A 115,343-nucleotide genomic window follows, 5' to 3' on the forward strand; every position below is an offset into this window, starting at 1 on the left:
ACGGCCGCCGACGAGCACACGACACCGAAGGTGCGGGCGATCAGTTCTCTGACCCGCTGGAGCGTCCACCGCTGGTCCTCCCAGCCGTGTGCGGCCGGCCCCCGCGCCAGCTCAGCCTCCAGGGCGGCGAACTGGCCATCGGACACCTTGGGCAGCTTCGCCGCCCCCGATGAGGCAAGACCTCCCATGCCGCCGTGCCGCCACGCATGCCGCCAGCGTTCCACCGACCGCTCACTCACCCGCAATTCCCTCGCGATCGCCGCGGTCTTCTCACCCCGCTCGAACCGCTGACCGGCCTCAAACCGGATCCCTTCACGGAACCGCTGCCGCTCCGGAGTCAGCCCTCCACCCTGCGCATACCGCATAGTCCCGGCTTACCGCAGGGATCAAGGAACGTCACCACCCGACAACACCCCGAAGAGATCAGTAATGTTCTATGACTCAACACTGGTGCGTTACGCGGTGAATGCATGGGCCGAGGGGCTTTGGTCCTCGGTTCTCGGGTCGTTGTGCCCTAAATCGTGGCAACGGAACTCCTGTAGATCGACTTGTTGCGAAGCGAGTGCATCAAGAAGGAGTCCCGTTGCAGGAGCAGTCTGTCATCACCCGGACGGTCAGGGTGGCCCAGGGGGTGTTCGCGCCGGGGCATCTGGGCGAGCTGACCAGGATCGTGGACTTCGCGCTGGTGGACGCGGTGCTGGAGAAGACCGGGAGGCGCGAGAAGCGGCTGCGGGTGCTTCCCCCGCGGGTGGTCGTGTACTTCGTGCTCACCCTGGCCCTGTTCGAGTCGTGCTCCTACCGGGCGGCCTGGGCGGCGATGACGGCCTCGCTCACGCGGCTGGCGCTGGTGCGTCCCGCGGTCTCCTCGCTGTCGCGGGCCCGCCGCCGCGTCGGCGTGGCGCCGCTGAAGCTGCTGTTCGACACGCTGGCGGGTCCGGTCGGGGAGCGCGGGCGGCCGGGGGTGTTCTGGCGGGGCCTGCGGTGCGTCGCGGTGGACGGCACCCACCTGCACGTTCCCGACGATGATCAGGTCACCTGGCGCTACCCGAAGCGGGCGGGCGAGGTGCGGGAGTTCGGCTATCCGCTGCTGCGGCTGGTGGCGCTGGTCGAGTGCGGCACCCGGGCCGTGCTGGCGGCCGCCTTCGGCCCCAAGGACGAAGGCGAAACCACCTACGCCCGCCGCCTGCTGGCCGCGCTGGACCCCTCGATGCTGCTGCTGGCGGACGCCGGCTTCGACGCCAGCCGGTTCCTGGCCGACGTACACGCCAGCGGCGCGCAGTTCCTGGTGCGCTCCTCCGCCCGCCGCGTCCCCACCCCCACAAAACGCCTGCCGGACGGCTCCTACCTGGCCCGCATCGGCTACGGCGTCCTCCCCGGGCTGCTGACCGTCCGCGTCATCGAGGCCGAGGTGACCCGGACCCTGGCCGACGGCACCACCACCCGCGAACAATGGCGGCTGCTCACCAGCCTGCTCGATGCTGGCCGCTACCCGGCCGACGACCTGGTGGATCTCTATCACCGCAGGTGGCAGTGCGAGACCACCTACCTTTTCGATCAAGGCGATGCTGCTGGACGGCCGTGTCCTGCGCTCCCGCAGCATCGACGGCTTCGACCAGGAGGTCTACGCCCTGCTCACCGTCTACCAGGCCCTCGTCCGCGCTGCCGCGGACGCCGTGCACGACCGGCCCGGTCTCGGCCTGGACCGCATCAGCTTCACCGTCCTCCTGGCCACCGCCCGCGAGCATGCCGTCCTCGGAGCGGGCATCCTCCCCGCCCCGGGCCCCGTCGACCTCGCCGGCGCCATCGGCACGGCCGTCCTCGACGCGCTCCTGCCGGCCCGGCGACGGCTGCGCGCCAAGGCCCGCAGCCGCAAGAACCCCACCAGCAAGTACAGCGCAAACGCCGGAAAACACCCCGCGACCAGCCAGAACTACACCCTCAGCATGAAGATCACGTTCTTCGAGACAGGACTTGAAAGCCGCCACAAAAACTAAACGCACCAGTGTTGACCGTTCTATTTATAGTCCCGCGCGGGGCGGCTCAGATGCGGGGCGCTCCGCACAGATCGGGGGCCGTGCAGATCAGGGCCTATGCGCTGGGTGCTTCTCGTGCTCCCGAGAGGGGGCGGGGCGTCGTTTCTGCACTGAGGCAAGGTGGGCAGGTACGGGTCAAGGACATTGCTCTTTCAATTGTTGGATGTGGTGGTCGGTATCCCTGCCTCGCGTCCCCCGCCTTTCCCGGACTCTGGACAAGAGGCTCGCCCCGAGTGCCGGGGGCGTATCGCGCCCGGCTGCATCGGCGGGTGCCTTGTCCCAGGGCGGGGACGAACTATCGGCGCTGGCGGGGTATGGCTGGGTGGGGGCGGTGGCTCCCGGGCCGGTGTTGTCGGCAGGTGCTGTGGGTGGCCATCGAGGTCTGGCTTCCCGGGCAGTGGGCTGGTGCTGTGTCCGGCGTCCTTGCCGCTGGTCGACGCGCTTGTCCGCGGCGGGCGGAGGGTGCGCACCGGGCCGGTGGAGGCATTGCCTCAGGGTCAGGCGTCGCCGTTCCGGCTGCGGATCAGTCCCGTCCCCGGCGGCGGTAGCCAGGGCGGGGCTGAGGGCTGTGCTGGCGGCCGGTGTCCCGCAGGGCAGCGACGGTCATGCGCTGGCTGGCCTCTCTGCGTTTGTTGCGCGCGGGCATGGAGCGTGCCATCCAGACTGCAGAAGCCCTCCTCGACCGGCGGCTGGGAACGTCCTGCACGCGGAAAGGCGCGGAGCGAAAACACCCCCGACGGTGCCTCGGTCGGTGTATCTCGTGTATCTGAATCGGCCGCCCGCAGTTCGTTGGACGGCTGGATCTACCACCGGGGCGGGCATAGGTTCGATCAAGTTTCTCAAGGGTCCTCAGCATTGTGGCCGGTTGGGCGAGGAAGGCCTTGTGCCGAGGGCCGTCGGCCCGTCTGAAAGGGGTTCTCCGTGGTCGTTCGTGTTCCGGCCGGGCTGCTTCCAGGAGTCAGCTTCCGACTGCCCGAGGTCGCCTGCCGCACCCGGCCACGCGTCAACACGGACTATCCGACGATCTATGAGGACAATGCGGATTGGGTGGCGGATTTCTTGCCGTTCCCGAACGCGGAGGCGAAGCGATGGATGCTGGAGTGCCGGTACCCGATGTGGGACTCGCTGGTCTTCCCCCGCGGGCTCGCCCAGAGGGTGGCGCACTCCTCCCAGATGACGTCGCTGATGTTCGAGGTCGACGACATCGCCATACTTCAGCAGGCCCTCTTCCGGAACGTCGCGGACGCCTGGGGCGCTGATCACCCCTACGGCGCCGCGTTCGCCGACGTCCTCGCCAAGTTTGAGCGGAACATGCCCGAACGCCTCTACAAACGCTACCTTCAGACATGGCAGGACTGGTCCGACGCGGTCCTCAGAGAAAACGGCTACCGCCGGAGTCGGGAGCTTCCCGACTTCGACACGTACCTTGACCTGCGCCGGGTCTCTGTCGGGCTGTTGCCCTACATCGTCACCGCGGAGTACGTCCTCGACCTGGACCTGACCGATCTGCTGGCGGCAGACCCCGACCTGGCGCGAGCCGGAGACCTCGCGGTGGAACACGGGATGTTCGTCAACGACCTCTTCTCCTGCCGTGCCGAATGCCTCAAAGGCGACTACTTCAACGCGGTGGGCGTCCTCCTGCACAACAGCGTCCCCACCCTCCAGCACGCCGTGGACCTCATCTGTGACCGCATCCAGCAGGCGGACCAGGACCGCGCTGCCCTGGGCGAACGGCTTCACCACAGATACCCCACCCCGGCCATGCACACCTACCTCGACACCCTCGACGACTTCTGCGCGGGCAACCTGCGCTGGTCCTTGGAGACGACCCGCTACAACGGCACCGGCAACGCCTGGAACGGACTGCGCACCGGAAGCGTCACCTTCCACCACGACCGGACGGCCATCACCCGCGAATGACACAACACGAGCCTGCTCTTGCCGGAGGTGTCCAGGACGCGAGGTCAAGGCCCGTCGATGATCTCACCCTTGAGGGCGGACTCGAGGATCCTCTTCGTCAGCTGCAGCAGCGCGCCCTCCCCGGTGAGCTTGATCCCGCCAGCCCTGGGCGCGGTCGACCAGCTGACTGACCAGCTGGTCATCCAGAGCGTCCGGCGCCAGCCCCGCCAGCTGAACTTCCTCCACGGCCTCAGCCGACACCGTCACGTCTGTCATCAGGTGTCACTCCACTTTCAAGATCCACCGTACAGACCCTCGAACTTGCGTGTGGGTGCAAATGGTCGCGCACCGCCCGGGATTGCGGGCTTCGGGCGCTCGGTAGATGCGCTGAATGCGCCCTGCGTGTGGAAGTCGTGCGTGCACTACCCTCGCATCGCGGACGTGAACACGTCAGGGTAGCTCTGCTATCGAGGGGTGAAACAGTCCTGCATTGCCACTCGCATCCATCTGAGAATGTCGATTCATCGCGATGGGGGTCTTATGGACATGCGTTATGAGGCATTCTCGTATGTCGATCCGGTGTTTTACGACTCGCCTGTGCGGTGGGCCACGGTGGAGGAGTTCGACGCCGTCGGTGCTCCCATACCCGTCGGCTGGGTAGGCAACGCGAGAGACGTGTGGGTGGGACGGCAGCTTGCGGGTGTGGTGCTGCCCGACCAGGGTTGGAAGATCCATGTGTCTGCGTGCATGGACAACGCGGAGCACGTCCTGACCGTGGTCGCCGCCTACTGCTACGAGAACCGGGTGGCGTTCAAGTTCCTGCGCAGCCCGGTGCTGGTGCAGACTCAAAATGCTAAGAGATCATCTCATTTGGCCGGTCGGCGATAGCGGATGAGGGTGCAGGCGATGCTGGCGAAGGCAAGGTAATGGATGGCTTTGCGTTCGTAGCGGCGGTGGAGTCGGCGGCATCCTGCGGGCCAGGACATGGTGCGCTCAATGGTCCAGCGGTGGCGTCCGAGTCGTTCTGAGGACTCGATGCCTTTGCGGGCGATGCGGGGTGTGATGTGCCGGGACCGGAGCCATTGCCGCAGGCGGCGGTTGTCGCAGGCCTTGTCCGCATGCAGTTTGGCGGGGCGGCGCCGGCGGGGTCCGCGGCGGGACCGGATGGGCGGGATGCCTCGGACGAGCGGTTCGAGTGCCTGGCTGTCATGGAGGTTCGCGCCCGAGATACCGGCCGGAAGGGGCAGGCCGGTCCGCTCGGTGATCAAGTGGATCTTCGAGCCGTACTTGCCCCGGTCCATAGGATTCGAACCCATCAGGTCCCCCTTTTTTCAGAGGACGTCTGGTTCACGAAGTTTATGGCTGATTGCATTTTATGCGCCTCGCCAGGTTGGGGTGGTTTCGTCGGCTGCTCGCTTCGCGAGGTTCGAGATCATCGCGAAGCGGATCATGCTCTCGGAGTGGGAGGGTTTGGTCTCGTAGTCGCGGGCCAGGCGGCGTGAGTGCATGAGCCAGCCGATGGTGCGTTCCATCGCCCAATCACACTGCACCTATGGATGGTCAGGAGAGTGAGAGGGCGCCGATAATCGGCCGTGAGGGGCTGTTGCGGCTGGTCACAGTGGCCGAGCGGCTGGCGGTCCGTGAGGGGAGCGAACCGTCATGTGCGGCGGAAGCGACGTCGGCCCCAGAAGCCGGTCCGAGCTCATCTGAGCGAACGTGTGTGGGACAGGTTGCCGGAAGTGAACCGGCAAGTGGTCGTTCAGCAGTTGGTGAGGCTGGTCGGCCGTGTGATAGCGCCGGATGAGCGGGGTCGGCCGTGACGGCGGTGATGCCCTGGGAGAGGGCTAACAGCAAGGTATGTGACCGTCACCTGCAGCGGTTGGCGGTGGTCTATGTCCGGCAGTCCACGCGGCAGCAGGTTCTCAGCCACCAGGAGTCGACGCGGCTGCAGTACGCGTTGAAGGACCGGGCCGTCGCGCTGGGCTGGGAGGCGGACCGGGTGCTGGTCATCGACGACGATCTGGCGATGTCCGCGACGAGTGCGGTGGCCCGGACAGGCTTTCAGCGGCTGGTCACTGAGATCGGCCTGGACCACGTCGGCCTCGTCCTGGGCATCGAGATGTCCCGCCTGGCCCGCTCGGGCAAGGACTGGTATCAGCTGATCGAGCTGTGCGCCCTGTCCGGTGCCCTCCTGGCCGATCTCGACGGAGTCTATGACCCGGCCGACTACAACGACCGCCTCGTCCTCGGTCTCAAGGGGACGATCAGCGAGGCCGAACTCCATCTGATCAAGCAGCGGATGTGGAACGGACGCCTGAACAAGGCCCGCCGCGGCGAGCTCGCTTTCCCGCTGTCCAGCGGCTATGTCCGCCTCCCCTCCGGTGAGGTGGGCTTCGACCCGGACGAGCAGGTCCAGACCGTCATCTATCTGCTCTTCGCGCAGTTCGAGCGGATCGGGACCCTGCACGGTATGCTCCGCTACCTCGTCCGCCACGACATCCAGCTGGGCATCCGGCTGCGGGAGGGACCGGACAAGGGCACCCTGGAGTGGCGGAGGCCGAACCGGATGACGCTGCAGACCTTGCTGCACAACCCCGCCTACGCCGACATCTACGCCTACGGTCGGCGCCGGGTCGACCCGCGCCGCAAGGACCCCGCCCGTCCCGGCACCGGGCGGGTCGTCCAGGCCCGCGACGAGTGGCTCGTGATGATCCCGAACGTGCTCCCTGCCTACATCACCATCACCCAGTTTGAGGCCAACGAAGCGAGACTGGCCGCCAACCGGGCCCGCGCCGAGGCCACCTGCGCCGTCCGAAGCGGGCCCGCACTCGCCGCCGGACTGGTCTTCTGCGGACGCTGCGGCAGGCGCATGACCGTGCGCTACCACACCCAGCACGGCCACAACCTGCCCGAGTACATGTGCGTGCGGGAGGTGACCAATTACGGAGCCGACAAGACCTGCCAACTGCTGAACGCCGCCTGCGTGGACGCCTTCGTCGAACAGCAGGTCCTCATCGCACTTACCCCTGCCGCGGTCGAGGTGTCCCTGGACGCTGCCGACCAGGTGGTTGCCGAGCGGGCCGAGCTGGAGAAGCTGTGGTCGCAGAAGCTGGAGCGGGCCGAGTACGAGGCCGACCGGGCCCGCCGCTGCTACCACCTCGCCGAACCCGAGAACCGCCTGGTCGTGCGCCAGCTGGAGAAGGAATGGGAGACGGCCCTGGCCGCCCAGCAGAAGCTGAGGGAGGACCACGAACGCTTCACCCGCACCAGCCCACGCGTGCTCACGGCTGCCGAACGGCAGACCATCACCGCCCTGGCCAGCGACATCGACGGCCTGTGGCATGCGAGGACGACCACGATCACGGACCGCAAGGAGACCGTCCGCGCGATCGTCGACAAGGTCGTCATCACGGTGATCGGCACCACCGAACGTGTGCAGGCCATGCTTGTCTGGGCCGGAGGCGCGACCACCTCCGGCGAGCTCGTCCGCCCGGTCCAAGGCCTCGAGCAGCTCTCCTACTACCCTCAGCTCGCCGCCCGAGTGCGTGAACTAGCTGGCCAGGGCGCCCGTTCCACTGCCATCACCCGTCACTTGGAGGCTGAGGGCTTCCGTCCGGCCAAACGCGGGAAACGGATCACCGAGCCCACCGTTCGCGCACTCATGCGGCGGCTCGGCTGCATGCCGGACCGAGTCCAGCCTCGCCGCCTTGCCCCACCTGGTGAAGAGCCCGGGCCCGACGAGTGGTGGCTGGATCAGCTCGCTGACGAACTCGACATGCCCATGGGCACCCTGCACTCGTGGATCCGCTGCGGATGGCTCACCATCCGCAAAGAGACCCGGCATCCCTACCGCGTCATCGCTCATGCCGACCAGGCCGAACTCGCCGTGCTCCACGAACGACGCACCCGTCCGCCCGGCTGGTACAGCCGCCGACTCTGGGCAGATAGCACCGACGAACTGACGCATCCACATTCATAGGTGCAGTGTGCTTGACCCATCTCGACCACCCAGCGCCGCGGGGTCACCGAGAAGCCTTTGACCTGGGTGTTCCTGGGGACGACGTCCACGTCGATGCCGAGGGCGGCGCCGTATTCGGTGGCCTGGTTCTTGTAGCCGGTGTCGACCCAGGCCTTGGTGACGGTGGGGGTGGTCGACCGCGAGGTGGGTCAGGAGCTGCTTGCCGGCCTCGTTGTCGGAGACGCTGGCCGCGGTGACCATGACCAGCAGCAACAAGCCGAGGGTGTCGACGACGATGCTGCGCTTGCGGCCGACGATCTTCTTCCCGGCGTCGATTCCCTGGGTGCTCGTGGGCACGCTGGAGGCGGTTTGACGCTCTGGGCATCGATCGCGCAGGCGGTCGGCTCGGCTTTGCGTCCCTCCTGTTCACGCACGAGGCGGTGCAGACGGATGCCGAGCTTCTCGATGGTGCCGTCGGTGGTCCAGGCACTGAAGTGGGAGAAGACGGTGGTGTGCGCGGGGAAGTCGTGCGGCAGGTAGCGCCAGGGGATGCCGGTGCGGTTGACGTAGAGTATCGCGTTCATGACTTCGCGCAGGTCGGCGAGTTTGCCGCCGAGATGGAGCGAGGTCTTCTGCCACTCGGCCCGCCAGGCGCTCAGCGTCGGCTCCATCAACTCCCAGCGGGCATCGGACAGATCACTCGGGTAGGACTTGCGGGGCGGCTGCGTCGTCATGACAGTACTGATACGACCGGGAGTTAGCGCCCGTATATCGCTCGTCCGAGTGACCGAGGAGGGCAATGCCGCGCATATTCGAACCGGACAGGAGCTCTCGGGGCAGAACGGGACGACACGCGAGCCCCGCGGCAAGCGATACCCCTCAACATTCGGAGTGAAAGGTATCAATAAGCCCACCTCGGACGGCCGACGAAACAGCCAAACCCGCACGTCAGCAGTATGAACGTCCTCTGAGGCAAAGCCATGCATCAACACCTGGCGGACACGATGAACTGCGACACCAGCATCACCGCGTCTCACCGGACGATGCATCATGCCTGCTCAGAGCCTCGATCGAGAGCTAGATCAAATGAGACGGGACACTCGCGGGCGGTGGTGCGTTGGACTGTGATGTTCCGCCTTCGTCCACCTGGCCCCCGTCTCAGGTGATCTGGTCCGATTCGCTTGTGGTCTCAATTGATCTGGTTCTCGCGGTGTACGGAACGGGCGGTCGCTCGATGGGGGGATGCCTTGCAGCTCCGGGGCATGGCCGCGTATTGGGTGGCCGACGCTGACAGCGAGGGCATCGAGGTAGGTGGCCGTGAGCGAGCCGGTGAGGTCGGGGTCCGCCTGGGAGTACGCGCCAGACGCGCAGGTGGGTTTCGTCGGCGTCGACGGGGTCGAACGGCTGGGATCGCTGGCCCGTTGCTGGGACGAGCCCTTTGAGCGTGCTGCCCCGGTGAGGAAGTTCATCGCGTTCGAGGGGCAGAAGAACTTCACGGGTGAGTACTGGGCGGCGTCCTCGCGTGACCTGGTGGGTTACGAGTCGTGGGTCGAGCGGGATGCCGCGATGGCTCTGGATTTCGACCCTTCGGTGGTGGCGTTGGCCTCGCAGCCGTTCTGCCTGTCCTGGTGGGACGGCGATCGGGATCACCGGCACACTCCCGACTACTTCGCACGGCTGGCCGATGGCACCGGTGTGGTGGTCGATGTCCGGCCGGAGGGTCTCGTCGACGAGGAGGCCGCCGAGGTCTTCGCGTTCACCGCGGAGGTCTGCGCGAGGGTGGGGTGGCAGTTTCGGCTGGTCGGCGACTTGGATCAGACGTTCCGGACGAACTTGCGTTGGCTGGCGCGCTATCGCCACCTGCGCTGCCACCGGGCCTCGGTGGCGGATGCCTTGCGGGAGGTGTTCGCCGAACCTCAGCTGCTGTTCACCGGTGCTGACCAGGTCGGGGACAAGTACGCGGTGCTGGTGGTGGAGATGCCGTCGCGGGCGACGTTCTACCACCTGTTCGCGAAGCTGTCCGGCGGCGTCCCGGTGACCGGGTCGGCCCGCACCCGCCAGTCCCTGGCCAACCAGCCGGAGGGGCCGTTCCGTTACGAGCAGGTCGCGGCGCCGGGCGAGTTGATGCAGATCGACGCCACCCCGCTGGACGTGCTGGTGCGGCTGGATGAGGGGGTGCCCGGCAGGGTCGAGCTCTGCGGCCTGGTCGATGTCGCCACCCGCACCATCGCCGCCGCGGTCGTGCGGCCGACCATGAAGTCGGTGGACGCCTCGCTGCTGCTGGCCCGTGCTCTGACCCCGGAGACGATGCGGCCCGGCTGGTCTGACGCACTGAAGATGTCCCGCTCGGTCCTGCCGCACCGCAGACTGCTGTCCTTGGACGAGCGGTTGGAGCACGCGGCGGCCCGGCCGGTGATTATCCCGGAGACCATCGTCTGCGACCGGGGCAAGGCGTTCATCTCGGAGAACTTCCGGGCCGCCTGCCGGGCTCTGGAGATCAACTTCCAGCCCTGCCACCCACGCTCGCCCGCGGAGAAACCTCGTGCTTCATACTGCGTCTCTTCCGGTTGATTCGATGGGTGTTGGGGTCTTCGGTGGTCGGCCGACGCGAGGTCGCTGGAGGCCGGGCGGGGCAGGTAGTAGAAGTACTCGCCTTTGTCGTTGGCGACGCGGCCGGTCAGCAGACCGCGGTTGCGCCAGTTCTGGACGGTGCTCAGACAGACTCCGAGCCGGCGGGCGATCTCGCGCAGGCTGGCCATGCCCTGGTCGGCGAGCCGCTGCGGGTGGCTGCGCAGGCCGTAGGCCCGGCGGATGTTCTGGACCATCCGGGGTTGAAGGGGTTGTCCGGTGCCGCTGACGTGGCCCTTGGCGGTAAGGATCGCGGCGATCTGGCCGTCGGTGTGCTCGTCCAGGAGCTGGTCGACGGCGGCGACGACGCCGGGAGGTGTCTGGCGGATCTGCCAGGAGGTGAGGGGGGCCGGCATGGTCAGGGTGTGGGCCTGGCCGCCGCGGAGCCGGACGTGTGCGGTGATCTGCTCGTCATCGCGGACCAGAGTGTCATCGAGTGGTGAGCCGCCTGTGGCTTTGGCCTGTTCGTAGGCGTCGGTGGCGTCGTTCAGCTCGCGCAAGGCGGTGTTCCAGTCGGCCTCCAGGCTCTGGGCGACGAGGCGGTTGTCCGGGTCGACGGCGAGGTAACGGCGGCGGGCGAGGTCGGCCTGGTAGCGGGCGCGGTCGACGCCGGCCTGACGCAGCCGGTCGGCTTCGGCGGCCCGGATGGTGAGTTCTTCAGCGACCGCGAGGGCGGCCTCGATCGCCAGCGGGGTGAGGGCTTCGACCAGGAGGCGTCCCACTGCGGCATCGACGCCGGCGCCGGGGATGCGCTGGCAGATCGAGCCGCCGTATTCGATGCCTTGGGCCTGGCAGTTGTATTCAGGTTCGAGGCCGTGTTTGCGCTGGTGGTAGCGGACGGTCATGCGGTTGCCGCAGATCCCGCAGACCACCGCGCCCTGCAGCAGGGCTGGGCCTTCCCGGGGCGGGCCGGCTTCGCGTTCCTGCCCGTGGGCGGTGCAGTTCGCGGTCAGTTTGGCCTGGTTGGCCCCGTACTTCTCGAAGCTGATGTATCCGACGTGGGCATCGGGGAACAGCGCGAACCACTCGTCACGGGGCAGGAGTTGTGATCCCATCTTGCCGCTCGCGCCCAGTCTGTGGCCGTGGCGGCCATAGACGAAGGCACCCGCATAGCGGGGGTTGTGCAAGATCTGCAGCACCCGCGAGTGCGCGATCGGCGCCCAGACCACGGTGCCTTTATTGGGGCCGGAGGCCAGGCGGCGGGGCAGTTTCAACCCGTCGTGGTTGAAGGACTTGACCACGCCGGTGGCCGAGCCGGTGGTGTCGAACCGCTCGAAGACCAGGGTGATGGCCTTCACGATGGCGGCATCCGGGTCGAGGACGACTTTGTTGGACAGGTCATAGACCAGCCCGATCGGCAGGGGGCTGATCAGCTCCCCGCGCCGGGCCTTGGACAGCTGCCCGCCGCGAAGACGGCCCTTGAGCAGGTGCAACTCGGCCTCGGACATGGTCCCTTTGAGGCCGAGCAACAAACGATCATTGAAGTCGCAGGGGTCATAGAGGCCGTCCTCGTCCAGGATCAGAGTGCCGGCCATGGCGCACAGTTCGAGGAGCCGATGCCAGTCGGTATTGTTCCGCGCGAGCCGGGACACCTCCAGCCCGAGCACGATCCCGGCATGCCCCATGCCGACCTCGGTGACCAGCCGCTGGAAGCCTTCCCGATCCGCCGCCGAAGCCCCGGACTGGCCCTGATCGGTGTCGATCACGATGATCCGGTCCTACGGCCAGCCGAGAGCGACGGCCCGTCCCCTGAGGGCGTACTGCCGCACCGCTGACTCGGTGTTGTTGAGGACCTGCTTGAGCGAACTCTGGCGGACGTACAGGTACGCGTCCCGCGCGAGATGCCCGGCGGTCACTTTGAGCGCGGGGCCGAACAGCACGTCAGTCATCGCTAACTCCGGCGAAAAGGCAGGTCAGGGAGCATGCGCCAGCACCATGGACGCCCAGATGCGGACGACCTCCGGCTCCAGACCACAGACCGCATCCGGCGTCGTGGGCGGCACGGGTGCCCGCGGAACGCGAGGTGACAGGGCCGCGGCGACCGTGAGGAACGCGACCATGCCCTTGTCCACGAGCACGGCCAGCCCGCGGCGATGACCCGCACGCCGTCCGGCTGCCTGGCGCAGCAACTCGTACTCGCCGGCCAGGTCAACAGACCCGGTAGCAGAGCCCGGTCCAGGACCGGGCTCTGGTATCCCCGTCCTCCTGAGCCTCCCGTCGGCGGGCCAGAGCCCGCTCGATCGACCGGGGGTGGACGGTGAACCCGAACTCGGCCTCGACTCGCACCGCCAGAGCCCTGGCACCGGGCACCGGGGCGTCGCGGGTCCACTCCTCGACACGGGTCATGACCGCCTCGGTCAGCTTGCGCGGCCCCTTCGGACCGGGCTTGCCCGGCACCAGTGCCATCGGGCCGCCGGCATCGAGCGCGGCAGCGATCTCGTAGAACGTCTGGCGGCAGTAGCCGAACGCGCGGGCCGCCTCGGCGACCGACACCTTGTCGACCCTCACTCGGCGCACCATCTCGTACTTGACCTGCACCACATCGCGTGGATCGCAGAACGGCGAGGCCAGAAACTCCGCGTCGGTCACCAACTCCGGGCACGGGTTCAGCGACCTGGACGCCGCCAGCGCCGTCACCTTGGGATCCGCTGCTGCCACCACCGTGCCACCTCCCAGTCCGGACTCCTGTCGGCACAATCCCGCCGCCCCACCACCTGGCCAAGCCCTTCAGCACGGCGCATAGGAGCGAAAGCAGCAGGTGCAGCGCGCGCCCGCATGCTCCCCCGACCAGGACGTACGCTATTCCGGCGGGCGGGAGCGGCATCAATCGCCTGACGCTCACGGCGTCAACCCACCGACACCACCAGCGCGGAGCGCATCCACCAGGTCCCCCACCGCCAGCAGATCCACGAGCCGCAACGGGCAACGTCCCGCCGCGATCACCACGACCGGGTCCACCAGGTCGATGTCCGTCCACGCCGCAGGCAGGGACATCACCACCCCGTCCTCGCCTCGGACCGCGACCCGGTCCGCGTCCCAGGCCACACGACGGTCAACGAAAGCGAACTCGCGCCCGAACAACGGATGGAACGGGTGCGTCACCCTCACAACTCCGGGCCGACCGTTCGCATCGGGTGCAGTCGACGACTCGGGACAAGGGCGCCGTGGAACGGACCTTCGGCAGCATCAACACCCTTTTCGCCCAGCACGTCACCGGCTACACCGGCTCCCACATCCTGCAGCGCGGCGAGATGGCGGACGACGAAGCCCGCTTCAGCGTGGCCCAGCTGCAGGAACTGCTGGACGAGTGGATCACCGCGTGCTGGCAGCACCGCCCCCACGACGGGCTGCGCCACCCCCTGCTGCCCAAGAAGGCACTGTCCCCGGGCGAGATGTGGGGAGCGCTGCTGGGCGCGAGCGGCTACGTGCCGCTGCCCCTGACCGGAGCCGACTACACGGAACTGCTGCCGGTGCGCTTCCACCCGGTCACCGGCCGCGGCATCCGCATCAACTACCGCACCTACGATCATGCCGTCCTCAACGAGCACCGCGGACGGCCCTCGCCCACCGGCCCCGGCGGCAAGTGGGAGGTCCACCTCAACCCGCACGACGTCCGCCAGATCTACCTTCGCCTGCCCGACGGACACCTGCACGAGATCCCGTGGATCCACCGCGACCACGTCCACGCGCCCATGAGCGAGACCACCTGGCGCCACCTGCGCGCCACCCTTGAGCAGCGCGCCGAACACGGGGCACACGAAGCCGCCCTCGCCGAGGCCGCCGACCAGATCCTGCGCCACACCCGGCCCACCGCCCCGGCACCCCCCGCACCGCCCTGCGCGACGCCGGGCACACGCGCCGGCAACGCGGTCTTTCAGGCAGCAGGCGGCGAACCGGCGGCGCCGCACCGCACTGCGGCGGGGGCCGCAACGCAGGCGGAGGACAGCCTGGAGGCGCTGGACGCCCGATCCCATGCCGCCCGGGACGACAGGGCCAGCACCGATGCGTCCGGCGCACTCACGCTGCCGGGAAGCGGCGCGCTGACGCTGTACGACGCCGACCAGGAGGCCGAACTGTGGTGATCCCTGCCCGCCCTTCGCTCCCGGACGACGGGGAGGCAGCCACGGGCACGGTGACGACGTTCGACGCCTTCGCCCGGTTCGCCCACGCCGCACCCCCCACGCCGCCGCAGCCGGGCCAGGCACCCCGCTCGGCGGAGGAACGCCTGGCCTACCACTCGCAGTTCGTCACCGTGCGCACCCCGGCCATCGAATCCCTGGCTCGCCAGGTCCGCACCCTGATGATCCTGGGCCAACACCAGCAGGCCACCGCACGGCCATCGCTGATCGTCACCGGTCCGGCCACCACCGGCAAGACCACCGCGCTGCTCCAGGTCGGCCGTACCTGCCACCTGGCCCACACCCGTCGCGCTGCCCCGGGCGACGACCGGGTGCCCGTCGCCTACGTGCTGGTGCCGCCCGGTGCCACCGCCAAGACCCTGGCCGCCGAGTTCGCCCGCTACCTCGGCATCCCCGTGACCGGCCGCATGACCACCGCACAGATCACGACCGCCGTCTGCCACACCTACACCGCGGCCGGCGTCACACTCGTGCTGATCGACGAGATCCACCGGCTCAACCCGCGCACCTCCAGCGGCGCGGAGGCCGCCGACTGGCTCAAGGACCTCACCGAACGTATCGGCGCTACGTTCGTCTACGCGGGCATCGACGTCACCACCAGCGCCGTTTTCAGCGGAGTACGCGGCGCGCAGCTGGCCGGGCGGGCCTCTCTGATCGACTGCGGGGCGCTGCCCGCCCGTGCCGGCCACCGCGAGCTGCTCGCTGCTCTGGAAGGGGCCCTGGACCTCACCGCGCACCGGCCGGGCATCCTGCCCCGGCTGGCGCCCTACCTGCACGAGCGGACCGCCGGACGCATCGGCAGCCTCTCACGCCTGATCCGCCAGGCCGCCATCGAAGCCATCTGCGACGGCACCGAGCGCATCACCAAGACCCTGCTGGACACCATCGCGCTGGACCACCTCGCCGAAGAGCACTACCGGCCCCGCGCCCTGGCCCGCCGTACCCGGCCCGGCCGGTGACCGCCCCCGCCCGGCCCCGCCCCGCACCCGCGGCGCGGCCCCGCACGATGTGGCCCAGCCCGCCCGGCGCGCTGCGCGTACGGCCGCTGCCCCGCGAAACGGCAGCCTCCTACCTCACCCGCCTCGCCGCCGCCTACCACCTCTCCCCCATCCACCTCCTCGACGGGCTCCACATCACCGCCACCGGCACCCCCGCCGCCCCACACGCCACCGAACTCCACTACAGCTGCGAAGCCGCCCGCCGCCTGGCCGCCTTCACCCGCATCCCGCCCGCCCACCTCGACCGCGCCCTGACCCGCCGGCCCCCTCCCGCCGCCATCGCCACCACCCACACCGCCACCGCCCGCTGGCAGCCCCTCGCCCCCGCAGTGCAGCCACTGCCGGCCTGCACCACCTGCCCCCTGCGCCGCCCGCCCCACCACACCACCCCCACCGCGTGGATCCACCCCGCCCCCGGCCTGCCCCGGGCCATGATCTGCCCCCGCCACCAGCAAGCCTCCAGCGACCCCCGACAACGCATCCCCCTCAACATCCGCACCCTGCCCGAGCTCGCCCACGCCCGCCTCACCGCCCGCCGGCCACCCACCACGCCTTCCCTGAGCTGGGCAACCACGATCACCACCCGCTGGTACGACCACCACCAGCACCTCCACAACCGCTGGCGCACCCGCCTCCACCAGCTCGCCACCGCCAATCCCCACCTCACGCACGGCCCCGCCTCCCCCGCCCTGACCTGCCGGAACCTGATCACCTACCCCGAAACCCTCACCCTCGCCACAGCCCTCGACCGCCTCCCCCTCCGCTCCCTGCTGACACACACTCAGCAGGCCGCCTTCCTCCACCACCTCGCCAGCCGCCTCCACCTGCCCCGCCTAGCACCCGCCGACCACGACGTGCTCTGGCAACGCCTCACCACCCGCTGATCCAGCCCGCACCCCACGCCGCTCCAGCCCTCACACAGCCAGCCAGCACCGGTACCTATAGACGCACCAATCCCACTGAGCAAAAGCCACCACCCCGCTCAGCGCGCTGCGCAACATCAAACACCCAGCTCAACCCAGATCCGCCCGGCCGCCCACACTCCGGCCCCACGGAGCCCTGCCCCGCCACAACGAACTAACCGCCCAGTAGAACCGAGCAATACCAGGTCACGACCAAGATCAATAAGCACACCATCAGCTACGCCATAGCCCGAGCGGATGCTCCGCGTCCCCAAATACCGTGCCAGCCTGGTCGATCCCTACCGCGAGCACCTGCGTAAACGCCGGGCCGAGGACCCCGGCGCCCCCGTCAAGCACCTCTTCGAAGAGATCAAAGCCCTCGGCTTCACGGGCTGCCTCAACTTCCTGCACAAGTACATCAACCAAGGCCGCGCGGACGCCGACCGCAGTCATATCTCCCCGCGTCGGCTCGCCCGGATGCTGCTGACCAGGCCCGACAACCTCAAGGCTGAGCAACACGAGCTCCTGGCCAAGCTCACCTCCGCCTGCCCTGAGATGACCCAACTAGCCACCGCTATCAGGGACTTCGCTCCGCTCCTTACGTCACACGCCGAGAACGCCGACGCACTCACGCGCTGGATCACCGAAGTCCGAGCACCCTACCTGCCCCACCTGCACGCCTCCACCCGGGGCCTGGACCGGGACATCGACGCCGTGATCGCCGGACTCACACTTCCGTACAGCAATGGCCCCACCGAGGGCGTCAACACCAAGACGAAACGGATCGCGCGCCAGATGCACGGACGAGCAGGCTTCACCCTGCTTCGCCACCGCATCCTCCTCGGATAGCAGCACGTTCCGTCACCACCGAAAGCGAGACAGGGCCGTTAAATTGACACACCCCGGCGTGGGTCCAGCCGACCGCCATCTCGCCTGACAAAATGCGTGTCAGCGACTCGAAGGCGCTGATCGAGCGGGCAAAGGGGTCAGCACTTACATGCCCGTCATACGGTGTCATCTCCGGGGCTCAGGCCCTGACCTATGGCACGTACCCCCACGCCCCTCAAGCACTCCTGCGCGCCCCCGCCTGGCCAGGCCGCCCACCGGCGGGCTCTTCCGCCTCGCCGGCGTTGGGGTGCACCCCATTCTCAGGAAGGTGGTTGGAGATACGCCCGAAAGGGCCCCGCGGGGCCCTTTCGGGCGTATCTCCTAACGACCAAGAACGGCCCAGAGCGGGGATGGAGGGGCGCAGGGTTCTTGTTCCCGGGTCCCTTGATGCCGCGCTGGTCTCATGAGTTTTCAGTGCTGTTGTATTTTCCCGCAGGGCTGGTGTCGTGCGCGGGGGTGTGCTGTGGTGCGCCGGGTGTGGGGGCTGGCCGGTGTGTGTGGTGTGGCCGGAAACTGTCTGCTGTGATCGGCTGTAAGGGGCCGGGGCTGTCTCTGCGGCCGGTGGGCAGGAAGCAGCACGAAACAGACGAGGCCCCTGCCCCCGCGTCGCCTCCACGGGGCCCGTCCCGCCCTCTGCGCTGTGCCCTGCCCGTTCTGCTTCTGGGAGGTAACTAATCATGAGGCGTCATCCGCGTTCCACCGTGGTCAGAGCGTCACTGGCCGCATTCAGCCTGCTCGGCACCGCCCTGCCCCTGACCCTGGCCACCCCCGCCCACGCGGCCCCCGCCTGTCCCAAGGTCTTTAACAAACCCGGCACCTACGAGTGCACCATGCTCCAGAGCATCGTCTTCTTCACCGTCTCCGTGTACGGCGGGGGCGGGGGCGGGGCCGGAGGCGGAGGCGAGGGGCTCGATTCCTCTGCCGGGGGTGGGGGCGGAGGCGGGCAGGGAGGCAGCGCCTTGTCGAACTGCCGCCAGTCCTTCGGGCCCGGTCAGTCCAGGACGGTCCGCATCACCGTCGGTGGCGGGGGTGCCGGGGCCGGAGGCGGAGTCAGCTCGTGGCCCAGTTCCGGCGCTGGCGTCGGTGGCCGTGCGGGACGGGGAGGCGGCACTTCCGGTTTCGTCTTCGGCGAGGCGACCTTTGCCGCCGTCTCCGCCTCCGGTGGCGGCACGGGTGCCGGAGGCGGAGGCGGCATCCCCGGCTTCACTAACCCCGGGGGTGGTGGTGGCGGCGGCGCGGTCGCCGGCATCCGCGGAACCCTTCTCTCGCCCGGTGTCGGCGGTGCCGGCAGTGGTGGCGGCAACGGCGGCAGCGCACGGAACAGCGGCAGCGGTGCCCCCGGTGGGCTGGGAGGCATTTCCCCCGCCAGCGCCGGTGTCACCCGCTGCTACGGCGCGGACACCACAGGTACCGGTATCGGCAAGCGCGGCAGTGACGGCGCAGGAGGCGGGAACAGCAACGCTGGCGGTAACGGCGGGGCACCGGGCCTGGCACCACCAGCCGAGTGCGGCGCCGTCGGAGGCGGAGGCGGAGGCGGAGGCGGAGGCGGAGTCGGCTACGGCCACACCCCCGGCCCTGGTGGTGCCGGAGCCAGCGGCGGCAGCAACGGCAGCGGTGGCCGTAACAGCGGAAGCGCTCCGGGCAACACCCACGACATCGGCGGAGCAGGCGGGGCTGGTGCGGGCGGCTGCGTCGTCCTGAACTTCTGACAGCCGACGACACCTGGAAGGTCATTCAAAAGTCGGTGGATCCCCGGTAGCTGTCCGCTGAATACAACATCGGTCCCCGCGGCGTAGCCTGTGAGGTGCCGACCACAGCACGCTCGTTCGGGGGGACCGATGCGCTTCCTGAACTCCTCCGGACTCGGAGACTTACGTCCCACCAGGACACCCTTCCCCCGGATCAACAAGATCCATGTCGGAGTGTCCACACCACCGACTTCGCTGGCCAATTCACAAGTCCGGGCTCGTGAGCGCGTGGTGGAGGTGGCTGAGTCGTGAGGTCCAGCTGCCCGCTGGTCGTGTTCCGGTGATCCAGGCGTCGAGTCGGATCGTATGCAGGGCGAGTGCGGTGAAGACATGCTGAAGATGCGTCCGGTCCGCTCCTCGGTAGCGAGCGTGCCGGATGCCGCATCGGCGGGTTGCCTGGGCGATGGTTCCCTCCACTCCAGAACGCTTGGCGTAGGTCGTTCTCCACTCAGCCCGGATCCACCGGTTGGTGTCCGGTCGGGGTGAAGGCCGAGAACGAGAAGATGCCTTGTGGCCTGCGATGATGGGGTTTCTCTAGGACCACATCAGGCAAGAACAGCAAGGCATCTTCCAAGTGCAATCTTCCCATGCTCCGGCGAAGCTCTCCGCCGCGTTCGATGACCCGACCCTGATCGCGCACGGGGGCCTGGAACCGCTGATCCGCCTGGCCGAGCGGAGCGGCTCAAGCCAGCGCCGGACACTGCGGCTGCTGCCGCGGTAGCCGCGTTCCTGGAGCTCGCGGAACAGCCTGCCGCTGTCGGTGCAGCCCTCGTGCCAGCGCATGTTGAGAAGCCGTCCCGCTTCCTCTCTTGATCGTTACTTGGCGTGATTGGTGGGCGGCTGGCTCGTTGATGAAGTCATGAGCGATGTGGGGTTGCGGGAAGCCAGGCTGCCGTGTCAGTCGGACTGTGCATGTTCATGCCTGCCCGATCCGGCCGATATCGGTGAGAAGCACGTCTGTGGGTGCTGGTGTCCGTCGAGAGAGGAAGGCTGTGCCTGCGACGACGCGGAGTTTCTCCAGTACGGATGCCGTTGCTGAGACGTCGTAGTCCCGCGTGGTCCGCGCGGTCTAGCAGATCGGTGACGCGGGGGCGAGACGGACGGTCCAAGGGCGCAGTCTGATCCGCCGCGATCCGGCCGGTGATGGTGGTGGGGGTTTGGGCTCGCGCCAGTCACCCACAGGTTTCGTCAGCCGACGCGTCATCAGGGCCATAACGCTCCAGGCCAGGTGGGCCTCAGAGTGCCGGGGAAGCTTCTCGTAGTCACGGCAGTTTCTCCGGGATCTCATCAGCCACGAAATGCTCCGCTCCACCACCCACCTCTTCGGTAACAACACGAAGCCCTTCGTCCGTGGCCGGTTGACGGTCTTGAGGGTGAGGCGGAGGCGGTCCTTGGCCCAGGTGACGAGTTCGCCGCCGTAGGCCGAGTCGGCCCAGACCAGGGTGACCTCGGGGTGGGCCAGGCGGAGGCGGAAGAGGAAGTCGCGGGCGGCGTGGGCGTCGTGGACGCTGGCTGGGGTGACCATCATCATCACCGGCAGCCCTCGTGTGTCGACGGCCAGGTGGCGTTTGCGGCCCGTCGTCTTCTTCCCGGCGTCGTAGCCGGTCGTCGATCTGGGGACGGTGGCGTCGGCCTTGATGGTCTGGGAGTCGACCACCACGGTCACCGACCGCGGGTTCTTGCCCTCCCGCAACCGCACCTGTTCGTGCAGGACGGCGCAGATCCGGGAGGTGACCCCGGCCGCGTGCCACTTGCTGAACCAGCGGAACACGGTCCGCCAGGGCGGGAAGTCGGCGGGGACCGCGCGCCACTGGCAGCCGGTCCGGTTGACGTAGCGGATGCCGTCCACGACGTCGCGGCGGTCGTAGACCTCGGGATGGCCGCCGGTCGGCAGGCTCGCGGCCGGTGGCGGCAACAGCGGCGCGATCAACTCCCACTCGGCGTCGGTGGTGTCGGAGGGGTAGCGGCGTTCACGCACGCCAGTGCCCTGTTCCTAGCGTTCCATACGGGTGAGGACCTCGAAGGTGGCCTTGGCCCCGCCGAGCTGTTCCAGGGCCAGGCGCACCCACTCGTCCGAGGGCTGGCGGCGCGCGTGCGGAGCGAGAACCTGTTCGATCACGTTGGCGATCCGGTGCAACTGGGTGGCAAAGATCGCCCGCTCGTAGGCGACCCAGATATCCGGGTCCTCCGAGAGCTGGAAGCCCTCAGCTTTCGAGTAGGTCACCGGCGGCAGTCCCTCCTTCGCCGCGACCTTCCGCAGGAACTTGATCCCCGCCCAGACCTGGCACGGGGTCCGTCCCGTCGAACCGCACAGCTGGACCAGGCTGGCCCCGGTCGGCCGTGCCTCCCTCAGCGCCTTGCGCACCGCCTCGCCGTGGACATGGGCGGGGTGCCCCTGCGCGGCCACTACTCGCCCCGCAGCAACGCCGCGAGGGCCTCGTCGAGGTCGGTCTGTCCCGTCGCAACGGCCGTCTCGATCCAGTCGGCCGTTGCCCGTAACTTCTCCAGGACTGACCCGACCTGCCCGTGCTGGCGCTCGGTGAACTCCTGCCCCCTCAGCTTCGGCACCAGCCGCGTCGCGCCCGCGATGAAGCCCTGGCAGACCGCTATCAGGTCCACGAACTCCATCTGGCGGTGCCAGTGGCGCACGACGGTCGCCGGATCGTCGAACCGCTCCTGCCCCTCCCCGCCACCGAGCTCGTCGGCCGCCAGGACGTCCTGGAACTCCTCGTCGAACTCGTCGTCCGCCTCGGCCTGCTCGAACTGCGCCTCGTTCACCATGTAGCGGGCATCGCCGTCCCGCATGGCCACGAACACGACCTCACGGCGTTTGAGGAGATCGACCGCGACCCGGCAGGCGACCGCCTCGTCCTGTACCAGTTCCGTGACCGCCTCGACCTTCTCCTCCACCGTGACCGGCGTCGACGTCTTCCAGCCGACCGCCCGCTTCGCTGCGTCCCCGTCCCACGAGTAGCGCCCCGTCCGCTCGTTCAACGGCGGGTGCGCGATCACCTCGAACGGCTCGTCGGCGGAGGCGAGGATCTTGTGGACCTCCCAGGACACCCCGGCCACCCGATGCTCGGCCGGCCACTTCGCCGCCACCCACCGGTACGTCCGCACAGTCGCCGCCGACAACCCCACGTCCTCCGCGAAGTACTTCAGCGAGTCCTCGACCCGCTGCCCGCCCTCGCCTATCCGCAGGTGACCGCCCCACTCCCGGATCGGCTCGATCTCCAAAGCCGCGTCCCCGAGCGCCCACTGCGCAGCGGACTCGACTTCGACCTGACGGAGCGAGGAGGCCACCAACTCGTGGTAGCGGCTCGCGGCGACGTTCCCGATCACAGCCACGCCGGATCACCACCCCCGGCAGGACAAGGACACGGCCCCACGCCGTCGATACGGAACCCCGTCCCGCCTCTCCCAGCACCGTCCACGCCCACCCGCACAGATCACTAGCAATGACCACAAAAGGCCGATGCGAACACATGATCCGTCAACCGCCTACGGATTCTCACCCACTTCAGACCCCTTGACGACCGGACCGGACAACACCCTCCACCTCGTCACTCCCCGTAGATGCTGGACGGCTTCTCACATGTGGCGAGCACGACCGGCGAGTCCGGGTCTTCTCCAGTCAACTGGGCCTGTAGGAAGCGGGTGACAGCGAGCGGTGTGGGATAGTCGAAGGGCAGGCTCACCGGCAGACGCAAGCCGGTTGCTGCGTTAAGACGGTTACGGAACTCGATCGCAGTGAGAGAGTCCATCCCCAGTTTCTGGAACGTCATATCTGCGGGCACGGCTTCGGTGGACCGATGCCCGAGCACTGTGGAGGCTTCGCTCTGCACCAGGCCCAGCACCACACGTTCTTGCTCCATACCGGCCAGTGCGCGCGCCTTGCCCCAGAGATCGGGCGCTGTCTCACTCCGAGGTGTGTGCGTTCCACTGTGGGAAGGTAGAAAGACGTAGTCGCGTAACACCGGTGGCACCAGCTCCACCCTGGGAGTTTCGCCCAGCGCGGCAGCGTCGAGGCGTAGCGGCACCGTCACCGCATGGTCAAGGAGCAGGCTGCGGTTGACCAAGGCGAGTCCGTCTGCTGTGGGCATTGGTACGATACCGGCCCGCCGGATCCTGCTCATCTCGCCAAGGCCGAGGTGGCTCGTCAGACCGGTGGCTGGCGCCCACAGGCCAGATGCCAGCGACAGCGCAGGAAGTCCGGCTGCCTGGCGGTGGTGGGCCAGGGCATCCAGGAACGCGTTAGCTGCCGCGTAGTTTGCCTGTCCTGCCAGCCCGAGGGTGCCTGCGGCCGAGGACACCAGAATGAACGCGGACAGCTCGTGGTTCCGGGTGAGCTCGTGGAGGTGAAGCGCAGCATCGATCTTCGGCCGCGCCACGGCGTTCATGTGCTGGGGTGTCAGTGCAGTGATCACCCCGTCCTTTAGGACTCCAGCAGCATGGACCACCGCGGTCAGGGGATGTGCCGCCGGGATGGCGGCGAGGACTGCTGCAAGGTCCGCGCGTACAGCGGCATCGCAGGCGACTACGTTCACCTGAGCCCCCAATTCTCGCAATTCACACGCCAGTTTGGTGGCCCCTGGGGCGTCGTGCCCACGGCGGCTGGCCAGTACCAGGTGCCGTATCCCATGGGAGGCGACGAGTTCGCGTGCGATCAGACTGCCGACCACTCCAGTGCCACCGGTGATGAGGACTGTGCCCTGGGGGTCCCATGCTGCGGGCACAGTGAGCACGATCTTGCCGACGTGCCGGGCCTGTGCCATGTATCGGAATGCCTCATGTGCGCGGCGAACATCCCATGTGCGGATGGGAAGAGGCTGGAAAATACCCTGTTCAAACAGGTCGCTGATAGTGGCGAGCATCTGCGCGATGCGCTCTTGTCCAGCATTAGTGATCAGGTCGAATGCTTGGTAGCGAATGCCGGGGGTACACCGGGAAACATGGTCAGGGTCGCGGATGTCGGTCTTGCCCATTTCGATGAACCGGCCGCCCGGTGGTAGTAGCCCCAGGGACGCATCGACGAATTCCCCTGCCAGACAGTTCAGCACCACATCGACTCCACGGTCTTCCGTTGCAGCTAGGAAACGGTCTGCGAAATCGATGCTCCGCGATGAAGCGATGTGGTTGTCGGCCAGGCCACAGGCACGCAGCGCATCCCACTTTGCCGGTTGAGCAGTACCGAACACCTGCGCGCCCAGATGTCGTGCGACTTGGATCGCTGCCATGCCCACACCGCCTGCCGCGGCATGCACCAGCACGGACTCGCCCGGCATGAGGCCAGCAAGGTCCACTAACGCGTAGTAGGCGGTCAAGAACGCCACCGGTACTGAGGCCGCACGCGGGAATGCCCACCCTCCGGGCATCTTTGTGAGCATTCGGTGGCTGGTCACGGCAAGGGGGCCGAATCCTCCCGGCACTAGCCCCATCACCCGGTCGCCTGGCGCGAAGTCGGCGACCTGGCTTCCGACCGCCATCACAATTCCTGCCGCCTCTACCCCCACTTCGGCTTGGCCGGGTGCCAGCCCGAGATGCGCCAGCACATCGCGGAAGTTCAGGCCGGCGGCTCGGACCGCCACTCGTACCTGGTCGGGTGCCAGTGGGCAGTTGGCGTCAGGATGGGCGATGAGAGCTAGCTCGTTCCGGTTGTCGTGGGCGGTGATTGCCAGTCGCCATGGGGAAGTCACTGTCGTCCTGGCTGGAGGCGCAAGCACCCCCTCTGGAGTGATCGGCCGCAGGCGCGGCACTGCCGGAGTGCCGGTGCGGATGGCCAGTTGCGGCTCGCCGGTGGCTACGGCGTCTGGAATGGCGGCATAGGATGTGTCGGCTGTGTCCACGTCCACGAGGACGAAGCGGTCAGGATGTTCCGCCTGGATGGAACGCACCAGCCCCCACACTGCTGCATTGGTGAGGTCCTGCACGTCCTCACCGGGTGTCGCGGCCACCGCCCGGCAGGTGACGATCACCAGGCGGGTAGCCGCAGTCTGGTCTGCGGCCAGCCAGTCCTGCAGTTGATGGACTACTTCGTTGACCTCGGCGCGGACATGCTCGGGTGCAGTCAAGCCAGTAGCCGAGCGCAGCCACAACACGGTTTGAGGGCCGGGGGTGTTCTGCGCGGTGTCCCGATTTAGGCTCTCGAGATCCGGGTACCTTGGGTGGCCTGGTAGCCCGGGGGACCGGTCAGTGCCGACAATCGCTAACTGCCCGATCGGGGTGATTGTGGATGGGGGCACAGGGCACCAGCAGACGTGGAGCAGTGCTCCATCCCCGACTACGGACCGCAGGTGATCGGGTGCGACCGTCCGGAGCACGAGGGAGTCCGCGCTGAGTACGGTCTGGTCGGTGTCGTCGGTCACCACCACTGACACGCAGTTCCCATCGATCGCACGCAGGCGGGCCCGCAGAGTGCGGGTGCGCGGTGTGCGGATGCTCACCCCGCTCCATGCCTGGGGCAGGAGCAGCGATCTGGCTGCCTGATGACCGGGCAGCAGTTGTCCGGCGAAAATCGCCTGAAACAGTGCGTCGAGCGCGGCGGGATGCCCGGTGAACCAGGGAACGGAGGCTGATCCTGCTTCCGCTACGGTGACCTCGGCCAGGAACTCCTCACCGAGCCGCCACACTGCCCGAAGGCTGCGGAATGAGGGACCGTAGTTGAGGCCCTTGTCGTTCAGTCGCTGGTACAAGCCCTCCAAGGCCACGGGTTCCGCCCCGCTGGGCGGCCAGTGAGTGACTGCCACCGCCTGCCCGGGCGTGTCCACCTCTGGGCCGAGGAGGCCCGTGGCGTTCTGGCGCCAGCTCTCATCGCCCGGGTCTCCCTGGCGTCGGGACTGGACTGTGAGCCTCCGATGTGCGGTGTCGTCGGCAGCTGCAACGATTACCCGCAGCTCCGTCTTCTCTTCTGCCAGCAAGGCCAGGGGCGTCTCCAGGGTGAGTTCTTCCACTCGCAGATACCCGGTATGACTGCCGGCCAGGGCAGCCATCTCCAGGAGCGCTGTGCCGGGCAACAGCGGGGTTCCTAGCACGGCATGATCTGCCAGCCATGGCTGGATGTGCAGGGACAGCACTCCCGTGAACATAACTTCGCCGGTCTCGGGATGTTTGTCGACGGCGGTGAGGAAGGGATGATGCAGTGCCTTCGGCCCGGCTGGAATCGGAGGTGTACCGCTGGGTTCCAGCCAGTACCGCTTACGTTGGAAGGCGTAGGTAGGCAGCTCGGTCAGTTGTGCTCCTGTACCAGCGAAGACTGAGATCCAATCAACTGCGACACCGTGTGAGTGGGCCGCAGCCACGGCCTGGAGAAACCGGTCGCCCTCGTGGCGGTGGAGAGTTTCGATGACCGACGCATCGGCATCGAACTCGGCCGCGGTCTGCTCGATTCCCAGGACAAGCGTCGGATGAGGGCTGATCTCGATGAAGTGCCGATGCCCCCGTGCCACAAGTGCCCGCACGGCCGGGGCGAACCGCACACGCTGGCGAAGATTGCGATACCAGTAGTCAGCATTGAGTTCGGCCATGTCCAGCAGTTGTCCAGTCACCGTGGACATGAAGGGAACGTCACCGGTGCGCGGAGCGAGGTTGGTGAGTCCCGCCAGAAGCGGGGTGCGGAGCACATCTACCCCGGCCGAGTGCGCGGCGTAGTCTACCGGAATCCGTCCTGCGTGCAGGTTCGCTGCGGTGCATTCGGCGATCAGCGCGTCCACCACCTGCGTATCCCCTGAGACCACCGTGATCGCGGTGCCATTATCGGCGGCGATAGTTGCGCGCCCATCCCATTTGCGTAGACGCCTCTCCACTTCATCCAACGGCGCGGAGATTGCAGCCATACCTCCTTGACCACAGCATCTCCGGAGCTCCCTGCTGCGCACGGCCACGACACGTGCAGCATCCCGCAAAGTGAGCCCGCCAGCGACATAGGCGGCGGCGATCTCGCCTTGAGAGTGCCCGACGACAGCGGCGGGCAGGACGCCATACGCTCGCCAGACGGCAGCCAGGGACGTCATCACCGCAAACAAGGCGGGTTGGAGGAGATCCACGCGGTTCCACCGAACGCCATGTGACGATCCGCTGACCACGTCGAGTAGTGACTCCTCGAGCCATGGCTCGAACACCTCGGCACAATGTTGCATGTGCTCAGCGAATACAGGGCAGGAGGCCATCAGCGCGCGGCCCATGCCGCGCCACTGTCCACCCTGGCCTGGGAAGACGAACACGACGCCGTCTGCATCTTGAGTTTTTGACGGTGTCTGTGTTACCTCCTGGCTGATGAACCGATCCAGCTGATGAGCCAAGCCTGCCGCGTCGGCAGCGACCACGGCACCGCGGTGCCCGAACGCGGTGCGGGATGTCGCCAGTGAAAGTCCGACGTCAGCTAGGTGTAGGTCAGGCTGGTCGCGTAGGAGACCTCGCAGCCGCACCGCCTGCCCACGCAGAGCAGACGGTGTCCTGCCGGAGAATACCCACGGCACGGGCTGGCTGGGGACGGTGCGAGGTCGGTTCGCCGGTCGCCGCATCACCGGAGCCTGCTCCAGGATGACGTGGGCGTTCGTGCCGCTGATGCCAAACCCTGACACCCCTGCCCGGCGCGGTGACTGAGTGTGCGGCCACTCGATGGCATCCCTCAGCAACCGGACAGCGCCCGTATTCCAGTCGACCGAGTATGAGGGTTCTTCCACGTGCAGCGTGCGGGGAAGAACACCGCGTCGGAGGGCCTCGACCATTTTGATCACCCCAGCAACGCCGGCAGCAGTGGCGGTGTGCCCGATGTTCGACTTCAGCGAACCCAGCCACAGAGGGTGATCGGCGCGCCGCCCCTGCCCATATGTGGCGAGCAAGGCCTCTGCTTCGACGGGATCCCCCGTCTGGGTGCCCGTTCCGTGAGCCTCTACGGCATCCACCTCAGTGGCCCTGAGCTGAGCGTGAGCAAGCGCCCGCCGGATAACCTGCTGTTGCCCCCAACTGCTGGGCGCAGTCAAGCTACTCCGCCCCCCGTCGTGGTTGACTGCAGACCCCCGCACGAGAGCCAGCACGGGATGGCCCTGCCTGCGGGCCTCGGCCAGAGGCTCCAGCAAGAGCACCCCGGCGCCCTCACTGAGCCCCATGCCGTCAGCAACGGCCGAGAACGCCTTGCACCGTCCGTCCGGTGACAACCCGCCGAGCCGGGTGAACTCAATGAAGTAGTCGGCGGTCGACATCACTGCGACCCCGCCTACCAAAGCTAACGGGCACTCACCGGCGCGCAGGGACTGGCAGGCCAGATGAAGAGCCACCAGCGACGCGGAGCATGCCGTGTCGACAGTGACTGCTGGCCCGGCAAGGCCTAGGACGTGGGCAATACGGCCGGAGCTGACACTCCCCATGTTCCCCGTCACCCAGTGGCCGTGGATATCCGGGCCGGTACCGCGCAACCGTGCCACGTAGTCCTGGTATGCCGTGGCCACAAAGACGCCGGTGGAGCTGTCCCGCAGGTCAGCGGGAAGAATGCCTGCCCGTTCCACAGCCTCCCACGAGGTCTCCAGTAGGAGACGTTGCTGGGGGTCCATGGCCAGTGCCTCACGAGGTGAGATGCCAAAGAACCCGGGGTCGAAGTCTGCCGCGTGGCGGAGGAACCCACCATAACGGGTACATGACCGCGGCTCACCCCTGATATCGAGAGCCGTGAGTGAGGCCAGGTCCCACCCGCGGTCAGCCGGGAAGGGCGTGATGGCGTCCTGCCCAGTCCGCGTGAGTTCCCAGAGCTCGTCAGGGGTCCACACGTCACCGGGGAACCGGCAGGCCATGCTCACGATCGCGATGGGGCTGTATGGCGGCGCGGTCATGACTTCTCCTCCTCGCGGTCGGCCCGGATGTGCCGGATCATGCTGGTGAGAACGGTGGACTCGCCCACTTCGACGAACTCGGCCGCGCCCTCGTCGAGAACGGCGGTTACGCACTCCTGCCAGCGCACAGCCTGAGTGAGGTGGCTGACCAGCAAACGTGCGGTATCTGCGGCTCTGTGGGGCCGTGCGGTGCAGTTGGACCATACGGGAAATGCCGGCTCAGCAAAGGTGAGACCGTCCAACACATCCTGGAACTCCTGGGCAGCCGCCCGCATGTAGCGTGAGTGGAACGGACCGTTGATCGCGAGCCTTGTTACCACCTTGGCCCCCGCCGCCGTTAGTACCCGTGCCGCAGCTGACAGCTCCGCCTCGGGGCCGGCCAGCACCTGGTGCCGCCGCGAGTTGAGATTGGCGATATCGACACCGTTAAGGCTCGCTTGTTGCAGGAGAGTCTGCAGTTGCTCAGTGGTCGGCCCGACGACGGCGAGCATGCCGCCGTCCGTGCAGGTGGCCGTGGCCGCAGCGCGGTCGCGCACCAGGCACAGCCCGGTCACGAAGTTGAAGACGCCTGCTGCTTCCAAGGCGTTGTACTCGCCGAGGCTGTGGCCCAGCGCACCGGCTGGCACACGGTCACGGCGCCGCGACCGCCAGGCGAGCGCGTTCGCGACGTAGACCGCAGGCTGGGTGAAGCGTGTGTCGGCGAGCTTTTCGGGTGGCCCTTGCACGCATAGGGTGCGGATCGAATAGCCCAGGACCTCGCTGGCCACAGCTGCTATCTCGGGAAACCGGTCGAACAGGTCTGCGCACATGCCGACACGTTGTACCCCCTGGCCCGGGAAGCAATAGACGGTCCGCATCCCTATCGCTCCCCTGCCCACGTCGGATAGTCCGCCTCGATTCGGCGGCGGGTCTCGGGTAGAGCCATCAGGGTCTCGAAGGTCGTCACCTCGTGCGCGTACGCTTCGCACACGGCAGCCTGAAGCTGAGCGGTGCGGTGACGTTTGAGTAAGACCAGCGAACGGCGGGGTGCCGAGGCCATCTGTTTGGCAATGGCCATCACACGGCCTTCCACGTCGTCGTGGCCGACCACCTCCACGGGCGCACCCCGCCTGCGGAGCTCGGATCCTTGATAGTTGCGCGCCGTCAGCAGCATCTCGTTGGCAAGGAAATCGCCGAGCCGTGCGCCGAGCACATGGGTCGCTCCTGCCATCGGGCATATCCCGTAGCGCATAAAGTTGCTTCCGTAGCACGAGCGGTCGCTGAGCACGGCGATGTCTGCGTACATTCCCAGCAAGAGCCCGCCGCTGATCGCGTGGCCTCGGATGGACGCCACGACCGGCAGTGCGCACCGCATGGGGGCTGACACCGCCGATTCAGCCCTGGATACATCTGCTCCTTCGGTGAAGGCCAGCAGTGCTTCCCGGGACGCCCCCAGAGAGAACACGTCAGGAAGGCCAGCGAGAATGACGACTCGGGTGCCCTCATCCTGCTCCGCCACCGCGAACCCGTGTGCCAATTGGGATAGCAGATTCTGGCTGAGTACGTTGCGATGGGCTGCGTCCGCCATGCGCAATACCAACACCGGACCGTGTCGCTCAGCCTCAATCGCGTTATCGTTCATCGTAGAAGGCCGTCCGTGTGTAGGCGGCGGAGACGCTCGGCGACCGACGGCGCGCCTATCCGCTGGACAAGCACGTCCCGGGCGGCCTCTGCCAGTCCGCTAGGAGTTGGAAGAGCGATGCGCAGATAGGACTTCAACACTCCGACTGCGTCACGGTCCAGCCGACTGAGGCTGACGAGTAGGTGCCGCACGAAAGGCGTGGGGTCATCTGCGGTGAAGTCGGCCAGTCCAATGCGCACTGCCTCACTCGGGCCGATCTCTGCACAGGTTAGCGCGAGCCGACGGGCTGCCTGGGGCCCAGTACGGCGTGCGATGAATGGCATAGCCATCGCGGGCACCAGGCCCAGAAGAAGCTCTGTCAGCCGGAACCTGGCCGCCGGGCCGACGACCACGAGATCGCACGCGGCTGCCAACGCGACGCCGCCGCCCGACGCTTCGCCGTCGACGACCGCCACCGTGACCACAGGCGCATGCGCGAGGCGTTGGAACAGTTGCCACGGTGGTGGCTGGGCAGCGTCGGCCCAGCCCGCAGGCAGTTCGGCGTCAGCACGCAGCGGCATACCGGAACAGAAGACCGGTCCGTCGGAGTGGATCACCACGGCGAGGCAGTCCCGATCGGCTTCCACAGTGTCGAGGGACCCCAGCAAAGGGCACACCAACTGGTTGTCCAGAGGATTATTGCCGTTCCCGAGCCTAACCCGGAGATACCCTGTCCCGGGTTCGAGCACTACCGTTTGTGCCTCAGTCATCCTGGCCTCCCCACCACTCGTACTGCCGGTGGTAGCCAGCGACCCCGGTGAACAGCAGCAGCGGGGCGGAGCGTGCGTTCAGCAGCGGTTCACACGAGGCCATGTCGATAGACGCCGTATGGGTGCCGAACGGTAAGTGCTGGGCACACAGGGCGTCATAACTCGCCGGATCTACCCGGTGTCTGGCGCGCAAGGCGTCATCGATGCCCATAGCCGACACGCGCTTGCGTGCCTGCGGTGTGATCACCATGCTGTAAAACTCCGAACCGCACCCAGATCCGTAGGAAAACACACCGATCCGCTGTGCCGGTGCAACCGGCGCGTGTGTGATCGCACTGGCCAGTGCGAGGAGAACACTTCCGGAGTAGGGGTTTCCCACCTGCCGCGCATACTGGATCGATGGTTCGGCCCGCACGGCGAAATCAGCCTCCACATCAACATCGCCCGCCTTGCCGAGCCGGTGCAGCAGCATCCGGTGTGCTCCCTTCACCATGCCGGGGAACGGTGTATGCATGACCAGCAAATCAAAGGTCGTGACGAAGTCGGCCCCGACGACCTTGCGTGCATAGTCCGCGAAGGACCCCTGCAAGCACTCCAGGTACGTCATCAAAGACAGATCGGTGTCGACAATGTCGAGATCAGGCTCGGGCCGGTAGGCGTCCATCACATGAAAGCTGTGCAGTCCATTGGCTCCGTGGTCCAGCGAGGCCACTGCGGGCTGGTCGCTGACCAGCACCGCGACGCCTCCAGGTGCCTGAGCCGGTTCATGGTAGGTTCCGACCTTGGCGACAGGGACATCTGCGGTCACGACGAGTGCCAGTGCTCCCCGCACTGGGCTGGCAGCCACCGCAGCCGCCGCCAGCTGAAGCGCTCCGGTGCCTGCGTAGCAGGCCTGCTTCACCTCCAGCACCCTGCAACGACGGCTCAGCCCCAGCAAGTCATGCACCCAGCTGGACACAGCCTTGCTGAAGTCGATTCCTGACTCTGTGGCCACCAGCAGAAGCTCGACCCGACCCCGTTGCGCTGGCGACAATGCCGCGATAACCGGCTGAGCGGCGTTGACCGCGTAGGTCACGACGTCCTCACACGGCAGTGAGACGCTGCGCCTTTCCATCATCAAATTGGGAAGCCGACTGGCATCCAGCCCACGCGCGCACAGCAATTCAGCCACATCGACCCAGGCCAGCCCGCAGTAGGCGTTGATGGCTTCGATTCCGACCCGTCGCATAGTCCCTCCGCTATGAGCACGTGGCAAGGACAAGGGAGCAGTTGATGCCGCTGAAGGCAAAGCTGTTAGTGAGTGCCACGTCAATCTGCATGTCATGTGCTTCGGACGTGGCGTAGCGGCACACCGTGGGGAGGGGGTCTCGCAATTGGGGGTTCGGGTGACAGAAGCCCTCGCGCATCTGCACGATCGACGCCACGATCTCCTGGAGTCCGGCTGCGGTCATCGCGTGCCCCGTCAATGGTTTCGTGGAATTGACAAGGGGCTGGCCTTTGTCACCGAAGACCATATCCAGGGCAGCGACCTCCACCGCATCACCCACAATCGTGCCAGCGGCATGCGCGTTGACGTAGTCGACGTCGGAAACGTCCATGCCTGACTCGGCGAGTGCACCTCGCATCGCGCTGACCAGCCCTTCGCGGGTAGGCGTGACGCCTCGGCGCCCGTCCAAGTGCTGTCCGCTTCCGGCTATCGCTGCCAGTGGCGTGGCACCCCGGTGGGTGGCATGCTCGGCATTCTCCACCACAATCGCGGCAGCGCCCTGCCCGTACACAAAGCCTAACCGTGAACGGTCGAAGGGGCGGCAGGCCCGAGGGGGCAGGTCACTGGAGAGGGGGCAGGCCAGTACCCCGCTGAGGCGGTACGCACGGAACTCAAGCGGCGAGAGGTCACTGAGCGGCGCGACCACCAGACATCCAGTTACGAGACCAGAGCGCACGAGTCGCGCCCCCTGGATCGCGGCGAGTGTGCCGCTAGCAGTGGCTCCTCCTAGGGTATAGCCCTCCCCCCGCACCCCTGTGGCTTCGCTCACCACCCCGACGACGTCAACATCGGCGTGCGTGAGCACATGCGACGGACGCAGATGATCGGTATTGGTCATGCGTGCGTAATAGTCGAGGGCCAGGTTGTTCCCGGCGACAACAAGGGCGGCGCGATCCGCGTCGGGGGAGTCCCACCATCCGGCCTCACGCACTGCCGCAACGGCGACACAAGCTGCGGTCTGCGCCGGCAGCCCACACTGCGCAGTGGCGAGCCGCAGCCGCTGCTCCGCCTCGGGGTCATCGGTAAGGTGACGCCGTGCCCAATTGGTGACAGTGAAGTCGTTCAGCCACGCGCCGACCACAGCATGCGCATGGCCCGCCCTGTGCTCAGGGGTGGTGGTGATCGCGCTGCGGCCATGCCGCAGCGCTGCCGTAAAACCGGGCACATCGTCCGCGAGTGGGTTGAGCACAGCCATGCCGGTGATCACAGCCGGTGATCCGGGTGCCGGCATGCAGGTACTACTGGTGCCGGTGGATGATCTCAACGAGTTCACTGAGATCGGTGGCTGCCGCCAATTCATCGTTGGGCACCTCGATGCTGAGATCGGACAGCGTGGCCACGACTACGTCCAGGCGGTCGAGTGAATTGACGCCGAGTTCGCGCATGGAGCAATTCGGCTGGATGTTGTCTGCAGACAGGTCAGGACGGAGCGCCAGCAGATGTCTGCGCAAGAGGCCGAGCACGTCGGCAGGGCTGTTGGTATCTGTCATTTCCTGTTCCCAGAGTCTGTCACCGTGGTGAGGAGATGGTTGGCAAGCAGCCGACTGCTGGGAAACAGGTGCAACACTTCGGACCGGTGAGCTCCACCGAATCGCGTGTTGATCCTGTGAACGCACTCCACGGCCAAGATGGAGTCCATGCCTAAGATGTGGAATTGATCGTCGTCGCCGAGCTCGTCGGTGGAGATTAGCAGGACTGCGGCCACGGCTTCTTTGACACCGTCGAGTACCGCAGCCGGGTCCAGTGCGGGAGGCGGGGTGGCCCCGGAGCGGGCCATGGGAGTGAGAGTTACCTGGGGGTGCACATCACGTGCTGCGAGTTCGGTGTCGCCGTCGGGATCGAGCCAGTAAGGCTGCCTCTGGAACTGGTACAACGGGCGGGCGATGCGCTGGGTGGACGAGGTGGCGCAGACGGGTGGTTCACGAAGGATGACATGAGCGTTGGCGCCGCCGAAGCCGAAGCAGTTGACCCCGATGAGTCGGGGTGATTCGGTACGCGGCCAGCTGACATCGCGGTCTGTGAATTGGATAGGCAGACGGTCGAGATCGAGCGCGGGCGAGGGGGCCGTGAATCCAGGCATGCGTGGAATACGCTCGCGGTGCAGCACCCCAATTCCGTTAAGGAGACCGAGAAGACCAGCTGCTGACTCAGTGTGTCCCACGTTGGCCTTGGCCGTCCCTATCCACAGTTGGCCCTCGGGGCCGGCCATGGTGCTGTGGTCGTGAAGCCCCAGTCCGTTGATGATCCCGTCGATCTCTGCCGGATCACCAGCCGCGGTGCCGGTGCCATGTGCTTCCAGGTATCCGATCGCTGAGCCGGGCACCTCGGCATCAGCCAAAGCACTGCGGATCAACGATGCTTGTGCCTGCGCACTAGGGCAAGTGAGCGTCGCGGACCGTCCATCGTGGTTCATTCCTATGCCCGCAATGACGGCTAGGACTGGGTCGCCCGCCTCGAGCGCGGCCGTGAGCGGCTTCAACACGACACACCCTGCGCCGTCACCACGGACGTAGCCGTCTGCCGCTGCATCGAAACCCACGGACCGCCCCGTGTGCGACAATACCCCAGCCTGCTGGAGCGTGGCGTGGTAGAACCCATCGCAGATGATGTTTGCGGCGCCGACCAGCGCCATCGAGCACTGCTTTCCGCGCAGCGCAATGACCGCCAGGGTGAGGGCAGTAAGCCCGCTTGAGCAGGCAGTGTCGATGGTGACGCTGGGGCCGCGCAAGTCGAAGTGGAACGATAGCCGGTTGGCCAGGAAGGCATGCAGGGTACCCGCGAGAGTATGAGAGTTCACTTGGCCGCGACGCAAGGCTAACTCGCGGTAATCGTAAGACGATACACCGGCAAACACGCCGACCGCCTCTCCGGCCAAATCGGCCGGTTCCAGGGCTGCGCGTTGCAGAGCATGGCAGCTGATCTCTAGCAGAGCCCGCTGTTGTGGGTCCATTGCTGCGGCTACGGCGGGTTTGATGCCAAAAAACTCCGCATCGAAGCGATCCGGGTGTTCAAGCAGTGCCGCCATCGGCACGGGAGCTTCATTCACAACAACTTCGTATCCTGGCACTCGTGTCGGGGGAACTCGCGCTACCCGCTGCTCTCCGTGGTCGAGGAGGTCCCAAAATCCTTCCATTGTGTCGGCACCGGACGTGCGGCAGGCGGCACCGATAACCGCGATCTCTCGTTCCATCGCAACCCTTTTCCCATCTCCTTGTACTAGCACGGTCGCTACACCTTGAAGGATCTCCAGACTTACCACCCGCGCGGCCCGTCGTCCGCCTCCGACCATCCCCCTCACCGTCCGCTTCACACCCTGCATCCTCTGGATCGCGAGCAGGGACAGCGGAGTTGCCGATTGAGAACGGCCCGGTCGTTACTTCGTATTGGGAGAACCCGTCCTTGACTCGGTCGTACTGCTTACCAGATCGCTGCTGACATCCGAGTCAAGGGCAAACGTCCTCTGGGCGCCTCCGCCTGGAGGTCGCTGCCCGGTCAGTGCGAACGCTGTCGCCCTGTGCGCTTGCCGACCTCGGCAAGAGGTCGGGAGAGCTGTTGTGCGAACTGAGCAACTGGGGTCGTAGTTACCGACTCTGGGGTTTGACAGTATGCCTACTGCTTGCCAGTTACCTTGCCCCTCTCGCTCCTATAAAGAAACACCGATGCGCTCACTTGTGGGAGCAGAGGGCGTACACAGCGCACTCACTAAAGCATTATGTATGCCCTCGGCCTATGCCAGCCCCCTGCGCTCTCTGTGCACTCCCACAGGTGTTCTCTTTGGGGCGCATGGCGCTGCTGATTTCATAAGTGAAGGCGGGAGTGTCTGTCCCTGAAGGAGTGGGGAGGGGCAAGCGGCGGGCTTGTCCGTATCGTTGAGGGCTGTGCATGCTTTTCGGGCAACCGTGATCAGTGGCGTTGTGGAGCAGGCACGCGAGGGTGGCGGAGATGTGTGGTTGCAGGGGCGCCCCGGGGCGGTTATGGCGTTGGCAGGCTTGGACCGGCTGTCGTTCATCCCTTCGAGGTCCCCCGGGGGTGCGGGCCAGGCATGGGGCGGTTCGCGTCCGGACGGCGGGATCAATCACTTGGTCGGCGGTGCCGCCGGGGCGTGCGCCAGGACGCTCCCGATCATGCGTCGTCCGGGTTCTGGCCCGTTCATCCCGCGTCCGCCCGTTACAGGCAGCGGGCTTCGCCGTCGCGTAGGGCGTAGTGGACGAGAGTGAGCAGTTTGCGGGCTGCGACGACCCTGGCGACGTGCTTGGCCTCGGGACCGCGGCGCTGAACAATGCGGACGGCTAGGGACGGGAGTGTCCAATAGACGGCGGATCTGATGATCAAGGACGCCTGATGAGCGAGACCATCACCGAGAACGAGGCCGTGGGGGAACCAGTCGCCAAGCTGGCTGCGGAGGCGGTGTCTGACGGGCCTTGACCCCGGATTTTGGACACCGGAGGCACTTGGATCTTGATGGTCCAGGAGAACGGAGTCCCTGTGGGGATGAAGCACTACCCCGCCGGGTTCAAGGCGGACGCGGTCGCGTTGTACCGGTCGAGGCCAGGAGTGACGATCAAGTCCGTCGCCGGCGATCTCGGAGTGAACACCGAGACGCTGCGGAACTGGATTCGGGCCGCCGACGGACGTCGTCCCGGCGCCCGTTCCTCGCCGCCAGCCGCCATCCCGGCCGGTGGTGACGCCGTCGAGGCGGAGCTGGCCGCTGCCCGGAAGAGGATCCGTGAGCTGGAGGAAGAGCGGGACTGAGGTTGATCCTCGGGAGTGGACGCCGGGTTTCATGTGACGTGTGACAGCGTAGGTGATGTGATCAGCTGCTGTTCGATCTCGGCTGGTGTGAGGTAGCCGGGGGCGGAGTGCCGGCGGCGCCGGTTGTAGTACGTCAGCCAGCGAAACAGCTCGAGGCGGGTCTGTGCCTTCGAGGTCCAGCGGCGTCCGTGCAGCAGCTCCCGTTTGAGGCCCTGGAAGAACGATTCGGCGAGGGCATTGTCGTAACTCGAGCCGACCCGGCCCATGCTTCGGTGGATGCCGTGCCGGCGGCAGACCTCGGCGAAGACCGCCGACTGGTATCGGGCGCCCCTGTCCGTGTGAAAGACAACGCCGTGCACCCGGCCGCCGCGGGCGGCAACGGCCATCTCGACGGCGTCGGTGACAAGCTCGGCCCTCATGTGATCGGCGATGGACCAGCCCACCACCCGCCGTGAACAGATGTCGATCACCGTGGCCAGATACAGCCAGGACGATCCCACCGAGACGTAGGTGATGTCACCGCACCACCTGGTGTTCAGCGCGGACGCGGTGAAGTCCCGGTGCACCAGGTCCGGAACCGGCGGTGCCGTGCGGTCGGGGATCGTGGTCCGCTTCTTCCTGTGCAGGTGACGGCCGACGATGCCGTGGACCCGCATGCGCCGGGTCACGCGCTTGCGGTTGGTCTTCCGGCCCTGTGCCCGCAGTTCGGCGTGGATGCGCGGGGCGCCATAGGCACCGTTGTGCTCGAGGTGGACGGCGCGTATCTCGGCCATGGTCCGTTCCTGCTCGGCCTCACGCTCGGCATGGGCCTCCTCGGTGGCCAGATGGCGGTAGTAGCCGGAACGGGACACCCCGAGCACCCGGCAGATCCGCTTCACGCCGAAGGCGGCGCGGTGGGCGGAGATGAAGTCCCAGCGGCGGGTTCTCACTTCACCTCGCGAGCGAAATACGCGGCCGCCCGGCGCAGGATCTCGCGCTCCAGCTGCCACTGGGCCTCCGCCCTGCGCAGCCGCTTGTTCTCCTCCCGCAGCCGGACCAGTTCCTCGTCCTGGCCCTCAGCGGCCTGCTCGTTCCGGGGACCGCGGCCGGCCACCCCGTCCGCCTGCCGCACCCAACTACGCAACGTCTCACCGGTGACCCCGACATCGGCCGCCACTGCTGCATACATGCGCTTCCCGCCTGCCGCCCGGTACAAGGCGACGGCGTCCCGCCGGAACTCCTCCGGATACGCAGACCTACGTCCCACCTGGACACCCCTTCCTGGACCATCAAGATCCATCCTCAGGGTGTCCACTCCAAAGGATCAGCCTCACTGTCCCTGGCCGCCGGCGGCCTGATCGCCTGGACACAGCTCCTGCTGCTGGACGGCGAACTGGCCACCGCCGAGCCGAAGCGACTCCGCTACCAGTTCCTCCACCTCGCCGCCCGCCCCACCCGCAGCTGCCGCCGTCTCCGCCTGCGGATCTCCGCGACCTGGCCCTGGCGAAACGAACTGGCCGACGCCTTCCATCGGCTCACCGCCCTGCCCCGACCCGCCGACTGAACGGTGCACCCCTGACCGCCCACGACCTCAAGGATCTCGAAGACCCGGCCACCGCGCCGGAACTCAGCCATGCCCACGGCCCGAACTCATCGGCGCCACCCACAAATTAACGATCAGCAGCACCCCACCACCCCCAGTGAAAGAGCCAGGCTAAGAGATCATCTCATTTGGCCGGTCGGCGATAGCAGATGAGGGTGCAGGCGATGCTGGCGAAGGCAAGGAAATGGATGGCTTTGCGCTCGTAGCGGCGGTGGAGTGTTGGGCGACTCTCTGCATGAGCACGAACGCGGCAGTTGGCGACTGTCGCGGTGGACATGAGTGCTGATCTTGGTGGGCAGTCTGGTCTCGCTTCGTGCACGACGACACGGTGTGCACGTGGTGGAGGTACCGAGTGCTCATCGTCGATGCCGACGTCGTCCGGGCGGGACGCCAGTTGCGGGCCGGTGAACTGGCGTGCCCTGGGTGCGGGGCGGTGCTCGCGCCGTGGGGACACGGCCGCCCGCGGGAGATCCGTGGTGATCTCGGGGCCCGGCTGTTGGTACGTCCTCGTCGTTCGCGCTGTATGGGCTGCCAGGTCACGCACGTGTTGCTGCCGGAAGGGGTGTGGCCTCGGCGGATGGATGCGGCCGGGGTGATCGGGGCCGGGCTGGAGATAGCGGCCCTGGGCATGGGGCACCGCCAGGTCGCCGTCCGTCTGAGTCTGGCCGAGGGCACGGTCCGCGGCTGGATCCGCCGCTTCAAGAGCCGGTCCGAGGAGGTTCGCCGGTACTTCACCGTCGCGCTGGTCGCGCTCGCCGACGACCCTGTGATGCCCGGTCTGTCCGGGACGGCGCTGGCGGACGCCGTCTCGGCGGTCGCGGCCGCCCATCGGGCGGCCGCGACGAAGTGGTCCCACATGCACACGGTGTCGCGGTGGGAGGTCGCCGGCCGCGCGATATCAGGACGTGTTCTGGCCTGCTCTCTTCCTGCTGGTTGATCAACACGGGCCGCCCCTGGGCGGCGATCGGAGCCGCGGTGAGTCTTGATCGTGTCCGTCCGCGACAGGCGGACGCTGATCGAGATGCGAGGAGAGTCCACGCATGGCATCGAGCGAGGACGAGGACCGCCGCCGGGCGGAGAAGGCCCGGCAGGTCGGTCTGTTCCGCTATTCCCTGATCCAGGACCTGCTGGACAACACGCTGACCACCCGCGAACGCGGCCGTCTGGCACGGGAGGTGGCCCAGAAGGAACACACCGATCCCTTCGGCCGGCAGGTGAAGGTGTCCAGGGGCACGATCGACCGCTGGACGCGGCACTACCGCAGCGGCGGGTTCGCCGCTCTGGTCCCCGAGCCGCGCAAGGCGGTCCCCAGGACACCACCGGAGGTGCTGGAACTGGCGGCCGCGCTGAAGCGGGAGAACCCCGGCCGCACGGCCGCGCAGATCCAGCGGATCCTGCGGACCACGCAGGGCTGGTCGCCGACCGAGCGCACGCTCCAGCGGCACTTCGTCGCCGCCGGGCTGACCGGCCCTGGCGGCGACAAGAGCGTCTTCGGCCGGTTCGAGGCCACTCACGGCAACGAGTTGTGGACCGGGGACGCCCTGCACGGTCCGAAGATCAGCGGACGGAAGACCTATCTCTTCGCCTTCATCGACGACCACAGCCGGGCGATCGTGGGGCACCGGTTCGGGTTCGCCGAGGACACCGTCCGCCCCGCCGCGGCCCTGCGGCCGGCGCTGTCGGCCCGCGGCGTCCCCGAATCGATCTACGTCGACAACGGGAGTGCCTTCGTCGACACGTGGTTGCTCAGGGCCTGCGCGACGACGAACGTGTCGGCCAGATCGAGCATCTCACCGACCTGAACAGACTGTTCACCGCGTGGGTGGAGACGGTCTATCACCGCACCGTGCACTCGGATACCGGGCAGCCGCCGATCGAACGATGGCTGGGTTCGATTCCCAAACCGCTGCCGCTGCCGTCCACGGCGGATCTGCGGGAGGCGTTCTTGTGGTCGGAGTTCCGCACCGTGACGAAGACCGCGACGGTGTCGCTGCACGGCAACTCCTATGAGGTCGACCCGTCGCTGGCCGGGATGAGGATCGAGCTGGTCTTCGACCCGTTCGACCTGACCGACATCGAGGTGAGGGCCTCCGGCAAGGCCCTGGGCAAAGCGGTCCCTCATCACGTCGGCCGCCATGCCCACCCCAAAGCGAGCCCGGAGACGCCGGCCGGGCCGGTGCCGCCGACCGGGATCGACTACCTCAAGATCCTCGACGAGGCACACACCGCGAACACCGCCAGGGGCATCAACTACTCCTCCCTGTTGAACGATGCGCGGGGCCGGCAGTGAAGCCCTCCCGGGCCGAGGAGTTGTACTTCGACCCCGAACCCGACCTCTTCATGCTCACGCCCCGCGAGCTGGCCGGCCGGGCCCTTCACCTGGCGGGAGTCTGCTGCCACCGGGCCGAACACGCCGCCGGGGCTCTCGGCACCCCCGCCGTCCGCACCGCGTTGCGCGCGGTCCGTCTCGCCGTCCGGCTCGGGCAGCGGGCCGCTGCCGACGAACCGGCCGAACCGGTCGCTAACCAAGCCCAGTTCTGCCCCTGCCCGAGGAGGATTCCTTGATCGACCGCGTCCAGGGCTACTACGGGTTCACCCGGGTCCCCCTTCGGCCGGGACCTGGCCCCGTCCATGCTCCACCAGCACAATTCCCACCAGGAGGCCGCGGCCCGCATCGCGTGGTGCATCAACAACAAGGCGATCGGCGTCGTCACCGGCGAGGTCGGCGCGGACAAGACCGTCGCCCTCAAGGGCGCCGTCGCCTCGCTCGATCCGGCCCGGTTCACCGTGATCTACCAGCCCAACCCGGAGGTCGGCATGCGCGGTCTCTACGACCGGATCGTCACCAGCCTGGGCGGCACCCCGAAGTACCAGTCCGCCGCTCTCGCAGCTCAGGCGTCCGCCGCCCTGGCGGCCGAGGTCGACGAGCGCGGACGCATTCCCGCTGTCGTGATCGACGAGTCGCACCTCCTCGACCACCACGAGCTGGATGCCATCCGCATGCTCACCAACTACGACATGGACTCCACGACGCCGTTCGCGGTGTTGCTGATCGGCCAGCCAACGCTGCGGAAGCGGATGAAACACGGCGTCCTGGCGGCCCTGGACCAGCGGATCTCGATCAGCTACCAGATGCCGACCATGAACAAGGACGAGACCGCCAGCTACATCAAGCACCACCTCACCATCGCCGGACGCTCGGACACGCTGTTCTCCGACGACGCCGTCGACCTGATCCACCTCACCAGCCGCGGCCTGCCCCGCTCGGTCAACAACATCTCCCTGCAGTCCCTCATCGCCGCGTTCGCCGACGAGAAGAGCATCGTCGACGAGTCCTCAACCCGCCTCGCCATCACCGAGACACACGCGACAGAGTGACGACGAAAGCGACACCACGTTCACGACGCCCCCGGCGGCCTGACGGCCGCCGGGGGCGCTTCATCCCATCCCATCGACAACCAGCACGTCGCCTTCGTACACACCTCCAGCGTCGCTCAACAAACCACGCGCAACTGCACCGCTGGGGCGTCGCCGCCGGCCTGGAGCTGGTCCGCCGCCTCATGCGCGAACTGGGTCGAGGACATCCATCCACTGCTGCTCGGTGGGTATCCAGGGCAGCTTCGTCAGCCTCGGCACGAGACCGCGCTCGTGCCCGCCACGGTGTCGGCGGCCGGGCGTGTAGCGGCCCCGGCCGACCGGGTTGGAGTCGCGCTGCCCGTCCTCCATGAGGAAGTCGTAGAACAGCCGGACCGACACCAGGCGCTGCTGAATGGTGGCGTTGGCCAGACCGGAGCCCGAGTCGATCGAGACCACGTTCGCACCCCGACGGCTCGGCCGTGAGGTCAACTCCCCTACATAGACGCCGATGTGGGCCCGGTTCGCGGTCAGCGGGTCGACGTCCTCCCGCTCGCACATCTCCAGGTACTCGGCCAGCCGGGCGTAGGCATCGATCGTCCGGGGTGCCCGGCCCAGGTCGGTCCACACCTGCAACCACCCGGCCGCCCGCTCGTGTCGGCCGAGCACCGGCCACTTCTCTTCCAGCACCACCGTGCCCGACACATCTCCTCAGTCCGTGGTCGTACCGCAGGGAGATGATCTCCGCTGCGGTCAGATTCCACGTAACTGATACGAAGATGGTTTTCTGCGCCCGGCCGACTTCGAGCATGGCTTGGTAGACGGGGTGGGAGGCGGTGCGGGTGAAGCGCCGCAGGATCGCCTCGGTGGAGGCGGTGCCGACCCGGATCGCGGTCGCGTACTTGATGGGCTGGTCGTAGTTGTTCTCGATGACGTCCCGGCGGATCGGGTGGGTCATCGCGTCGGCCAGGCGCTCGTAGCTGTCCTCGTCCTCACGGCCCGGCCGGTACAGCTTGACCTTGTTGATCTGCTTGATGCGCGGCAGCAGGTCGTAGCCCAGGAGCCTGGTCAGTCCGAACCCGATTTCCGACTGGCCATGCGAGTCGACGTAGTTGCCCTCGGCCTGCATCGTCGTGGCGTGCCGCACCATGCCCTCGATGGCGGCGGCGACCTCGGAGGCGGTGCAGTTCAGCAGCTGGCTGTGAATGGCCATCGAACCTTTCTCGATGTGCCAGTACACGAGCACGCCGCGGCCCCCGTACCGGGAGTGCCACTCGGTGAAGATGTTGCGGTCCCACGCCTTGAAGCGCGTGGAGTCCGACGCCACGGTGGTCGTGCCCTGCCCCCACACCGTCTCGGAGCGCGCCGCGAAGGTGGCGTTGGCGATCTCGACGCCTGCGGCCTTGAGGCCGACGGCCGTCAGGTAGCGGCCGGCGGTGTAGCGCAGCTCTTCCTCGCTGTGCCCGTGCTCGTCGGCCGCGACCGAGCTGATCCCCGAGTTGGTGCCGTACGCGTAGGCGATCAGCAGCAGGCGTTCCAGGAGCTTCGCCTCGTCGATGGCCTCGCGGGTGCCGACGGGGGCGAGGGCCTTGAGCATCCCGGTGCGCAGGGCGGCTTCCTTCAGGATGTCGATGAGGGCCACGGTGCCCCACTTCTTGCGGATCGCCTTCTTGAGGCGGCGCAGGTTCTTGGGCTCCTTCTGGGGCTCGGGCTCGGTGAACTTGATCGCCCCGTTGCGGTGCTTGCCGCTGATCGTCACCCACGGGAGCTTGGGCAGCTTGGTGTCCAGGGCGGACAGCTCGGTGTGCATCTCGCTCTGGAGCTGGGCGATGAACAGCTTGGCGTCGCGCGGCTTGTTCAGTTTCTCGTAGTACTCCGCGCGCCTGATCTCGAAGTCGTCGGGCAGGTCCTCGTCGGGGTTGCGCCACTTGTCGGCGCCGTCCACCCAGATTTCCTTGCAGCGCAGCCTCTCGCGCAGGGCCTGGAAGACACACGCCTCGTACACGGTGCACATGACGCGCTGGGGCCCCTTGTCGGGGGTGAAGAGCGCGAACTCCATCCAGTCCTTGCGCACGACGCCGTCGAGCGGGATGATCTCGCCGAGCGGCAGGTAGGTGGTGGCGGAGTCCTTGTGCCGCTCAATCAGGGCCAGGGCCTCGATGACGGGCTTGTGCTGGTCGTTGGAGGAGTGGAAGGCGAGCACCTCCAGGAGTTTCATCAGGCCGCTGCGGTAGTGGTTGCTGTAGGAGGACTTGAACACCTCCCGCTTGGACTTGGCGAAGGCGGCGTTGGTCGCTTTCATCTCCGCGACCAGGTCCTTGAGCGTCTTCTCTCCGCCGGCCGCCGGGTAGATGACGGAGCGGACCGAGCCGTCCGGAGCCCTGAGGGAGGCTTCGGCGATCTTTCCCAGGAGTCCGGACTTGCCGCGGACCTTGGTGAACTCGGCGACGAACGCCTCGGTCACCTTCTTCTCCGCCCGCGCGTTGATGCGGTGCACGGTGGAGTTCAGCAGCTCCACCAGGGTGTCGGTGATCTCCCGCTGGCGCTGGAACAGCAGGGCGGCCAGCAGCACGTGCCGTACGGGGGCGTCGAAGCGCCGCAGGTGGCTGGGTGAGGACGCGGATGCGCGGGCTCGCCAGGCGTTGATGACTTGCACGCCGATGCCGGTGAACGCGGTGGCCGGGACGCCGACGGTGCGGACCTGCTTGAGTTTCTTGATCTCGTCCAGCACCGAGTTGAGGCTGGCGTTGCCCGGATGCGCCTTGATGTCGGCCAGCACCGACTCCACATCGTCTTCGTCCTCTTGCGAGGCGTCGCCATCCACGGCCGCCCGGTCGTCCTGTCCGGTGTCGTCGCCGTTCGGGTCGGTGAAGACCAGCGCGTCCAGCCGACGGGGGCAGTCCTTCTTCCGGGCGAGCCGTGCGGCGACCTCGGCGACGGCCCGCTCGCCTGCCTGGTGCAGCGCGGACCGGATGATCGTGGTGACCTGGGCTGTGGTCGGCGGCTCGATCAGGTCCACGCGCATCTGCCGCAGCAGCTCGGCCCGCACCTGCTCCTCGCGGCGTTCGTCGTGCCAGATCACGTCCACCAGGTGCGAGACGAGCTTGACCAGGTCGGTCTTCGTGCACTCGTGCCATCCGGTCAGATCCCGCAGCTCGCTGCGGTGCCGTTTCGCGGCACGCGAGGTGAAGTCATAGGACCCCAGCTCGGAAGAGGCGACGCCCACCTGTTTGGCGACGTGCTCGACCGCATCGGGCGGGAGCTCTAGTACTCCAGCAGCGGTTCGCTATCTGGCCTGGTCGAAGGCGTCGTCGGGAGTGTAGTGGTTTGGTCGTGGGTCGGGGGTGGTCTGGCCGGACCGCCCCTCCAACGTGTGGAGTCGTCGCTGGTAGTGGCAGCGGCGGGAGACGGCCTGGTGTCTGCGGCGCCAGCGAGACCAGTTCAGAGCGTGCGTGCGAAGCGGCCGCCCGGTTTGGCGGTTCGGGCCGAGGCGAAGTGCCAGGAGCCGGCGGACTTCTGCCACGGTGAGCGGAGCCAGGGTGCCGGAAGCGTTTCTGCACCCCCCTTTCCCGCCGCGTCGGCTGCCATGACCGCGAGGTAGGCGTGAGCGAGCATGGCCAGGGTGATGTGCCGGAACCAGCCGACGTAGCGGCGGACCTCGTACTGGTCCAGGCCGCACTCGTTCTTTGCCGCCTGGAAGCACTCCTCGATCTGCCAGCGCATCCCGGCGATCCTCACCAGGTCGGCCACTGTGGTCTCCCGCGGTGCGTAGGCGAGGAAGTAGGCGATCTCCTGGGACTTGCTGATGCTGCGGCGGGCCAGTGCCCAGCGTCGGCGTACGGGGGCCTCGCCCTGGCAGTCGAACTCGGCCACCGTGGGCAGCTCCAGTGCCGCCCAGTGGTAGCGCCTTGGTCCTTTGGCGCCGTCACCGCACGAGATCGTCTCCCACGCCTCGCCGGGGGCCTGGGCAAACAGGTAGTCGATGCGCGGGCCGAAGACCTGCTGGGACTTGGGCACTGCGAGCACGTAGCCGAGGCCGGACTGCTCGATCAGGCGACGAAAGCGTCCCTCCTGCCCGTAGGCGGAGTCCGCAGCCACCCACGCAAGAGGGAGATCCGAGGCCAGAGCACGCAGCACCAGGCGCTTGGCCAGCTCGCCCTTCGTGGCGAAGCCTCGTTCGTCGGGGACCTTCGCCGCCCGGCAGCGTTCCCGGTCCTCCGTCCAGGACTTGGGCAGGTAGAGCTCCTGGTCCACCAGGGCGCGGCCGCGGGTGGTGGCGTAGGCGGCGAAGACGCCGATCTGGCAGTTCTCGGTGCGGCCGGCGGTGCCGGAGTACTGACGCTGCACCCCGGCGGAGGTGGTGCCCTTCTTGACGAAGCCGGTGTCATCGATGACGAGCACCCCGCCGTCTACGCCGAGGTGCTCGGCGACGTATGCCTGAAGGTCGTCGCGGACGTCGTCGGCATCCCAGTTGGGTGCGGTTCTTCTGAAGGGAAGCAGCCAGTAGGTCGGTGCTGATCGGGGTGTGCTCGGCCTGGGTCCTCTCTACCGTGGACGGTGGAGGAGGCGATCCTGATGGGCTCGTTGTTCGAGGAGTTGGAGGCCCGGGAGGCGATTGCCCGGGTGCGGGTGGACGAGCTTGAGGAACAACTGGCCGAGGTGACGGGTCGGTTGGAGGAGGCTCGTGAGCATCTGCAGCGGTTGCGGATCGCTCGGGATACGGTGTCCGAGGTGATGGCCGAGATGTCGGCTGATGCATCCGCCGCGGTGGATGCCGAGCCGGAGGCAGTCGGGGCGGAGGACGCCGAGGATTCATCTGCGTACGCCGGAGCCGAGCGGCAGATGGTGGGGGTGCTGGCGGTGCCCCACTGGCGGCCGGGGATGGAAACAGGTGCACTCCCGAAGATCTACCGGGACATCGTGGAAGTGGTCCGGGATGCGCCGGGGCCGGTGCGGGCCAAGCAGGTCGTGCCGAGGATCGGGTTGCCTGCCGAGGTGGGGAAGATCGAGGGGACACGGGGGAAGCTGAAGCGGCTGGTCGCCAGGGGCTGGCTGGCTGAGGGTGATCCGGGCCTGTTCACGGTGGCCCGTCACGAGACGGAAACGGGGTCCAACTCCTCTTGAGGAAGGGGCTCTTCTCCTTAGAGTCGAAGGTGCCAACCAAATCGACGCCCGCCGAGAAGAGCCCCGGGATGGAACCGTATGACACAAGCGTGAGTGCTGACCTGTTTGCCGGCTCGGTCAGTGCCTTCGAATCGCTGTTACGCACCTTGCAAGGCGAGCCAGCCCAGTCGTTGACCCATGCTGAGCTGGAAGAACACCTGGAAGAAGCCGGACGCGGGCTGCTGCGGCAGCTACTGCAGGATCACCTGGATCTGCGGGCCCGCAGGGAACAAGAGGCAGCCAGGCGGGAAGCCCGGCCACGAGTGACCGGCTCGGACGGGCGGTCGCGTCCGTGGCGGGAGACGGGCCATGCACGCTGGCTGGCCTGCATGTTCGGCCTGGTGCGGGTGAAACGCATGGCCTATCGAGGCCCGTCGATGGCCAACGTCCACCCGGCCGATGCGACGCTGTCGCTTCCCGCGGGTCGGCACTCGATGGGACTGCGGCGCCTGGCGGTGACCGAGGCGGTCCGAGGCTCGTTCGACCAGTCTCAGCAGGCGATCGAGCGACGCTGCGGACCCGTGCTGGGCAAGCGCCGTCTTGAACAACTCGTGGCCGCCGCCTCCGGCGACATCGACTCCTTCTACCAGCAGCACATTCCCGTCCCCAGCAGCCGGGACGTCCTGCTGGTCATCGAGGTCGACGGCAAGGGCGTGGTCATGCGACCGGAGGCATTGCGGCCCGCCACTCAAAGAGCCCGTCTCGCCGCCGAGTCCGGACATCGCAGCCGACTTGCGCCGGGCGAGAAGCCCAACCGCAAGAGGATGGCCACCGTGGCCTGCGTCTTCGACGCCGTCCCCGCTCCCCGGCGCCCGCACGATGTGATCCATCCGCCCGGCGGCCGCAGCACCCGCCGCCGCATCCGCCGCGGCCCGGCCGCGATACGGAAGTGGTGCACTGCTTCCCTCCTGCATCCGCCTGAGAAGGTCATCGCCGACGTCTTCGCCCAGGCCGAAGCCCGCGATCCCGGTCACCAACGCTGCTGGGTTGTTCTGGTCGACGGCGCCCGCCACCAACTCGACCTGATCCAGAAGGAGGCTGCCCGTCGCGGCTGCACGATCAACGTGCTCCTGGATTTCGTGCACGTCACCGAGTATGTCTGGACCGCGGCCCATGCCTTCCACAAGGTCGGCAGCGCAGAGGCCGACGCCTGGGTCGCCGACCATCTGACCATGATCCTTGCAGGTCAAGCATTCCGCGCCGCCCAGGAGATGAGCACCCAAGCTGAACAGGCCGGCCTCCGCGCCAGCCGACGAGAAGCCGTCGATATCTGTCGTCGCTATCTGACTGGTCACCTCGACCAGCTCCGCTACGACATTGCCCTGGCCGCGGGCTGGCCGATCGCCACCGGCGCGATCGAAGGTGCCTGCCGCCACCTGATCGGCGACCGCCTGGACATCACCGGAGCCCGCTGGGGCCTCACCGGCGCCGAAGCCGTCCTCCGACTCCGTTCACTGATCACGAACGGCGACTTCGAGGGCTACTGGATCTTCCACTCGGCCCGCGAACACCAACGTCTCTATCCCAGCCCCAACCAGCAAAACTACGGCCTCTCTGCTTGATCCCGCATCGAAAAGTGCTGGCCCGATTGCCCTCGTCGAGTCAGGATCCTGTGGTGCGCTATGCCAACGAGGACGCCGAACTTCTGGACCTGGTCCGCCGCTACGTAACGCCTGGCCGCCGCTATCTGAAGCTCGGCGGCAGTTTGACGAACCCGAGTACGGCCAATTCGCGCGACGTCTTGCCGAGGATGCCGAGCTCATCACCGCGCATGAACTCCTCACCCTTCTTGAGGGCGGGTGGCGTGAGCGACGAACCGCCGCATGGCTCATCGCCGTGTCTCGCCGGACCGAGTTCCGCGAGCGCCTTGGGGAGCTCCTGCTGGCCAGCGAGGTCTGCTGCACAGGCTTGGCATACTGCGTGGCTCTGGCCTCCTTCGGCACACCGGAGGACGCCGATCACTTGACCGCTTACCTTGATCGCTACCTGGGCCGCCCCGACCTCGACTACGACCAACTCGTAGCGATGGGCGCCCTTCTGTACATCGACCTGAACCTCAGCGACAACAAGGCCGCCCGCTTCCTAACTCCGGACGGACTGTGGCATCAGTGGCTCCAGGACAGACCCGACAGGCAGCACGCCAACGCCTACGTGACCTACCTGAGCCTGATCCGCCGACTCTGCGCCTTCGCCGAGGAATGCGCTGAGCTGCGTTCAACGGGGTAGCGACAACACCGTCGCAGTCGGTCTGGTGTCACCCCCTGTGACAACTACCGCGTTTCGACGAATCACTTCAGAGGATCCGCACCCATCCCAGTTCGCCGCGTTCAGCAGCCGCTGGAAGCCATCAGGGGTGTGGTGCCCGGCGAACTCGGCCAGCTGCCAGCCGTTTTTACGGCTGACGGGAGCGAGAAGCCCCCGCACATAGTCCCGCATCCGACGCCGCAGGTCCGCGCGGCCGAAGCGGTGGCCAATGCGCAAGAAGAGAGTGTCGAGTTCCCGCTCCCAGGTCACGTCCGCATGCTCGTCGATCACCTTGGAAGGCTGTCGGCACCGGAGTCGGCCAGCCAAATCCTGACCCACACGTGGGAGGGGCGGTCCGGCCAGACCACCCCCGACCCACGACCAAACCACTACACTCCCGACGACGCCTTCGACCAGGCCAGATAGCGAACCGCTGCTGGAGTACTAGTGCTGCGTTCCTCATAAGACGTACACATATCGACGCTTGCGTGTGCGGGTGGGAGGGGCCGGTCGGCCCCAGACCCAGGGTCTGGCGTGGGCGTTGAGCTGGGTGGTGGCTATTTCGGTGGCGTAGGTGATGTCGTGAGGATTGCAGAAGGAACGACCGGCGAGGGCGGCCTTGCGGAACAGCCGCCACCAGCCTTCTTGCAGGTTGAGCCAGCAGGCGCCGACGGGGATGAACGCGTGGTGGATACGCGGGTGGTCTTCCAGCCAGGCCCGGGTGGACACACTGCGGTGCGCGGACAGGTTGTCGGTGACGATCCAGATCGTCCCGGTCGGGTTGGCCTGCTCGACCCGCTCGAGGAACTGCTGGTAGCAGACGCTGCTGCGCGATGGTGCGGTCATCGTGACCTCATGACCGTCACGGATACGCAGCCCGCCGAAGACCCAGGTCTTCTCCGGCCCGCGTCCGTAGTCAAGTTCGGACTTGATCCGGTGCCCATCCGCGACCAGGCCGGTGCGGGTGGAAACGTACGCGGGATCACCGGACCGAGTTCGTCGGCGCAGATGACCGTGGCGCCGGGCGGCGGACTGGTGTACAGGCCGATGATCCGCGTCCTTTTGGGGCGTCCGGATCACGCGAGCGGGTCCACGAACGGGGACGACGCCATCGCACCCCCTCGGCCAACAGGATCCGGCGGACCTGTGAACGGCCGACCTGGATTCCCCCGGCCTGGGCTGCAGCGGCCAGCGCGGACAAGGTCCACTCCGCCGGGCCCAACTCATCTGGTGCCCACAGCTCGCCGACGGGTTCCCAGCGCAGTCGGCCCGGTGGCAGCCCTCTGACCAGCGCGATGATGCGAGAGCGTTCCTGCTCGGTGATCCGGCGCTTGCGGCCCTGCCCGCCCAGGTCCTCCAGCCCAGCAATGCCCTGACGGTTGAAGCGGTGCAGCCAGCGCCGCACGGTCTTGGCACTGCACCCCAACGTGTCCGCGATCGCCGGCACCCGCTGTCCGGACCAGCTCAGCTGAACCATGCAGGCCCGCATCGACAGATCGCGCGGCGCTTTCCGGGCCCGCACCAGCCGGTTCACGATCTTCTGCTCTTCCTCGCCGCGGCCTGGCCGCGCCCACAGCACCATCGCTCAGCACCCACCCCGAGCATCCGCGCATGCCCCGCTACCAGCACATTTACCCCCCAAACGGGAACGCAGCACTACTGAGTTTTTCGTTGGTTCTGTGAGTGCAGGGGCTTCGGCGGTGTGAGCATGCTGGTGTGTCTTCCGAGTCGCAGGCTGTTGTTTCCGATGTCTCCGTTCTGCCTTTGACGCGGCCGCAGTTGGCCGAGGCCCGTCGCATGCGCGCGGTCGAGTTGTTCGAACTGGGACGTTCTACATCCGAGGTCGCGCGGATGGTGGGGATGCATCCCGAGAGCGTGCGCCGGTGGAGACGCCTGTGGGAGCAGGGTGGAGCTCAAGCTCTGCGGCGGCGGCCTGCCACCGGCCGGCCGCCCAAGCTGGATGACCCCCAAGTCGGGCTGGTGCGGGCCGCGTTGGAACAAGGCGCCCAGGCGCACGGGTTCGAGGCGGATCTGTGGACCCTGGAACGGGTCGGCGTGCTGGTGGAGCGGGTGACCGGGGTGAGGCTGGCCCGGGCATCCGTGTGGCGGCTGCTGACCGGGCGGCTGGGGTGGAGTCTGCAGCGTCCCCGACGTCAGGCCGTCGAGCGGGACGAGCCCGAGATCGCCCGATGGGTCGCCAAGGAGTGGCCACGCATCAAAATGGGGCGGTGAAGAAACGTGCCTGGATCGTATTCTTCGACGAATCAGGCGTGTCGCTGCTGCCCCAGGTACGCCGCACCTACGCACCCCGCGGGCACACTCCCATCCTGCGGCACCGGCTGAACTGGAAGCGCGCCGGGATGGCCGCCGCGCTGGGCTACCACGCCGCGGACCCCGAACGCGGCCCGCGAATGTGCTTCCACCTCAAACCCGGCAGCTGCAACACCACTTCCTTGAACGAGGTGCTGGAACAGGTCAAGGCCTTCTACGCTGGCGAATCGGTGGTGTTGGTGTGGGACGGACTGTCGGCCCACCGGAGTCGGGACATGCGGGCCTGGGCGGCCGAACAGGACTGGTTGACCCTGGAGCGGCTACCGGCCTACGCACCCGAACTCAACCCGGTGGAACTGCTGTGGTCGGCCATCAAGACCCGCGAGCTGGCCAACCTCGCCGGCGACCACCTCGCCGACATCGCCGACGCCGCCGAAAGCGGCATCCACCGGATCTGCTCCAACGAACAACTCCCGTGGTCCTTCCTCACCCATACCGGACTAACACTCCACCCCAAACCACCACAGAACTAACGAAAAACTCAGTAGGCGCCAGCGACCGGGGCGTGGGTGCGCCGTGCTCGCGCATCCGGTGGACGAAGCGGCGGACGGTGCGCTTGCTGACGTGGATGCCCTGGGCGGCGAGTTCTGCGTGCAGGATGTGGGCACCGCTGCAGCCCTCGTCCCAGCGCCGGGCGAAGTAGTCGGCGTGTGCGTCGAGTATCCCGGTGCGGCCTGACGGCCCGTGGACGAGGATCTCCTCGATGGTGGCCGCGCGCATGAATCTGCGGACGGTCTTGGGGTCCAGCCGCAGCTCTCGCATGATCCCGGTCAGGCCCACACCCCGTTCCATCAGGGCATGCACGGCGGCATGGCGTTCCCGGTTGCGGCGGGTCAGTGGGCCCTCATCCTTGTCGGGCAGCACCTCAGCAGTTGCGGAAGGCTCGCGCTCCGGCGGCAGCCAACCGGGGCGGAGCCGCCCGGCCGCCCGCTCGGCCGCGGTGCCGAGGTTCTGCCACAAGTGGAAGCGGTCAGCACACTGTTGAGCGTGCGGGGCACCTCGTTGGGCCCCGTCGCTGAAGGAGTTGGCCCGGTCCCGGCATATCACCTCGGCCCCCGGGTGGGCCGTGAGCCAGGCGGCGAACGCATCGCCTGAACAGTCGGCAAGGATGTCGATGACCCGGTGGGTCTCGACATCGACCAGCACCGTTCCGTAGCGGCGGGACCGTTTGAGGGCGAACTCGTCGACCCCCAGGATCCGCGGACACTCCACCACCGGTTCCGGTAGTGCGAGCACGATGGACAGCAGCGTCACCCGGCTGATCACCACGTTCAGCACCGTCAGCAGACGAGCCCCTGCACTGCCGGCCAGCGCCAGACCCACGGCCCGCAGCATCTCCAGCAGCAGCGGGGTATAGCGGCCGTAGCGGATGGTCAGCCCCTCCACCTGCTCGGCGAACGTACGCCGCGGGCACCCATCGACATCGCAGAACAACCGCCGCACGCTCAGCTCGATCACCACGGGTCTGCCGCCGACCGCCGCGTCCGCCAAACGCCGCTGGTACCGGCTGTGCACCCGGCGCGAAGCCGTCCGGCAATCCGGACATGGCAAAACGACCTCATCGCGGGTACGCGCCGTGATGCGCAACACCCCGCTCTCCACAAGCATTTGCTCCACCAGCACCTTCTCAAGGTGCGGGAACACCATCCCGAGTACGTCCGCACACAGTACGGACGATGGCACCACCGTGACGGGCTGTCACCTCGTCACGAAAATCTTGCGAGACCCTAACTGCTCCTCCTCGTTGGCCGTGAGAGTGCCGCGCGGCCGCATGATCCATGACGTGATCTTGTGCGGGCTGGGGATGGTGCCGCGGGCCGGTTCCACGGTCCCGGTCCGCAGTCCCTTCAGGTAGTGGCGCACTGGCGTTGCTGTGCCCTGGTAGCCGCGTTGCCGGATCTCGTGAAGGAGCTGGGTGCCGGCTGGTGCAGCCCTCGGTGAACCGTTCGGTCAGGTAGCCGGTGAACGGCTCCAGCACTCCTTTGGGGCGGCCGTGGCGGGCGGAGGCCAGCAGCAGTCTGAGGTCGGTGTCACGGAACCGGCGGACCGTCTTGCGGTCCAGGTGCAGACGTCGGGAGATCGCTGAGAGCGAGTACCCGGCGTCCAGAAGGCGGTGGATATCCGCGTACCGGTCGCGGGTCCGGACTGCGATCTTCGGCGGGGGCAGGACGGGTGCCGGCAGTGGTATCACCACCGGCCGGGTCACCGATTCCTGTTCGGCCTCGGTGTGTTTGCGCAGGCAGGGACGGTGTTGATGGCATGTCTTCTCGACCGCGGAAGAGAGGTTGTGGAGCAGGTGCCAGCGATCCGCGATCTCCTGGGCATCTGGTGCGGCCTCGCGGATAGCACTGCTGTAGGCGCTGGCCCGGTCCCGGCAGATGATCTCGGCACCAGGGTGCTCGCGCAGCCAGCTGCTGAAAGTGGCCGCGTCCCGGTCCGGGAGCACGTCCACCACCCGATGTGCTTCCACGTCGACCAGCACCGTGCCATAGCGCCACCTGCGGCGGAAGGCGAACTCGTCCACGCCCAGTACACGCGGGGCTCGCGCGGGCACCGCGGGCGCCTGCAGCAGCCCCAGCAACTGGGTGCGGCCAGCCGTCACCTGCAGTCGGCGGCACATGCGTTCACCAGGCCGCCCGCCCATTCCCGCCGCGATGGCCCGCAGCCACTTGCGCAGCCCCGCAGTCGCACGGCGATACCGTTCACTCAGATCCGGGACCTGCTCCACGAACGTGCGCCGCCGGCAGGCGGCCGACTCACAGAAGAACCGGCGCACCTTCAGGTGGACAACCAGCGGCCGTCCCACCAACGGCCGTTCGGCCAGGCGCCGTACATAGCGGGAGTGCCCGCGCATTCCCCGCCGCCCGCACGACGGACAGAGCGGCGGACGCCCGCAGGCGAGCGCCTCCACCGCGACCACCTCCGCGGCGACGCGCATCGACACGATGCGCACATTGATCCCGGGAAACAGCACGCCTTCAACCGCCACGGCCCCCATGGCCAAGACATCCCCGCAAGAAGCGTTCCCGCACTCACATGCTGACGCGGGGATTCACGCAATCACGGCCAGATCCCATTACATGACGCACAAACCACCTGAGACGGGGAAAATCATGACCGCCCACACGGGGATACGAACAGAGCGCCTCGTGGCGCACAAGGCGCGCTCGACCACCCAGCGGGTCTTGCCGAGGCCGGAGCCGTGCGCAACGCCGCGGCGGGCGGTCTTCGGGGTGATGCCGCGGGCCCGCAGGGGGCGGCGGTAGCAGTCGTAGCCGCGGTCGGCGAACAAGCGGGCCGGCCGGTGGCGCGGGCGCCCGCGCACCCCGCGGATGCGGGGGATCGCGTCCAGCAGTGGCATCAGCTGGGTGACGTCGTGGCGGTTCACGCCGGTCAGCGACATGGCCGGCGGGGTGCCGTGCCGGTCGACGATCAGGTGATGTTTGCTGCCCGGCCGGGCCCGGCGGACCGGCGAAGGTCCGGTGTGCGCCCCCCTAATCCAGTGCGTAAGCAGATAGCCCGGGCCCGTGCAACGACCCGGGGCGACTGCTCGCGCAGACAGCGAATGCCTGGGTCCCCCCTGGCCGTCAAGGCCTCCTCAAAGAGCGGCATCGCTGTCCGTTGCGGGGCTCGCGGTGCTGACGCGGGGCGCCGGGCTGATGCCTCCGTTTCTCCCGGCCCTTGAGGCCTCTGTCAAGAGCGGCGCAGCCCGGCGCCTCCGTGATCACCGCGAAACTCGCGGCGACTGCTCGAACGTTGATCGTCACGGCGCGAGCCCGCTCCAGAGCCGACCTCTTGTTCATCCGCGAGCCCGCGAACTCTGCAGAAAGATCGAGCCTCTGGAGTGCGCTGGTGTCGCGAACGGCTACTGAGATGGCGGACCAACGAGTCCTTGGATTAGGGCGCCGCGTGACCCGCATGTGCTCGTGACCTGCGTAAACGAACGGATCGGGGAGGATCGCTTGACCGTGTTCTGCGGCATCGACTGGGCGGAGCACCACCACGACGTCGCCCTCGTCGACGAAGCTGGCACTCTGCTCGCCAAGGCCCGTATCACCGACGACGCCGCCGGCTACCACCAGCTCCTAGCGGTCCTGGCCGAGCACGGTGACAGCCCAGAAGACCCGATACCGGTGGCCATCGAGACCAGCCACGGCCTCCTGGTCGCGAGCCTGCGCACTGGTAGTCGTCGGGTCTTCGCGATCAACCCGCTCGCCGCTGCCCGCTACCGCGACCGCCACGGCGTCAGCCGCAAGAAGTCCGACCCCGGCGACGCCCTGGTCCTGGCGAACATCCTGCGCACCGACATGCACGCCCACCGGCCCCTGCCGGCCGACTCCGAACTCGCCCAGGCCATCACAGTCCTGGCCCGAGCCCAGCAGGACGCCGTCTGGACTCGGCAGCAGGTCGCCAACCAGGCCCGCTCGCTCCTACGCGAGTACTACCCCGCTGCTCTGCTGGCTTTCCAGGGGAAACAAGGCAATCTGACCAGGGCTGATGCCCGTGTCATCCTCACTTTGGCCCCGACCCCGGCCAAAGCCGCGAAGCTCACCCTCACCCAGTTGCGGGCCGCCCTCAAACAGTGGCCGCCTCCGCGCTGCGACGCAGAAGCCGAACGGCTGCGGGCTGTCTTCCGCGCCGAGTACGCCCACCAGCTGCCCGGCGTCGAGGACGCCTTCGGTCACCAGCTCCTAGCCCTGCTCAAGCAGCTGGACGCCGCCTGCGAGGCCGCTGACGACCTCGCGGAGGCGGCCACATCCGCCTTTCACCAGCACACCGACAGCGAAATCCTGCTCAGCTTCCCGGGCCTTGGGCCCATGCTCGGCGCCCGCGTGCTCGCAGAGCTGGGCGACGACCGGGCACGGTTCGCCGACGCCCGGGCGCTGAAGTCGTACGCCGGATCCGCGCCGATCACCCGGGCCTCCGGCAAGAAGCGGTTCGTCGGCCGCCGCTTCGTCAAGAACAATCGCCTCATCAACGCCGGCTTCCTCTGGGCCTTCGCCGCCCTCACCGCCTCACCAGAAGCGAACGCGCACTACCGACGCAGACGCGAACACGGAGACTGGCATGCCGCCGCCCAACACAACTTGCTGAACCGCTTCCTCGGCCAGCTCCACTACTGCCTCAAGACCCGGCAGCATTTTGACGAACAGGCGGCCTTCGCACCGCTCCTGTCACCTCCGACCGACCAGGCGGCTTGACTTCCTGGCCCCCTGAGATGTCTTTGAGAGCCCGGACATGCGAGCCATCGATCGAGCAGTCATCCATGTCGGGCAGGTCGGCCCGGCGAAGCTCGACCAGGAGGACTTCGTGGAGGCGCGGCCGGACTCCGGCCTCGGTCCAGTCCCGTAGGCGCTGCCAGCAGGTCACCCCGCTGCAGCCGATCCGCTCGGCAGGCACGTCCGACCAGGTCACGCCCTTGCGCAGCACATACACGATGCCGACCAGGGCGACGCGGCCCTCCACAGGCTTCCGGCCGGGGAACCGGTGGCGACGCGGCGGCCGGGCCGGGAGCAACGGGGCTATCCGCTCCCACAGGTCATCGGGCACAAGATCGTCAGCCATCCGGCAGACCCTGCCGCACGGCCCCCTCAACTCCCAGCCGCCACACCGAACTCATTCTGAAACGATCAGTAAGGCAAGTTGGTCACGAACCTCGCTCGATATGCACGTACCACACCAACGACAGAAACACTGAGAAGCAACGCTTTGATCCTTTATGAGCCCTAACTGCCCCAAGCTGGGGTATCGGCCGCCTTCCTCGCCGGGGATGCCCTCCTCCTGGCCACACAGGCCATCTCCGGTGGCGTGCCACGCGCGCCAGGCGCACACTGCACTCGCTCCCACGACTCCATAGTGCTTCTAACGCTCCGAGCGCTCTCTGCACCCTGATTGCCGCAATTCGTCCGTGCGAGTGCAATTGTCGATGTACACAAAGCTGTTGCTCCCCTCAACTGGGCAACAGCGCGGCACCTCCATGACGTTCATGACGGGTGTGAGGTGTCTCCCTCTCTGCAGGAGACCGTCTGCTTAGCCGCCGGTGTCGTGAATCACCCGGGCGGCGCCGCGTTCCGGCACTCGGGATCGCGGTCTACCAGCCAGGACCTGCGTCCCCTTCTAAGTACTGGCCCTGGCTGGTCGATGCAGGAGTTGCCGTGAACAAGCGCAGCGCGAGAGACGACGATATCGCCATTGTGGGAATGGCTTGCCGACTTCCCGGCGCATCCACGCCTGAGGAGTACTGGACACTGCTGCGTGACGGTGTGGACGCCGTTGGAGAGGTGCCGGCCGAGCGTCGTAGCCTTGTACCTGAACTCTCGACCAACGCGGTTGCATCTGGCCTCAACGCGCCGCTTCGCGGCGGGTTCCTCGACCATGTGGACCGGTTCGATGCCGGGTTCTTCGGCATCTCACCGCGCGAGGCGTCTCACATCGACCCGCAGCAGCGCCTGATGCTCGAACTCGGCTGGGAAGGCCTGGAAGACTCCGGAATCGTACCGGCCGCCCTCGTGGGAAGCCGTACGGGCGTCTACATGGGTGCCATGCGGGACGACTTCGCGACGGTCGTCCACCGTCGCGGACTGCGGAACATCACTCAGCACACCTGCGCCGGTCTGCAACGCGGGATGATCGCCAACCGGCTCTCCCATTTCCTGCGCCTCACTGGGCCCAGCCTGACACTCGACACCGGACAGTCCTCGTCCCTCACTGCGGTTCACATGGCCTGCGAGAGCCTGCAGCGCGGCGATTGCACGCTGGCACTGGCCGGTGGCGTCAACGTGATCCTGGTGCCGCAGAGCACGGTCGAAGCCACCCGGTTCGGCGGGCTCTCGCCGGACGGCCGGTGCTTCGTCTTCGACGCGCGCGCCAACGGCTTCGTCCGCAGCGAGGGGGGCGGTCTCGTCGTGCTCAAGCCGCTCGCCGAGGCACTGGCCGACGGCGACCGGGTTCACGGGGTCATCCGCGGCATGGCCGTCAACAACGATGGGGGCGGTCGCCTGACCGTGCCCAGCGGAGCCGCCCAGCAGCAGGTCTTGGAGCTTGCCTACGAGCGCAGCGGAATCAGCCCGCTTGAGGTGCAGTACGTAGAACTGCACGGTACGGGGACCAAGGCGGGCGACCCGGTGGAGGCAACCGCGCTCGGTGCCGTGCTGGGCAAGGGCAGGAGCCCCGACAGGCCACTGCGTGTGGGATCGGCCAAGACGAACGTGGGGCATCTCGAAGCTGCGGCGGGCATCGCCGGTCTTCTGAAGGCCGTACTCGCGCTGCGGCATCGGGCGATCCCGCCGAGTCTGAACTTCCGGTTCGCGCCTCCCGGTATTCCCCTTGAAGAGCTGGGTCTGCGAGTACAGACGGCCTTGGAACCCTGGCACAGCTCGGACGGTCCCCGGACCGCGGGGGTAAGTGCCTTCGGCATGGGCGGCACCAACTGTCATGTGGTCCTGACCGAAGCCCCCGAGGCAGGGCCGACCGTCCCTGATGAACGACGTCTTCCGGACAACAGACCCCACCAGAGTGCGGCCTGGGTCCTGTCAGGCAGAAGCGAACAAGCACTGCGGGCCCAGGCCAGGTCCCTGTTGGCCCACGCGGATGGGCGCGAAGAGCACACGGTTGCCGACATAGCGCACTCCCTGGCCACAACACGCTCGGCCCTCGAGTACCGCGCAGTGGTCATCGCGAGCGAGCGAGCGGAGTTCCTCGAAGGGCTGCGCGCCTTGGCGGACGGGCTGTCGCACAACAGCCTGGTGCGCCACGCGGCCGGGATGCCTGGTGTCACGAACCTGCCGTCCGGGAGTCAGACGACAGACGACAAGAACGGCGGGTCTCCGCTGCCAGCGCTGGCGGCAGCCTACGTCCGGGGCGAAGACGTGGACTGGGCGAAGGCCTTGGCCTCCATCGGAGGCCGCCGGGTGGATCTGCCCTCGTACGCCTTCCAGAGGCAACGTCACTGGCCTGACCAAGCCGACGATGGTGCGTCCGATCCGGCGCCCCGCCCTGCACCGACTGACCAGCGAATCACGCTGGAGTCCTTGCCGGCCCCTGAACGGCAGCTGGTTCTACTCGAGCTGGTCCGCACCGAAGTGGCTTCCGTGCTGGAGTACTCCGGACCGTCCGATGTCGAGGAGGATCGCTGCTTCGACGACCTCGGGCTGGACTCGCTGACGGCAGTGGAGCTGACCGAGCGGCTGTCCTCGGCCACCTCGCTGCCACTGACCAGCGGCCTGGTCTACGACCACCCCACACCGCGCGCCGTAGCCCGATTCCTGGACAACTTGTCGTTCGAGCCGCAGGCTTCCCCTCCTCCCCCTCCGATGCCCCATGCCCCAGCCGGAGTCCGCGATGAGCCGATCGCCGTTGTGGGCATGGCCTGCCGATTCCCGGGCGGCATCCATTCCCCGGACGATCTATGGGAGGCAGTCGCGGCCGGCCGTGACCTCCTCGGCGATTTTCCCCATGACCGCGGTTGGGATCTCGACCGCCTGTTCGACCCTGATCCCGACCAGCGCGGCACCAGCTATGTTCACCACGGGGGCTTCCTGCACGACGCCGCCGAGTTCGACGCCGACTTCTTCGGGATCTCGCCGCGCGAAGCACGGGCCATGGACCCCCAGCAGCGTCTGCTGCTGGAAGTGGCCTGGGAGACCGCCGAATACGCGGCGATCGATCCGGACTCGCTCCGCGGAAGCAGCACCGGAGTCTTCGTCGGGGCCATCCCCCAGCAATACGACACGGGCGTGATCCAGGCATCCGAGGACCTGGAGGGTTACATCTACACCGGCAACACCACGAGCGTTCTCGCAGGCCGGGTGGCGTATAACTTCGGCTTCGTGGGGCCAGCATTGGCGGTGGACACTGCTTGCTCGTCGTCACTGGTAGCGATCCATCTGGCCTGCCGCTCGCTGCGGGACAAGGAGTGTTCGCTGGCGCTGGCAGGCGGCGTGACGGTGATGTCCACTCCGTCCATGTTTACCGAGTTCAGCAGGCAGCGCGCACTGGCGCCGGACGGTCGGTCCAAGGCCTTCGCGGCCGCAGCGGACGGCACCGGGTGGTCCGAGGGAGCCGGCCTTCTGATGCTGGAGCGGCTGTCCGACGCCCGCCGCAACGGACACCGGGTCCTGGCCGTCGTCCGCGGAAGCGCCCTCAACGAGGACGGGGCGAGCAATGGGCTGACCGCGCCCAACGGCCCTTCACAACAGCGCGTCCTGCGCCAGGCCTTGGCCTCTGCCGGGCTGAGCGCCGGGGAGGTCGACGCCGTGGAGGCGCATGGTCCGGGTACAACGTTGGGCGACCCGATCGAAGCTCATGCACTGCTTGCCGTCTACGGCCGCGAGCACGCCGCCGAGCAACCCTTGTGGCTTGGATCGGTCAAGTCCAACATCGGGCACACCCAAGCCGCCGCCGGAGTCGCCGGTGTGATGAAGATGGTGATGGCCATCCGCCATGGCGTGCTGCCCCGGACACTGCACGTCGACGAACCCACACGGCACGTGGACTGGTCGAGCGGCACGGTCCGCGTACTGACGGAGGCACGGGCCTGGCCCGAGCTGGGCAGGCCTCGGCGGGCCGGCGTGTCCTCCTTCGGCGCCGGCGGCACCAATGCCCACGTGATCATGGAAGAGGCGCCGCCCGACGCCACGACGGCAGTCATCCACGAGCCCTCAGCTAGGGCCGTAGTCCTGCCCTGGCCGCTGTCGGCCAAGGGCGACCAGGCCCTGAGCTCCCTGGCCGGCCGACTGCGGCGGCATCTGGCCCATGATCCGGAGCGGTCCCCGGCGGACATCGGGTACACCCTGGCCTGCGGACGCTCGAACCTCGACAACCGTGCGGTACTCGTAGCCGCGAGCCCCGCGGAATTCCAGGAAGGCCTGGCCGCCCTGGAAGAGGCAGGCAGCGCGGCTTCGCTGGTGCGGGGATCCGGTCGGCGGGGCGGCAAAGCGGTGTTCGTGTTCCCCGGCCAAGGGTCGCAGTGGCCGGGCATGGCCACTGACCTGCTCAAGTCCTCGCCGGTGTTCCGGGACTCCGTACAACTCTGCGTCGACTCCTTCGCGGCGTATCTGGACTGGTCCGTACTCGACGTGCTGCGTGGAACCGACGACGCTCCTCCCTTGGACCGGGTGGACGTCGTCCAGCCCGCTCTGTTCACCATGATGGTCTCGTTGGCAGCGATGTGGCGGGCTCACGGGGTGGAGCCCTCGGCCGTCGTGGGTCATTCCCAAGGAGAGATCGCCGCCGCCCATGTCGCGGGGGCACTGTCACTCGAGGACGCCACGCGGATCGTGGCCCTGCGCAGCCGCGCCCTCCTGGCACTGTCAGGACAGGGAGCGATGGCTGCCGTCGGGGCTCCCGCAGACGAACTGCGCAGGTGGGCCGAGAGGTGGCCCGGTCTGCTGGGCATCGCAGCGGTCAACAGCCCTATGTCGACCACCATCGGCGGCGACCCCCGGGCGCTGGACGAACTGCTCACCGACCTCGCCCGGGAGAACGTGGAGTTCCGCCGCCTTCCCGGGGTCAACAATGCCGGCCACTCAGCTCAGGTCGAATCGCTGCGCGGCCATCTTCTCGACGCGCTCTCTCCTGTGGCGCCTCTGCCCGCCGCTGTTCCCTTCTGCTCGACGGTAACAGGCGCCCTCCTCGATACGAGGCGGCTGGACGCGGAGTACTGGTACCGCAACGCACGGGAACCGGTGTTGTTCGAACAGGCCTGCCGTGCGCTGCTCGACTCGGGCCACGGGCTGTTCATCGAGGTCAATCCGCACCCGTTGCTGCACATGGCTCTGGAGGAGACCATCGCAGACAGCGGCCGCGCTGCGGCTGCCATCGGCTCCCTGCGCCGTAATGACGAAGCCACCAGGCGCTTCCTCACCTCCCTCGCCGAGGCCTGGGCGCATGGCGCCCCGGTGGACTGGCGCTCCGTCTTCACCGGAACCAATGCCCGGCCCGTCACATTGCCTACGTACGCCTTCCAACGGCAGCGCTACTGGTGCGATGCCCCCGCCGGACGGGCCGAAGCCACCGGCCTGGGGTTGGACACCTCTGAACACCCGCTGCTCGGCGCCTCCGTGCCGCTGCCCCACACCGACGGGCTGGTGCTCACGGGGAGCGTGTCCAGGCGCAGCCACCCATGGCTCGCCGACCACGCCGTGTGGGATCAAGCACTGCTGCCGGGAACCGCGTTCGCCGAGATCGCCGGAGCGGCGGGCCGCGAGGTCGGCTGCGATGTGGTGGCAGAGCTGGACCTGGAGGCCCCTCTGTGGCTGCCGGATGCGGGCGCGCTCCGGCTCCAGGTCGTCGTGGAAGGACCGACGCAGCACGGCACACGCCCGTTCAGCGTGTACGGCACATCGGACGCGGACGTCGGCAACCAGTCCTGGACCCGCCATGCCAGGGGCTCGGTGAGCCACCCGTCACACGGTGCGAACCCAGCCGATGCCGTCCCCGGGCCATGGCCGCCCTCGGGCTCGCAACCGGTGGACCTGACGGGCGCGTACGAACGCCTGCACACCCTGGGCTACCACTACGGTGCCACGTTCCGAGGCCTGCGCAGGATGTGGCGGCACGGTACCGAACTCCTGGCCGAGGTGGCCCTGCCCGAGGAGGCCCGTAGCCAGGGCATCGGATTCGGCATTCACCCGGCGCTGCTGGACGCCTCACTGCACGCAGTCCTGCTGGAGACAGCGGGCGACTCGCCCACCATCCGCATGCCCTTCTCATGGCACGGAGTCAGGCTTCACGCCACGGGTTCCTCCACACTCCGTGTGCGGATCACCCGGACCGGTGATGACAGCATCGGGCTGGTGGCCACCGACAGCACCGGACAGCCGGTCGTGTCAGTGGATTCGCTGACCTCCCGATCGGTGTCCCGGGAACGATTGCACGCCGACAGCCCCGAGTCCCGTGACTCGTTGTTCCGGGTGGAGTGGACCGCCCTGCCGCCCGGCACCGTGCCATCGTCAACACACACCGTGGCCGCGATCGGCACCCCAGGAGACCCGGCGCTGCGCGACGCGGCCTGGTACCCCGACATGCCGTCGCTGGCCGCGGCACTGGAGGACGGTGCTCCCCCACCCTCCACGGTGATCGCCTCGATGCCCACGATCGCCGATCCCGCCCTTCCAGGGGACGTCCATACCCTCATCCATCACGTACTCGCGCTCCTCCAAGCCTGGCTTGCCGACGACCGCTTCACCCACCTGCGCCTCACCGTGCTCACCCACGGCGCGGTGGCCACCGACACACGCGAGGACATCGCCAGTCTGCCCTCCGCCGCAGTCTGGGGCCTGGTGCGCAGCGCCCAGGCCGAACACCCCCATCGCTTCACCCTCCTGGACCTCGACGACCACCCCGCAAACCTCGACGCCCTGTCCACCGCACTCGCCACGGCGGAGCCCCAGCTCGCCGCCCGAGCCGGTGTCCTGCTCACCCCTCACCTCGTCCACGCCCTGCCGGCGAGCGTGCTCACGCCACCGCACCACGCATCCGCGTGGCGCCTGGACATCCCGCGCAAGGGCACCCTCGACGGCCTCGCACTGGTGGAATGCGAGGAACACACCCAGCCACTGGCCGAAGGGCAGGTGCGCGTCGGGGTACGAGCAGCAGGACTGAACTTCGTCGACGTCATCATCTCCATGGACCTGTTCCCGGGCTCGGCGGCGCTGGGCAGGGAGTTCGCCGGGATCGTCACCGAAGTCGGGCCGATGGTCTCGTCCTTCGTGCCGGGAGACAGGGTGCTGGGCATCGTCGGGATCGAGACGGGGGCGATCGGCCCGGTCGTCACAGCTGACCACCGCATGATGGCGCGGGTCCCGGAGGGGTGGTCCTACGAGCAGGCCGCTTCGATGCCCATCGCCTACCTCACGGCGTACCACGGGCTGGTGGAACTGGCCGGGCTGCAACCGGGCGAGGCAGCGCTGGTGCACGCCGCCACGGGCGGCGTCGGCATGGCGGCCGTCCAGCTGGCCGGGCACATCGGGGCCGAAGTCTTCGCCACCGCTCACCCCGACAAGTGGCAGCACCTGGCCCAGATGGGTCTCGACTCTGACCACGTCGCTTCCTCACGGACCCTCGACTTCGGGGAAGCGTTTCTGTCGGCCACTTCGGGCCGAGGCGTTGGGGTGGTACTGAACTCACTGGCCCGGGAGTTCGTGGATGCTTCCGCACGGCTGATGCCCGGTGGCGGCCGCTTCCTGGAACTGGGCAAGACCGACATCCGCGATGCTTCAGAGATCGCAGGGCAGTACCCTGGGGTCACGTATCAGGCGTTCGACGTCCTGGACGTCGGGCCGGAGGACATCCAGCACATGCTGGAGGCGGTGCTGGGCCTGTTCGCTGACGGCAGTCTTCAGCCACTTCCCGTCACTTCCTGGGATGTGCGGCGGGCCCCCGAGGCCTTCCGGCACTTCAAGGAGGCCAAGCACACCGGCAAGCTCGCGTTGACGATTCCACAGCCGCTGAACCCCGACGGGACGGTGCTGATCACGGGGGGCACGGGCATGCTGGGCGGGTTGTTCGCCCGGCATCTGGTGGCCCGCCATGGTGCTCGCCACCTGGTGCTGATCAGCCGACAGGGATCACAAGCCCCTGACGCGGCCCGCCTGGAACAGGACCTCACGGACCTCGGGGCGGCGGTGACGGTCGCCGCCTGCGACATCGCCGACCGCGATGCCGTGGCGGGCGTCCTCGCCGCGATTCCCTCGGAGCATCCGCTGACGGCGGTGGTCCATGCCGCGGGGACGCTGGAGGACGTGGTCGTGACCGGCCTGACACCCGAACGCTGTGACAACGTCCTCGCGGCCAAGGCCGATGGTGCCTGGCACCTGCACACGTTGACCCGCAACGAGGACCTCGCCGCCTTCGTCCTGTTCTCATCGGTCGCCGGTGTTCTCGGGGGGCCCGCACAGGCCAATTATGCCGCCGCGAACACCCTCCTCGACGCCCTGGCCCAGCACCGCGCCGTCCAAGGTCTGCCTGCCCAGTCCCTGGCCTGGGGCCTGTGGAAGCAGGCCAGCACGATGAGCGGTCACCTCACACCACGTGATGTGACCCGCATGGTGCAGAGCGGACTGCTGCCCCTGGGCGACGAGGAAGGGCTGGCGCTCTTCGACACGGCTCTGCGCTCGGGCGAGACCGTCCTGATGACCGCTCATGTGGACACCAAGACTGCCCACTCGGACACCTCCTCACCGCTGCTCCGCAACGTGCTGCGCCCCACCGTCCGGCAGGCGGTGCACGGAGTGCCGGCCAATGTTCGCTCGCTGAGGGAGCGGCTCGCCTGCCTCGCCCCGGCAGAACGCGATCGCTCACTGCTGGAGCTGGTGCGGCAGCACGCCTCAGCGGCCCTGAGACTGGCCGCCGCCGACCGTGTTCCTCCCGAGCGCGCGTTTATAGATATCGGTTTCGACTCGCTCACCTCCGTCGAGCTGCGCAACCGTCTGAACCGTGTCACCGGAGCGCAACTGCCCGTGTCCGCGATCTTCGATCACCCCACCCCGGTCGCACTCGCGGCCCACGTACGCGACCGATTGTTCCCCAAAGGAACGCAGACTCGTCCGGCCGTGCTGGAGGAACTCGGCAGGCTCGAGGGCCTAATCCTCCAGCCGCAGGCCGACGCCCGCACGGCTGCCGCGGCCCTGACGCGGCTGGAGTCCCTGCTCGCCCGGCTGCGCGAACAGCAGCGCAGCCTGGCGCTTCCCGCTGGTCCCGACCTCGACGAGGCAACGGCCACCGAGGTGTTCAAGCTGATCGACGATGAGTTCGGACTGCTGTGACCGCCCGATTGCAGCAAGCCCGCTCGTACTCAGAAGCAGGTGCACGATGACCGAGGACGAGAAGACACTCGCCTATCTGAAGCGGGTGGCGGTGGAGCTGCGGCGTTGCCGCAACCGGGTACAGGAGCTGGAGGAGGGTGCGTATGAGCCCATCGCGGTGATCGGAGCGGGATGCCGCTTCCCCGGAGGCGTGCGCTCCCCCGAAGACCTGTGGAACCTCGTCCTGACGGAACAGGACGCCATCGGCCCCTTCCCCACCGACCGCCACTGGGACCTGGAACAGCTCTACGACCCCGACCCGGACCGCGCGGGAACCTGCTACGCCCGCGAAGGCGGCTTCCTCTACGACGCCGCCGGCTTCGACGCCGACTTCTTCCACATCTCCCCCCGCGAAGCCCTCGCCATGGACCCCCAGCAAAGACACCTCCTCGAAGTCGCCTGGGAAGCCCTCGAACACGCCGGCATCAACCCACACACCCTCCGCGGCACCCCCACCGCCGTCTACGCGGGATGCGTCCGACAGGAGTACGGCCCGCCGCTGCACCTGGCGTCAGAAGACGTGGCGGGGCACCGGCTGACCGGTGTTTCCGCGAGTGTGGTGTCGGGGCGGATCGCCTACACGCTCGGCCTCGAAGGCCCCGCGATCAGCATCGACACCGCATGCTCCTCATCCCTGGTCGCCACCCACCTCGCCTGCCAAGCACTCCGCCAACACCACACCCCACTCGCCCTCGCCGGCGGCGTCACCATCATGTCAACACCCGGCACCCTCACCGAATTCAGCCAACAACGAGCCCTCGCACCCGACAGCCGATGCAAACCCTTCGCAGCCGCCGCCAACGGAACCGCACTCGCCGAAGGCGCCGCCCTCCTCGTCCTCGAACGCCTCACCGACGCCCAACACAACAACCACCCCATCCTCGCCCTCATCCGAGGAACCGCCATCAACGAAGACGGCGCCAGCAACGGCCTGTCCGCACCCAACGGCAACGCACAACAACGCGTCATCCACCAAGCCCTCACCAACGCCCGCCTCACACCCCACGACATCGACGCAATCGAAGCCCACGGCACCGGCACCACACTCGGCGACCCCATCGAAGCCAACGCCCTACTCACCGCATACGGAACCAACCGACCCACCACCCACCCACTCTGGCTCGGATCCATCAAATCCAACATCGGCCACACCCAAGCAGCCGCCGGAACCGCCGCCACCATCAAAATGATCATGGCCCTACGCAACGCCCAACTCCCCCGCACCCTCCACATCGACCAACCCACCCCACACGTCGACTGGACCACCAACACCCTCCGCCTCCTCACCACCACCATCCCCTGGCCCACCACCCCCCACCCCCGACGCGCCGCCATCTCCAGCTTCGGAATCAGCGGAACCAACGCACACCTCATCCTCGAACAAGCACCCGCCCACGACAGCACCCCGCCGACACCCGTCCACGAAGACCACCCACTGACCTGGATACTCTCCGCGCACACCCCGAACACGCTCAAAGACCATGCCGAACGCGTGCGCCTGCACATCGCGGCGCATCCCGATCTGCGCACCGCGGACATCTCCCATGCCCTCGCCACCACCCGGGCGACGCTCGACCACCGCGCAGCCGTCGTCGGACGCACACGCGAGGACCTGCTCGAAGGTCTGGCTGCTCTTTCCTCGAGCCAGCGGCACCGCGGCACCGTGCGAGGAACGCCCAAGGCGGACCGTGCCCTGGTGTTCCTCTTCTCCGGCCAAGGAGCCCAGCGCGTTGGGATGGGTCAGCAGCTCTACCACACCCACTCCGCATTCAGGAAAGCTCTCGATGTGGTCTTCGAGGCCATGCACCCGCACCTCGAAGACCACCCCCTGCGCGATGTCATGTTCGCCCCGCCGACTTCACCCGAAGCGGCTCTCGTCCACCGGACCGAATACACCCAGCCAGCTCTGTTCGCCGTGGGGACAGCCCTCTTCCGCATGCTTGAACGACAGGGCATCTGCCCCGACCACCTAATCGGGCACTCCATCGGCGAGCTCACGGCTGCCCATGTCTCCGGCGTCCTCGACTTGCCCGACGCCTGCACGCTCGTCGCCGCCCGCGGCCGGCTGATGCAGTCGCTCCCTTCCGGCGGCGCGATGGTCGCCGTGCATGCCAGCGAGGCGGAGATCCTCCCCTATGTGAGGGCCCATCCCCGGCATGTCTCCATCGCCGCTGTCAATGCACCCACGTTCATCGTCATCTCCGGCCACGCCGAGACAGTGCGCGAGATCACCGATGAGCTCAGCCGACGAGGCCGGCGTACCAGCCCACTCCGTGTCAGTCACGCCTTCCACTCCCCATACATCGAGCCTGTCCTCCCAGAGTTCCAGGACGTCGCGGCCCGCCTGAAGTTCCACCGGCCCGCGATCCCCATCATCTCCACGCTGACCGGGCAACCAGCCTCCCCAGACGACCTCACCACGCCGCGCTACTGGGCCGAACAGGCGCGCCACGCCGTGCGCTTCTACCAGGCCCTCGACAGCGCCATTCGCGGTAGGCCCACGACGCTCCTGGAAATCGGCCCGGACACCACGCTGGCCACCATCGCCCACAGCTGTACGCGCGAGCAGACGCGGCATGACCACACCGTCGTTCCGACGTTGCGCAAGGGCCACGGCGAAGCCGACACGCTAGCCAAGGCGGTCGCCCAGCTTCATGCCAACGGACACATCGCCGCGCCCCTCCTGCCAGATGCGACGGCCGCCCTGCCCGCTCCGCTGCCCACCTACCCCTTCCAGCACCAGCGACACTGGCTCACCCCTACGGTCAGCGGCACACCTCGCACCGCCGCACATGCCGTCGGCGCTGAGTACGGAGACCACCCGCTGGTCGGTGCCGTGCTCCCCCTGCCGAATGACGACGGCTGGGTGCTGAGCGGACGGCTCTCAACAGAGAGTCACCCCTGGCTCGTCGACCACGTCGTACGCGGCGAAAGGCTCTTCCCCGCAACGGCGTTCCTTGAACTCGCGCTGCGCGCGGCTCGGGAAGCAGGCTGCGACAGTGTGGAAGACCTTGTGCTTCAAGCACCGTTGCGGCTTCCGAAGCACGGTGCTATCCACCTGCGCACGACCGTGAGCGGGGCCGACACGGCAGGGCGCCGTAGCCTCCGCATCTCCTCACGCGCGGAGTTCCCGGAGCCAGCGAGCGAGTGGGTTCAGCATGCGATCGGAGTGCTCGGCCCGGACGCGGTGCTCTCCGTCACCGAACCCACATCCTGGCCTCCTCCCGAGACCGAGGCCGTGGAACGCACCGATCTGCACGACCGGTTCGCGGCTCACGGTGTCGTGTACGGGTCTGCGTTCCATGGCCTCACGGCTGCCTGGAACCGTGGCGACGAGGCATTCACCCTCGTGGATGCCCCTGAGGCCATCAGGGCCGAGTGCGGTTCGTTCGGACTTCATCCAGCCCTGCTCGACGCCGCGCTGCATGCCCTGCCGCTCTGTCTGCCGGACGGCGCCGGGCAGTCGCTGCCCTTCTCCTGGGCCGGAGTGACCCTGCACGAACCAGGGGCTTCGGCTGTCCGCGTACACCTGTCACGCACCGGTGCACATGAGGTGGCGGTAACGGCCACGGACAGCGCTGGGCGCCCCGTGCTCACCGTGAAGTCGCTGACGATGAAGCCCACTGGACAAGCAGCGCCCGATGTCTCGTCACTCGAGTCACTGTTCCGGATGGACTGGCCGGAAGTACAGCTCGCCGCCAGGACTCCGGACACCGAGTCCTGGGCCGTGCTGGGCAGCTCCACCGACGGGCCACTCGCGAACATCCCGTTCACCCGAATGTATCCCCATCTGACAGCGTTGACCGCCGCGATGGATGATGGTATGTCCACACCCCGCGTCGTGATCGCCCCCGTGCACGCCGGACTCGCAGGAGACGTCGGCCTCCCTGTGGCCACCCGGTCCCTTGCACACCGCGTCCTCGCCCTCGTACAGAGCTGGCTCGTTGACGACCGGTTCACCGACGCCCTGCTGATCGTGGTGACCCACCGGGCCGTCGCCACCCACGCCCGTGAGGACGTCTCCGATCTCGCCGCTTCCGCGGTATGGGGGCTGCTGAGCAGTGCACAGAGCGAACATCCTCAGCGTTTCGCACTCCTCGACCTCGATGATCATCCCTCCACGTCGGTCGTTCTCCCCCGCGCACTCGACAGCGCTGAACCGCAGCTCGCGGTCCGGGCCGGAGCGCTCCTCGCCCCTGTCCTGAGCCGGGCGGCATCCACCGGGGCCGCTGCCGACAAGCCGCCGCTGGATGTGGAGGGGACGGTACTCGTCACAGGTGGTACGGGGGCACTCGGGGGGCTGGTCGCACGGCATCTTGTGACACGTCATGGCGTGCGTCACCTGCTGTTGATGAGCCGACAGGGAGCGAGCGCGCACGGGGCGAAGCAGCTGGAGCGCGAGCTCGCCGCACTCGGGGCCAGGGTGACGCTGGCGGCATGCGACGTCGCCGATCACCAGGCACTCCGCGGAGCCCTTGCCGCGATCCCCGCCGAGCGTCCGTTGACGGCCGTCATCCACACGGCGGGAACGCTCGATGACGGTGTCCTGACAAGCCTGACGCCGGATCGCTGTGACACGGTGCTGCGGGCCAAGGCCGATGGTGCCTGGCACCTGCATGACCTGACACGTCAGCACAACCTCGCGGCCTTCGTCCTCTTCTCCTCCGCCGCCGGCGTTCTGGGAAACGCCGGTCAGGGCAACTACGCCGCCGCGAACGTCTTCCTCGACGCGCTGGCACACCACCGCGCTGCCCAGGGATTGCCAGCCCAGTCGCTCGCCTGGGGATGGTGGCGCGACGCCGGGATGACCGCTCGGCTCAAGGACCAGGGTCTACAGCACGTGGGCCACCTAGGGCTCGCCCCGATGCCGGCGGAGGAGGCCCTCACGCTGTTCGACGCGGCACTCGGCAGCACGGAACCGTTGTTGGTGCCCGCACGGCTCGACTTCCATGCACTACGCACCCGGCCCGACATCTCCGCCACTTTCCCTGTGCTCCGCAACCTGACCTCCGGCAACGCGGAGGGAGAACGAGTCAGCGGCACCGGCGTGCCCATGATCCTGCATCAGCAGCTCGCCGACCAGGACGAAGTCGGCCGCCAAGCCATCGTGCTCGACCTGGTCCGCAGCCTCACCGCAGCGGCACTCGGATACCACAGCGGGACGAGCATCGAGGCAGACACCGGATTCAGCCTCCTTGGCATCGACTCGCTCACGGCAGTCATGCTGCGCAATCGCCTCGCGGCGGCTACCGGGCTCCAACTGCCCAGCACCTTGATCTTCGACCATCCCACGTCGGCAGCACTGGCCCGTCACCTGACCACTGAGCTCACGCGAACGTCCGTAGCCCCCATCGGTGCATGGCTGGACAAGCTCGACTCGGCCCTGTCCGCCACGGCACCTGGCGACCCAGCCCGTACGGCAGGCCTCCAGCACGTGCGGGAGCTCCTGACCAAGTACGGCGACATCGGGGAGCCTGCGAAGGGCAGCGATCTCGCGCAGTCCCTCGAAGCAGCGACCGACAGCGAACTCTTCGACTTCCTCGACCAGGAGCTGGGCTGAGATGGCAGGGGACAGCCCCGCGGCGCCCACGACGAACGAAGAGCAAATGCGAGCCTATCTGAAGCGGGTGGCGGTGGAGCTGCGGCGTTGCCGCAACCGGGTACAGGAGCTGGAGGAGGGTGCGTATGAGCCCATCGCGGTGATCGGAGTGGGATGCCGCTTCCCCGGAGGCGTGCGCTCCCCCGAAGACCTGTGGAACCTCGTCCTGACGGAACAGGACGCCATCGGCCCCTTCCCCACCGACCGCCACTGGGACCTGGAACAGCTCTACGACCCCGACCCGGACCGCGCGGGAACCTGCTACGCCCGCGAAGGCGGCTTCCTCTACGACGCCGCCGGCTTCGACGCCGACTTCTTCCACATCTCCCCCCGCGAAGCCCTCGCCATGGACCCCCAGCAAAGACACCTCCTCGAAGTCGCCTGGGAAGCCCTCGAACACGCCGGCATCAACCCACACACCCTCCGCGGCACCCCCACCGCCGTCTACGCGGGCGTCATGGCTGGCGACTACGCCGGATGTTTCTCGGGCGGTTCGGAAGAGGTGGCAGGCCGCCTCGCCACTGGCACTGCCGCGAGTGTGGTGTCGGGGCGGATCGCCTACACGCTCGGCCTCGAAGGCCCCGCGATCAGCATCGACACCGCATGCTCCTCATCCCTGGTCGCCACCCACCTCGCCTGCCAAGCACTCCGCCAACACCACACCCCACTCGCCCTCGCCGGCGGCGTCACCATCATGTCAACACCCGGCACCCTCACCGAATTCAGCCAACAACGAGCCCTCGCACCCGACAGCCGATGCAAACCCTTCGCAGCCGCCGCCAACGGAACCGCACTCGCCGAAGGCGCCGCCCTCCTCGTCCTCGAACGCCTCACCGACGCCCAACACAACAACCACCCCATCCTCGCCCTCATCCGAGGAACCGCCATCAACGAAGACGGCGCCAGCAACGGCCTGTCCGCACCCAACGGCAACGCACAACAACGCGTCATCCACCAAGCCCTCACCAACGCCCGCCTCACACCCCACGACATCGACGCAATCGAAGCCCACGGCACCGGCACCACACTCGGCGACCCCATCGAAGCCAACGCCCTACTCACCGCATACGGAACCAACCGACCCACCACCCACCCACTCTGGCTCGGATCCATCAAATCCAACATCGGCCACACCCAAGCAGCCGCCGGAACCGCCGCCACCATCAAAATGATCATGGCCCTACGCAACGCCCAACTCCCCCGCACCCTCCACATCGACCAACCCACCCCACACGTCGACTGGACCACCAACACCCTCCGCCTCCTCACCACCACCATCCCCTGGCCCACCACCCCCCACCCCCGACGCGCCGCCATCTCCAGCTTCGGAATCAGCGGAACCAACGCACACCTCATCCTCGAACAAGCACCCGCCCACGACAGCACCCCGCCGACACCCGTCCACGAAGACCACCCACTCGCGGAACAGCCGTCCGGCACGAGCAGTGGTTCTCTCCTGTGGTTGATGTCCGCACAGAGCGATTCGGCCCTGCGCGCGCAGGCGCAACGGTTGCAGGGCCTCCTTTCCAAACACTCCGCCCTCGGCCACGCCGACCTCGCAAACATCGGCTTCTCCCTGGCCACGACCCGCGCCTCGCTCAACCACAGGGCTGTGCTGATCGCCGACGGCACCCCGGGGTTCCTGGACGCGCTCGAGACACTGGCCGCCGACAAGAACGCTCCCGGCGTCATCCGCGGCACGACCGCACCCCACCCAGCCGAGTCAGACCGCGCGTCAGACCACCAGCAGAGCCTCTCTTCTGCCAGTCCTCTCGCCATGGTGGCCCGCGCCATAGCAGCCGGCGCCAGTGCCGACTGGCACGCCCTCTATCCACAAGCCCGCCGCGTACCGCTTCCCGCCTACCCGTTTCAGCATCGCTCCTACTGGCCCACCGACGCTGCGAGCCCTGCCCGGTCCCCCGTGCCGCCCGAGTCCTCTACATTCTGGGACGCCGTGCACCGTGAGGACATGACCACCCTCAGCGCCGCACTCGGCATCGATGCCGACCAACCGTTCCACCAGGTCGTGCCAAGGCTGGCCGCATGGCACCAGCGTGAACTTGGGAAGGCCCAGGCAGAATCCTGGCGCTACCTGCTGACGTGGAAACAGGAGGCCGGTGTCCCACCCGGAGGCTTGTCAGGGAACTGGCTCCTCTTGACCTCTGCGAATTCCTCCGACACCACGCCACAAACACTGTGCGTTCAGGCGCTCTCCGACCACGGAGCCCATGTCCTTCCCCTCACCGTGCCAGCTGGGGGCGCCGATCGGTCGTCACTGGCCACGCGGCTGCGCGACGCGTTCAGCGACGGCATGCCCCGCGCGGCAGGGATTCTGTCGCTGCTCGCCCTCAGCGAAGAGCCCATCGCCGCACACGCGGCCACTCCAGCCAGCTTCACCACCACCTTGGCACTCCTGGGTGCGCTGGACGACGCCGGCGTTGAGGCCCCACTGTGGTGCGTTACCCGTGACGCGGTACGCGTCGAGGAATCCGACCGCGTGGACCATCCGCTGCAAGCCCTCTGGTGGGGTCTGGGCCGAGTCGCCGCCCTTGAGCAACCACCGCGCTGGGGAGGAGTGATCGACCTTCCGCCGACCTTGGACGACCGCATCGCCAGCCGCCTCGCCACCGTCCTCGCAGCGGCACGCGGCGAGGACGAATACGCACTGCGGCAGACGGGGACGTACGTCCGGCGACTGGCCCGAGCTCCCCTCCCGAGAACCTCGGCGACCCACCGGTGGGCACCGGATGGGACGGTCCTCGTCACAGGCGGCACCAGCGGGGCGGGCGCCGAGGCCGCCCGAATGCTCGCGCGGTCGGGGGCACATCGCCTGGTACTGGCGAGCCGCCGTGGGCAAGCGGCCGCCGGCGCAGCCGAGCTGGCGGCGGAGCTCACCGCCGCAGGAGCCCAGGTCACCCTGGCAGCATGCGACGTGACCGATCTCGCGGCAACCGCCCGGCTCCTGAGCCAGATCCCGGCCGACCACCCCCTCACCGCCATCGTTCACGCCGCAGGCGCCACCGACGACGGGGCACTGGAGAACTTGACGCCTGAGCGCTGTGAGTCGGTACTGCGCCCTAAAGTCATCGGCGCGCTCAATCTCCACGACCTCACTATGGGACTGGACCTCTCCGCATTCGTCCTCTTCTCCTCCGCCGCCGGGACCTTGGGCAGCCCCGGGCAGGCCAACTACGCGGCGGCGAACGCCTTCCTGGACGCCTTAGCCCAGCACCGGGTGGCCCGGGGCCTCATCGCGACCTCTGTGGCCTGGGGCGCCTGGGAAGGAGTGGGCAGCGCCGCTGCCGAAGCCGTGGTATCGCAGATGCGGCACAGAGGTGTCCGAGGTATGGCAGCCGCGTCGGCCTCAGCTGCCCTGGAACGGGAACTTGACCACAGGGAGCCCTTCGCGGTCATCGCCGACCTCGACTGGGATAGGTTCGCCCCCGCGCACACCACGGACCGGCCGTGCCACCTGTTCGACACCATCCCCGAGGCGAAATCCCCGCCCCCCGGGGTCCAAACGCCCGCCGGCAGCACCTCCGTCCCACACCTCGCGCCCGCGCGCCTGGCAGGCATGCCACTCGCCGCCCAGCGTCTGCTGCTCGGCACTGTCATCCGCGAACACGTCTGCGAACTGCTGGGCGTGATCTCCCTGGGCGTGCGGGAGGAGGGACGCAGCTTCACGGAGCTCGGCCTGGATTCCCTGGGGGCGACGAGGCTACGCCGTCGTCTGGAGAGCGGACTGGATATCCGTCTGCCCCTCACCGTCCTCTTCGAGTACCCCACGACCGAGGCTCTCAGGGACCAGTTGCTCCGGATGCTCACCGCCGCGACGCCACCGTCTTCGGGACCAGGGGCAGATGCCGGACCGGACTGTATGCGGCGAGATCGCGCACTCACCGACGATACAGGCGATGGGCTGGATGTGATCGACTCGCTAGACGCTGAGAGCCTGGTCGAGCTCGCACTCGGCACCTCCCAGGGGGATCCAACCACCGACACAGGGACCCGGTCATGAGCACTCCTGAGAAGCTGACTGAAGCGCTGCGTGCCACGCTCAAGGAGGTGGAACAGCTCCGGCAGGCCAACCGGCAGTTGTCCGAGCGGGCCGACGAACCCATCGCCATTGTCGGAATGGACTGCCGCTTCCCGGGCGGCGTCCGCTCTCCCGAGCAGTTGTGGGAGGTGCTCGCCTCGGGTCGCGATGCCGTCACCGACTTCCCCGTTGACCGGGGCTGGGATTTCGCTGCTCTGTACGATCCACTGCCCGGTCGCGCAGGCCACAGTTTCGTCCGTCAGGGAGCGTTCCTTGATGGAGTGGCGGACTTCGACGCGGACTTCTTCGGTGTCGGAGCACGCGAGGCCCTGATGATGGACCCCCAGCACCGGCTGCTCCTGGAGACCTCGTGGACCGCCTTTGAACGAGCGGGCATCAACGCGCGGAAGCTGCAGGGCAGCAGCACCGGGGTATTCGTAGGGATCGGGTACCTCTACTACAACTACGGAACCTTCTTCTACGACAACGCGGAAGAGTTCGAGGGGCACCGGTACCTGGGCAACGCGACCAACCTCGCTTCCGGGCGGTTATCCCGGACCTTCGGCTTCGAAGGGCCCTCGATCACGATGGACACCGGCTGTTCCTCCTCGCTCGCGGCACTGCACACCGCGTGTCGTGCGCTCCGCACCGACGAATGCACGCTCGCCCTGGTGGGCGGTGCCACGGTGATGCCCCATGCGGGAGCCTTCGTCGAGTTCAGCCGCTACCCGTGCGACTCGCTGATCGCGCCGGACGGCCGCAGCAAGGCGTTCTCGGCCGACGCAGATGGAATCGGCTTCTCCGAAGGAGTTGCCGTACTCCTCCTCGAACGGCTCTCCACAGCCGTCCGGGAGCACCATCCGATTCTGGCGATCGTCCGGGGCAGTGCCCTGAACCAGGACGGCACCAAAGAAGGCTTCGAGGCTCCCCGAGGACGGTCCCAACGACGCGTGATCCAGACGGCGTTGGCAGCTTCCGGCCTTGTCGCCGACGAGATCGACGCTGTGGAGGCGCACGGCACGGGAACGCCCTTCGGCGACACGATCGAAGGTGAGGCGATCGCGGCGGTCTACGGGCAAGGACGCCCCAGGAACCAGCCGTTGTGGCTGGGGTCGGTGAAGTCCAACATAGGCCACACCCAAGCCGCCGCGTGCGCGGCCGGAGTCATCAAAATGGTCCTCGCCATGCAGCACGGTGTGCTGCCCCGCACCCTGCACGCCGAGGAGCCGACACCGCACATCGACTGGCAGGGAAGCGGTATGCAGTTGCTGACGCAGGCCCAGCCCTGGCCGAACACCGGGAGGCCACGCAGGGCCGGTGTGTGCTCGTACGGCGTCAGCGGCACCAACGGGCATGTGATTCTGGAACAGGCCCCACTCCCCGCGAACCGGCCACGCCGCCTGGCTGCCAGGGACCGTCCTACCAGCGGGCCACCCGTGCTCTGGGTCCTGTCCGCACGAACCCAGAAGGCACTGCGCGTCCAGGCCCATCAGCTCATCTCAAGGGTCGCTGCGGACCCTGCCCTGGACGTGAGAGACGTCGCCTTCTCCCTGGCCACATGCAGGGCGTACTTCGCCCATCGTGCCGCCGTGGTGACCCGCCATCGCGACGACTTCCTGAAGAGCCTTGCCGCACTCACCTGCGACCATGAAACGGACATGGTGGTCCGCGGAACTGTCAGCAGCGGCAGACTCGCCTTCCTCCTCCCTAGCGAGGACGCGCTGGGCCAACCGGCCGCGGAACCGGAGAGCGAGCGGGCGAGGGCTTGGTTCGGCCACCTGGAACGCTGGGGAATCAGACCCGACGTGCTCCTGAGCACGGCTCAAGAGCCGGGGACCTCATCCCGTACACCAGTCCTGCGCAAGGCTGCGGGCGGCTGGGCAACCGAAGGCGAGACCGCCACAACGCCACGGACTGTGAGCGTTTCCGGACCTGAATCGCACGGGCGGGCATTGCGCGAACACGGTGTCACCACCGTGGTGTCCATCGACGCGCATGGCCTGACAACGGTACAGGCACTCGACGGACCGCCCGATGGCGGCAAGAACTGCGGTCGCCCAGTAGCCACGGGCGGCTACCCCTCAGCTGACGCTCTGGTACGGGTGCTGGCCGCACTCCACGTACGGGGGTTCCCTCCTGACTGGCAGCGCTTCTTCGCCAATACGGATGCGCAAGCCGTGAGCCTGCCGACCTACCCGTTCCAGCGCCAACGGTACTGGCCACTGCCCTGAACCCACGTCGCCCGCCGGACTCGGAGCCAGCAGATGAAAGCAGGGAGGACATCGACGTGTTCTTCGATGAACTTTGGTTCGCGGAGGAACCAGGTGATTCCCCGGAGGTATTCGAGGAACTGCCCGCGTGTCCCTGGCCGCCGGGGCCCATGCCGCCCGAACGCTGGGTGCTTCCGGGAGTAGCCCCCATGGCACGCAAGCTTGCCCAGGGCGCGCACGTCTGCGTTGCCCTGAACGCAGTACGGGCCTGGCCGTCCGGGGCCACGCTAGACCTGGTGATCTTCGCGCGACGCGTTCGGTGGCCAGGACCTCGCTCGTTGGCCCCCTTCCCGCAGCCATTGCCCCGGGCCGGCAAATCCGAAGGGCTGGCCCTTTCCACACGCTACGCCGACGGGCGGCGGGCCTGCACCGCGGACCACCTCGGAACCAGCACCCAGCCAGGAAGGGCCAGCCCCTCCGAAGGCCCAGTCCTGCGCTATGGCGATGGCGGAGGGAGCCCCTTCCTCTATCGCCAGAGCGTCCATCTGTGGCCCTTGCCGCCCCCCGGACGTCTCACCCTCACAGCAGCCTGGCCCGGCCGCGGAGTTCCCGAGAGTCACACCGACCTCGACGCAACCGCGATCCGCGACGCCGCCGGGCAAGCCACCGCCATCTGGCCTGACTTGACCGGCCTCCCATTCTCAGGCGGCTGCACATGAGCGCGGAAGCCACGGGCAGTCAGCACAGCAGCGACCAACCGTGTGCGAACGATGCCGATCGGGCCGTGGCGGACTTGGAGCACCGCAAGGCCGAGTTGCGGGAAAGGGAAATCCTCGCGGCACGGCTGCAGCACGCCAAAGGACGCAGAACAGCCCGTGAGCGCATCGGCATGCTGCTCGACCCCGGATCCTTCACCGAAACCGGAGCCATGGTGAGGCACCACTCGAGGACACCGGGCCTGGTGCGCGACCGGCCCTTCGGCGACTCCGTGGTCACCGGCTTCGGCACCGTCGACGGACGCCACGTCTGTTTATTCGCCCAGGACTTCACAGTATTCGGTGGGAGCCTGGGAGAGGCAGCCGGAGAAAAGATCGTCAAAGTGATGGACCTGGCATCGGAAGCCGGGTGTCCCGTCATCGGAATCAACGACAGTGCTGGCGGCCGCATCCAGGAAGGAGTCGTTGCCCAGAGCCTTTACGGACAGATCTTCCTCCGAAATGTCAGACTCTCCGGCCGGGTCCCCCAGATCTCACTGATCATGGGCCCGTGCGCCGGCGGCGCAGTCTACTCACCTGCCCTAACCGACTTCATCGTCATGACGGAAGAGATCTCACACATGTTCATCACTGGTCCGGCAGTGATCAAGGCGGCTATGGGCGAGGAAGTGGACCTCGAGCGACTCGGCGGCGCCTATACGCACAACACCCGGTCGGGCAATGCCCATTACCTGGCGGCAGATGAGGAAGACGCAATCAATTTCACCAGGAGGCTCCTGTCTTTCCTGCCCTCACACAGCGAAGCAGAGCCACCGGCCTCCAATCCTGACAACAACCTTACCCAGGTACCCGATCGGTTCCTGGACTCCCTGATGCCTCACGTCGCGGCAGAACTCTACGACATGCACGAGGTCGTCACGCGAATCTTGGACAGTGGAACATTCCTGGAAATTCAGCGACTGTTCGCACCCAGCGTGATGGTCGGATTCGGACGCGTCGAAGGGTACAGCGTGGGCGTAGTCGCCAACCAGCCGAACAGCTCCGCCGGTTACCTCGACAACAATTCTTGCGAAAAGACCGCCCGCTTTATCCGGACCTGTGACGCCTTCAACATTCCGGTGCTCACGTTCGTCGATCTCCCCGGCTTCCGACCCGAAGTCGACCAGGCCCGATCCGGCGCAATTCGCCGAGGAGCGAAACTCGCATACGCCTACGCCGAGGCCACAACTCCCTTGATCACCATCATCACAGGCAGAGCATTCGGCGACGGATACACAGTGATGGGCTCCAAACACCTGGGTGCCGACATCAATCTCGCCTGGCCCACCGCCATGATTGGAACCGTAGATGCCGCAGAGGCCTTTCGCGCCCTCCACAGCCCTCCGTCCTCGCGATGGCGCGAGACCGCCACGCAGCACTGCAGTCCCTACATTGCGGCGGAGCGCGGCTATATCGACATGGTCATTCGCCCCTCCGACACCCGGACGCACATCATCCGGGCACTGCGGCTGCTACGCAGCGCATCACAGCCTGCCTTGCCGCCACGAAAGCACGACAACATCCCCCTGTAATCAGAACACCCGGCTGAAACGCAACCCATCTCCCTGTTCGCGCAACAGACAAGCCGAACTACGGCCAGCGACGCCCAGTTATGCCCTCGGCGACCCTGTTGGAACTTCCATCAAATGACCTCGATGTGCCCACGGATGAGTGCGTATACCAGACCGAGAAAGGCTCCGTGGATGCCACCGCGCATCCTCCAGACAGGTCCGTTGCAACGTTCTCGGTCAGCAGCTTCACCGCAGGTCAAGAAGTCCCAATCCTCTGTGGGCATCGGGCTTTCCTGACAGGTAGCCACAGGCGCGTTCGGCGTGCCAGCGCGGGCCGACCTGTTGGGACACCCCCAAGAGTAGACGTACCACCCCTTGACAGACGTCCACCAGAGCCGACTTTCCAACACCCCACCCCCCCTCGAACATGCGTTCCGCGACCCAGACGACACGGACCACAACGACCCGCTTCTAGCCGGTCAACCACTGCGGGAGGAAACCTCGGATATGGCCAATATCGACTATGATTCGTCTCGCCGGGACTCGCCCGGCCCGGAGCGCGCCGCCACCGTCTGCCTCTTGCATCATGCAGGCGGCTCTGCATCACTCTACGCACAATGGAGGCCACACTTCCCACCGCACTGGACTGTCTGCTGTCTGGAACTCCCGGGCCGGGCTCGTTTGAACGGCGAAGCTGTCGAGTCCCCGACACCCAAACAACTCTCTCACCATCTCCTCAAGAGTGTTCCACACGGTCAAAGACCGCTGGCGCTCTTTGGACACAGCATGGGAGCAGTGATCGCTTGTGAACTTGCACAACAGCTAGTAGAAATGAGGAACCCTCCAGTATGGATCGGTCTGTCCGCATGCCCAGCTCCCCATATTCTAGCCACACGTGATCACCTTCATTGCCTACCAGATGCAGATTTGCGGTCCGCCCTGCGCTCCCTTGGCGGGATCCCTAAAGACGTCCTAAGCAACCCAGAAATCTGGGATACCTTCAGCCACACAATCCGTTCCGACCTAAAATCCGCGGAAACATGGTCAGGTCCGTCTACTCAGATCGACATCCCCTTCTCCGTGTTTGGAGGTCGCGACGACCAAAATACGCCCCCTTCTCAACTCCGAGGCTGGGAACACTACCTCGGAACTTATCTGGGAAGCAGAATCTATCCCGGAGGCCATTTCTATCTCAACGCCTGGGCGAACTCCATCGCCCAGCAGATCAGACTTGACCTCCTTACTAGTATCTCGTGATTCTTTGGCACCATTTCGAGTTGCTTGTGACGAGCTCCTTGACACTGGTTTGGACGAGACAGGCCTTCGCTTGACCCAGGGCTTCGGCGTAGTCGTGCGATGTCCGGTTTGGTGTGATTCGAGGCCGAGGAGTGCGAGGGGTCGGTGAGGGGTGCGGGCGTTATGGCGGAGGCCGGCCGCGATGTTCTTCACTCCGGCTGTGCGGAGGGCTCCGATGGCGAGGTTGCGCCAGGTGGCCATCGTGCGGGGCGCGTTGCCGGTCCGTAGCTGGGAGGCGTCCTCGGTGCAGGTGGTGTCGAGGATGTGGTGCAGGGCCTCGATCTTCCAGTGGTCGCGGACGAGTTCGGCGATCTGGGCCGCGGTGGCCCGCTCGGCGGTCAGGCGGGTGACGGCATAGACCGTCTTGACGGTGGTCTTGCCGGTCTTGCGGCCGGTGTGTCGGCATTTGATCTGGACGGCCTGGCGGGCGCCGGGGAAGAGGAGGCTGTGAGGTTGATCCTTTGGAGACTCTACTGGTGAATTCTCCCGGCGGCAGGAGCGGCTGAGGGCTTGAGGCGGGAGAGGCGGGAGATCCACCTGTCGTGCGTGGGGCTGTCGTTCAGCCACGCGTCGGTGCGGACGAGGTTGAGTGCCATGGCGGTCAGGACATGTTGTAGATGGGTTCGGTCCTGTCCTCGATAGCGGGTGTGATGGATGTTGCAGCGCTGGGAGGCTTGGGCGAAGACCGCCTCGACGCCGGCCCGCAGCGTATACCGGTCCTGCCAGGCGGTGGTGGCCTGCTCGGCGCACAGCCGGTGCAGGGCCTCGGACTGCGGACGGGGCCGGAAGGTGAGGTCCCTGGGGTTGACCGCAGAGCGGGTGCAGCGGGATCGGTCCGGACAGCTGGCGCAGTCGGGCAAGCGAAAGGTGACCTGCACGATGGCCAGGGTGCTGCGGCTGCCCGGCCGCTCCCGCCAGTTCCGGCTGATCTTGCCGTTGGGGCAGGTGACCTGCTGGTTGTCCCAGTCAATGATGAAATCGTCGAGATCGAAGGCATCGGGGGTGCGGGCCCGAGCGGCGAGGCAGTGGGCCGGTCAGGGTGACGCCGTGGTCGGCGGCGGCCTTCAGGATGTGGTCCACGCTGGCGTAGGTGGTGTCAACGAGTTCCTCGTCGGGCAGCAGGGCCTGGCGGGCCAGACCGGCGTGACGGGCGGCGTTGGTGTCGCTGTCCATGACCGGGGCGGCAGTGGTGGCCACGTGCACGAGCAGGTGAGGCCGGCATCGCCGCAGACCTCGGTAACATGCGCCTTGTATCCGGTCCAGCCCTGGCCGCGCTTGACCCCGCAGCGGGCGTCCGGGTCGTAGGGGCTGCAGACCACCAGGTGAGCGGGCGGCCTCTCCTTCCCGGTGCGCCAGCGCAGCCCGGTCTCGTCACGGTAGTACTGCTGGACCCACACCAGGCGCAGGACCTGCACGGCGTGCATCTCCCGCAGCCAGCCCGGCGCCTCTGGGCCTTACTGATCGTTTCAGAATCAGATCTTGGTCTGACGTCTCGACTGAGATGTGCTAATCCAGTGCGTAAGCAGATAGCCCGGGCCCGTGCAACGACCCGGGGCGACTGCTCGCGCAGACAGCGAATGCCTGGGTCCCCCCTGGCCGTCAAGGCCTCCTCAAAGAGCGGCATCGCTGTCCGTTGCGGGGCTCGCGGTGCTGACGCGGGGCGCCGGGCTGATGCCTCCGTTTCTCCCGGCCCTTGAGGCCTCTGTCAAGAGCGGCGCAGCCCGGCGCCTCCGTGATCACCGCGAAACTCGCGGCGACTGCTCGAACGTTGATCGTCACGGCGCGAGCCCGCTCCAGAGCCGACCTCTTGTTCATCCGCGAGCCCGCGAACTCTGCAGAAAGATCGAGCCTCTGGAGTGCGCTGGTGTCGCGAACGGCTACTGAGATGGCGGACCAACGAGTCCTTGGATTAGGGCGCCGCGTGACCCGCATGTGCTCGTGACCTGCGTAAACGAACGGATCGGGGAGGATCGCTTGACCGTGTTCTGCGGCATCGACTGGGCGGAGCACCACCACGACGTCGCCCTCGTCGACGAAGCTGGCACTCTGCTCGCCAAGGCCCGTATCACCGACGACGCCGCCGGCTACCACCAGCTCCTAGCGGTCCTGGCCGAGCACGGTGACAGCCCAGAAGACCCGATACCGGTGGCCATCGAGACCAGCCACGGCCTCCTGGTCGCGAGCCTGCGCACTGGTAGTCGTCGGGTCTTCGCGATCAACCCGCTCGCCGCTGCCCGCTACCGCGACCGCCACGGCGTCAGCCGCAAGAAGTCCGACCCCGGCGACGCCCTGGTCCTGGCGAACATCCTGCGCACCGACATGCACGCCCACCGGCCCCTGCCGGCCGACTCCGAACTCGCCCAGGCCATCACAGTCCTGGCCCGAGCCCAGCAGGACGCCGTCTGGACTCGGCAGCAGGTCGCCAACCAGGCCCGCTCGCTCCTACGCGAGTACTACCCCGCTGCTCTGCTGGCTTTCCAGGGGAAACAAGGCAATCTGACCAGGGCTGATGCCCGTGTCATCCTCACTTTGGCCCCGACCCCGGCCAAAGCCGCGAAGCTCACCCTCACCCAGTTGCGGGCCGCCCTCAAACGCAGTGGCCGCCTCCGCGGCTGCGACGCAGAAGCCGAACGGCTGCGGGCTGTCTTCCGCGCCGAGTACGCCCACCAGCTGCCCGGCGTCGAGGACGCCTTCGGTCACCAGCTCCTAGCCCTGCTCAAGCAGCTGGACGCCGCCTGCGAGGCCGCTGACGACCTCGCGGAGGCGGCCACATCCGCCTTTCACCAGCACACCGACAGCGAAATCCTGCTCAGCTTCCCGGGCCTTGGGCCCATGCTCGGCGCCCGCGTGCTCGCAGAGCTGGGCGACGACCGGGCACGGTTCGCCGACGCCCGGGCGCTGAAGTCGTACGCCGGATCCGCGCCGATCACCCGGGCCTCCGGCAAGAAGCGGTTCGTCGGCCGCCGCTTCGTCAAGAACAATCGCCTCATCAACGCCGGCTTCCTCTGGGCCTTCGCCGCCCTCACCGCCTCACCAGAAGCGAACGCGCACTACCGACGCAGACGCGAACACGGAGACTGGCATGCCGCCGCCCAACACAACTTGCTGAACCGCTTCCTCGGCCAGCTCCACTACTGCCTCAAGACCCGGCAGCATTTTGACGAACAGGCGGCCTTCGCACCGCTCCTGTCACCTCCGACCGACCAGGCGGCTTGACTTCCTGGCCCCCTGAGATGTCTTTGAGAGCCCGGACATGCGAGCCATCGATCGAGCAGTCATCCATGTCGGGCAGGTCGGCCCGGCGAAGCTCGGTCAGCAGGGCTGCGTGCAGGCGCGGCCAGACGCCAGCCGCGGTCCAGTCCCGCAGGCGGCCCCAGGCCGTCACCCCAGAGCACCCGACCGCTTCGGCCGGGACATCGCGCCAGGCGACGCCGGTCCGCAGTACGTACATGACCCCGGTGAGTGCCGCCCGGTCGGGAACGCACAGTCGCCCGGGGCGGCGGCGTCGCTCAGGAGCGGGTGGCAGGAGCGGAGCCACGCGCTCCCACAGGCCATCCGGAACAAGATCAGCACGCACCCGGACACCTTGCCGACCAAGATCGCCAGGCGCAAGACCAGCCGTTCAACTCATTCTGAAACGATCAGTTAGCTTGTGATTTATGGTGTGGCGTCGAACGCGACTCGAACTTGATCAGTGTTTTCGCAGTTCAGCGGACGCGAAGGCGGCCTTCGTCTGATCCTGTGCTCCGTCACAGAGGCAGAGGAACAGCACGAAGGCCGTGGTTGTGAGTCTGGAGCATCAGGATGTCCTGCGGGATGCGTTCGCGGAAGTGTCACGCTTCAGGACGGAGTTGTACGCATCTCTGACCGCGCGGGGCGACGCCATGTTCGAGTTGTGTGATGCGTTGTTGTGCACGGACGGGCCAGTGCGGACGCTGGTCGATCTCGCACTCGCACCGGAACACCGCCGCGGGCACGGCGCCCTTTACGGTGGCCTGAACCAGGGGCGGATCGATGTCGCCCGATTGCGTCGCGCGCTGGCCGGGATGCCGCTGCCGAAGGCGGCGGACGGCCGGATCGTCCTGGCCGCGGACGTCTCGCCGTGGCTGCGGCCGGGCGCCGGTACCTGCGCTGACCGGGCCTTCGGCCACACCTTCGGCCGCGGGGAAGGCAAGCACCAGATGGTCCCGGGCTGGCCCTACTCGTTCGTCGCCGCGCTGGAGACCGGCCGCACGTCCTGGACGGCAGTGCTTGACGCGGTCCGTCTGGAGCCCGGCGCTGACGTCGCTGCAGTGGCCACGGTCCAACTCCGCGAGGTCGTCGAACGGCTCGTGGCCGCCGGCCAGTGGAAGCCGGGTGACCCGAAGGTCCTGGTCGTCCTGGACGCCGGCTACGACGCACCCCGCATCGCCCATCTGCTGGGCGGCCTGCCCGTCGAGATCCTCGGCCGTCTCCGCTCCGACCGCGTCATGCGGCGCCCGACACCACCACGAGTGTGTCGGCCAGGCCGTCCGCCCAAGCACGGGGGCGAGTTCGTCTTCGGCGACCCCGCTACCTGGGACACCGAGCAGGTGGTGACCGTCACCGACACCCGGCTCTACGGGAAGGCGACCGCGCAGGCGTGGGACCGACTGCATCCGAGGCTGACGCGTCGGGCGGCCTGGCTCGACCACGAGGGCCGCTGCCACTCATCGAGGGCACTGTCATCCGCCTGGTCGTGGAGAAGCTGCCCAGCGGCGGGGTCAACAAGCCGGTCTGGCTGTGGTGGTCGGGCACCGACGCCACCGCGGACGACGTGGACCGCTGCTGGCAGTCCTTCCTGCGGAGATTCGACATCGAGCACACGTTTCGCCTGTTCAAGCAGACCCTCGGATGGACCAAGCCCCGGCTTCGCAGCTCGGAGGCGGCCGACCGGTGGACCTGGCTGGTGATCTCCGCATATGCCCAGCTTCGGCTCGCCCGTCCCCTGGCCACCGACCTCCGGCGTCCCTGGGAGAAACCGTCTCCGCCGAACAGACTCACACCCGCCCGCGTCCGCAGGGGTTTCAGAAACCTGCGCACGAAGACCGGCTCTCCGGCCGGTGTACCGAAACCGACACGGCCCGGCCCCGGCCGTCCGCCCGGCTCGAAGAACCACCGCCCGGCCACCCGCCATGACGTGGGCAGAGTCCTCGCGACCGGCGAGGCCTACGCACGACCCGCCCACCACCAGAAGGGCACGAAACCCCGGCGAACTGGATAAATGACAAGTTGAGTCCCTGTCCGGAAACTTCGGGGCCCCTCAGCCGGCGCGATCGCGTGATCACGAGGCATGCTCGGGACGGTTTTGTAGGTTGCTGCCGTTGTTGAGGTGCCCGATGTCCGTCCGTCCCCGTGCCTGTGTGCAGGTCCCGCCCCTGACCGCGCAGGTCGCGCGGGCGAGCAACCCCCGTGGGGCGACGGCCATGTGGGTATACGACCGGCTGGACGGACTATGGCATGACGAGGACTTCACGGCGTGGTACCCACGCGACGGGCGGCCCGGGCTATCGCCGGCCCAGTTCGCCACCGTCTCCGTCCTCCAGTTCCTGCTCAACCTGTCGGACCGTCAGGCAACGGAGGCGGTCCGCTGCCGCATTGACTCTGTCGGGGATCTTGAGGATCCCCGGCTGCGCAGCATGATCAACGGGCATGCTCGGGTAGTTCCGCCGACCGAGGCTGTTGTCGAGGTGCCCGTTGTCCCTTCGCCCCCGTTCCGGTGAGCACGTTCCGCCTCTGACCGCGCAGGTCGCGCGGGCGAGCAATCCGGCTGGTACGACGGCGATATGGGTGCGGGACCGCCTCGATGGGCTGTGGTGCGATGAGGACTTCGCCGACTGGTACCCGCGGGACGGGCGCCCGGGGCATCTCAATGCCCTTTGTCAAGCGGCCCGAGGCAGGGGTGGGGTTGCGGTGAACAGCCGTTTGTCGCGGAGCATGGCCCACAGGACATCCACTCGTCGCCGGGCCAGCGAGAGCACGGCCTGGGTATGCAACAGCCCCTCCTTGCGCTTCTTGCGGTAGTAGTCCTGGGACGGGCCGGGCAGCGTCATCGCCGTGTGGGCGGACATGTAGAAGACGTGCCGCAGGCGCCGGTTGTAGTGCTTGGGCCGGTGCATGTTGTTGGTCCGTCGGCCGGAGTCTCGTGGGACGGGGGCGAGGCCGGCGTGAGCGGCCAGGTGACCTGCGTCCTTGTGCGAGGTCATGTCGCCGACGAGGGCCAGGAACTCGGCGCCGAGGATTGGGCCCATGCCGGGCATGGACTCGATGATTTCGGCCCGCTCGTCCGTGCGGAACAGGGCGGCAATGGCCTGCTCGTTCTCCTTGATTCGTTCGTCCAGTTCGAGGACACGATGGGCCAGCTCGTTCACGAGCTTCGCCGCCAGATCCTCGCCGGGCAGCACAGTGTGTTGCGAGGCGGCGGCCTCGACGGCACGCTCGGCGAACACGGCTGGGGTCCGCACCTTCCGGCGCGCAAGCCATTCCGTCAGCCGTTTCACTCCCATGCGCCGGATGGCGGCCGGTGTCTGGTAGCCGGTCAGCAGGACCAGCCCCGGCCGCTTGCGGAACTCGAAGGCCCGCTCCAGGGCCGGACAGACACCGACCAGGACCTCGCGCAGCCGGTTGATCAGCCGAACCCGGTCAGAGATGAGGTCCTGGCGGTAGCCAACGAGAAGCTGGAGCCCGCTGGACAGCTCCACCGACGGCTCAATGGGGCGGAAGTCCCGCCGTAGCCGGGCCAGGTCGGCGATGATCCGGGCGTCCTTGGCGTCGGTCTTGCCCTCGCCGCGGTAGGCACCGGTCATGCGGTTCACGGTCTTGCCGGGGATGTAGACGACCTGCTGGCCACGCGCGAGCAGAAGGGTCAGCAGCAGAGCGGACGGGCGGCTGGAGATGTCCACCGCCCAGCGGACCTCCTCCGCCATGGCCAGCACGTCGGCGAGAAGCGAGAGGACCTCGCCCTCGTCGTTGATCACCTTCCGCGACAGTAGCCGTTCACCGTCGCCGTCGATCGCCGCCGCCCAGTGGTGACCCTTGCCCGCGTCGATGCCCACCCAGATCAGCTGATGTCTCGTACCCACCGCGCGTCCTCACCCCTAGTGACCTGCAAGTTCGTGGTCCGAGGAACACCCCGCCGTCGAAGCCTTAGTCAGCGATGGGTCGCAACTCTCAATCAGCAGTCAGAGCGTCCAAGGGAACCGGGCGGCCATGCCCCGGGAGCCATCTGCGCGGCACTTTCTCATCAGCCACACCCGGTTCCCCCGGACCAGATCAAACCTGCCCAAGTCGCCTTAGAACCACACCAACAGTTCTAAGGCTCTCTCCTGCCCAGCTGGCCACCGTCTGTGTGCTGCAGTTCCTGCTCGGTCTGTCGGACCGGCAGGCCGCGGAAGCGGACCGCTGCCGCATCGACTTCAAGTACGCGATGGCCATGGAGCTGGACGATCCCGGATTCCATCACAGTGTGCTGGCCGACTTCCGCGACCGTCTCGCCGAGGACGACCGCGCCGACCGCCTCCTCGACCTCGCGCTGGCCCGCCTCAAGGAGGCCAGACTGGTGCGCGAGCGCACCACGCAGCGCACCGACTCCACCCACGTCCTGGCCGCGGTGCGCGACCTGACCCGCCTGGAGCTGATCACCGAGGCAGTCCGCGCCGCACTCGAAGAAGTCGCTGGTTCTTCCCCGCACCTGCTCGACGGCCTGGTCGACGAGGACTGGGGGCTCCGCTACGGCCGGCCGGTCCGTCTGGGCAAGAACCCCACCAAGCCCATGACCAGGATCCTCGCCACCGGAAACGACGCCGCCCGGCTCCTGGAACACCTCTACCGGCACGGAGCAGACCGCACGCCCGGCTCCCGTGTCCAGGCCCTGCGCCAGATCATGGTGCAGAACTACCACCGTGATCAGGCAGGTCGGCTGCGCTGGCGCACCGCCGAGAAGGAAGGCGGGCCTGGACTGCCGTCCTCGTCCCGGGCGATCGTCTCGCCCTACGACACCTCGGCCCGCTACGCGAGGCACGGGCACATCATCAGCTGGAAGGGGTTCGCCGCTCATCTGACGGAGACCTGTGCTCCCGACGGCCCCAACGTGATCACGGATGTCGCGACCACTGCGGCTACCACCCACGACAGCCAGGTCCTGCCCGGCATCCACACCCGCCTGGCGCGTCGCGGACTGCTGCCCGCCGAGCACCTGGTCGACACTGGCTACACCTCCCTGCCCCACCTGGAACAGGCCACCCGTGAACACCAGGTCACCGTCTCCGGGCCGCTGAAGAGCAACCCCACCCACCAGCACCGCCGAGGCGAGGGCTTCGCCCGGGACGACTTCCACATCGACTACGACCGTCAGCAGGTCACCTGCCCCCAGGGACAGGTCAGCGCGGGCTGGCACGGCCCCTACCCGACCTCCTCGCCGACCGCGGCCCCGCTGATCGTGGCCAGATTCACCAAGACCCAGTGCCAGCCCTGCCCGGCCCGCACCCAGTGCACCACCGCCCGCGAAAGCCACCGCACCGTGGGCTTTCCCCCACGAGAACTCCGCGACCTGCAACTCCGCGTCCGCGCCGAACAGCAGAAGCCCGAGTGGAAGACCCGCTACGCGGTCCGCTCCGGAGTGGAGGGCACGGTCAACGAGTTCGCCCACGGCCACGGCATGCGGCGCTGCCGCTACCGAGGACAGGGAAAGGCCCACATCCAGCACATCCTGACGGCCATCGCCGTCAACATCGAGCGCCTCAGCCAACTGCCACCGGCCGAGGAAGCCTCCCCACCCCGCCGACCGACCGCCTTCCAGCACTACCTCGACCAGCACGCGATACCCCGGCCCAAGTCCTGGCGAGCCCTGGGCACCTGACCCTGGCACTTCCAAGATCCCCGACAGAGTCAAGGCCCTGCCCAGCATCCACCAGCGGCTGAGCAGGCGGCGTCTGCTGCCCGAAGAACACCTGGTGGACAGCGGATACACCTCAGCCGCGGCCATCGACACCGCAGCCCGCGAGCACGGCGTCGAGCTGGTCGGTCCCCTCCCCGCCAGGGGACGAAGCTGGCAGCGCAAGCAGCAGACCGGCTTCGCCCGCGAGGACTTCGTCATCGACTTCGATCGGCGCACCGTCACTCGCCCCCAAGGCAAGGTCACCGGCCGCTGGGCCCAGGCCCCGGCCATGGCCCCCCTACACCGCGGCCCGTTTCCACCAGACCCATTGCACTCCATGCCCAGTGCGTTCCTCCTGCACCAGCGGAACCTCGCCCCGGACCGTCAACTTCCTCCCGCGGCATCTGCATGAGCTCCAACCCAAGAATCGCTCTGACCAGCAGGATCCCGCATGGCGGCGACTCTACGGCTGCCGGTCCGGGATCGAGGGCACCGTGAACGAGATCGTCAACGGCCATCGGATGCGCCGCTGCCGCTGCCGCTGCCACGGACTGGCCAAGACCCACGTTCAGCACATCCTGACCGCGATCGCCATCAACGCCGAACGTCTCAGCGAACAGAGCGCAGAGCCCTCCCCTACCGTCCCCGCCCCCCGACCACGTTCCAGCGCTACCTCGAAGAGCGAGGACTGCCCCGACCGCTGTGGTGGCGCCAAGGCAAATGATCAGGACTGCCAAGATCCCCGACAGAGTCGTCCACCGAACCAGCCAACGACATCACGAACCATGGCAAAGCCCTGCCGAAGAAACTTCCCTTTGTCAATTCATGAACTTCCAGCTCACTCGTATGGGCTGGAAGACCAAAACCATGCAACCTTAGGCTGGTAAGGGTTGTCGATTTCAAGGAATCGTTGAATCGGCTAGCGCGTAGAGGTGATCAATGAACACAGACAGGAAGCCTGGGATTAACTTCTTGCCAGCTGCCGTTATTGAAAGCCTACCCATTGCCATATGGGCTACGGACTTGGATTTTCATCTGACCCACTTCATTGCGGCACCTGAACTTGATATCCTGATCTCAGGATCTTCTGTTATCGTAATACAGGACGGGCGGCGTGGATATGATGTTCGATACCCGCAGCACCCGGACGTCGCAGCCCACCTTCGGGCCCGGGCAGGTGAGACCGTAACTTGGCAGACGGGCCGGGGAGAATCGGCAAGAGCTTGCGTGGCTCCGATCAAAGAAAGCGATGGGAAGGTCGTTGGCGTAGTTGGCGCCGCAGTGGATCTGGCGGCCCTGAGGGAAGAGGAGCATCGTAGGGAGTGCGCCGAGGAGGTTCTATATACTCTATTGGATAGAGGTGACTACGCGGCAGCCCTCCTAGATAAAGATGATCGTGTAATTTACGCAAACGAAACATATTTGGAAGCCGTGGGTATGCCATTGAGGGAGGTTCTTGGAAATCCAGAATATCCCATCATGAAAGATCCTTCAGGCGAGAACGGAAAGCTTGCTGGAGAGGGCGAAGGCCCCACGAGCGGGAGGAAGGATTCCCCGGGGAATAGGTTCAAGTCACGTCGCTTCGCTATTTCCCAGTCGGGTGTGGATATTAAGATGCACCTCGCCATCGACGTTAGCGAGGTAAATGCTATTCGCGGCGCCCTTCGTCGGAGTGAGAGGCTCTATAGAGCAGCCTTGGAAGGAATTGGCAAGCCAGCCTCTGTTGTCACACTGCAGGGTCGGATCGAAGGCGCAAATAGGGAGTTTGCTGAAATGTTGAAAAGCCCCCAACGGCAGATCGCTGGAATGCATATCGACGACTTTGCCATGCCATCCGAACGTGATACTCTTGCAGCGTTGCGGGAGTCCTTCGGTCGGGGAGCGCGAGGTCCGGTTAACGGCAGGTTGCTGTTTAGGGTCGATGGGCAAGCCATCCTGGGGGAGGTTGAAATCCGCCCCCTTCCCTCGCCTGAGGGTCACGACCTTGAAATCTGGACAGTTCTCAGCTGGGGGGATCCGGTCGAGCAAATGGCGCGCACCGTCAGAGGCTCCTCTAACATCACTGAGATCGATCAAAAAGTGCTTGAACTCTTGGCGGCAGGTTACAGTAACAGCGAAATCGCTTCAGATCTTTCCCTGAGTCGCCAGGGTCTTGATTATCGACTCAAAATTCTCCGGAAGAGGCTGAGGGCGGACAGTCGGGGCGCCATTATTGCACGTGCCTACAACCAAGGACTCTTGGATGTATATTCTTGGCCGCCTCGGTGCTCGCCAACTGCGGGGCTTTTGGGAAATTGAGTGGCCCCTGTGGGTGTTGCAAGCAGGCTGTAGCCCATCTCGTGCAGGAGATGTCCGACGGTTGTGGCACTGATCGGGTGGCCCTCGGATGTCAGGGCCTGGGCCAGGGTGCGCAGCGACCGTGTGGTCCAGCGAAGCGGGGAGACGGGATCACCGCGGGCGTGCGGCTCGATCAGCGCCTCAAGGGCCGGCAGCAGGCCGGGGTCGGTTGTTGTCAGCGGCTTGCGGCCAGCTCCCGGGGCACGGATGCGATGGGTTGGCGGGGACGACACGACCAGCTCGGTGATGCCGCGGGCGATGGTGGCGGCGCTCGTGCCGGAGACGGCGGCCACCGTGGTGATCCCGCCGTGGCCGAGCGCGACGGCCTCGCTGGCCAGGTAGAGCCGACGGCGCCGTTCGTCGAGGTGCGGGAGGACCTGGTCGAACTTGGCCTGCAGTGCGGTAGTCGGGGTGTGGTGGTGCGGAGGCGTAGTCATAACCCAGCCTCCCACTGCGTCCTGACCCGCAGATCCAATCTGACAGTCATTTACGAACGAGCCCCCGGACGCACCGAGAACAGCCAGATCGGCGTGTTCCCCGCCTACGCCACCCACCGCGGACGCACCCTGATCGACCGGCGCCTGCATCTACCCACGTCATGGACCGACGACCGGGAAAGATGCCGACAGGCCGGCATCGACGACCACGTCACCTTCGAGACCAAAGTAGCCACGGCCAGGGCGATGGTGCGCCGGGCTCTCGCGGACAAGATCCCGTTCGGATGGGTGACGGCGGATGCCGCCTACGGCTACAGCAAGGGAGCCGGAGGAAATACCCGCGAAAGGGGCCATTCGTAGACGCTGAGTGATGTGGCCGGACGCATCGTCACGGTGGGTTGTCGGGACGTTCGTCCCTGGTGGCAGCCGCCGGTTTCTTGATCCACTCCCTGGTGGGCAGCAGGTGACAGGGAGGGGCAGTTCGTGGCGTCGGTGGAGCGGACGGCGTATCCGCGTTTCAAGCGGGTGACGTCGGCACGGGAGCTGGCGGAGTTCTTCACCCTGTCGCCGGAGGAGATCGCCTGGGTAGAGGGGCGGGCCCGGTGGCCGGGGCACCGGCTGGCTTTGGCGGTGCTTCTGAAGTCCTGTGCCCGGCTGGGGTACTTCCCTGCGTTGGAGGCGGTGCCGCTTGCGGTGGTGGCGCATGTGCGCGGGTGTCTGGGGCTGGCGGATGACGTGGTGGCGGAGGTGGCGTCCTCGCGGACGGCGAAGCACCACCGCACGTGGGTCCGTGAGCGTATCGGTCTGGTGCGGGATCCGGTGCGGGCGCGTGAGGTGGCGTTGGGGGCGATGAAGGCGGCGGCGCCGGTGCGGGCGCATGCGGCGGATCTGGTGAATGTGGCGCTGGAGGAGCTGGTCCGGGCGGGGCTGGAGCTGCCGGGGTTCTCCACGCTGGACCGGATGGCGGCGTCGGTCCGGGCGCGGGTGGAAGGGGAGATCTGTGCGGGGATCGTGGGGCGGATGAGCGAGGCCACCCGTGCCCGGATCGCTGTTTTGCTGGGAGTGCCGGTGGGGGAGCGGCGCAGTGGGTTCGATGTGATGAAGGAGCCGGGGCGGCGGGCGACGTGGTCGCGGTTTAGGGCGCATGCGGAGCGGATGGAGTGGCTGGACACCCTGGGCGACAGTGGCTGGTGGGTGGGGAAGGTGCCGTCGGCGAAGGTGGCCGCGCTGGCGGCGCAGGCCCGCGTGCTGTCGGTGGGCGAGATGAAGGACATCACCGGGCCGAAGCGCACGGCGGTGCTGGCGTGTCTGGTGGCGGAGGTGCGCACGAGGGCGCGGGATGAGTTCGTGACGATGCTGTGCAAGCGGATGGCTCGGCATCTGAAGCGGGCGGAGGCGGAGCTGGCGGAGATTGAGCGGCGGCACAAGGAGGTGACTGAGCAGCTGATCGTCGCCTACCGGGAGGTCCTGTCCGCGCTGCGCGACCCCGCGGGCGAAGGCGCCGGGGCTGCTGCGGGGACGCTGGATGATGTGCTGGCGCTGAAGCAGGCCCGGGAGGCGGTCGAGCGGGCAGGTGGCTTCGATGCCCAGCTCGCCGACATCGAGGCGCTGGCCGCGCATCACGGGAACAACTGGACACCACTGGTGGAACGCTTCTTCCGGGTGGACCGGCCCACCATGTTCAAGCTGCTCGGCAAACTGACCTGGGTGGCGACCTCGGCGGACCGCAATGTGCTCGATGCGCTGGAGCACGCCGTCGCCCACCGCCATCTCACCCGCACCCTCATCCCCGATACGCTCCTCGCGCCCACACCCACGTCCCCGGGCCAGGGCAGCGACGTGGCTGCCGGTGAGGGGGACGCGCCGGTCCGAGCCCCGTTGGATCTGTCGTTCGCGTCGAAGAACTGGCTCAAGACCGTGTACGCGAAGGATGCACCGGGGATGCTGGTGCGCCGGCACTTCGAGGCGATGGTCTTCACCTACCTGGTCGAGGAGCTGCGCTGTGGGGACATCGCCGTGGTCGGCTGTGAGGAGTACGGCGACTGGACCCGGATGCTTCTGCCCTGGCAGGAGTGCGTCCCGAAGCTGGAGGCGTTCTGTGCCGAGGCCGGACTCCCGGCCACCGCCAGGGAGTTCACGGCCCGGCTCCGCCAGCAGCTCACCGACATCGCCACAGCGGTGGACGAAGGCTATCCGGACAACACGGACCTGGTGATCGACCCGCTCACGGGGGTGCCGTCGCTCAAGGCGCGCCGAGGGAGCGAGCTGCGGGCGTCGGCGGAGGAGCTGGACGGTGAGCTGGAGCGGCGGTTGCCGGCGCGGACGGTGTTGGAGCACCTGGCCCGTTCGGCGCACTGGACCGGCTGGTGGCACCGGCTCGGCCCGCTGTCCGGCAGTGATGCGAAGATCCGGGACCCGCTGCGGCGCTACGTGATCACCGCGTTCACCTACGGCTGCAACCTGGGTCCGGCCCAGGCGGCGAGGCACATGCGCGGCGCGGTATCGGCGCACGAGCTGGCGGCGATCGCCCAGCGCCACACCACCACCCGCAACCTCGGACGCGCCAGCGCGGACGTGGTGGACGCCTATATGCTGCTGGACATCGTCACCGCGTGGGGCGACGGCAGTGTGGCGGCGGTGGACGGAACAATGATGGACACCGTCATCGACAACCTCCTGGCCGAGACCTCGATCCGCTACGGCGGTTACGGCGGGATCGCCCACCATCTAGTCGCCGACACCTATATCGCCCTCTTCTCCAGATTTGTGCCCTGCGGGGTGTGGGAGGCCGTCTACCTGATCGACTCCCTCCTGTCCAACGAATCCTCGGCACAGCCCGATACGGTGCATGCCGATACGCAAGGGCAGAGCTTCCCGGTCTTCGGACTTGCGTACCTCCTGGGCATCGACCTCCTCCCGCGTATCCGCAATTTCCATGATCTGACCTTCCACCGCCCCGACCCGGCGGTGCGCTACCGGCACATCGACCCGCTGTTCTCCACCGACCCCCGCACCGCGGTCGACTGGCGCCTTATCGAGCGGCACTGGCCCGATCTCATGCAGGTGGCGCTCTCGGTCAAGGAGGGCACCGTCTCCTCGGTCACCCTGCTGCGGCGGCTGAACAACCGGTCGCGGAAGAACCAGATCTACCAGGCGTTCAGGGAACTCGGACGCGCGGTACGTACCATGGTGCTGTTGCGGTATCTGTCGGAACCCTCGCTTCGGGAGCAGATCACCAGGGCCACGAACAAGGCGGAGGCCTACAACGGGTTCACCAAGTGGCTCGCCTTCGGCAACCTGGGCCTGCTCAGGAGCCGGGACCCCGAACAGCAGGAGAAAGCGGTCAAGTTCCTCGACCTCGTCGCTCCCAGCGTGATCTTCTCCACCGCCGTCGACATGACCACCGTCCTGCGGGAAATGGCCCAAGAAGGCTGGGACGTGCTGCCCGAGGACGTGGCGGTGCTCAGTCCGCACCGGACCGGGCACGTGCTGCGCTTCGGCGACTACGCCACCGACCACCTCCACGTCCCGCCCACCCCCTACGGCCCCGCCCTCCGCCTCAAGGGCGACAGCGGGGCAGCCCCAGGGCCCTGATCTCCTGACGGGCGCGGCCGTGGGCCGCGGCAGTGCGGTCGTGGGCCGCGGCAGTGCGGTCGTGCCCCATGGGCTGCGCGGAAGCCCGGGCAGGCCGCCTTCTCCGAAAGGGTCCGGCGCCCGGGGTCGGTCAGGGGCTTGAGCCGGCGCGTGGTGGCGTGCGGGACATGCTGTTGTCATGTGCACTGCCTCATGGTGATCCCTGCGCCTCTGTCCGGCGGGAGTGCCGGGCCGGGCGGGGGGAGAGGCTGAAGGATGTACGGGTGAGGGGCTATTCCCGGCCAGTGGGACGGCAGCCCTGCGGATACGCCGGAAGCGGTGACCGGGATGATGGTACAGGCGGCGAACCTCCTGGAGGCGGTCACCGGCCCGGAGGATGTGCGGGCGCTGACGCCGGAGCTGCTGCCGCGGCTGGCCGGTCAGATCCGGGCCTTTCTGATCGAGAAGGTGTGCGCGGTCGGCGGGCACCTGGGCCCGAACCTGGGCGCGCTACGCCCGGGAGGGTGTGATGACCACCATCAACGTCGGGATGCCCGCCGTGCCCACCACGACTCCGGTGCGCCGTGCCTCACGGCAGATCCAGGTCGGTGCCGTGCCGGTGGGGGCGGCGCACCGGTCAGCGTGCAGACCATGACCACCACGGTGACCGCAGATGTGGACGCCACCCTCCAGCAGATCGCCGAAGTCACCGCCGCCGGCTGCGGCATCGTCCGCGTCGCGGTGCCCTCCGCCGACGATGCCGAAGCTCTCCCCCAGATCGTGGCGAAATCACCGATCCCGGTGATCGCCGACATCCACTTCCAGCCCCGCTACGTCTTCGCCGCCCTCGATGCCGGGTGTGCGGCGGTACGGGTGAACCCAGGCAACATCAAGAAGTTCAACGACCGGGTCGGCGAGATCGCCAAGGCCGCGTCGGCGGCGGGGGTGCCCATCCGTATCGGGGTGAACGCCGGCTCCCTAGATCCGCGTCTGCTCGCCAAGCACGGATCGGCCACGCCTGAGGCCTTGGTGGAGTCTGCGTTGTGGGAGTGCTCGCTGTTCGAGGAGCACGGCTTCACCGATTTGAAGATCGCGGTCAAGCACCACGACCCGCGAACGGTGATCGCCGCCAACCGGCTGCTCGCCGAACGCTGCCACTACCCCCTCCACCTGGGAGTGACCGAGGCCGGACCGGCCTCCCAGGGCGCGATCAAGTCCGCTGTCGCCTTCGGCATCCTCCTCGCGGACGGTATCGGCGACACCATCCGCGTCTCGATCTCCGACGACCCCGTCGAACAGGTAAAGGCCGGCCACCACATCCTCGCCTCCCTCGGCCTGCGGCCGCGCAGGCTGGAGATCGTCTCCTGCCCCGGCTGCGGCCGCCTCCAGGTCGACCTCCACACCCTCGCCACCAAGGTCGAGGCCGCGTTCGACGGTTTCCCCCACCCCCTGCGGATCGCGGTGATGGGGTGTGTGGTCAACGGGCCCGGCGAATCCCGTGAAGCCGACCTCGGCGTCTCCTGCGGCAACGGCAAAGGACAGATCTACCGGGGCGGCGAAGTCATCACCACAGTCCCCGAAGCCAAGATCGTCGACACCCTCCTCACCGAGGCCCTGCGCCTGGCCGAACACCCCGACGACGACTCCGAGTTCCCGCAGGCAGGTGATGTACCGTGACCGTGCCCTCCCTGACGGTCCAGCCGCTGGACCTGGGCGCCGCCCAAACCCACGTCGACGAGGTGCTGCACGACTTCTTGCACCTCAAGCCCCAGGCCGCGAAGGCAGACGGGCTCCCCGAGGACATTCCCCGTCAGTTGCGCCGCTTCCTGGATGCGGGCGGGAAGCGGCTGCGCCCGCTGCTGTGTGTCCTGGGCTGGCACGCCGCCGGCGGCCGCGGCAAGACCGGACCCATCGTGCGCACGGCGGCGGCACTGGAACTCTTCCACGCCTTCTGCCTCACCCACGACGACATCATGGACCGCTCCGCCACCCGCCGCGGACAATCCACCGTCCACCGCACCCTCGCCACCCGGCATCCGGACCCGGACAGCCGTGCTGCCGCCTGGTGGGGAACCTGCGGCGCGATCCTGGCCGGCGACATGGCCCTGGCCTGGTGTGAGGAACTCCTCGACAGCGCAGAGCCTCCGCCCGCCTGCCGCACCGCCCTGCGCCAGGTTCTCGCGGCAATGCGCCAGGAGGTCATCTACGGCCAGTACCTGGACCTGCTGGCTCCCCTCGGGCCCGCCACCGACCTGAACACGGCGCTGCGCGTGATCCGCTACAAGAGAGCGAAGTACACGGTGGAGCGCCCCCTGCACACCGGGGCCGTCCTCGCCGGGGCCGACGAGGTGCTGCTGGAGTCTCTGAGCCGGTTCGCCCTGCCCCTGGGTGAAGCGTTCCAGCTCCGCGATGACCTGCTGGGCGTCTTCGGCAATCCCCAGCAGACCGGCAAACCGGTCCTGGACGATCTGCGCGAGGGCAAGCACACCGTCCTGCTGGCGCTGGCAGCCCAGCGCGCCACCGGGGCCCAACAGACACTTCTGACACATCTGGTGGGCGATCCGGGCCTTGACGAGACCAGCGCTGCCCGCATCCAGGACGTGCTGAAGGCCACCGGGGCCCGCACCACCGTGGAGTCCATGATCGCTGCCCGGTACGAGCAGGCCCTGACCGCATTGGAGGGGACCCCGCTCCCGCCCGCCGCCATCGTCACACTGCGGCGCATCGCGGCGCTGGCCGTGGAGCGGGCCTCGTGACCGGCCCCAAGCGAGTATTGCTCGCCACCCCGCGCGGGGCCTGCGCCGGGGTGGAGCGGGCCATCGCCACCGTGGAGAAGGCGCTGGAAGCGTACGGGGCGCCGGTCTATGTGCGCCACGAGATCGTCCACAACACATACGTGGTCAAGACCCTGGAGAAGAAGGGCGCGGTCTTCGTCGAGGACACCTCCCAGGTGCCACCGGGCAGCATCGTCATCTTCTCCGCGCACGGCGTCGCCCCAGCCGTTCACAAGGGCGCCGCACGGCGCCAGTTGACGGTCGTTGACGCGACCTGCCCGCTGGTCACCAAGGACCACAAGGAAGCCCTCCGCTACGCCAAGGAGGACTACGACATCCTCCTCATCGGCCACGAGGGCCACGAAGAAGTCATCGGTACGAGCGGCGAGGCACCCGAGCACATCACACTGGTCGACGGCCCCGAGGACGTCGCCGATGTCGAGGTGCGCGACCCGGACAAGGCCGTCTGGCTCTCCCAGACCACGCTGTCGGTCGACGAGACGATGCAGACGGTCGACGCCCTCAAGGGCCGCTACCCGAACCTGCTCTCGCCGCCCAGTGACGACATCTGCTACGCGACGCAGAACCGGCAGATCGCGGTCGAGCAGATGGGCGCGGAATCCGACCTGGTCATCGTGGTCGGGTCCCGCAACTCCTCCAACTCCAAGCGGCTGGTCGAGGTCGCCCTCGGCGCCGGTGCGAAGGCGTCGTACCTGGTCGACTACGCCGAGGAGCTCAATGAGGCGTGGCTAGACGGGGTGACCACGGTGGGTGTGACCTCCGGTGCTTCTGTTCCGGAGATCCTGGTCGACGGCGTCTTGAAATGGCTGGCCCAGCGCGGGTACGGCGACGTCGAGACCGTCAAAGCCGCGGAAGAACACCAGCACTTCGCCCTACCCCGCGAACTGGCCCAGCCATCACGCACCTTCCGACAGAAGCGAGGAACCCCATGAGACGGCGTCCTTCCTGTGTATCTCCTCCAAGGGCCTGCGAGGAACGCTATGATCGCCATGGCTGATCCGCCAACCGCATCCGGCGGACTCCCACTGGTGGGGCACATCCCGGCACTGGCATTGCGACGCCTCGCCTTTGTAGAGGATGTTCGAGGTGAAGGCGGCCTGCTGAGGCTCCGTCTGGGCCGGACACCGGCCTACCTGATTAACGATCACACAGTGGCACGGGAGGTGCTCAGCGACGGCGGCGACACGTTCGCCCGCGGAAGGTTTTTCCGCAAGCTGCGGCCGCTGGTCGGCAATGGTCTGGGAACATCCGACGGGGCATTCCACCTGAGGCAGCGACGAATGGTCCAGCCTGTCTTCCACCACTCGTGCCCTGGATACGACCTCGACGCCCTTCTCACAGTGATCGAAACGCGGATCGGATCCTGGCGCACTGGGATGACTCTGGATGTTGCCCGGGAAATGGACAGTCTGGCCGTCGCGCTGATTACCACCACTCTGTTCTCCTCGGACCGGGCGGTCGGCGAGGCGGAAGCCATCCAAGCCTCGATCGCCGATTTCATGAGGGGCGTGGGAATGCGCACTGTCATTCCCAGCGATGTGTTGGAGAAGCTCCCCACGCCAGGCAACCGGAAGTTCACAGCAGCACGCGATCGGCTCGAGAATGCGCTGATCTCAGTCATCGACACCTACCGGGCCGATGAGCGCGAGCATCGCGATGTGCTATCGATGTTGATGGCGGCACGGGACGAGCGCGGGCAGCCGATGACTGACCGGGAACTGCGCGACGAGGTCTTGTCGCTCCTCATTGCCGGGGGCGACACCACCGGCCACACGCTGGGATGGGCTTTCCACGAAGTCGGCCGGCATCCTCACGCTGAGCAGCGGCTTCGCGACGAACTCCAGACGGTTCTCGACGGCGGCCGGGTGTCCAAGAGGACCCTGCCGGGGTTGTCGTACGTCCGTCAGGTCATCAACGAGGCGCTCCGGCTGCACAATCCCGGATGGATCGTCATGCGCCGCACGACCCGGGACGTGGTGCTGGCCGGAGCACCGATCCCGGCGGGAAGTGAGCTGTTGATCAGCATCACCGCTCTGCACCGCGACCCGTCTGTCTACCCCGAGCCGGACACATTCGCTCCTGACCGCTGGTCGGGGGAGGAAGCCAGGACGGTCTCGCGCCGCATGTTCATGCCGTTCGGAGCAGGCACACGGCTGTGCGCCGGTGAACCCCTGGCCCGCATGTCGATGGCGCTGGTCCTCGCCACGGTTCCCACCCGTTTCCGGCTCGTTCCGGCGCCCGGCGCCCGGCCCGTCCAGGAGATCGCCAGCGGCACCATGGCGCCCAGCGCGATGCTCATGACCCTGCACCCACCTCTCACTCCGTCGCCAGCGGACTCCCCACCCGCACCCAGCCACGAGTGAAGGCCCCTCCATGGACATCTCACGGTCGGCAGCGTTCACGCAGATCCCGGCTTTCTACTGTCCCTTCCCCTATGCCATCGCTCCCGAGCATGCCGAGACCGACCAGCGCACCGTCCAGTGGATGGACCGCTTCGGCATGTTCGGGTGTGAGTAGTTGGGGTACAGGAAGTCCCGGTGAGAACGATCATGGTCGGGGCGTGACCCAAGTAACCCGTCGGTAGGTTTCGGCGGTGGCGCTGACCTGGGGAGTCTCCGCGCAGTGGGGGTCCCATACTGGTGAGCCGAAAAGACAACGCTAAAGCAGTTGCGCCCCAGTTCAGAGGGCGAATCAGGGCAGTCGCAGCGGACGTGCTCCGAGGGGTGTGTCCGGAGCGCGGTCCTGGTCACTGCCGCGCTTCGCTTCCCAGACGTCTACCGGGACCTTGGGGCAAGGGCGGCTGGGCGGCCCTGCCGGTCTTCACCCCGGCTCACCGCTTGATCTGACGGCCACGACCGGCAGGTCAGCTCCTTTCCGGGAGTGGAGTCCTCCCCTCCCGGTCAGGTGATGGTGAGGGATAGGTCGCTGGAGATGCTGGCGAGGCCGAGTTCACACAGGGTGAAGTTGGGAGAGGCGCCGGTGGTGGTCTGGATGAAGGGGTCGCCGGCGAAGAGGCCGTAGGTCATGGTGCCGGTGGTGACGACCTGCTTGACACCGCCGGCGATGGTGACGTTGCGGTTGCCGGAGAAGGTACTGCTCTGCCCCGTGTTCCAGGTCAGGGTGAAGACGGACAGAGGCCCCTCCCACGCCGTCGGCTGGCATACGCCTCCCCGGGACGCTCTTGACCTCCGAAACAGCTCAATTGGCATATGCGTGTGCGCCGATGCCGCTCCTATTCACGCTCCTACGCCCCCCCGGGCAGCCTGTTGTGAGCCTGTCCCGGAAGACATGCTGGAAGCAATCGTTTCCCCGACCTAGCCGAGCATGCCGCAATTTTCTGAAATACGCAGATTCTCCCGGTAAAAGGCCAGGCGGGCCTCCCCGCCGCCGAGCTTTGAATCTGTTTGCCAGTCATGCTTTGAGGTTTTGGTGGATGCCAAACCGGCTATGCCCCTCCGAAAGGACAGATCGAGTGATGAACATCCGTGAGGATGATCCTTGGTCGCTTACGCCAAGAGTCCGATGGGTAATGGCGGACACCATCGCTCAATATGGCGACATTGCAGGTGCGGGCACGGTAAGGACTGAAGGCCCTCGGGTCTCGTATACCTTGCGACCCGAAATCGGCAAATACGTCGCAGAGCGACGCAAGGTCGCCGAGTACTGGCATTCACATCTGGAGAATCGGGCACTAAATTCCCCAGATGTCGTCGCGGCGTGGGTGCGGGGCACAAGCCGAATTATCGGTGATGTCCTTGAACCCGCGATCGGGGATGAGTACGACGAATACCTCCAGGGGGTTCCGCGATATCTCCAGCCTGCCATTGTTTCAGCGCGCTCCGCTTACGATAACGAAGATCTAGATAAATGGCTCCGCCGGAACGTTCCATGGAAATCGCTATCCCCCACAATTGATCGAAACGATGCCGGTGCAGGATACTCGCGATGCGCATTCCTGCTTTACAACGACAAATATCATATTCGTGCCATGCACGCCTACTTCACCTACGTCCTCATGATTGACGACGTATCGGCGCCGCCGACGTACCGCTTGGACGGGTGGGCCGACCGGGTGACATCCGCCGGCATCGACGTCCACTACGTGGAAGGCCTTTTGCGTGAAGACCTGAAACCGTCACGCGCCTACACCGACGCCACTTACAGGTTTTTCGGTCTCAATGATGCCGAAAAAATTGCTCCCGACCCGGACGGGGATACCTCGGCGCGCTGGGGATTCACCGATGATGACGGATCAATCGACGCCTACCTTCTATGGCGGTGCTGGCAGACATGGGCCGGGATCATGCCCTCAGCTGTTCAGACACTTTCAGAGACCCGCGAGGGTAGGCTGGTGTCAGCTCAGGCATATGCCGCCCTGCTGGAAGTCACCACGCTCGCCCAGGACTACTGCTCCTACCCGAAAGAGTTCTGCCAGGGTGAGACATCGAACATTCTCTACACCTTGGATAAGGCGGCGGAAAGCTTCTGGCTGGTCAGGCGGCGCTGCATGCTGTTGATCGGCGTATACGCTCCGCCCTGGCATGCGACGCTTCAGGATGCCGAGAGTTCCCTGGTGGGCCGGGCCAATTTCGCAATGTTCTTCACGCTCGCAACCTACGCCGGCGAGGCTTTGATCGTCGGATATTGCGCACGGACCGACGGAAGCGTCATCTCAGCTGATGTTGCAAGGTGTGAGGCTAGCCTCGTCGACCTGCTGCGAGCCACATATTATGAAGGTCCGGCTCCCGAGTCATCTGCAGTTGAGGTCCTCTGCCGGGCGGTCTGCTCATCGTTGGCCTGGTTTGCACCCGATCCTGGATCCATGCTGACTCAGGAGGTTGTCCGGTCGATCGCGTGCTCGCTTCCTATCGACCACGATGAGGACACCTCTGTCGCCATCTGTATCGGGCAGCAGGTGCTGACTAGCGCGCAGCTTTGGGGCCATATCGGAGTCGCATACAGAGGCCCCAACTGTGTCAATGAGTGGCTCGAACGTGCCAAAAAACTTAGTCGAGAGATCGACCAGTGGCTGCGTATCTTGACCTGCGGCGCCCCGGTGGACCACGCTCGAATCACTGACCTCGCAGGGATGATCAGACGCGACAGTGATGACCTGGTCCGACCGTCGTGTGGATGTGATTTGCCGATCTGTCGAGGTGCCGCCCTGTATCAATCGACTGTCTGCGCATGGGTCGAGTTCGGCCCGATAGCACATCTGTATGAACTCAACGAGGCAGTCATATCTTCCTCGTGAAATTGCCTTCAGTGTGTTTCAAATTGCCCATAGGGCCATCCAGCCGCAGGACCGATGCGCAGCCAAAGCCGTAGCCATCACGGAAGAGGTGCTGTTGGTGATCTTCGGCCGTCGGTGTGGTCGCGTTCCAAGGAGGGCCGGCCTGCCCTGAGTCTCCCCTGAGCTGGGTCGCAACTGCTTAAGCTCTTCGCACGTGATGAGGAGAGCGGTATGAGCAGGGCTGGCGCCCGGGCGGGAGTTGGTACGTACCTCCGCTATGACGGGGAGACCGTTGAGATGGTGGAGATGGCCGCGACCATGACGGGTAACGAAATCCTCTTGAAAGACAGCCTGGGCCGGATCCTGTATGTGTCTCTGAAGGATCTGCTGTTCTCCGATCGTGCCGCCATCACCCCTAACGAGCCCGGTCCAGGAACGGCAGGGATGGCACCCTGGGTTGCCAGGCTGCGGCAGCGAGCGGGTGGCCGGGTCACTGGCCGAGGGAGCTGACGCGGTGCTCGTACTCGCGGCGGGCCTTGCGCTGGGCCGGGACCGCCGGGACGCCCTGGGTGCCGTCGAGCGGCTGGCAGCGGGCGAGTAGCTGCCGGTGTACGGCGGGGACGACGCTGACGCGCAGGGTATAGCCCTGGCCGCGCCGTACGGTCGTCCCCTGGTCGAGCGCAGCACGTTCGGCGGGCTCCAGCTCGGTGGTGCGGAGGTGGTCGGCGACCATGCCCGGCATGTCGAGGGTGACCGGCAGCGCCAGGGCGGGCGCGTCCTCCTCGCTGGCGGTGTGGTCGGGCAGGAGGTCGGCGACGGCCGTGCGGATGGCGCCTCGGCTGACCCTGTGCTCGCGGGCGAGGGCGGCGATGGAGCGCCCTTCCAGGTACGTGGTGCGTACCTCGTCGGTCTTCGCGGCCGCCACCGCGGGGCGGCGTCCGCCCTTGTTGCCTTTGACCTCGGCGGCCCGCAGTCCGTCGTAGGTCAGCTCGCGCTGGAGGTCGCGTTGGAGTTCGCCGGCGGCGGCGAGGGTCTGCACCATGAACTTTACGGTGGATAGCAGCTCGCCGGTCCGGGGGTGGCGGGCAGTGAGGTCCATCGCGGAGAACGCGCCGTCGTGGATGCGCAGGGCGAGCTGGTCGCGGTGCAGGACTTCGAGGATGTGCCCGGCGCCGCGCACGAGGCGGAACATCTCGGAGATGTGCACGGTGTCGCCCGGCCGCGCGTAGATGAGCAGCTCACCGAACTTCGGACGCTGGAGCGGGTGGAGGCGGCTGGAGGTGCCTGCGGCCTCCTCGAAGACGACCGGGTCCTCTATGCCGGCCTCGTCCAGGACGAGGTTCTGCCGGTCGGTCGACTGTGTGTCGGTCGAGACCCGCTTGTAGACCAGGTTCGCCACCGTGGGGCCCCTTCCGTACGGAGGATCGGACCCTATCTGTCGTCAAACCCTGTCAGCAATCACCATCGGATCCGATTGGATTCGAGCCGCCGCGAACCCCCGGATTGCACGGGTTCATTGGACGTGCCTGCCGCCTGTCGTCAAACGATCCTTTACCGACAGGCAGCGGATGCGGCGTCGGTCGTGCGTGTGGGCGTTCCAGGGGTGTGGAGTGTGCGGGTGCCTTGGGGCTGTCGTGGTGGCTACTGGGGTTTGAAGGTGTCGGGGGGCAGGCGGCGAGTGAGGACGGCGCGGGCGAGGTGTGGCAGGGGTTGGTCGTGTGTGGCGGCGTGGGCTCTCAGGAGGTAGAGGGCTTGGCCCGGGGGGATGCCGAGTCGGTTGGCGAGGAAGCCGGTGGCCTGGTGGATTTCGGCGCGGTACAGCCGCAGTCCGGTGCCCGGTCCGCGGGTGCTGGCCGGGGTGGTCAGTTCGGTGTAAAGCAGGAGGAGCAGGGTGCGGCCCAGATGGTCCAGGCCGTGGAGTTGGGCAGTGGTGAGGGGGTCGGGGGTGGTGCGGTAGCCGGTGAGGACGCCGATGGTGGCGGCGCCGAGTCGCAGCGGGGTGGCGGTGACGGCACGGAGGGGGGTGCGGGCGGCGGCTGGCAGGAAGAGGGGCCAGCGGGCCGGGTCGGTGGCAGGCAGGTCTGGTTCGATCACCGGGTGGTCGTGCTGTGCGGCTTCGAGGGTGGGGCCGTCGCCCAGGGTGTATTGCAGGGTGTCCAGGTCGGGGCCCAGGCCCGTGTCAGGGTCGCACCACAGCAGTTCGAGGTGGCCGTCGTGGGCGAGCATGTTCAGGGTGAGAGCGTCCAGGCCGAACTGGCGGGCGGCGCCGGGCGGGACGGCGCACTCCGCGCCGTGTCCGTTGCGGGCGGCCAGGTGCGCGCGGGCCAGGAATGCGGTCAGGCCGTCATGAGGGAGAGGGGCGTCGCCGGTGGCGCCGTCCCGGTCGTCGCGGGGCATGTCACGGTGTCATGGTGAGGTCGGCCGGGATGTCTCCGTGCGCAACGTTGGATGCCAGCACGGTGAGTTTCTGCTGACGGGAACGAGCGTGGCGGCGCGGCCGGGCGAATGCCTCGTCCATGTCGATGCCCAGCTGCGAGGCGAGTACGCCCTTGGCCTGTTCGATCACGATGCGGGATTCCAGGGCGGTCTCCAGCTGGCCGATGATCTCCTCCTTGGCGAGCAGGGCCTGCCGGTGGTGCAGGCTGATCCCGGCAGCGTCGGCCAGCGCCTGCGCCAGGCGCAGGTCCTCCCGTGTGGGCACGCGCGCGGTGCTGAGCAGATTGAGGGAGCCGAGCGGATGGTGGGGGGTGCGCAGCGGGACGGCGGCGACGCTGGTGATGCCAGCGCGCAGGCCGCGGGGGGTGAAGCGGGGCCAGCGCTGGTGGGCGACGCTGGTGTGCAGCAGGGCCGGGGCCAGCGCCTTGCCGGTGCGGGTGCTGTCCAGGCAGGGACCTTCGTCCAGTTCGATCTGGTCTTCTTCCAGACGCCGGCACGTTTCGTCGGAGGCGGTGAGGTAGTCGACCTGGCCGGTCTCGTCGAGGATGGTGAGGGCGGAGTACACACCCAGCTGGCCGACCACATGTCCGGTCAGATCATGCAGCAGTTCGAGGACGTCGAAACCATCCGCACGCCAGGCCAGGTCGAGCACGGCCTGGGAGGCGAGGACGCCATGGCGGGTGACAGACATCGAATGTCCGTTCCGTCGCCTCCCGGACACGCGGCACGAGCGGGGGCCGGGCACGCCGTGAACGCACGAGAGGCGAGCCTAGATGAGGGCTGGCTCAAGGAGCCGTGTCATGCCCGCTGACGGAACGTTCGGATGTCGCCTCGATTCGCGTCTGTCCGCCGGAGTCGCCGCTGTGGCCAGTTCCATCCAGCCTGGACAGCTCACGGTACGTAATCGAGCGTACTCTTCCGGGGCCGGTAGGGAACCGGCCCCGGAGCCGACGATTCAGCCATGCGTAGCGAGTCTCTCCCCTGCCCGGTCAGGCCGCTGTGCCGAAACCCTCGGCTCGCAGGTCCCGGTCACGGAGCTGGGTGAAGTCGACGTCGAGCTTGGGGTCGTACGGGCCGGGCTGGATGCCGAGTTCGTGGGTGGAGTACTCGCCGAACCGCTTGATGTGCTCAGTCAAGTACGGGGAGATGTGGGCCAGGTCCTCCGGGTCGATCTCCCAGCCCTCCTCCAGGAGCTGACGGACGATCTCCGCGATGTCCAGGGCGTTGTGGAAGATCACCGCGTTCGTGAGCAGGGCGTTGAACTTCATCGCCTTCTCCTGCTCGATGGGGTCGTTGTCGGCGAGGACGCCCTGGTTGCCGAAGCCGACCCACTGGGAGAACCGGTTGAACGACTCGACCTTGTTCGTCGCAGCCGTCACCCGCCGGCGCAGCGGCGCGTCGGTGAGGTAGCGCAGCAGCTGCACCGTGCAGATCACACGGCCGACCTCGCGGAACGCGGTGTAGGTGGAGTTCTTGTGCGAGCCCGAGCGCAGCCGCTTCAGCAGGGTTGAGGAGGAGATGGCGCCCTCGCGCACGGACACGGCCACCTTCATCAGGTGCCGGAACTGGGACTCGATCAGGTCGAAGTCGATGACGTGTCTGCCCGGCTCACCGAACAGCGAGTCGATGTGGACGTAACTGCTCTGTTTGGACGGGCGGTAGAAGGTCAGGCCCTTCCAGTTCCTGATCCTGGGCATCAGGTCGAAGCCCAGCAGGTGCGCCAGGGCGAAAACGGGCACACTCTGGCCCTGTGTGTCGGCGTGCACGGTGGTCGGCTTGACCTCGCTGGTGTTCTTGAGGAGGCCCTCGATGATGTAGACGGCCTCCCATACCCCGCATGGGATGAAGTGCGTGAACAGCGCGATGTAGGTGTCGGAGATGTGGTGGTAGGCGATGCCGCCCGCCTTGCCGTAGCGCACGCTTGTCTCGGCGAGCAGGTTGTTGAGGTAGGTGTCCATGTGGGTGCCGTCCGCGGCCACGGCGGTGCCGTCGCCCCAGGCCTGGGAGATGTCGAGGCGGGCGTGCACGTTGACCAGGTCGGCGACGGCCTCGTTCAGCAGTGCGATGGAGAAGTGCCGGTTGGCCACGTACGACAGCTCATGCCTGGACACCCCGGGGATGTGCCTGACCGCCTCGTACGGGCCCATGTTGGTGCCCTTGACGAACGTGGTCAGCACGTAGCGGCCGAACGGGTCCTTCAGCCTGGGGTCGTTGCCCGACGGTGGGCCGAAGCGGCGCCACCACTCCACCCAGTATGCGGTGCGGGCCACGATCCCCATCAGCGTGCGCTCCGGCATCCGGGCCTTGACCTCCTGCTCCAGGCGCTTCGCCGAGGGCCGCTGCCCCTCGGAACGGTGCGGCTTGAGTGAGGGGATGCCGGTCTCGGGGGCGATGACCAGGCCCTCGTTGTCCGGATACCCGGCATCGGCCGCCGCGGCGGCGCCGCGCAGCTTGTCCTCCAGTTGTCGGCGGAAGGAGCCCGCGTCGAAAGCACTCGCCTCGCCCTCCTCGCACAGCCCGACCTCCACGAGGTAGTCGGCCAGCTTCTCCTGGATGTCCTCCCATGCGAGCAGCTGCTCGGACCAGTCGGCGTACTCCTCCGAACTGACCACGGCGACGTCCCCGGTGCGCAGCTCCTCGGCGAGGTGGGTGAAGACCATCGCCTCGAAGTGCTTGCGGGCGAACCGGCCCGGCCGCGTCTTGTCGAGCACGGCCTTGCGCCAGTTCTGTGTGGCGAAGGAGATGTCGATCTGCTTGCCATGCTCGCCGAGCGCGCTGATGTACTCGCCGCGGGCGCTCTCGTGGCGCATCGCGTGCGCGAGCGCGGCCAGCACCCGACCGTCCTCGGAGGTGGTGGTGAACTCCAGCTTCTCCGCCAGGTCGAACATGACCGACCGGTCCCGGCCGAGCTGACCGTACAGCAGCACTTCCCAGAAGTTGCCGTGATGCGCGGCGACCTTCTCGATTCTCTCGTACTGCCCCGCGAATCCGCCGAAGACCTCCACCGCCTTGGTGACCGCCCCCAATCCGCCGGCCTGCACCAATTGGGCCTTCGCCAGGGCGAGCACGGCCGGGGAGACCTCGCCTCCCAGGCGCCGGGCGACCTCCTCCACCGGCGCCGCTTCGTCCAGGCCGTCCAGGGCCTTCACGGCCTCGGCGGTCATCGCCGCGGCCTTCGCCAGCGCTTCCTGGGCGGGGCCGCCGTCGTCGAGGTTCTTGAGCACGGTGCGGTAGTTCCCGATCAGGGCCTCGACGATCTCCCGCTCGGCCAGCCGGATCTCCTCCAGCTCTTCCTTGGCCTTCTTGATCTTCATGGCGACCCGCTTGCAGGGGGTGTACGACCCGTCCGGGCACGGCGCCGCCCTGTTCGCGTTCTTCGCCGGCATGGCCGAGTCCGAGCGCGAGTACATCCGGGAGAAGTCCCTGGAGGGCCAGGCCTCCGCCCGCGAGCGCGGCCGTCACGGCGGACGCCCCAAGGTCGTCGACGACGACATGGCCGGCTACGCCCGCAGCCTGCGCGCCAACGGCGTGCCCGTACCGCAGATCGCCCAGAAACTCGTCATCACCTCGGGCAAGAACAAGGGCGAACACCCCTCGGTCGCCACCGTCTACCGCATCCTCGCCGAAGACGACGCCGCGGAGTCCATGGCCTGAGCGTCGCGTTGAGCTACTTTGCCCCTGGCGTCAGCTTCCTTAACGGCAGCCCAAGTCGCAGGCCCCACCCGCGTTCTCCATGTTCATCGGCTCGGCGGTGACGGCTTCCTCCCGCGGTGCGGGGATGCCGGTGATGGCCTCGAAGACCGTGCTGGGATTCTCCATGTCCTGCATAACTGCCGGACGCCTAATGGGTGATGGCTCTCCGCCCTGTTCCTGCATTGGACCGGGCATGACCCACCTCCTTTACGAGCACGACCTCGGCGCCCTCTACCTGGCCGCTGCTCCAGCCCATCTGGACGACGACGATGCCGCCCTGGCGCTGATCGCGAGCTTCCCGGACATCAGCGCCGCCCGGATCAAGCACGGGCTCGCGTGCCGCCATCTCGTCACGACGGTCGACGAGAGCCGGATCGACGCGTACTTCGCCGCTGCGGACATCGGTCCCGACCACGAGTTCGACGCCGGGATGGTCGCCGTCGTACGCCGTCAGGTCGAACGGATGCGGATGCTGGAGTGGGAACTGACCGGGGTCCATCCCAGCGACGTCGACCCCGACACGGAGTGACTGTCGGCAAACGGTCGAATGACGACAGGCGCGGCGCGCGTCCAATGGACCCAGTAGTTCCGGGGTCTGACGACGGCTCCGATCCAATGAGATCCGATGACGGTTGACGACAGGGTTAGATGACATCCGAGGTCCGATGCGCCGACAGGAGCGGGGAACAGCGTGGCCAATCTCGTCTACAAGCGGGTGTCGACCGACCAGCAGTCGACCGCACGGCAGAACCTCGTCCTGGACGAGGCCGGGATCGAGGACCCCGTCGTCTTCGAGGAGGACGGCGGCACCTCCAGCCGCCTCCACCCGCTCCAGCGCCCGAAGTTCAGCGAACTGCTCACATACGCGCGGCCAGGCGACACCGTGCACATCTCCGAGATGTTCCGCCTGGTGCGCGGCACCGGGCACATCCTCGACGTGCTAGACGTCCCGCACTGTGACCGGCTCGCCCTGCGCATCCACGACGGCGCGTTCTCCGGCATGGACCTCACCGCCCGCCATCCGCGCACCGGCGAGCTGCTGTCCACCGTGAAGTTCATGGTGCAGACCCTCGCCGCCGCGGGCGAACTCCAGCGGGATCTACAGCGGGAGCTGACCTACGACGGGATGCGGGCCGCCGAGGCCAAGGGCAACAAGGGCGGGCGCCGCCCCGCCGTCCCGGCCGACAAGACTGACGACGTGCGCACCGCGTACCGGGAAGGCCGGTCTATCGCGGCCCTCGCCCGCGACCACGGCGTCAGCCGCGGCGCCATCCGTACCGCCGTCGCCGACCTCCTGCCCGAGTACACGGCCGCCGCCCCGGGCGCCCCGGCCCCGGAACTGACGGTCACCCTCGACCTCGACATGCCGGGCAAGGTCGCCGACTTCCTGCGCGCCGCCGACCTGGAGCCCGCCGAGCTCGACGCGCTCGGCGCTGGGGTGACCGTACGGCGCGGCCAGGGCTACACCCTGCGCGTCACCGCCGCACGCTCGAGCCACCGCCAACTCCTCGACCGCTGCAAGCCCCTCGACGGCACCACGGCGATCCCGGCGCAGCGCAAGGCCCGCCGTGAGTACGAGAACCGCGTCAACGCTCTCACCCACTAACCAAGATCATCCCGTGGCGGGTTTCTGCCGTATGGGTCACACCCCAACAGCGTGGGCTGGATGCGCTCCACCCCCACCAGCCGATCCGGATGGGCGATCATCTCGCGCAGCGAGAAGCCGGCCTCCGCCTGCATGAGCGGCTCGATCTCCTCGACGGCGGCGGTGAACACCGGATCGGTGTCCAGCAGGCCCTGACACATGCCCGGGGACTGCGAGCCCTGCCCGGTGAAGACGAACACCGGACCCGGCGCCTGCGGCGTAAGGACCACGGAGGCGGCGACCGCCGCCGGGCTGGCACCGTCGCGGGCGACTTCCCGCAGTCTTTCGATCAGCTGGCTGCGCCCGCCGGCCGGCACGGCCAGCCGGTGCGCGGCGTGGCTGCGGCGCACCGCCAGGGTGTGCGCCAGATCCGCGGGAGCCGGGCGCTGGGCGGCGACGAAGTCCGCCAGATCCCCGGCTGCCTGCGGCAAGGCTTGCTGCGAGGGCGCCGACAGCAGATACAGCCGCGGCTGCTCCGAGCCCCCCGCACCCGCACCGGCGGTGCCCTGCCGGGCGCGCCGCCGCGCGGGCGGCTGCTCCACCAGCGCGTGCGCGTTGGTGCCGGCCAGCCCGTAGGAGCACACCGCGGCCAGCCGGCTGCCACCCTCCACCGGCCACTCCTGGGTCTCGGTGGGCACGAACAGCCGCGAGTGGGCATCGAGCGGGATGGCCGGATTCCACGCCTGGAAGTTGAGGTTGGCCGGGACGAGGCCCTCGCGCAGCGCCCACACGGCCTTGATCAGGCCGGCGATACCGGAGGTGGGCTCGCTGTGCCCGATGTTGGTCTTGAGCGAGCCCAGCGCGCACCGGCCCCGGCCGCGCCCGTACACGGCGTTGATCGAGGTGTACTCGGTCGGATCTCCTGCGGCGGTACCCGGCCCGTGCGCTTCCACCAGCCCCACATCGCCCGGATCCACCCCGCCGCGCTCAAGAGCGGCCCAGAACGCGGCCTGCTGCATGTCGGTCGACGGCGCGGTCAGCCGCTCCGCCTGCCCGTCGCCGGACAGGGCGGTGCCCCGCACCACCGCCAGGATCCGGTCGCCGTCGGCCTGGGCCGCGGCCAGCGGCTTGAGCAGCAGCATGCCCACGCCCTCGCCGCGCACATAGCCGTCCGCACGCGCATCGAACGCATAGGAGTGCCCCGTGGCCGAGGTCAGCCACTGCGCCTCGTAGTGCAGCGTCTCCGGCGCGGTCATCAGCATCGACGCCCCGGCCAGCGCCATCTCGCACTCGCCTGCGGCCAGCGCCTGGCAAGCCAGGTGCACCGCGGCCAGCCCGGAGGAGCACAACGTCTCCACCGTCATCGCCGGTCCGCGCAGATCCATCGCGAACGTGATCCGGGCGGGGGCGTTGCCGGGCGCGGAGCCGAACACGCTCAGCCCGTCCACCCAGTCCCGGACCGGACGGGCCGAGGCCAGCATGTTGTCCAGCGCGTACAGCCCCAGATACACCCCCGTCGCCGAGCCGCGCAGCGAGGCGACCGGGATACCGGCGTGCTCCACCGCCTCCCACGCGCACTCCACCGCCAGCCGATGCTGCGGATCCACGATCGGCCCGTCCTTCGGCGCGATCGCAAACGCCGTTGACTCCCACGCCCAGATATCCCCCTCCACGAAGCAGCCCCGCCCGTACCGGGCAGCCACCCGCGGATCCTGAAAGGCCATCAACTCGGCCGCACCCCACCGATCCGGCGGCACCGCAGACACCGTTTCGCGGCCTTCCAGCAACAAACGCCACAGCTGTGCGGGTGAATTCGCGCCGCCGGGGAAACGGCAGCCGATCCCGATGATCGCCACTGGTATGCTCCGGGAAACAGACATGGGCATATTCCTTCTCACTCGGCGATCGCGGTGCTGTAACTCCAGCGGAAAACCGGCAGACGCTCCCCACCGGCAACTTCAAATCCCCCAGTGAGTTCGTAGTGCTCGTGCCGCCCGTAGTAACTCACCACCAGCCGGTCGGACTACCGGCCACCCCAGCCGTCCCCCGCATCGAAGACGCCGACCAACA

General features: G+C 67.4%; 70 protein-coding genes and 20 pseudogenes (1 of these 90 only partly in view). 43 read left to right on the plus strand and 47 right to left on the minus strand.

Annotated elements, in window-relative coordinates:
• Together C9F11_RS44815 and C9F11_RS49330 are read right to left on the minus strand one after the other, a co-directional pair.
• Positions 1 to 365, minus strand: partial view of a winged helix-turn-helix domain-containing protein gene (locus C9F11_RS44815; protein ID WP_138968208.1) — the 5' portion only. It extends 121 nt beyond the left edge of the window; only the first 365 of its 486 coding nucleotides appear in the window; its start codon is at positions 363 to 365; the stop codon falls past the left edge of the window.
• Positions 366 to 795: 430 nt separating this feature from the next.
• Positions 796 to 1,002: a hypothetical protein gene (locus tag C9F11_RS49330; RefSeq protein WP_249402343.1), complete on the minus strand. Its 207-nt coding sequence runs from the start codon at positions 1,000 to 1,002 to the stop codon at positions 796 to 798.
• Positions 1,003 to 1,562: 560 nt separating this feature from the next.
• On the opposite strand from C9F11_RS49330, the gene C9F11_RS49335 reads away from it, so the two are divergent.
• Both C9F11_RS49335 and C9F11_RS44825 read left to right on the plus strand, forming a co-directional pair.
• Entirely contained in the window at positions 1,563 to 1,994 is a 432-nt protein-coding gene (locus C9F11_RS49335; protein WP_249402344.1) for a hypothetical protein, read from the plus strand.
• A 1,086-nt stretch (positions 1,995 to 3,080) separates the two neighbouring features.
• On the plus strand, positions 3,081 to 3,953 hold the full coding sequence (locus C9F11_RS44825) for a terpene synthase family protein (protein WP_138968213.1): 873 nt from the start codon (positions 3,081 to 3,083) through the stop codon (positions 3,951 to 3,953).
• Between the two features lie 44 nt (positions 3,954 to 3,997).
• Here the strand turns inward: C9F11_RS44825 and C9F11_RS49340 are convergent, their stop codons facing one another.
• Complete coding sequence (locus C9F11_RS49340; protein WP_249402345.1) at positions 3,998 to 4,135, minus strand: hypothetical protein; 138 nt, start codon at positions 4,133 to 4,135, stop codon at positions 3,998 to 4,000.
• Between the two features lie 337 nt (positions 4,136 to 4,472).
• On the opposite strand from C9F11_RS49340, the gene C9F11_RS44835 reads away from it, so the two are divergent.
• The gene (locus C9F11_RS44835) at positions 4,473 to 4,820 is read left to right on the plus strand and encodes a hypothetical protein (RefSeq protein ID WP_249402346.1); all 348 of its coding nucleotides are present in this window, start codon (positions 4,473 to 4,475) and stop codon (positions 4,818 to 4,820) included.
• Here C9F11_RS44835 and C9F11_RS44840 read toward each other — a convergent pair.
• A pseudogene (locus C9F11_RS44840) lies at positions 4,799 to 5,301 on the minus strand (IS5 family transposase); the annotation flags it as partial. The gene C9F11_RS44835 and the pseudogene C9F11_RS44840 overlap by 22 nt on opposite strands.
• 4 nt (positions 5,302 to 5,305) lie before the next feature.
• A pseudogene (locus C9F11_RS44845) lies at positions 5,306 to 5,482 on the minus strand (IS5/IS1182 family transposase); the annotation flags it as partial.
• Positions 5,483 to 5,817: 335 nt separating this feature from the next.
• Between C9F11_RS44845 and C9F11_RS44850 the strand changes: the two are divergent.
• The gene (locus C9F11_RS44850) at positions 5,818 to 7,911 is read left to right on the plus strand and encodes a recombinase family protein (protein ID WP_249402410.1); all 2,094 of its coding nucleotides are present in this window, start codon (positions 5,818 to 5,820) and stop codon (positions 7,909 to 7,911) included.
• Between the two features lie 20 nt (positions 7,912 to 7,931).
• Here the strand turns inward: C9F11_RS44850 and C9F11_RS44855 are convergent.
• A pseudogene (locus C9F11_RS44855) lies at positions 7,932 to 8,624 on the minus strand (IS5 family transposase); the annotation flags it as partial.
• 1,237 nt (positions 8,625 to 9,861) lie between these two features.
• Between C9F11_RS44855 and C9F11_RS49350 the strand changes: the two are divergent.
• A pseudogene (locus C9F11_RS49350) lies at positions 9,862 to 10,428 on the plus strand (transposase family protein); the annotation flags it as partial.
• Positions 10,429 to 11,297: 869 nt separating this feature from the next.
• Here C9F11_RS49350 and C9F11_RS50030 read toward each other — a convergent pair.
• The 5 genes and pseudogenes from C9F11_RS50030 to C9F11_RS44875 all read right to left on the minus strand — a co-directional run.
• Positions 11,298 to 12,224 (minus strand): annotated as a pseudogene (locus tag C9F11_RS50030) (recombinase family protein); the annotation flags it as partial.
• Between the two features lie 12 nt (positions 12,225 to 12,236).
• A complete protein-coding gene (locus C9F11_RS49355; protein WP_249402348.1) occupies positions 12,237 to 12,407 on the minus strand; it encodes a hypothetical protein in 171 nt (56 codons plus the stop codon).
• A gap of 24 nt (positions 12,408 to 12,431) precedes the next feature.
• Positions 12,432 to 12,596, minus strand: coding sequence for a hypothetical protein (locus C9F11_RS47935; RefSeq protein ID WP_171076213.1), 165 nt, complete (start codon positions 12,594 to 12,596; stop codon positions 12,432 to 12,434).
• A 70-nt stretch (positions 12,597 to 12,666) separates the two neighbouring features.
• Positions 12,667 to 13,176, minus strand: coding sequence for a helix-turn-helix domain-containing protein (locus C9F11_RS44870; RefSeq protein WP_249402349.1), 510 nt, complete (start codon positions 13,174 to 13,176; stop codon positions 12,667 to 12,669).
• Between the two features lie 180 nt (positions 13,177 to 13,356).
• Positions 13,357 to 13,620, minus strand: coding sequence for a DUF5372 family protein (locus tag C9F11_RS44875; protein ID WP_249402350.1), 264 nt, complete (start codon positions 13,618 to 13,620; stop codon positions 13,357 to 13,359).
• Between the two features lie 32 nt (positions 13,621 to 13,652).
• Here C9F11_RS44875 and C9F11_RS44880 point away from each other — a divergent pair, with 32 nt between their 5' ends.
• The 4 genes and pseudogenes from C9F11_RS44880 to C9F11_RS44895 form a co-directional block, all read left to right on the plus strand.
• Positions 13,653 to 14,600, plus strand: a complete 948-nt coding sequence (locus C9F11_RS44880) for a hypothetical protein (protein ID WP_249402351.1) — start codon at positions 13,653 to 13,655, stop codon at positions 14,598 to 14,600.
• A gap of 50 nt (positions 14,601 to 14,650) precedes the next feature.
• On the plus strand, positions 14,651 to 15,616 hold the full coding sequence (locus C9F11_RS44885) for a TniB family NTP-binding protein (RefSeq protein ID WP_138968814.1): 966 nt from the start codon (positions 14,651 to 14,653) through the stop codon (positions 15,614 to 15,616).
• Positions 15,613 to 16,539, plus strand: a complete 927-nt coding sequence (locus tag C9F11_RS49825) for a TniQ family protein (protein WP_138968222.1) — start codon at positions 15,613 to 15,615, stop codon at positions 16,537 to 16,539. The genes C9F11_RS44885 and C9F11_RS49825 overlap by 4 nt, the downstream gene beginning before the upstream one ends.
• 267 nt (positions 16,540 to 16,806) lie before the next feature.
• Positions 16,807 to 17,406: pseudogene (locus C9F11_RS44895) on the plus strand (transposase); the annotation flags it as partial.
• A 1,991-nt stretch (positions 17,407 to 19,397) separates the two neighbouring features.
• Here the strand turns inward: C9F11_RS44895 and C9F11_RS44910 are convergent.
• The gene (locus C9F11_RS44910) at positions 19,398 to 19,718 is read right to left on the minus strand and encodes a transposase (RefSeq protein WP_138968816.1); all 321 of its coding nucleotides are present in this window, start codon (positions 19,716 to 19,718) and stop codon (positions 19,398 to 19,400) included.
• Between the two features lie 49 nt (positions 19,719 to 19,767).
• Between C9F11_RS44910 and C9F11_RS47940 the strand changes: the two genes are divergently transcribed.
• Complete coding sequence (locus C9F11_RS47940) at positions 19,768 to 19,914, plus strand: hypothetical protein (RefSeq protein WP_171076214.1); 147 nt, start codon at positions 19,768 to 19,770, stop codon at positions 19,912 to 19,914.
• Between the two features lie 348 nt (positions 19,915 to 20,262).
• On the opposite strand, the gene C9F11_RS44915 is transcribed toward C9F11_RS47940, so the two are convergent.
• The 11 genes from C9F11_RS44915 to C9F11_RS44965 form a co-directional block, all read right to left on the minus strand.
• Positions 20,263 to 21,171 (minus strand): IS5 family transposase, encoded by a 909-nt coding sequence (locus C9F11_RS44915; protein WP_138967903.1) that lies wholly within the window; start codon positions 21,169 to 21,171, stop codon positions 20,263 to 20,265.
• Between the two features lie 15 nt (positions 21,172 to 21,186).
• Complete coding sequence (locus tag C9F11_RS44920; RefSeq protein WP_138967905.1) at positions 21,187 to 21,600, minus strand: hypothetical protein; 414 nt, start codon at positions 21,598 to 21,600, stop codon at positions 21,187 to 21,189.
• Positions 21,600 to 22,541, minus strand: coding sequence for a DUF6192 family protein (locus tag C9F11_RS44925; RefSeq protein WP_138967907.1), 942 nt, complete (start codon positions 22,539 to 22,541; stop codon positions 21,600 to 21,602). The genes C9F11_RS44920 and C9F11_RS44925 overlap by 1 nt, the downstream gene beginning before the upstream one ends.
• 215 nt (positions 22,542 to 22,756) lie before the next feature.
• The gene (locus C9F11_RS44930) at positions 22,757 to 29,017 is read right to left on the minus strand and encodes a type I polyketide synthase (RefSeq protein WP_138968226.1); all 6,261 of its coding nucleotides are present in this window, start codon (positions 29,015 to 29,017) and stop codon (positions 22,757 to 22,759) included.
• Positions 29,014 to 29,874 carry an ACP S-malonyltransferase gene (fabD, locus tag C9F11_RS44935; protein WP_138968228.1) on the minus strand — a complete coding sequence of 287 codons (861 nt, stop codon included), beginning with the start codon at positions 29,872 to 29,874 and terminating at the stop codon, positions 29,014 to 29,016. The genes C9F11_RS44930 and fabD overlap by 4 nt, the downstream gene beginning before the upstream one ends.
• 2 nt (positions 29,875 to 29,876) lie before the next feature.
• Complete coding sequence (locus tag C9F11_RS44940; protein WP_138968230.1) at positions 29,877 to 30,638, minus strand: polyketide synthase; 762 nt, start codon at positions 30,636 to 30,638, stop codon at positions 29,877 to 29,879.
• The gene (locus C9F11_RS44945) at positions 30,635 to 31,387 is read right to left on the minus strand and encodes an enoyl-CoA hydratase-related protein (RefSeq protein ID WP_138968232.1); all 753 of its coding nucleotides are present in this window, start codon (positions 31,385 to 31,387) and stop codon (positions 30,635 to 30,637) included. Before C9F11_RS44945 ends, C9F11_RS44940 begins: the two co-directional genes overlap by 4 nt.
• Complete coding sequence (locus C9F11_RS44950; RefSeq protein ID WP_138968234.1) at positions 31,380 to 32,615, minus strand: hydroxymethylglutaryl-CoA synthase; 1,236 nt, start codon at positions 32,613 to 32,615, stop codon at positions 31,380 to 31,382. Before C9F11_RS44950 ends, C9F11_RS44945 begins: the two co-directional genes overlap by 8 nt.
• A gap of 10 nt (positions 32,616 to 32,625) precedes the next feature.
• Entirely contained in the window at positions 32,626 to 33,885 is a 1,260-nt protein-coding gene (locus tag C9F11_RS44955) for a beta-ketoacyl synthase N-terminal-like domain-containing protein (RefSeq protein ID WP_138968236.1), read from the minus strand.
• 7 nt (positions 33,886 to 33,892) lie between these two features.
• Entirely contained in the window at positions 33,893 to 34,144 is a 252-nt protein-coding gene (locus tag C9F11_RS44960; RefSeq protein WP_138968238.1) for a phosphopantetheine-binding protein, read from the minus strand.
• Positions 34,141 to 35,973: a beta-ketoacyl synthase N-terminal-like domain-containing protein gene (locus C9F11_RS44965; RefSeq protein ID WP_138968240.1), complete on the minus strand. Its 1,833-nt coding sequence runs from the start codon at positions 35,971 to 35,973 to the stop codon at positions 34,141 to 34,143. Before C9F11_RS44965 ends, C9F11_RS44960 begins: the two co-directional genes overlap by 4 nt.
• Positions 35,974 to 37,139: 1,166 nt before the next feature.
• Between C9F11_RS44965 and C9F11_RS44970 the strand changes: the two genes are divergently transcribed.
• Positions 37,140 to 37,406: a transposase gene (locus C9F11_RS44970; protein WP_249402414.1), complete on the plus strand. Its 267-nt coding sequence runs from the start codon at positions 37,140 to 37,142 to the stop codon at positions 37,404 to 37,406.
• Between the two features lie 29 nt (positions 37,407 to 37,435).
• Here the strand turns inward: C9F11_RS44970 and C9F11_RS44975 are convergent.
• A protein-coding gene (locus C9F11_RS44975; RefSeq protein WP_138968244.1) for an IS3 family transposase occupies positions 37,436 to 38,652 on the minus strand; the annotation gives its coding sequence in 2 pieces (ribosomal slippage) (positions 37,436 to 38,397 and positions 38,397 to 38,652; 1,218 coding nt in all).
• Between the two features lie 66 nt (positions 38,653 to 38,718).
• Between C9F11_RS44975 and C9F11_RS49370 the strand changes: the two are divergent.
• Positions 38,719 to 38,949 (plus strand): annotated as a pseudogene (locus C9F11_RS49370) (transposase); the annotation flags it as partial.
• Positions 38,950 to 39,112: 163 nt separating this feature from the next.
• Here C9F11_RS49370 and C9F11_RS44985 read toward each other — a convergent pair.
• Positions 39,113 to 39,205 (minus strand): annotated as a pseudogene (locus C9F11_RS44985) (IS5/IS1182 family transposase); the annotation flags it as partial.
• A 135-nt stretch (positions 39,206 to 39,340) separates the two neighbouring features.
• Here C9F11_RS44985 and C9F11_RS47945 point away from each other — a divergent pair.
• The 4 genes and pseudogenes from C9F11_RS47945 (at position 39,341) to C9F11_RS45005 (ending at position 42,366) form a co-directional block, all read left to right on the plus strand.
• A complete protein-coding gene (locus C9F11_RS47945; RefSeq protein WP_171076218.1) occupies positions 39,341 to 39,925 on the plus strand; it encodes a DUF6431 domain-containing protein in 585 nt (194 codons plus the stop codon).
• Positions 39,926 to 40,028: 103 nt separating this feature from the next.
• Positions 40,029 to 41,278: pseudogene (locus C9F11_RS44995) on the plus strand (DDE-type integrase/transposase/recombinase).
• Positions 41,275 to 41,553, plus strand: coding sequence for a hypothetical protein (locus C9F11_RS45000; protein ID WP_138968248.1), 279 nt, complete (start codon positions 41,275 to 41,277; stop codon positions 41,551 to 41,553). The pseudogene C9F11_RS44995 and the gene C9F11_RS45000 overlap by 4 nt, the downstream one beginning before the upstream one ends.
• Positions 41,550 to 42,366: pseudogene (locus C9F11_RS45005) on the plus strand (AAA family ATPase). The gene C9F11_RS45000 and the pseudogene C9F11_RS45005 overlap by 4 nt, the downstream one beginning before the upstream one ends.
• On the opposite strand, the pseudogene C9F11_RS45010 reads toward C9F11_RS45005, so the two are convergent.
• Both C9F11_RS45010 and C9F11_RS45015 read right to left on the minus strand, forming a co-directional pair.
• Positions 42,341 to 45,595: pseudogene (locus tag C9F11_RS45010) on the minus strand (Tn3 family transposase); the annotation flags it as partial. The pseudogenes C9F11_RS45005 and C9F11_RS45010 overlap by 26 nt on opposite strands.
• A 188-nt stretch (positions 45,596 to 45,783) precedes the next feature.
• Positions 45,784 to 46,842 (minus strand): IS701 family transposase, encoded by a 1,059-nt coding sequence (locus C9F11_RS45015; RefSeq protein WP_249402415.1) that lies wholly within the window; start codon positions 46,840 to 46,842, stop codon positions 45,784 to 45,786.
• Between the two features lie 57 nt (positions 46,843 to 46,899).
• Between C9F11_RS45015 and C9F11_RS45020 the strand changes: the two genes are divergently transcribed.
• The 3 genes and pseudogenes from C9F11_RS45020 to C9F11_RS45030 all read left to right on the plus strand — a co-directional run bounded on the left by C9F11_RS45020 (position 46,900) and on the right by C9F11_RS45030 (position 49,731).
• A complete protein-coding gene (locus tag C9F11_RS45020; protein ID WP_249402353.1) occupies positions 46,900 to 47,466 on the plus strand; it encodes a hypothetical protein in 567 nt (188 codons plus the stop codon).
• Positions 47,467 to 47,534: 68 nt separating this feature from the next.
• Entirely contained in the window at positions 47,535 to 49,067 is a 1,533-nt protein-coding gene (locus C9F11_RS45025; RefSeq protein ID WP_138968252.1) for an ISKra4 family transposase, read from the plus strand.
• A 50-nt stretch (positions 49,068 to 49,117) separates the two neighbouring features.
• Positions 49,118 to 49,731: pseudogene (locus C9F11_RS45030) on the plus strand (DUF6000 family protein).
• Positions 49,732 to 49,854: 123 nt separating this feature from the next.
• On the opposite strand, the pseudogene C9F11_RS45035 reads toward C9F11_RS45030, so the two are convergent.
• The 3 genes and pseudogenes from C9F11_RS45035 to C9F11_RS45045 form a co-directional block, all read right to left on the minus strand.
• Positions 49,855 to 50,040: pseudogene (locus tag C9F11_RS45035) on the minus strand (IS701 family transposase); the annotation flags it as partial.
• 168 nt (positions 50,041 to 50,208) lie between these two features.
• A pseudogene (locus C9F11_RS45040) lies at positions 50,209 to 50,735 on the minus strand (transposase).
• Entirely contained in the window at positions 50,732 to 51,331 is a 600-nt protein-coding gene (locus tag C9F11_RS45045; RefSeq protein ID WP_138968254.1) for a helix-turn-helix domain-containing protein, read from the minus strand. The pseudogene C9F11_RS45040 and the gene C9F11_RS45045 overlap by 4 nt, the downstream one beginning before the upstream one ends.
• Positions 51,332 to 51,465: 134 nt before the next feature.
• Here C9F11_RS45045 and C9F11_RS45050 point away from each other — a divergent pair, with 134 nt between their 5' ends.
• Together C9F11_RS45050 and C9F11_RS45055 are read left to right on the plus strand one after the other, a co-directional pair.
• Positions 51,466 to 51,981, plus strand: coding sequence for a winged helix-turn-helix domain-containing protein (locus C9F11_RS45050; RefSeq protein ID WP_138968163.1), 516 nt, complete (start codon positions 51,466 to 51,468; stop codon positions 51,979 to 51,981).
• Positions 51,978 to 52,553 carry an IS630 family transposase gene (locus tag C9F11_RS45055; RefSeq protein WP_138968161.1) on the plus strand — a complete coding sequence of 192 codons (576 nt, stop codon included), beginning with the start codon at positions 51,978 to 51,980 and terminating at the stop codon, positions 52,551 to 52,553. Before C9F11_RS45050 ends, C9F11_RS45055 begins: the two co-directional genes overlap by 4 nt.
• On the opposite strand, the gene C9F11_RS45060 is transcribed toward C9F11_RS45055, so the two are convergent.
• The 3 genes and pseudogenes from C9F11_RS45060 to C9F11_RS45070 form a co-directional block, all read right to left on the minus strand.
• Entirely contained in the window at positions 52,507 to 53,703 is a 1,197-nt protein-coding gene (locus C9F11_RS45060) for an ISL3 family transposase (RefSeq protein ID WP_171076219.1), read from the minus strand. The genes C9F11_RS45055 and C9F11_RS45060 overlap by 47 nt on opposite strands.
• 4 nt (positions 53,704 to 53,707) lie before the next feature.
• Positions 53,708 to 55,069, minus strand: coding sequence for an ISL3 family transposase (locus tag C9F11_RS45065; protein ID WP_171076220.1), 1,362 nt, complete (start codon positions 55,067 to 55,069; stop codon positions 53,708 to 53,710).
• A gap of 174 nt (positions 55,070 to 55,243) precedes the next feature.
• A pseudogene (locus C9F11_RS45070) lies at positions 55,244 to 55,564 on the minus strand (transposase); the annotation flags it as partial.
• 463 nt (positions 55,565 to 56,027) lie between these two features.
• Here C9F11_RS45070 and C9F11_RS45075 point away from each other — a divergent pair.
• Positions 56,028 to 57,281, plus strand: a complete 1,254-nt coding sequence (locus C9F11_RS45075; protein ID WP_138968821.1) for an IS110 family transposase — start codon at positions 56,028 to 56,030, stop codon at positions 57,279 to 57,281.
• 22 nt (positions 57,282 to 57,303) lie between these two features.
• Here C9F11_RS45075 and C9F11_RS45080 read toward each other — a convergent pair.
• Positions 57,304 to 57,645: pseudogene (locus tag C9F11_RS45080) on the minus strand (transposase); the annotation flags it as partial.
• 590 nt (positions 57,646 to 58,235) lie between these two features.
• Between C9F11_RS45080 and C9F11_RS45085 the strand changes: the two are divergent.
• The 5 genes from C9F11_RS45085 (at position 58,236) to C9F11_RS45105 (ending at position 81,016) form a co-directional block, all read left to right on the plus strand.
• Positions 58,236 to 66,845 (plus strand): type I polyketide synthase, encoded by an 8,610-nt coding sequence (locus C9F11_RS45085; protein ID WP_249402354.1) that lies wholly within the window; start codon positions 58,236 to 58,238, stop codon positions 66,843 to 66,845.
• A gap of 46 nt (positions 66,846 to 66,891) precedes the next feature.
• Positions 66,892 to 72,444 carry a type I polyketide synthase gene (locus tag C9F11_RS45090; RefSeq protein ID WP_171076221.1) on the plus strand — a complete coding sequence of 1,851 codons (5,553 nt, stop codon included), beginning with the start codon at positions 66,892 to 66,894 and terminating at the stop codon, positions 72,442 to 72,444.
• A 1-nt stretch (position 72,445) separates the two neighbouring features.
• Positions 72,446 to 76,501, plus strand: coding sequence for an SDR family NAD(P)-dependent oxidoreductase (locus C9F11_RS49880; RefSeq protein WP_138968264.1), 4,056 nt, complete (start codon positions 72,446 to 72,448; stop codon positions 76,499 to 76,501).
• The gene (locus C9F11_RS45100) at positions 76,498 to 78,750 is read left to right on the plus strand and encodes a beta-ketoacyl synthase N-terminal-like domain-containing protein (protein ID WP_138968266.1); all 2,253 of its coding nucleotides are present in this window, start codon (positions 76,498 to 76,500) and stop codon (positions 78,748 to 78,750) included. The genes C9F11_RS49880 and C9F11_RS45100 overlap by 4 nt, the downstream gene beginning before the upstream one ends.
• Before the next feature lie 694 nt (positions 78,751 to 79,444).
• Complete coding sequence (locus tag C9F11_RS45105; protein WP_138968268.1) at positions 79,445 to 81,016, plus strand: acyl-CoA carboxylase subunit beta; 1,572 nt, start codon at positions 79,445 to 79,447, stop codon at positions 81,014 to 81,016.
• 1,023 nt (positions 81,017 to 82,039) lie between these two features.
• On the opposite strand, the gene C9F11_RS49385 is transcribed toward C9F11_RS45105, so the two are convergent.
• Genes C9F11_RS49385 through C9F11_RS45125 form a run of 3 tightly spaced genes read right to left on the minus strand, consistent with a single transcriptional unit; the run spans position 82,040 to position 83,488 of the window.
• The gene (locus C9F11_RS49385; protein WP_346347485.1) at positions 82,040 to 82,858 is read right to left on the minus strand and encodes a transposase; all 819 of its coding nucleotides are present in this window, start codon (positions 82,856 to 82,858) and stop codon (positions 82,040 to 82,042) included.
• Complete coding sequence (locus C9F11_RS45120; protein ID WP_138968825.1) at positions 82,762 to 83,265, minus strand: transposase; 504 nt, start codon at positions 83,263 to 83,265, stop codon at positions 82,762 to 82,764. Before C9F11_RS45120 ends, C9F11_RS49385 begins: the two co-directional genes overlap by 97 nt.
• Positions 83,258 to 83,488: a hypothetical protein gene (locus C9F11_RS45125; RefSeq protein ID WP_138968273.1), complete on the minus strand. Its 231-nt coding sequence runs from the start codon at positions 83,486 to 83,488 to the stop codon at positions 83,258 to 83,260. The genes C9F11_RS45120 and C9F11_RS45125 overlap by 8 nt, the downstream gene beginning before the upstream one ends.
• A 762-nt stretch (positions 83,489 to 84,250) precedes the next feature.
• Between C9F11_RS45125 and C9F11_RS45130 the strand changes: the two genes are divergently transcribed.
• A complete protein-coding gene (locus C9F11_RS45130; protein WP_138968827.1) occupies positions 84,251 to 85,507 on the plus strand; it encodes an IS110 family transposase in 1,257 nt (418 codons plus the stop codon).
• Positions 85,508 to 85,529: 22 nt separating this feature from the next.
• On the opposite strand, the pseudogene C9F11_RS45135 reads toward C9F11_RS45130, so the two are convergent.
• Positions 85,530 to 85,868 (minus strand): annotated as a pseudogene (locus C9F11_RS45135) (transposase); the annotation flags it as partial.
• A gap of 208 nt (positions 85,869 to 86,076) precedes the next feature.
• On the opposite strand from C9F11_RS45135, the pseudogene C9F11_RS45140 reads away from it, so the two are divergent.
• A pseudogene (locus C9F11_RS45140) lies at positions 86,077 to 87,533 on the plus strand (NF041680 family putative transposase).
• A 202-nt stretch (positions 87,534 to 87,735) separates the two neighbouring features.
• Positions 87,736 to 88,032: a transposase gene (locus C9F11_RS45145; protein WP_249402356.1), complete on the plus strand. Its 297-nt coding sequence runs from the start codon at positions 87,736 to 87,738 to the stop codon at positions 88,030 to 88,032.
• A gap of 159 nt (positions 88,033 to 88,191) precedes the next feature.
• Here the strand turns inward: C9F11_RS45145 and C9F11_RS45155 are convergent, their stop codons facing one another.
• Positions 88,192 to 89,391, minus strand: coding sequence for an IS110 family transposase (locus tag C9F11_RS45155; RefSeq protein ID WP_138958988.1), 1,200 nt, complete (start codon positions 89,389 to 89,391; stop codon positions 88,192 to 88,194).
• 266 nt (positions 89,392 to 89,657) lie between these two features.
• On the opposite strand from C9F11_RS45155, the gene C9F11_RS45160 reads away from it, so the two are divergent.
• From C9F11_RS45160 to C9F11_RS45170, 3 genes are all read left to right on the plus strand, one after another.
• On the plus strand, positions 89,658 to 91,166 hold the full coding sequence (locus C9F11_RS45160; protein WP_249402357.1) for an IS1182 family transposase: 1,509 nt from the start codon (positions 89,658 to 89,660) through the stop codon (positions 91,164 to 91,166).
• Between the two features lie 94 nt (positions 91,167 to 91,260).
• Positions 91,261 to 91,596, plus strand: a complete 336-nt coding sequence (locus C9F11_RS49390; protein ID WP_249402358.1) for a hypothetical protein — start codon at positions 91,261 to 91,263, stop codon at positions 91,594 to 91,596.
• A 527-nt stretch (positions 91,597 to 92,123) separates the two neighbouring features.
• Positions 92,124 to 93,482 carry a PAS domain S-box protein gene (locus C9F11_RS45170; protein ID WP_138968275.1) on the plus strand — a complete coding sequence of 453 codons (1,359 nt, stop codon included), beginning with the start codon at positions 92,124 to 92,126 and terminating at the stop codon, positions 93,480 to 93,482.
• Between the two features lie 23 nt (positions 93,483 to 93,505).
• Here the strand turns inward: C9F11_RS45170 and C9F11_RS45175 are convergent.
• Positions 93,506 to 93,958: pseudogene (locus C9F11_RS45175) on the minus strand (ISAzo13 family transposase); the annotation flags it as partial.
• On the opposite strand from C9F11_RS45175, the gene C9F11_RS45180 reads away from it, so the two are divergent.
• The 6 genes and pseudogenes from C9F11_RS45180 to C9F11_RS45210 all read left to right on the plus strand — a co-directional run bounded on the left by C9F11_RS45180 (position 93,941) and on the right by C9F11_RS45210 (position 102,689).
• Positions 93,941 to 94,318 (plus strand): transposase, encoded by a 378-nt coding sequence (locus tag C9F11_RS45180; RefSeq protein ID WP_269078167.1) that lies wholly within the window; start codon positions 93,941 to 93,943, stop codon positions 94,316 to 94,318. The pseudogene C9F11_RS45175 and the gene C9F11_RS45180 overlap by 18 nt on opposite strands.
• A gap of 123 nt (positions 94,319 to 94,441) precedes the next feature.
• Positions 94,442 to 97,552, plus strand: a complete 3,111-nt coding sequence (locus C9F11_RS45185) for a Tn3 family transposase (protein WP_138968277.1) — start codon at positions 94,442 to 94,444, stop codon at positions 97,550 to 97,552.
• Between the two features lie 508 nt (positions 97,553 to 98,060).
• Positions 98,061 to 99,208: pseudogene (gene ispG, locus C9F11_RS45195) on the plus strand (flavodoxin-dependent (E)-4-hydroxy-3-methylbut-2-enyl-diphosphate synthase).
• Complete coding sequence (locus C9F11_RS45200; protein WP_138968279.1) at positions 99,205 to 100,287, plus strand: polyprenyl synthetase family protein; 1,083 nt, start codon at positions 99,205 to 99,207, stop codon at positions 100,285 to 100,287. Before ispG ends, C9F11_RS45200 begins: the two are co-directional and overlap by 4 nt.
• Positions 100,284 to 101,258 carry a 4-hydroxy-3-methylbut-2-enyl diphosphate reductase gene (locus tag C9F11_RS45205; protein ID WP_138968281.1) on the plus strand — a complete coding sequence of 325 codons (975 nt, stop codon included), beginning with the start codon at positions 100,284 to 100,286 and terminating at the stop codon, positions 101,256 to 101,258. The genes C9F11_RS45200 and C9F11_RS45205 overlap by 4 nt, the downstream gene beginning before the upstream one ends.
• A 48-nt stretch (positions 101,259 to 101,306) precedes the next feature.
• Positions 101,307 to 102,689: a cytochrome P450 gene (locus tag C9F11_RS45210; RefSeq protein ID WP_138968283.1), complete on the plus strand. Its 1,383-nt coding sequence runs from the start codon at positions 101,307 to 101,309 to the stop codon at positions 102,687 to 102,689.
• 537 nt (positions 102,690 to 103,226) lie between these two features.
• On the opposite strand, the gene C9F11_RS45215 is transcribed toward C9F11_RS45210, so the two are convergent.
• Positions 103,227 to 103,535: a hypothetical protein gene (locus C9F11_RS45215; RefSeq protein WP_138968285.1), complete on the minus strand. Its 309-nt coding sequence runs from the start codon at positions 103,533 to 103,535 to the stop codon at positions 103,227 to 103,229.
• Between the two features lie 320 nt (positions 103,536 to 103,855).
• On the opposite strand from C9F11_RS45215, the gene C9F11_RS45220 reads away from it, so the two are divergent.
• Positions 103,856 to 105,580, plus strand: a complete 1,725-nt coding sequence (locus tag C9F11_RS45220; protein ID WP_138968287.1) for a hypothetical protein — start codon at positions 103,856 to 103,858, stop codon at positions 105,578 to 105,580.
• Positions 105,581 to 106,049: 469 nt separating this feature from the next.
• On the opposite strand, the gene C9F11_RS45230 is transcribed toward C9F11_RS45220, so the two are convergent.
• The 4 genes from C9F11_RS45230 to C9F11_RS45245 form a co-directional block, all read right to left on the minus strand.
• Positions 106,050 to 106,958 carry a recombinase family protein gene (locus C9F11_RS45230; RefSeq protein ID WP_138968289.1) on the minus strand — a complete coding sequence of 303 codons (909 nt, stop codon included), beginning with the start codon at positions 106,956 to 106,958 and terminating at the stop codon, positions 106,050 to 106,052.
• A 242-nt stretch (positions 106,959 to 107,200) separates the two neighbouring features.
• On the minus strand, positions 107,201 to 107,956 hold the full coding sequence (locus C9F11_RS45235; RefSeq protein WP_138958063.1) for a GAF and ANTAR domain-containing protein: 756 nt from the start codon (positions 107,954 to 107,956) through the stop codon (positions 107,201 to 107,203).
• A gap of 1 nt (position 107,957) precedes the next feature.
• Positions 107,958 to 108,686, minus strand: a complete 729-nt coding sequence (locus C9F11_RS45240) for a GAF and ANTAR domain-containing protein (protein WP_138968291.1) — start codon at positions 108,684 to 108,686, stop codon at positions 107,958 to 107,960.
• A 298-nt stretch (positions 108,687 to 108,984) separates the two neighbouring features.
• Entirely contained in the window at positions 108,985 to 111,309 is a 2,325-nt protein-coding gene (locus C9F11_RS45245; protein ID WP_138968293.1) for a Tn3 family transposase, read from the minus strand.
• Here C9F11_RS45245 and C9F11_RS45250 point away from each other — a divergent pair.
• Complete coding sequence (locus C9F11_RS45250) at positions 111,308 to 111,649, plus strand: hypothetical protein (RefSeq protein ID WP_249402359.1); 342 nt, start codon at positions 111,308 to 111,310, stop codon at positions 111,647 to 111,649. The genes C9F11_RS45245 and C9F11_RS45250 overlap by 2 nt on opposite strands.
• A 39-nt stretch (positions 111,650 to 111,688) precedes the next feature.
• Here C9F11_RS45250 and C9F11_RS49830 read toward each other — a convergent pair whose 3' ends face one another.
• A complete protein-coding gene (locus tag C9F11_RS49830; protein WP_269078168.1) occupies positions 111,689 to 111,814 on the minus strand; it encodes a hypothetical protein in 126 nt (41 codons plus the stop codon).
• A 67-nt stretch (positions 111,815 to 111,881) separates the two neighbouring features.
• Between C9F11_RS49830 and C9F11_RS45255 the strand changes: the two genes are divergently transcribed.
• Together C9F11_RS45255 and C9F11_RS45260 are read left to right on the plus strand one after the other, a co-directional pair.
• The gene (locus tag C9F11_RS45255; RefSeq protein ID WP_138968295.1) at positions 111,882 to 112,217 is read left to right on the plus strand and encodes a hypothetical protein; all 336 of its coding nucleotides are present in this window, start codon (positions 111,882 to 111,884) and stop codon (positions 112,215 to 112,217) included.
• Between the two features lie 162 nt (positions 112,218 to 112,379).
• A complete protein-coding gene (locus C9F11_RS45260) occupies positions 112,380 to 113,294 on the plus strand; it encodes a recombinase family protein (protein ID WP_138968297.1) in 915 nt (304 codons plus the stop codon).
• Here the strand turns inward: C9F11_RS45260 and C9F11_RS45265 are convergent.
• On the minus strand, positions 113,291 to 115,129 hold the full coding sequence (locus C9F11_RS45265) for a type I polyketide synthase (RefSeq protein ID WP_171076222.1): 1,839 nt from the start codon (positions 115,127 to 115,129) through the stop codon (positions 113,291 to 113,293). The genes C9F11_RS45260 and C9F11_RS45265 overlap by 4 nt on opposite strands.
• Positions 115,130 to 115,343 lie beyond the last annotated feature (214 nt).

Origin of the sequence: Streptomyces sp. YIM 121038, from assembly GCF_006088715.1 — a bacterium.
Lineage (GTDB): Bacteria > Actinomycetota > Actinomycetes > Streptomycetales > Streptomycetaceae > Streptomyces.

Excerpts from the sequence above, each read along its gene's own strand:
- C9F11_RS49335 (WP_249402344.1), top strand. The coding sequence starts at position 1,563 with ATGCTGCTGGACGGCCGTGTCCTGCGCTCCCGCAGCATCGACGGCTTC.
- C9F11_RS49340 (WP_249402345.1), bottom strand. The coding sequence starts at position 4,135 with ATGACCAGCTGGTCAGTCAGCTGGTCGACCGCGCCCAGGGCTGGCGGG.
- C9F11_RS44835 (WP_249402346.1), top strand. The coding sequence starts at position 4,473 with ATGGACATGCGTTATGAGGCATTCTCGTATGTCGATCCGGTGTTTTAC.
- C9F11_RS49355 (WP_249402348.1), bottom strand. The coding sequence starts at position 12,407 with ATGACTGACGTGCTGTTCGGCCCCGCGCTCAAAGTGACCGCCGGGCAT.
- C9F11_RS44930 (WP_138968226.1), bottom strand. The coding sequence starts at position 29,017 with ATGACCGCGCCGCCATACAGCCCCATCGCGATCGTGAGCATGGCCTGC.
- fabD (WP_138968228.1), bottom strand. The coding sequence starts at position 29,874 with ATGCGGACCGTCTATTGCTTCCCGGGCCAGGGGGTACAACGTGTCGGC.
- C9F11_RS44940 (WP_138968230.1), bottom strand. The coding sequence starts at position 30,638 with ATGAACGATAACGCGATTGAGGCTGAGCGACACGGTCCGGTGTTGGTA.
- C9F11_RS44945 (WP_138968232.1), bottom strand. The coding sequence starts at position 31,387 with ATGACTGAGGCACAAACGGTAGTGCTCGAACCCGGGACAGGGTATCTC.
- C9F11_RS44950 (WP_138968234.1), bottom strand. The coding sequence starts at position 32,615 with ATGCGACGGGTCGGAATCGAAGCCATCAACGCCTACTGCGGGCTGGCC.
- C9F11_RS44955 (WP_138968236.1), bottom strand. The coding sequence starts at position 33,885 with ATGCCGGCACCCGGATCACCGGCTGTGATCACCGGCATGGCTGTGCTC.
- C9F11_RS44960 (WP_138968238.1), bottom strand. The coding sequence starts at position 34,144 with ATGACAGATACCAACAGCCCTGCCGACGTGCTCGGCCTCTTGCGCAGA.
- C9F11_RS44965 (WP_138968240.1), bottom strand. The coding sequence starts at position 35,973 with ATGCAGGGTGTGAAGCGGACGGTGAGGGGGATGGTCGGAGGCGGACGA.
- C9F11_RS45025 (WP_138968252.1), top strand. The coding sequence starts at position 47,535 with ATGGAACCGTATGACACAAGCGTGAGTGCTGACCTGTTTGCCGGCTCG.
- C9F11_RS45045 (WP_138968254.1), bottom strand. The coding sequence starts at position 51,331 with ATGGTGCTGTGGGCGCGGCCAGGCCGCGGCGAGGAAGAGCAGAAGATC.
- C9F11_RS45090 (WP_171076221.1), top strand. The coding sequence starts at position 66,892 with ATGACCGAGGACGAGAAGACACTCGCCTATCTGAAGCGGGTGGCGGTG.
- C9F11_RS49880 (WP_138968264.1), top strand. The coding sequence starts at position 72,446 with ATGGCAGGGGACAGCCCCGCGGCGCCCACGACGAACGAAGAGCAAATG.
- C9F11_RS45100 (WP_138968266.1), top strand. The coding sequence starts at position 76,498 with ATGAGCACTCCTGAGAAGCTGACTGAAGCGCTGCGTGCCACGCTCAAG.
- C9F11_RS45105 (WP_138968268.1), top strand. The coding sequence starts at position 79,445 with ATGAGCGCGGAAGCCACGGGCAGTCAGCACAGCAGCGACCAACCGTGT.
- C9F11_RS45145 (WP_249402356.1), top strand. The coding sequence starts at position 87,736 with ATGTGGGTATACGACCGGCTGGACGGACTATGGCATGACGAGGACTTC.
- C9F11_RS45170 (WP_138968275.1), top strand. The coding sequence starts at position 92,124 with ATGAACACAGACAGGAAGCCTGGGATTAACTTCTTGCCAGCTGCCGTT.
- C9F11_RS45210 (WP_138968283.1), top strand. The coding sequence starts at position 101,307 with ATGATCGCCATGGCTGATCCGCCAACCGCATCCGGCGGACTCCCACTG.
- C9F11_RS45215 (WP_138968285.1), bottom strand. The coding sequence starts at position 103,535 with ATGCCAATTGAGCTGTTTCGGAGGTCAAGAGCGTCCCGGGGAGGCGTA.
- C9F11_RS45220 (WP_138968287.1), top strand. The coding sequence starts at position 103,856 with ATGGCGGACACCATCGCTCAATATGGCGACATTGCAGGTGCGGGCACG.
- C9F11_RS45235 (WP_138958063.1), bottom strand. The coding sequence starts at position 107,956 with ATGCCCCGCGACGACCGGGACGGCGCCACCGGCGACGCCCCTCTCCCT.
- C9F11_RS45240 (WP_138968291.1), bottom strand. The coding sequence starts at position 108,686 with ATGTCTGTCACCCGCCATGGCGTCCTCGCCTCCCAGGCCGTGCTCGAC.
- C9F11_RS45250 (WP_249402359.1), top strand. The coding sequence starts at position 111,308 with ATGGCGACCCGCTTGCAGGGGGTGTACGACCCGTCCGGGCACGGCGCC.
- C9F11_RS45245 (WP_138968293.1), bottom strand. The coding sequence starts at position 111,309 with ATGAAGATCAAGAAGGCCAAGGAAGAGCTGGAGGAGATCCGGCTGGCC.
- C9F11_RS49830 (WP_269078168.1), bottom strand. The coding sequence starts at position 111,814 with ATGGAGAATCCCAGCACGGTCTTCGAGGCCATCACCGGCATCCCCGCA.
- C9F11_RS45255 (WP_138968295.1), top strand. The coding sequence starts at position 111,882 with ATGACCCACCTCCTTTACGAGCACGACCTCGGCGCCCTCTACCTGGCC.